Annotated in this window: 105 protein-coding genes and 2 other RNA genes (1 of these 107 only partly in view); 71 read left to right on the plus strand and 36 right to left on the minus strand. The window is 61.3% G+C overall.

Features of this window, described 5'->3' with window-relative positions:
• From DCO57_RS10400 to DCO57_RS10425, 7 genes are all read left to right on the plus strand, one after another.
• Positions 1-352: TylF/MycF/NovP-related O-methyltransferase (locus DCO57_RS10400; protein WP_205756129.1), on the plus strand; the 352-nt coding region annotated here is incomplete at its 5' end.
• Between the two features lie 83 nt (positions 353-435).
• Entirely contained in the window at positions 436-651 is a 216-nt protein-coding gene (locus DCO57_RS10405) for a hypothetical protein (RefSeq protein WP_116698836.1), read from the plus strand.
• Positions 641-1108 carry a lysozyme gene (locus DCO57_RS10410; protein WP_116698837.1) on the plus strand — a complete coding sequence of 156 codons (468 nt, stop codon included), beginning with the start codon at positions 641-643 and terminating at the stop codon, positions 1106-1108. The genes DCO57_RS10405 and DCO57_RS10410 overlap by 11 nt, the downstream gene beginning before the upstream one ends.
• Positions 1109-1221: 113 nt before the next feature.
• Positions 1222-1464: a hypothetical protein gene (locus tag DCO57_RS10415; RefSeq protein ID WP_133192654.1), complete on the plus strand. Its 243-nt coding sequence runs from the start codon at positions 1222-1224 to the stop codon at positions 1462-1464.
• Positions 1427-1699: a hypothetical protein gene (locus tag DCO57_RS23275; protein ID WP_133192655.1), complete on the plus strand. Its 273-nt coding sequence runs from the start codon at positions 1427-1429 to the stop codon at positions 1697-1699. Before DCO57_RS10415 ends, DCO57_RS23275 begins: the two co-directional genes overlap by 38 nt.
• Positions 1696-1950 carry a hypothetical protein gene (locus tag DCO57_RS10420; protein ID WP_205756130.1) on the plus strand — a complete coding sequence of 85 codons (255 nt, stop codon included), beginning with the start codon at positions 1696-1698 and terminating at the stop codon, positions 1948-1950. The genes DCO57_RS23275 and DCO57_RS10420 overlap by 4 nt, the downstream gene beginning before the upstream one ends.
• A gap of 951 nt (positions 1951-2901) precedes the next feature.
• Positions 2902-4059 carry a DUF2336 domain-containing protein gene (locus DCO57_RS10425; RefSeq protein WP_116698840.1) on the plus strand — a complete coding sequence of 386 codons (1158 nt, stop codon included), beginning with the start codon at positions 2902-2904 and terminating at the stop codon, positions 4057-4059.
• A 3-nt stretch (positions 4060-4062) separates the two neighbouring features.
• Here the strand turns inward: DCO57_RS10425 and DCO57_RS10430 are convergent, their stop codons facing one another.
• Complete coding sequence (locus tag DCO57_RS10430) at positions 4063-4689, minus strand: LysE family translocator (protein WP_116698841.1); 627 nt, start codon at positions 4687-4689, stop codon at positions 4063-4065.
• Between the two features lie 97 nt (positions 4690-4786).
• On the opposite strand from DCO57_RS10430, the gene DCO57_RS10435 reads away from it, so the two are divergent.
• Positions 4787-5551 (plus strand): extensin family protein, encoded by a 765-nt coding sequence (locus DCO57_RS10435; protein ID WP_116698842.1) that lies wholly within the window; start codon positions 4787-4789, stop codon positions 5549-5551.
• A gap of 75 nt (positions 5552-5626) precedes the next feature.
• Positions 5627-6847, plus strand: a complete 1221-nt coding sequence (locus tag DCO57_RS10440; protein WP_116698843.1) for an alanine racemase — start codon at positions 5627-5629, stop codon at positions 6845-6847.
• Between the two features lie 100 nt (positions 6848-6947).
• Here DCO57_RS10440 and DCO57_RS10445 read toward each other — a convergent pair whose 3' ends face one another.
• Entirely contained in the window at positions 6948-7415 is a 468-nt protein-coding gene (locus tag DCO57_RS10445) for a BA14K family protein (protein WP_116698986.1), read from the minus strand.
• A gap of 202 nt (positions 7416-7617) precedes the next feature.
• On the opposite strand from DCO57_RS10445, the gene DCO57_RS10450 reads away from it, so the two are divergent.
• Complete coding sequence (locus DCO57_RS10450) at positions 7618-8376, plus strand: DUF2470 domain-containing protein (RefSeq protein WP_116698844.1); 759 nt, start codon at positions 7618-7620, stop codon at positions 8374-8376.
• Positions 8377-8774: 398 nt separating this feature from the next.
• The gene (locus DCO57_RS10455; protein WP_116698845.1) at positions 8775-9392 is read left to right on the plus strand and encodes a DUF1062 domain-containing protein; all 618 of its coding nucleotides are present in this window, start codon (positions 8775-8777) and stop codon (positions 9390-9392) included.
• A 133-nt stretch (positions 9393-9525) separates the two neighbouring features.
• Here DCO57_RS10455 and DCO57_RS10460 read toward each other — a convergent pair whose 3' ends face one another.
• Positions 9526-13110 (minus strand): hydantoinase B/oxoprolinase family protein, encoded by a 3585-nt coding sequence (locus DCO57_RS10460; protein ID WP_116698987.1) that lies wholly within the window; start codon positions 13108-13110, stop codon positions 9526-9528.
• 231 nt (positions 13111-13341) lie between these two features.
• Positions 13342-14814, minus strand: coding sequence for a glycosyltransferase family 39 protein (locus DCO57_RS10465; protein WP_116698846.1), 1473 nt, complete (start codon positions 14812-14814; stop codon positions 13342-13344).
• Positions 14815-15078: 264 nt separating this feature from the next.
• On the opposite strand from DCO57_RS10465, the gene DCO57_RS10470 reads away from it, so the two are divergent.
• The 7 genes from DCO57_RS10470 to arsH all read left to right on the plus strand — a co-directional run bounded on the left by DCO57_RS10470 (position 15079) and on the right by arsH (position 20146).
• Entirely contained in the window at positions 15079-16074 is a 996-nt protein-coding gene (locus DCO57_RS10470; RefSeq protein WP_116698847.1) for a TRAP transporter substrate-binding protein, read from the plus strand.
• A gap of 68 nt (positions 16075-16142) precedes the next feature.
• Positions 16143-16700 (plus strand): TRAP transporter small permease, encoded by a 558-nt coding sequence (locus DCO57_RS10475; protein ID WP_116698848.1) that lies wholly within the window; start codon positions 16143-16145, stop codon positions 16698-16700.
• A complete protein-coding gene (locus DCO57_RS10480) occupies positions 16700-18004 on the plus strand; it encodes a TRAP transporter large permease subunit (protein ID WP_116698849.1) in 1305 nt (434 codons plus the stop codon). The genes DCO57_RS10475 and DCO57_RS10480 overlap by 1 nt, the downstream gene beginning before the upstream one ends.
• Before the next feature lie 70 nt (positions 18005-18074).
• The gene (locus tag DCO57_RS10485; protein WP_116698988.1) at positions 18075-18581 is read left to right on the plus strand and encodes a winged helix DNA-binding protein; all 507 of its coding nucleotides are present in this window, start codon (positions 18075-18077) and stop codon (positions 18579-18581) included.
• Between the two features lie 65 nt (positions 18582-18646).
• The gene (locus tag DCO57_RS10490; protein WP_116698850.1) at positions 18647-18985 is read left to right on the plus strand and encodes a metalloregulator ArsR/SmtB family transcription factor; all 339 of its coding nucleotides are present in this window, start codon (positions 18647-18649) and stop codon (positions 18983-18985) included.
• 14 nt (positions 18986-18999) lie between these two features.
• Entirely contained in the window at positions 19000-19413 is a 414-nt protein-coding gene (gene arsC / locus DCO57_RS10495) for an arsenate reductase (glutaredoxin) (RefSeq protein ID WP_116698851.1), read from the plus strand.
• Positions 19406-20146 carry an arsenical resistance protein ArsH gene (gene arsH, locus DCO57_RS10500; protein WP_116698852.1) on the plus strand — a complete coding sequence of 247 codons (741 nt, stop codon included), beginning with the start codon at positions 19406-19408 and terminating at the stop codon, positions 20144-20146. The genes arsC and arsH overlap by 8 nt, the downstream gene beginning before the upstream one ends.
• Before the next feature lie 14 nt (positions 20147-20160).
• Here arsH and DCO57_RS10505 read toward each other — a convergent pair whose 3' ends face one another.
• Positions 20161-22272, minus strand: coding sequence for an EAL domain-containing protein (locus DCO57_RS10505; RefSeq protein ID WP_208977889.1), 2112 nt, complete (start codon positions 22270-22272; stop codon positions 20161-20163).
• Between the two features lie 404 nt (positions 22273-22676).
• Here DCO57_RS10505 and DCO57_RS10510 point away from each other — a divergent pair, with 404 nt between their 5' ends.
• From DCO57_RS10510 to DCO57_RS10520, 3 genes are all read left to right on the plus strand, one after another.
• Positions 22677-23369 carry a DnaJ family molecular chaperone gene (locus DCO57_RS10510; RefSeq protein ID WP_116698853.1) on the plus strand — a complete coding sequence of 231 codons (693 nt, stop codon included), beginning with the start codon at positions 22677-22679 and terminating at the stop codon, positions 23367-23369.
• Positions 23366-24127, plus strand: coding sequence for an N-acetylmuramoyl-L-alanine amidase (locus DCO57_RS10515; RefSeq protein WP_116698854.1), 762 nt, complete (start codon positions 23366-23368; stop codon positions 24125-24127). Before DCO57_RS10510 ends, DCO57_RS10515 begins: the two co-directional genes overlap by 4 nt.
• 435 nt (positions 24128-24562) lie before the next feature.
• The gene (locus DCO57_RS10520) at positions 24563-25051 is read left to right on the plus strand and encodes a transglycosylase SLT domain-containing protein (RefSeq protein WP_116698855.1); all 489 of its coding nucleotides are present in this window, start codon (positions 24563-24565) and stop codon (positions 25049-25051) included.
• An 82-nt stretch (positions 25052-25133) separates the two neighbouring features.
• Here DCO57_RS10520 and DCO57_RS10525 read toward each other — a convergent pair whose 3' ends face one another.
• A complete protein-coding gene (locus tag DCO57_RS10525) occupies positions 25134-25823 on the minus strand; it encodes a pyridoxamine 5'-phosphate oxidase family protein (RefSeq protein WP_116698856.1) in 690 nt (229 codons plus the stop codon).
• An 82-nt stretch (positions 25824-25905) separates the two neighbouring features.
• Between DCO57_RS10525 and DCO57_RS10530 the strand changes: the two genes are divergently transcribed.
• Entirely contained in the window at positions 25906-27378 is a 1473-nt protein-coding gene (locus DCO57_RS10530; protein WP_116698857.1) for a PLP-dependent aminotransferase family protein, read from the plus strand.
• A 128-nt stretch (positions 27379-27506) separates the two neighbouring features.
• Here DCO57_RS10530 and DCO57_RS10535 read toward each other — a convergent pair whose 3' ends face one another.
• Both DCO57_RS10535 and DCO57_RS10540 read right to left on the minus strand, forming a co-directional pair.
• Entirely contained in the window at positions 27507-29192 is a 1686-nt protein-coding gene (locus DCO57_RS10535) for a methyl-accepting chemotaxis protein (protein WP_116698858.1), read from the minus strand.
• A 13-nt stretch (positions 29193-29205) separates the two neighbouring features.
• On the minus strand, positions 29206-29808 hold the full coding sequence (locus DCO57_RS10540) for a hypothetical protein (protein ID WP_116698859.1): 603 nt from the start codon (positions 29806-29808) through the stop codon (positions 29206-29208).
• A 378-nt stretch (positions 29809-30186) separates the two neighbouring features.
• Between DCO57_RS10540 and rnpB the strand changes: the two genes are divergently transcribed.
• From rnpB to recN, 20 genes are all read left to right on the plus strand, one after another.
• An RNA gene (rnpB, locus tag DCO57_RS10545) (RNase P RNA component class A) lies at positions 30187-30612 on the plus strand.
• A gap of 513 nt (positions 30613-31125) precedes the next feature.
• Positions 31126-31593 carry a division/cell wall cluster transcriptional repressor MraZ gene (locus DCO57_RS10550; RefSeq protein WP_116698860.1) on the plus strand — a complete coding sequence of 156 codons (468 nt, stop codon included), beginning with the start codon at positions 31126-31128 and terminating at the stop codon, positions 31591-31593.
• Positions 31590-32630 (plus strand): 16S rRNA (cytosine(1402)-N(4))-methyltransferase RsmH, encoded by a 1041-nt coding sequence (rsmH, locus tag DCO57_RS10555; protein ID WP_116698861.1) that lies wholly within the window; start codon positions 31590-31592, stop codon positions 32628-32630. The genes DCO57_RS10550 and rsmH overlap by 4 nt, the downstream gene beginning before the upstream one ends.
• A 2-nt stretch (positions 32631-32632) precedes the next feature.
• On the plus strand, positions 32633-32986 hold the full coding sequence (locus tag DCO57_RS10560) for a hypothetical protein (RefSeq protein WP_116698862.1): 354 nt from the start codon (positions 32633-32635) through the stop codon (positions 32984-32986).
• Between the two features lie 10 nt (positions 32987-32996).
• Positions 32997-34709 (plus strand): penicillin-binding protein 2, encoded by a 1713-nt coding sequence (locus tag DCO57_RS10565; protein WP_116698863.1) that lies wholly within the window; start codon positions 32997-32999, stop codon positions 34707-34709.
• Between the two features lie 138 nt (positions 34710-34847).
• Positions 34848-36317 (plus strand): UDP-N-acetylmuramoyl-L-alanyl-D-glutamate--2,6-diaminopimelate ligase, encoded by a 1470-nt coding sequence (locus DCO57_RS10570; protein WP_116698864.1) that lies wholly within the window; start codon positions 34848-34850, stop codon positions 36315-36317.
• Complete coding sequence (locus DCO57_RS10575; RefSeq protein ID WP_116698865.1) at positions 36314-37744, plus strand: UDP-N-acetylmuramoylalanyl-D-glutamyl-2,6-diaminopimelate--D-alanyl-D-alanine ligase; 1431 nt, start codon at positions 36314-36316, stop codon at positions 37742-37744. Before DCO57_RS10570 ends, DCO57_RS10575 begins: the two co-directional genes overlap by 4 nt.
• A gap of 10 nt (positions 37745-37754) precedes the next feature.
• Positions 37755-38840: a phospho-N-acetylmuramoyl-pentapeptide-transferase gene (mraY, locus tag DCO57_RS10580; RefSeq protein WP_116698866.1), complete on the plus strand. Its 1086-nt coding sequence runs from the start codon at positions 37755-37757 to the stop codon at positions 38838-38840.
• A 5-nt stretch (positions 38841-38845) separates the two neighbouring features.
• Positions 38846-40246, plus strand: a complete 1401-nt coding sequence (gene murD, locus DCO57_RS10585) for a UDP-N-acetylmuramoyl-L-alanine--D-glutamate ligase (RefSeq protein ID WP_116698867.1) — start codon at positions 38846-38848, stop codon at positions 40244-40246.
• Entirely contained in the window at positions 40247-41404 is a 1158-nt protein-coding gene (locus tag DCO57_RS10590; RefSeq protein WP_116698868.1) for a putative peptidoglycan glycosyltransferase FtsW, read from the plus strand. It begins immediately after the preceding gene.
• Positions 41405-41438: 34 nt separating this feature from the next.
• Complete coding sequence (gene murG / locus DCO57_RS10595) at positions 41439-42545, plus strand: undecaprenyldiphospho-muramoylpentapeptide beta-N-acetylglucosaminyltransferase (RefSeq protein ID WP_116698869.1); 1107 nt, start codon at positions 41439-41441, stop codon at positions 42543-42545.
• Positions 42542-43942: a UDP-N-acetylmuramate--L-alanine ligase gene (murC, locus tag DCO57_RS10600; protein WP_116698870.1), complete on the plus strand. Its 1401-nt coding sequence runs from the start codon at positions 42542-42544 to the stop codon at positions 43940-43942. The genes murG and murC overlap by 4 nt, the downstream gene beginning before the upstream one ends.
• Positions 43943-43954: 12 nt before the next feature.
• A complete protein-coding gene (gene murB, locus DCO57_RS10605) occupies positions 43955-44926 on the plus strand; it encodes a UDP-N-acetylmuramate dehydrogenase (RefSeq protein WP_116698871.1) in 972 nt (323 codons plus the stop codon).
• Complete coding sequence (locus DCO57_RS10610) at positions 44927-45853, plus strand: D-alanine--D-alanine ligase (protein WP_116698872.1); 927 nt, start codon at positions 44927-44929, stop codon at positions 45851-45853.
• Positions 45841-46755 carry a cell division protein FtsQ/DivIB gene (locus DCO57_RS10615; protein ID WP_205756131.1) on the plus strand — a complete coding sequence of 305 codons (915 nt, stop codon included), beginning with the start codon at positions 45841-45843 and terminating at the stop codon, positions 46753-46755. The genes DCO57_RS10610 and DCO57_RS10615 overlap by 13 nt, the downstream gene beginning before the upstream one ends.
• The gene (ftsA, locus tag DCO57_RS10620; RefSeq protein ID WP_116698874.1) at positions 46752-48074 is read left to right on the plus strand and encodes a cell division protein FtsA; all 1323 of its coding nucleotides are present in this window, start codon (positions 46752-46754) and stop codon (positions 48072-48074) included. The genes DCO57_RS10615 and ftsA overlap by 4 nt, the downstream gene beginning before the upstream one ends.
• Positions 48075-48189: 115 nt before the next feature.
• Positions 48190-49992, plus strand: a complete 1803-nt coding sequence (gene ftsZ, locus DCO57_RS10625; protein ID WP_116698875.1) for a cell division protein FtsZ — start codon at positions 48190-48192, stop codon at positions 49990-49992.
• Between the two features lie 255 nt (positions 49993-50247).
• Positions 50248-51192 (plus strand): UDP-3-O-acyl-N-acetylglucosamine deacetylase, encoded by a 945-nt coding sequence (gene lpxC / locus DCO57_RS10630; RefSeq protein ID WP_116698876.1) that lies wholly within the window; start codon positions 50248-50250, stop codon positions 51190-51192.
• A 258-nt stretch (positions 51193-51450) separates the two neighbouring features.
• On the plus strand, positions 51451-52263 hold the full coding sequence (locus DCO57_RS10635; RefSeq protein ID WP_116698877.1) for an outer membrane protein assembly factor BamD: 813 nt from the start codon (positions 51451-51453) through the stop codon (positions 52261-52263).
• Between the two features lie 81 nt (positions 52264-52344).
• The gene (gene recN, locus DCO57_RS10640) at positions 52345-54015 is read left to right on the plus strand and encodes a DNA repair protein RecN (RefSeq protein WP_116698878.1); all 1671 of its coding nucleotides are present in this window, start codon (positions 52345-52347) and stop codon (positions 54013-54015) included.
• A 29-nt stretch (positions 54016-54044) separates the two neighbouring features.
• Here recN and DCO57_RS10645 read toward each other — a convergent pair whose 3' ends face one another.
• Positions 54045-54227 carry a hypothetical protein gene (locus tag DCO57_RS10645; protein WP_116698990.1) on the minus strand — a complete coding sequence of 61 codons (183 nt, stop codon included), beginning with the start codon at positions 54225-54227 and terminating at the stop codon, positions 54045-54047.
• Positions 54228-54395: 168 nt separating this feature from the next.
• Here DCO57_RS10645 and ligA point away from each other — a divergent pair, with 168 nt between their 5' ends.
• A complete protein-coding gene (gene ligA, locus DCO57_RS10650; protein ID WP_116698991.1) occupies positions 54396-56549 on the plus strand; it encodes an NAD-dependent DNA ligase LigA in 2154 nt (717 codons plus the stop codon).
• Positions 56550-57092: 543 nt separating this feature from the next.
• Complete coding sequence (locus DCO57_RS10655; RefSeq protein ID WP_116698879.1) at positions 57093-59519, plus strand: UvrD-helicase domain-containing protein; 2427 nt, start codon at positions 57093-57095, stop codon at positions 59517-59519.
• A gap of 290 nt (positions 59520-59809) precedes the next feature.
• Here the strand turns inward: DCO57_RS10655 and DCO57_RS10660 are convergent, their stop codons facing one another.
• Positions 59810-60283, minus strand: coding sequence for a hypothetical protein (locus DCO57_RS10660; RefSeq protein ID WP_116698880.1), 474 nt, complete (start codon positions 60281-60283; stop codon positions 59810-59812).
• Positions 60284-60499: 216 nt separating this feature from the next.
• Between DCO57_RS10660 and DCO57_RS10665 the strand changes: the two genes are divergently transcribed.
• From DCO57_RS10665 to DCO57_RS10675, 3 genes are all read left to right on the plus strand, one after another.
• On the plus strand, positions 60500-61228 hold the full coding sequence (locus DCO57_RS10665) for a response regulator transcription factor (RefSeq protein WP_116698881.1): 729 nt from the start codon (positions 60500-60502) through the stop codon (positions 61226-61228).
• Positions 61221-62561, plus strand: a complete 1341-nt coding sequence (locus DCO57_RS10670; RefSeq protein ID WP_116698882.1) for a HAMP domain-containing sensor histidine kinase — start codon at positions 61221-61223, stop codon at positions 62559-62561. Before DCO57_RS10665 ends, DCO57_RS10670 begins: the two co-directional genes overlap by 8 nt.
• Before the next feature lie 126 nt (positions 62562-62687).
• Positions 62688-63578, plus strand: a complete 891-nt coding sequence (locus tag DCO57_RS10675; RefSeq protein WP_116698883.1) for a 50S ribosomal protein L11 methyltransferase — start codon at positions 62688-62690, stop codon at positions 63576-63578.
• 260 nt (positions 63579-63838) lie between these two features.
• On the opposite strand, the gene DCO57_RS10680 is transcribed toward DCO57_RS10675, so the two are convergent.
• Positions 63839-64045, minus strand: a complete 207-nt coding sequence (locus DCO57_RS10680; protein WP_116698884.1) for a hypothetical protein — start codon at positions 64043-64045, stop codon at positions 63839-63841.
• A gap of 248 nt (positions 64046-64293) precedes the next feature.
• Here DCO57_RS10680 and DCO57_RS10685 point away from each other — a divergent pair, with 248 nt between their 5' ends.
• Positions 64294-66108, plus strand: coding sequence for an aminopeptidase P family protein (locus DCO57_RS10685; RefSeq protein WP_116698885.1), 1815 nt, complete (start codon positions 64294-64296; stop codon positions 66106-66108).
• Positions 66109-66228: 120 nt separating this feature from the next.
• On the plus strand, positions 66229-67236 hold the full coding sequence (locus DCO57_RS10690) for a phytanoyl-CoA dioxygenase family protein (RefSeq protein ID WP_244287924.1): 1008 nt from the start codon (positions 66229-66231) through the stop codon (positions 67234-67236).
• A gap of 45 nt (positions 67237-67281) precedes the next feature.
• On the opposite strand, the gene DCO57_RS10695 is transcribed toward DCO57_RS10690, so the two are convergent.
• Both DCO57_RS10695 and DCO57_RS10700 read right to left on the minus strand, forming a co-directional pair.
• Positions 67282-68925: a chloride channel protein gene (locus DCO57_RS10695; protein ID WP_116698887.1), complete on the minus strand. Its 1644-nt coding sequence runs from the start codon at positions 68923-68925 to the stop codon at positions 67282-67284.
• A 143-nt stretch (positions 68926-69068) separates the two neighbouring features.
• A complete protein-coding gene (locus DCO57_RS10700) occupies positions 69069-69578 on the minus strand; it encodes a thioesterase family protein (protein ID WP_116698992.1) in 510 nt (169 codons plus the stop codon).
• 128 nt (positions 69579-69706) lie between these two features.
• Here DCO57_RS10700 and DCO57_RS10705 point away from each other — a divergent pair, with 128 nt between their 5' ends.
• Together DCO57_RS10705 and DCO57_RS10710 are read left to right on the plus strand one after the other, a co-directional pair.
• Positions 69707-71131, plus strand: a complete 1425-nt coding sequence (locus DCO57_RS10705; RefSeq protein ID WP_116698888.1) for an FAD-linked oxidase C-terminal domain-containing protein — start codon at positions 69707-69709, stop codon at positions 71129-71131.
• A gap of 169 nt (positions 71132-71300) precedes the next feature.
• Entirely contained in the window at positions 71301-75080 is a 3780-nt protein-coding gene (locus DCO57_RS10710; RefSeq protein ID WP_116698889.1) for an AsmA family protein, read from the plus strand.
• 2 nt (positions 75081-75082) lie between these two features.
• Here DCO57_RS10710 and DCO57_RS10715 read toward each other — a convergent pair whose 3' ends face one another.
• From DCO57_RS10715 to ssrA, 4 genes are all read right to left on the minus strand, one after another.
• The gene (locus tag DCO57_RS10715; protein WP_116698890.1) at positions 75083-75310 is read right to left on the minus strand and encodes a ribbon-helix-helix domain-containing protein; all 228 of its coding nucleotides are present in this window, start codon (positions 75308-75310) and stop codon (positions 75083-75085) included.
• Positions 75311-75315: 5 nt separating this feature from the next.
• Positions 75316-75525, minus strand: a complete 210-nt coding sequence (locus DCO57_RS10720; RefSeq protein ID WP_116698891.1) for a DUF4169 family protein — start codon at positions 75523-75525, stop codon at positions 75316-75318.
• Positions 75526-75544: 19 nt separating this feature from the next.
• Entirely contained in the window at positions 75545-76129 is a 585-nt protein-coding gene (locus DCO57_RS10725; RefSeq protein ID WP_116698993.1) for an SspB family protein, read from the minus strand.
• Between the two features lie 176 nt (positions 76130-76305).
• Positions 76306-76673, minus strand: a transfer-messenger RNA (tmRNA) gene (ssrA, locus tag DCO57_RS10730).
• A 186-nt stretch (positions 76674-76859) separates the two neighbouring features.
• On the opposite strand from ssrA, the gene DCO57_RS10735 reads away from it, so the two are divergent.
• A complete protein-coding gene (locus tag DCO57_RS10735; RefSeq protein ID WP_116698892.1) occupies positions 76860-77654 on the plus strand; it encodes a thymidylate synthase in 795 nt (264 codons plus the stop codon).
• Between the two features lie 67 nt (positions 77655-77721).
• Here the strand turns inward: DCO57_RS10735 and DCO57_RS10740 are convergent, their stop codons facing one another.
• Positions 77722-79080, minus strand: coding sequence for a GH1 family beta-glucosidase (locus DCO57_RS10740; RefSeq protein ID WP_116698893.1), 1359 nt, complete (start codon positions 79078-79080; stop codon positions 77722-77724).
• A gap of 246 nt (positions 79081-79326) precedes the next feature.
• Here DCO57_RS10740 and DCO57_RS10745 point away from each other — a divergent pair, with 246 nt between their 5' ends.
• The 6 genes from DCO57_RS10745 (at position 79327) to DCO57_RS10770 (ending at position 84667) form a co-directional block, all read left to right on the plus strand.
• Positions 79327-79887, plus strand: a complete 561-nt coding sequence (locus DCO57_RS10745; protein ID WP_116698894.1) for a dihydrofolate reductase — start codon at positions 79327-79329, stop codon at positions 79885-79887.
• A gap of 21 nt (positions 79888-79908) precedes the next feature.
• A complete protein-coding gene (locus DCO57_RS10750) occupies positions 79909-80373 on the plus strand; it encodes a GNAT family N-acetyltransferase (protein ID WP_244287925.1) in 465 nt (154 codons plus the stop codon).
• 221 nt (positions 80374-80594) lie between these two features.
• On the plus strand, positions 80595-81782 hold the full coding sequence (gene hflK, locus DCO57_RS10755; RefSeq protein ID WP_116698895.1) for an FtsH protease activity modulator HflK: 1188 nt from the start codon (positions 80595-80597) through the stop codon (positions 81780-81782).
• Positions 81783-81784: 2 nt separating this feature from the next.
• Positions 81785-82714, plus strand: a complete 930-nt coding sequence (locus DCO57_RS10760; protein WP_116698896.1) for a protease modulator HflC — start codon at positions 81785-81787, stop codon at positions 82712-82714.
• On the plus strand, positions 82711-82896 hold the full coding sequence (locus tag DCO57_RS10765; RefSeq protein ID WP_116698897.1) for a DUF2065 domain-containing protein: 186 nt from the start codon (positions 82711-82713) through the stop codon (positions 82894-82896). Before DCO57_RS10760 ends, DCO57_RS10765 begins: the two co-directional genes overlap by 4 nt.
• A gap of 283 nt (positions 82897-83179) precedes the next feature.
• Positions 83180-84667 (plus strand): DegQ family serine endoprotease, encoded by a 1488-nt coding sequence (locus DCO57_RS10770; protein WP_208977891.1) that lies wholly within the window; start codon positions 83180-83182, stop codon positions 84665-84667.
• Positions 84668-84791: 124 nt separating this feature from the next.
• On the opposite strand, the gene serB is transcribed toward DCO57_RS10770, so the two are convergent.
• Positions 84792-85682, minus strand: coding sequence for a phosphoserine phosphatase SerB (serB, locus tag DCO57_RS10775; RefSeq protein WP_116698898.1), 891 nt, complete (start codon positions 85680-85682; stop codon positions 84792-84794).
• On the opposite strand from serB, the gene miaA reads away from it, so the two are divergent.
• Together miaA and DCO57_RS10785 are read left to right on the plus strand one after the other, a co-directional pair.
• A complete protein-coding gene (gene miaA, locus DCO57_RS10780; protein ID WP_116698899.1) occupies positions 85681-86637 on the plus strand; it encodes a tRNA (adenosine(37)-N6)-dimethylallyltransferase MiaA in 957 nt (318 codons plus the stop codon). The genes serB and miaA overlap by 2 nt on opposite strands.
• A gap of 205 nt (positions 86638-86842) precedes the next feature.
• A complete protein-coding gene (locus DCO57_RS10785) occupies positions 86843-87382 on the plus strand; it encodes a GNAT family N-acetyltransferase (RefSeq protein WP_208977893.1) in 540 nt (179 codons plus the stop codon).
• A gap of 72 nt (positions 87383-87454) precedes the next feature.
• Here DCO57_RS10785 and DCO57_RS10790 read toward each other — a convergent pair whose 3' ends face one another.
• From DCO57_RS10790 to DCO57_RS10805, 4 genes are all read right to left on the minus strand, one after another.
• Complete coding sequence (locus DCO57_RS10790) at positions 87455-89011, minus strand: 2-isopropylmalate synthase (protein ID WP_116698901.1); 1557 nt, start codon at positions 89009-89011, stop codon at positions 87455-87457.
• A 318-nt stretch (positions 89012-89329) separates the two neighbouring features.
• Complete coding sequence (locus DCO57_RS10795; RefSeq protein WP_116698902.1) at positions 89330-90271, minus strand: DUF899 domain-containing protein; 942 nt, start codon at positions 90269-90271, stop codon at positions 89330-89332.
• 73 nt (positions 90272-90344) lie between these two features.
• Positions 90345-90836 (minus strand): SRPBCC domain-containing protein, encoded by a 492-nt coding sequence (locus DCO57_RS10800; protein WP_116698903.1) that lies wholly within the window; start codon positions 90834-90836, stop codon positions 90345-90347.
• Entirely contained in the window at positions 90833-91171 is a 339-nt protein-coding gene (locus DCO57_RS10805) for a metalloregulator ArsR/SmtB family transcription factor (protein WP_116698904.1), read from the minus strand. Before DCO57_RS10805 ends, DCO57_RS10800 begins: the two co-directional genes overlap by 4 nt.
• 143 nt (positions 91172-91314) lie before the next feature.
• On the opposite strand from DCO57_RS10805, the gene DCO57_RS10810 reads away from it, so the two are divergent.
• Positions 91315-91965, plus strand: coding sequence for a glutathione S-transferase family protein (locus tag DCO57_RS10810; protein ID WP_116698905.1), 651 nt, complete (start codon positions 91315-91317; stop codon positions 91963-91965).
• A gap of 51 nt (positions 91966-92016) precedes the next feature.
• On the opposite strand, the gene DCO57_RS10815 is transcribed toward DCO57_RS10810, so the two are convergent.
• From DCO57_RS10815 to DCO57_RS10825, 3 genes are all read right to left on the minus strand, one after another.
• Positions 92017-92928 (minus strand): PhzF family phenazine biosynthesis protein, encoded by a 912-nt coding sequence (locus DCO57_RS10815; RefSeq protein ID WP_116698906.1) that lies wholly within the window; start codon positions 92926-92928, stop codon positions 92017-92019.
• Positions 92929-93082: 154 nt separating this feature from the next.
• Positions 93083-94240 (minus strand): GNAT family N-acetyltransferase, encoded by a 1158-nt coding sequence (locus tag DCO57_RS10820; protein ID WP_116698907.1) that lies wholly within the window; start codon positions 94238-94240, stop codon positions 93083-93085.
• Positions 94241-94360: 120 nt separating this feature from the next.
• Entirely contained in the window at positions 94361-95263 is a 903-nt protein-coding gene (locus DCO57_RS10825) for a pirin family protein (RefSeq protein ID WP_116698996.1), read from the minus strand.
• A 246-nt stretch (positions 95264-95509) separates the two neighbouring features.
• Here DCO57_RS10825 and DCO57_RS10830 point away from each other — a divergent pair, with 246 nt between their 5' ends.
• Genes DCO57_RS10830 through DCO57_RS10845 form a run of 4 tightly spaced genes read left to right on the plus strand, consistent with a single transcriptional unit; the run spans position 95510 to position 98622 of the window.
• Positions 95510-96433 (plus strand): ABC transporter ATP-binding protein, encoded by a 924-nt coding sequence (locus tag DCO57_RS10830; RefSeq protein ID WP_116698908.1) that lies wholly within the window; start codon positions 95510-95512, stop codon positions 96431-96433.
• Positions 96434-96441: 8 nt separating this feature from the next.
• Positions 96442-96945 (plus strand): GNAT family N-acetyltransferase, encoded by a 504-nt coding sequence (locus DCO57_RS10835; protein ID WP_165814714.1) that lies wholly within the window; start codon positions 96442-96444, stop codon positions 96943-96945.
• On the plus strand, positions 96942-97703 hold the full coding sequence (locus DCO57_RS10840) for an ABC transporter permease (protein ID WP_116698910.1): 762 nt from the start codon (positions 96942-96944) through the stop codon (positions 97701-97703). Before DCO57_RS10835 ends, DCO57_RS10840 begins: the two co-directional genes overlap by 4 nt.
• A 31-nt stretch (positions 97704-97734) precedes the next feature.
• A complete protein-coding gene (locus tag DCO57_RS10845) occupies positions 97735-98622 on the plus strand; it encodes a D-alanyl-D-alanine carboxypeptidase family protein (RefSeq protein WP_116698911.1) in 888 nt (295 codons plus the stop codon).
• A 54-nt stretch (positions 98623-98676) separates the two neighbouring features.
• Here the strand turns inward: DCO57_RS10845 and ilvC are convergent, their stop codons facing one another.
• From ilvC to DCO57_RS10860, 3 genes are all read right to left on the minus strand, one after another.
• Complete coding sequence (gene ilvC, locus DCO57_RS10850; RefSeq protein ID WP_116698912.1) at positions 98677-99696, minus strand: ketol-acid reductoisomerase; 1020 nt, start codon at positions 99694-99696, stop codon at positions 98677-98679.
• A gap of 85 nt (positions 99697-99781) precedes the next feature.
• Entirely contained in the window at positions 99782-100432 is a 651-nt protein-coding gene (locus DCO57_RS10855; protein WP_116698913.1) for a TetR/AcrR family transcriptional regulator, read from the minus strand.
• A 285-nt stretch (positions 100433-100717) separates the two neighbouring features.
• Positions 100718-101614 (minus strand): LysR substrate-binding domain-containing protein, encoded by an 897-nt coding sequence (locus DCO57_RS10860; RefSeq protein WP_116698914.1) that lies wholly within the window; start codon positions 101612-101614, stop codon positions 100718-100720.
• 107 nt (positions 101615-101721) lie between these two features.
• Between DCO57_RS10860 and DCO57_RS10865 the strand changes: the two genes are divergently transcribed.
• The 4 genes from DCO57_RS10865 (at position 101722) to DCO57_RS10880 (ending at position 104995) form a co-directional block, all read left to right on the plus strand.
• Positions 101722-102912, plus strand: a complete 1191-nt coding sequence (locus DCO57_RS10865; protein WP_244287926.1) for a TauD/TfdA family dioxygenase — start codon at positions 101722-101724, stop codon at positions 102910-102912.
• Positions 102909-103670, plus strand: coding sequence for a class II aldolase/adducin family protein (locus tag DCO57_RS10870; protein WP_116698915.1), 762 nt, complete (start codon positions 102909-102911; stop codon positions 103668-103670). The genes DCO57_RS10865 and DCO57_RS10870 overlap by 4 nt, the downstream gene beginning before the upstream one ends.
• 226 nt (positions 103671-103896) lie before the next feature.
• A complete protein-coding gene (locus tag DCO57_RS10875; RefSeq protein ID WP_165814715.1) occupies positions 103897-104490 on the plus strand; it encodes a DJ-1/PfpI family protein in 594 nt (197 codons plus the stop codon).
• 154 nt (positions 104491-104644) lie between these two features.
• Positions 104645-104995, plus strand: coding sequence for a ribbon-helix-helix domain-containing protein (locus DCO57_RS10880; RefSeq protein WP_116698916.1), 351 nt, complete (start codon positions 104645-104647; stop codon positions 104993-104995).
• Positions 104996-105007: 12 nt separating this feature from the next.
• On the opposite strand, the gene mdoH is transcribed toward DCO57_RS10880, so the two are convergent.
• The 7 genes from mdoH to gatC form a co-directional block, all read right to left on the minus strand.
• On the minus strand, positions 105008-106807 hold the full coding sequence (mdoH, locus tag DCO57_RS10885; RefSeq protein WP_116698917.1) for a glucans biosynthesis glucosyltransferase MdoH: 1800 nt from the start codon (positions 106805-106807) through the stop codon (positions 105008-105010).
• A gap of 1 nt (position 106808) precedes the next feature.
• Complete coding sequence (locus DCO57_RS10890) at positions 106809-107195, minus strand: hypothetical protein (RefSeq protein WP_116698918.1); 387 nt, start codon at positions 107193-107195, stop codon at positions 106809-106811.
• Complete coding sequence (locus tag DCO57_RS10895) at positions 107192-108784, minus strand: glucan biosynthesis protein G (RefSeq protein WP_116698919.1); 1593 nt, start codon at positions 108782-108784, stop codon at positions 107192-107194. Before DCO57_RS10895 ends, DCO57_RS10890 begins: the two co-directional genes overlap by 4 nt.
• Positions 108785-108999: 215 nt before the next feature.
• Entirely contained in the window at positions 109000-110094 is a 1095-nt protein-coding gene (locus DCO57_RS10900) for an NAD(P)/FAD-dependent oxidoreductase (RefSeq protein ID WP_116698920.1), read from the minus strand.
• Between the two features lie 170 nt (positions 110095-110264).
• A complete protein-coding gene (gene gatA / locus DCO57_RS10905; protein ID WP_116698921.1) occupies positions 110265-111749 on the minus strand; it encodes an Asp-tRNA(Asn)/Glu-tRNA(Gln) amidotransferase subunit GatA in 1485 nt (494 codons plus the stop codon).
• Between the two features lie 12 nt (positions 111750-111761).
• Complete coding sequence (locus DCO57_RS10910) at positions 111762-112238, minus strand: GNAT family N-acetyltransferase (protein ID WP_116698922.1); 477 nt, start codon at positions 112236-112238, stop codon at positions 111762-111764.
• Between the two features lie 16 nt (positions 112239-112254).
• Positions 112255-112542, minus strand: a complete 288-nt coding sequence (gatC, locus tag DCO57_RS10915; protein WP_116698923.1) for an Asp-tRNA(Asn)/Glu-tRNA(Gln) amidotransferase subunit GatC — start codon at positions 112540-112542, stop codon at positions 112255-112257.
• 254 nt (positions 112543-112796) lie between these two features.
• Here gatC and DCO57_RS10920 point away from each other — a divergent pair, with 254 nt between their 5' ends.
• The gene (locus DCO57_RS10920) at positions 112797-113354 is read left to right on the plus strand and encodes a TetR/AcrR family transcriptional regulator (protein WP_133192656.1); all 558 of its coding nucleotides are present in this window, start codon (positions 112797-112799) and stop codon (positions 113352-113354) included.
• A 159-nt stretch (positions 113355-113513) separates the two neighbouring features.
• A protein-coding gene (locus tag DCO57_RS10925; RefSeq protein WP_116698999.1) for a YHS domain-containing (seleno)protein crosses the window boundary here: on the plus strand, positions 113514-113880 show its 5' portion. 128 nt of this gene lie beyond the right edge of the window; 367 of the gene's 495 nt are visible here — the first part of the coding sequence; it begins with the start codon at positions 113514-113516; its stop codon lies off the right edge, out of view.

Consider the following 113880-nt stretch of genomic DNA (forward strand, 5'->3'; position numbering starts at 1 on the left):
GGGTGTTAAAGAACAAAACAAGATTTACTTTGACTGTTTTGAGCAAGCTGTGAAGAATTTCTCGCCCTTTCCAAATGCGAAGTTAATTCGTGGAGTGTTGCCGGGAACTCTTAAGCAAGCGCCAATAGATAAAATTGCATATCTGTCAGTGGATTTGAATCACGCTAAATATGAAAAAGAAGTTATTACGGAGCTCTGGGATAGGCTTTCAAGTTCTGCTATCGTATTGATAGATGATTATGCTTTTCAATCTAACGAGGAGCAGTATGAAATGTGGAATGAATTTGCTTCTTCTAAAAACTGTTCGATCCTTACGATGCCTACAGGTTCCGGTGTGTTGATTAAGCCTTAGGCAGTATTCTAGAGAAAGACCGGAAGGATACTAAAAAGAAAACCGCCCCCTGAGGCGGTTTTTTTGTGTCTGAAAGCTTCTTCATGAAACTGATAGTCGAATGGCGGCAGGTGCTGAAGCGGGCCTGGAGCGTGCGCCTGATGGTGCTTGCCGCGCTGCTTTCCGGGGCGGAGGTCGCATTGCCATTCCTCGGTGACCTCCTCGAGCCGGGAATCCTCGCCGCATTGTCGGCGCTGGCAACTGCGGGAGCGTTCGCTGCCCGGATACTCGCACAGAAGGACATGGAAAATGGGACGTAGAACCCGTCTTGCGGGCGCCGTCGGTGCGGCCGCGATTGCGCTGGTTGGCGCCTGGGAAGGCCTGCGGCTGAGCGCCTATCGGGATGTGGCCGGGGTGCCGACCGTCTGTTATGGCGAAACCCGTGGTGTGGTGCTGGGAGACCGGCACAGCAAGGCCGAGTGCGACGCCATGCTGTTGAGCTCGCTGAGGAAACACGAGGCAGGCATGCGCAGATGCCTGAAGGCGCCGGACGCCATTCCTGCCCGCTCCTATGTCGCCTTTGTCAGCCTGACCTACAACATCGGTGTCGGGGCCTTCTGCCGGTCCACGGCGGCAAAGCGGCTCAACAGGGGCGATGTCAGGGGAGCCTGCGATGCGGCGACCTGGTTCAACAAGGCCGGAGGCCGGATGATCCGGGGACTGGTCAACCGCCGGGCCGCCGAGCATGAGCTTTGCCTCGAAGGCGTTCGCGGATGATCGCGGCGGTCCTGGGAGCTGTGCTCCGGAACAGGGGGCTTCGCAGCATTCTCATCATGGTTGCCGTACTGGGCGGGTTTTCTGTCTGGCATGCGCTGGACAGATCCCGTGCGGTGAAGGCGGCACGTGAGGGCTATGTGAAGCAAGTGGAGCTGATTGCGGCGCAGAAGCAGTTGAAAGAGCTTGAGCGCCGGCAAGTCGTTGCCGATGCGGCCCGCCGCCATTTGCAAACCGAAATCGAAAAGGCCAATGCCGAAGCGGAGGCCGCCGAACAGGAGCTTGAGCATTATGTCTCAACCGTTGAGGACAGCTGCGTTGTTGAGCCTGGCCTTGCTGAGCGCCTGCGGAACCGTTGACGCGCGTTTGCAAGCGGCGGGGAAACAGACTGGTCTGCTAGAAGCGGAAAAGTCGCTGCCGGACTATCCGCACGACTGCCGCAAGCAGGAACGTTCGGGTGTCCGGACGGGTGAACCGCTGGACGTCGCTCTGCTTCGAACCGATCGGGCCTTGCACCGGGCCAATGCTCGGGTGCTGCGTTGCGCCGGCTGGTATGACGAAATCAGCGCCGGCTTTGCAGGAGGGCGGTCGTGACGGAAGACGAGATGCGCGAAATTGCCCGATTGGGCGGCAAGGAAGGCGGACGAGAAGGGGCGTGGGAAGTTCTGCGTGCATTGGGGGTGGATACTGAGCACCCTCTGGAAGCCCAGAAGGACATGCATTTTTTGCGTGACCTCCGGACAGGGACAACCAGCGTCAAGGTAAAGTTCATAAACACCATAATTGGCGCTTTCGCGCTGGCCGGTCTCTACAAGGTATTTTCCGGCGTCATGTGGACGCCCTGAGGGGCGTCCCGGGGTGGTCTTGCCATAGAGGATCCAGTTATGTGGTCGCGTGCCGGTTTGTCCGGAAGGGACCGCTGTGACGGACGTTCAGCGGTCGACAGGCTGTTCACCGGTAAATGGCTACTGTGCGCTGCAATCTGCGTGACCATCTTCAAATCATGAACGAATTGGCCGACAGCGGTTGCCATAAACCCTGAATGCGCTCAAGCGCTACAGCTACAGGGCATCATGGACCCCAGGCAATGACCGTCTGCCGGACGCGGTTTGCGCGCGCCGGGAGGGTTGCTTGTATCAATCCAGGATTGTGTCCGGGCGTCGAGGCAGGGGAGAGCGATATCAGCTTCTTGAAACAGCGAATCGCCCTGATCGGCAACATGAAAAGTCGACAGTCAGCCAAACAAGCGCTTCCTTTTCCTGCCTGCACCTTCTGGTGCGGCAGGTTTGGGGCGTTGTTATGGTATTCTTCCTGTTGTTGAGGCCATAGGCCGATATCCGAGTATCGGCTTATTATAATTATCTTTTTCGGGTTGGGTCAGATGACGCCAACCACGATTGCACCCAGAAAAGCAAGGGCTGCAAGGAAGGCAATCATGTTCAGGTTCCGTGCAAATGTCATCTGTCCGCTCCCGATTACCTCTATGTGACAGAGCGATATTAGGACAGCCGTTCCGGGAAACGAAGAAAAAAAGTTGCTGCAATGCAAAGTCGTCATGCGCCCTTGGGTTGCGCTCCTTGAGGATTTGTTAATTAAGGCATTGATTGACAAGGAACCCTGCGGCCGGCAACGGCGCGTCTCCCCGTTTCAGGCGGATGAAATTTTTCCGGCGATCTATTCGCAGGCCACCGCAACGGCGACCACCGGTGGTGTCGGAGGCAACGAAAGGGTGGTAGCGTAATATTAACAGGCTATTGCTATGTTTTGCTCACCGCGATCAATGCGCCGGAGTTTCAATGTTCAATCTTGGCAAACTCGCTGAACTGGCAAGAGACCACAGTGCTGCTGGCCGCAAAAGCCTGATCTGCATGCTGACGGATCTTTTTGTGAGCGCCGGCGATGACCGGGATGAGCAGATCAGTCTGCTTTTCGGGGATATCGTCCTGAAGGTTCTTGGGCAACTGGAAGAGGAAACCCGAATCATCCTGTCAAAAAGGATGTGTGGGGAAAAGGATGCTCCTCATGAACTGATGGTGAAGCTGGCTCAGGATACGCTGGTGGTTGCCGAACCCGTTCTGGAACAGTCGCCCGTGCTTTCTTCTGAGGACCTGGTGACCATCGCCAGGACGGCTTCGATGGAACACCTCGGTGTCATCGCAGGCCGGGAGACCATCGACAAATCCGTTACATCCGTGCTCGTCGACCGGGGCGATGCCAGGGTCCTGAGCAAGGTCACCGAAAACAAGGGGGCGCATTTCGCCGATGCTTCCTTCCTGACACTGGTTGAGAAAGCCCGGACCAATACAAAGATCCAGGCGGCCCTCATTGACCGTCAGGATCTGACTGAAGAGGCAGCCAAGGCGTTGCTGCCGTTCCTGACGGAAGAGCTGAAAGAGCGTGTGGCCGCGCTCGGTGCCGACAATAGCCTTGTACAGGTGCTGGCGCAGCGCGCCGCCCTGGAAGTTGCGGCCCGGTCCCAAAAGCTTGAAGAGGCGCGGGAGCAATCCAACGCGCTGATACGGGACGTTGTGAACAAGAAGGCAAAAATCGGCGATGCGGTGATCCTGTTTGCCCGTTCGGACCGAACGGCTGAACTGGGAATGCTGCTGGCCAAGGTGAGCGATCTTCCTCCCGCTGCCGTGTCTCAGCTGCTGTTCAGTACAAGCGACAAGCCGCTGGTCATTCTCTGCAAGGCAAATGGCGTTCCGCCAGAGGCTTACAAGGAGATCCTGACAATGCGCGCCCGTCGCCTTCGCATCGGCGGTCTGGAGCTGAACGCGGCCATTCAGCGCTATGCAGTCTTGAGCGAAGAGGGCGCCAAGCGATCGCTCGAAGTTCTGAAAAAGTCCGGAGCGTCTTTCGGCCTGAAAACCAGTGCGGACACGACTGTCTCCGAGGCGCCACCCAAGAAGAAAGTTCCCTTCGCGTCCAGCCGCAGTTCTTCCTCGAATTGACGGTTATCCGGCCGACCGCTGCAACGTTGCAGTCATGGCCGCTGCGGAAATCAGAAACCCGCCACCAATCTTGTTGACCATTCGCAGCAGAGACGGGTTCCGGAGCTTCCGGCCGAGTGCTGCCGCAGCCAGGGCATAGACGGCCGCATTCAGTATGCCCAAGACGACAAAGGTCGTGCCAAGCAAGGCAAGTTGCGGAACGACAGGGGCCTGGGCAGCAATGAAATGCGGCAGAAACGCCATGAAGAAGACGATGCCTTTCGGGTTGAGAGCGGTGACCACATAGGCATGCCAGAAGATCTTCCGGCTCGATATTTCCGCAACCATATGCGGACCAAGAGCCGTGGGCCGGCTTCGCCACATTTTGACTCCGAGCCAGACCAGATATATCGCTCCGCACCACTTGAGCATCGTGAACGCCGTGGCGGAGGCCGCCAGAATGGCTCCCAGGCCCAGGAGAGACGCAGCCGCCGCCGTCGCATCGCCCAGGCCGACGCCCATAACACTTGCGACAGCCGATTTGCGGCCCTGGGTCAAAGCGTAGCTCACGACAAGCATGATGGTCGGTCCGGGAATGGCCAGAACGATCAGCGTTGCAACAATATAGGCGGAATATAGTTCTAGTGTCATGGGGATCCTGCGAAGCTGGTGTAGCAAAGCATAGGCCTTGGATGAGAGCTGTTCAATTGCCGCGCCTTCACTTCAACGGCCGGAACCGGGGAGAAAAATGCAGATTGTAACCCAGCTTTGTCGTGCCTTCCTGGCGGGAATGGTTCTTGCTCCTACCGTTTGTTTTGCCGTGGAGGTTGTCCCGGACGCCAAGCCACTGGCGCCCGCGTTCCGGGAGACGTTTCTGGAGGGTGTCGATACACCGCCGGCCAAACCGCGGTTTCCGGAAGCGGATGATACCGGAAGAAAGTCTGACGCAGGGGGCAGGCCATTTGCAGCTTGTGACATTCCCGGAGCGCTGCTGGAACCGGGCGAACCGGTGGCAGGTGACAAGTACGAAGAGTGCCAGATTGCGGAGCCGGTCAGGCTGAACGGTGTCGTAGATGGAACCAATGTGGTGAAGTTTCCCGCTCCCGTGTCCGTCTCGTGCCAATTTGCCGGGGTTCTGACCCGTTGGCTGAGGCAGGATGTTCTTCCAGCTGCGGAGCTGCAATTCGACAGTCCGGTGGCGGTTGTCGTGAGCGGACCGGGGTACCAGTGCCGCCGGCGGAACAACCGCCCGGACGGAAAGCTGTCCGAGCATGCATTGGGCATGGCTGTCGATATCTCCCGTTTCCAGTTGGTGGACGGGACGGAAATTTCCGTTGAAAAGGACTGGAAGGCAGGGACCGGAAAAGGGACGTTCCTGCAGACCATTCATGCAGGCGCCTGCCAGCGCTTCACGACGGTTCTGGGACCGGATGCGGATCCCGATCACCGGTCTCATTTCCATCTGGATATCGGCTGTCATGGGCAGGACTGTACCTATCTCATCTGCCAATAATTTCCGATCCCGGCTTGCAAATCCGCTGCAGGCTTGGTCCATTCAAACGGTCGACAGCAAATACCGGAACCACTGATGGAACGATATGCGACTGCCGTTGAAGCTGCCCTGGACCTTCGTCCCGATCAGCCGGTCTACTGCTTCAGGCCGCAGGTGTTGCGCGAGGACGTGCAGCAGTTTCAGGCCCTTTTTCCCGGCAAGACCGCCTATGCGGTCAAGACCAACGGGGAGCCATTCGTGCTGGATGCGATCGCAAGGTCCGGCATCGATTGCTTCGATGTTGCTTCACCAGCTGAATTCGCCGCGGTGCGCAAGGCCGCCCCCAAGGCCGAAATGCTTTACATGCATCCGATCAAGGCCCAGTCAGACATCCGGCTCGCGCTTGAACAATACGGTATCCGGACGCTCTCCCTCGATCACGAAGACGAGGTTGCGAAGATCCTGCGGATCGTGCGGGCTCTCGACATTGACCCTGGTACGATCACGCTGTTTGTCCGCATTGCGACCAAAGGCCATGCGGCCTATGAGCTGTCGAAGAAATTCGGTGCGGCACCGGGACACGCGGTCGAACTTCTGCAACGTATCGACCGTATCGGTTTCAAATGCGGACTGTGTTTCCATGTCGGCAGCCAGGTGGAGGAGCCCGAGACCTATGAACGGGCCCTTGCCTCGGCGGACTGGATCCGGTCGCGGGCGGGCGTGCCGATTGTCGAGCTGGATATCGGCGGAGGCTTTCCGGCCGTATACGGTCATGATCCGCGCCGGAAGGTGCGGGAGATGCCCTCTCTTGAAGATCTCATGGCGCAGCTCAAGACGGATATCGCGGACTGGCAGTTCGACGACCTGCCGCTGGTGGCCGAACCGGGGCGGGTGATCGTCGCGCGGTCCATTTCCCTCATTGTCCGGGTTCTGTTGAAAAAGGGCCGTCGCCTTTACATCAATGATGGCATCTGGGCGTCCCTGTCGGACAGCTGGACCGGGAAAATCACGCTGCCGGCGCGGTTCATTCCGGACCCTGCGCGCAGAACGCGGTCGGGGCAGGCGGACAAGATCGTGCCGTTCAAGGTTTGCGGAGCGACCTGCGATAGTGTCGATATTCTGTCCCGTCCGTTCTGGCTCCCCGAGACTGTCGATACGGGAGACTGGATCGAGATCGGCCATATCGGGGCCTACAGTCTGTCGTTGAGGACTCGGTTCAACGGGTTTTATCCGGAAAAGGTGATCGAAGTCAGCACGCCGTTCGATGCCGGCGAGGCGCCGGAAGGCTTCGCCTCCATCGAGACCATGGCGGATTGATCCTGAAACGGAAAAATGCGGCAACGAGCGGGTGTCAGTTGGGCTGACCTGTTGCTTGTTGCCGCAAGTTTGCGGGCTGAGGGAATTCGGTTTCGAAACCCTACTGGCAGAAGCGCTGTTCGCCGCCATAGGTGGTGTAGGTGCCGGTGGACGGGTTGAAAGACCGGTATTTCGACGAGCAGTGCTGGTACCACGCAGGGCTCCACGGCTGGTATCCGGCGGCTCCCTGCACGCGGCCGGGATATGGAGCCTGCGGATAGTAGTTCACCGGCGGCGGGCTGGCGGCGGGCTGGCGGGTTGCGCCCAGCAGAACTGCCCCTGCCGCAAGACCAATAACGCCGGCCGCGACAGCTGCGCCGAGGTTGTCATTGTTTCCGTGTTTCTTGCCGCCGTGGTTATTGTTCTGGTTCTTCTTGCCCTGGTGGCTGGGTTGCGATCCGTGGTGCTTGTTACCGCCGCGGTTGTCGTTCCAGCCGTTTTTTGAACCGGCTTCGGCCGTGGCAATCGTCGGCAGAAGAAGTACGCCTGTCAGGGCGGCTGCGATAATACGTTTGCTCGTGTTTCTCATCGTCTCTCTCCAATGGCCCGCGCTTTCGTGATTGGCGCCGTAGCTGATGTTGAGAGAATTGCACAGACGGTCTGAACCGGTTCTGAGATGCCCGTTCATCTGTTGTTCAGATTCCCGACGTGGAATTTCACGGGTATGATGCGGCAAGGAATCGTGGCCGGGGCCCCGGCCGTCAGGAGGAAAAGTGGATACCCGGAGCGAAATGGACAAAGAACCGAAATCAGTTGTCCGACCAACGGATGACGAGGCCCGTCTTCTCGCCAAGGGACTGATCCGCTCTGCCCGGTATGGCGCGCTTGCCGCCCTCGAATCCGGAACGGGGCATCCCATGGCCAGCCGGGTTGCGGTGGCAACGGATCTGGACGGAACCCCGGTTATCCTCACCAGTACTCTGTCCGGTCACACCGCCGCTATTCTCGAGACACCTGCCTGCTCTCTGCTTGTCGGCGAACCCGGCAAGGGCGATCCACTGGCTCATCCACGGACGTCGCTATTCTGCAACGCCGAGCAGGTGGAGCGGGGAAGCCCGGTCCATGACCGGTTGCGCGCGCGTTATCTGGCGCGTCATCCGAAGTCGGCGCTATATGTCGATTTTGGCGATTTTGCATTCTTCCGGCTGAAGCTTCTGCGTGCCAGCCTGAACGGTGGTTTCGGCAAGGCTTTCGAGCTGACGCGAGAGGATCTGCTGACGCCGGTGGATGACCCGGAGCGTTGGGCGGCACTGGAGACCGGGGCCGTCGCGCATATGAACGAGGACCACCGGGAGGCCATCAAGCTCTATGCCGAAGTGCTGCGTGGCGCAAAGCCAGCCAACTGGCGGTTGGCTTGCCTGGATCCGGAGGGGCTGGATCTCGTCGCCGGAGACATGATCGAGCGGCTCTGGTTTGATGAGCCGCTGGACGACCCGTCAGAATTGCGCCCCATGCTTGTCGCCCTGGCTCTGCAGGCCCGGAACACCTGAGAGGGTCCCCACTTCTTTCCCGAGCCTGATTGTACTTGTTTCAAGCCCTGTCCCGGGGTAAATCCTTTCATCTTTTTCTATCTGGACGATTGTTTTGCCTACGCTCTAACCGGTCTTCGATTCCGCGTTCGCACTCGCAAGGGTGCGTGATCGACTTGTTCGTCAAAACGGCGGATCGGGACCGGTATGGCTTAGCCAGACCGTATCTGGATTTCCCGATACGCTGCTGATTTTCCAATCTTCTCAGGATCAACGGACGACCGGTCCATCACGATTGGTGACATCCGTAAATTGATCGATTCATAGATGCTCAAGCCAGACTGAGTGCCCGTGGTTGTGGCCGCGTGGTTGTCCCGACTGCCCGTAGACGGACTTCCCTTTGAAGGAAGACCCACGGAATGTCGTCTTTACTGAAAATCGAATGGACTATTCTGAATTGCGATTCTCCTCTTGCAAACCGCCCATGCAGTCGTTGCAAAGCGATCAGGGAATTTGTCTCGACGGGAAAATTTAGACTGAATGCGAATGGCAGCCGTCTGGACGCCTGGTTGATATTCTCATGCGTGGTCTGCGGAAAACGATGGAACAAATCGCTTTTTGAGCGACGTCCCGTCAAAAATATTTCCCATGAGCAGCTCGAGGCGCTTCAGTCCAACGACCGGAAACTCGCGGAGCGTCTGGCGCTCGAGTGCAGCAATTCGGATGCTGCAAGGAGCTGTGGATTTACGCTTGATAAGCATGTTTCGGGTCGGGTTGGTGGTCCGTGCGACGAAGTCCTGCTTCGTATCCGCAATCCAGCCGGTGGCCGCATCCGCCTGGATCAGGTTCTGGCCAGGGGACTTGGGCTGTCGCGAAAAGACATCCACCGGCTTGTGGTTTCCGGAGTTCTTCGCATCGACAGTCCATCAGGCAAGGCCATCAGACGACCGGTGCCCGGGGAGATAGAGATTGCGTTGTCCTGCGCAACTGCGAGCCGGGACCTGCTGGGGCGGCTGCAACTGAAACCAACGATCTGATTTGGCGCTCTGACGAGCCTCATCCCGGACTTTGTTTCCCCATTGCCGAACGGATCAGCCTGCGTTCATGCGAAGGCGGACTGATCCGTTCACTGGTCCTGTCCTGATCTCGCCGATCAGGCAGGTTCAAGTGTCAGGCCTTTCCCCATCCGCCTGCGGTCGGCGTAACGACTGTCACAGCCTCCCCGGCCTCGAGCACCGTCTGGTCGCAGCCTTCCAGCTCTTCCACGGTGCCATCCAGCCGTCGGACTTCCGTACGGCCGAGTTCGCCGTCTTCCCCGCCGGCAAGGCCCTTGGGTGGAACCGTGCGGTGGGAAGCCAGGATGGCGCAGTCCATCTTTTCCAGGAAGCGCAGGGTACGCCTGGTTCCGTCGCCCGCCGACCACTTGCCCTTGCCGCCGGATCCCTTGCGGATATGGAAATCCTCCAGAAGAACCGGGAAGCGGAATTCCAGCACTTCCGGGTCTGTCAGGCGGGAGTTGGTCATATGGGTGTGAACGCCGTCCGTGCCGTTGAACCCGGGACCTGCCGGCGAACCGGAACAGATGGTCTCGTAGTACTGGTAGGTGTCGTTGCCGAAGGTCAGGTTGTTCATCGTTCCCTGGGCATTGGCCATGGCGCCGAGAGCTGCGAAAACGGCATTGGTGACATGTTGCGACGTTTCCACGTTCCCGGCGACGACCGCGGCCGGATAGGACGGCCGCAGCATGCATCCGTCGGGAATGACGATATGGATCGGCTTCAGGCAACCGGCATTCATCGGAATGTCGCCATCGACCATGACCCGGAAACAATAAAGGATCGCGGCACGGGTTACCGGCTCCGGAGCGTTGAAATTGTTGGGTTTCACATCCGATGTACCGGTGAAGTCGACGGTTGCCTCACGCTTTTCCTTGTCGACCGTGATCCTGACCTTGATGACGGAGCCCTGATCCGTCGGATATTCGTATTCGGAATCCTTCAGTGCCTCGATAACCCGGCGCACGCTTTCTTCCGCATTGTCCTGAACGTGGCCCATATAGGCCTGGACAACGTCCAGTCCGAAATGGGTCACCATCTTCCTGAGCTCCTGAATGCCTTTCTCATTGGCCGCGATCTGGGCGGAGAGGTCGGCGACATTCTGGTGCGGGTTTCTTGCCGGATAGCGGTGGTTGGTGAGAAGCTCGACGAGTTCGGCCTCGCGGAAATGTCCCTGATCGACGATCTTGAAATTGTCGAAAAGGACGCCTTCCTCATCGACATTCGTTGCGCGGGGCGTCATGGAGCCGGGCGCCGAACCGCCGACATCCGCATGGTGGCCGCGAGAGGCGGCCCAGAACAGGATCTTCTGTCCCTCGTCATCGAATACCGGGGAGACCACGGTGATGTCCGGCAGGTGGGTCCCGCCGTTATAGGGGGCATTCAGGGCAAACACGTCGCCCGGCTTTATCTTGCCGGCGTTGAGCTTGATGACGGTTTCGACCGACCGATCCATGGAACCGAGATGCACCGGCATGTGCGGTGCATTGGCGACAAGCGCACCGTCGGCATCGAAGACCGCGCAGGAGAAATCCAGCCGCTCCTTGATGTTGACCGAATAGGCCGTGTTCTGCAGCGTCACACCCATCTGCTCGGCGATGGACATGAACAGATTGTTGAACACTTCCAGCATGACCGGATCGGCGCTGGTGCCGATGGCATCGGACTGTTTCAGCGGTACGATGCGCTTCAGGATGACGTGATCCTTGGCGTTGATTTCCGCCTGCCAGCCGTTCTCGACAGCGATTGTCGCATGGGGCTCAATGATCACGGCGGGGCCGGTGACTTTCATGCCCGGTTTGAGTGTCTCGCGTTTGAAGATGCCGGCCTCGTGCCAGGCGCCATCGGAATAAAGGCGTGTCGAAGACGCCGGGGCGGCTGTCTCGAAGGAGAGACTCGCGTCGGCTTCGGTGAGACCAACGCCGCCGCCTGCCGTTTCAACTTCCAGCGCCTCAACGACAACCGGTTTGTTCTCGTAGACAAAGCCGAACTGGTTGTGATGGGCCTGTTCAAAGGCTGCGCGCATTTCGCCGACGCTCCCGAGCGGTACGGGAAGCGGCGTGTCTGTTCCTTCGTAGCGCAGATGTGCCGTGGCGGTCGTCCACCGGGCGTTGGCCGCGATTTCCTGTTTGTCGAGTTCCGCTTCCGTCTGGTTTGCAAGCTGTGCCCGCAGATCAGAAAGCTCCGGCAGCAGATCTTCGCTCAAGGTCTTGACCACGGCCTGCTGGCGGTTCGCCCTGATGTCGGCAAGGCCCATGCCATAGGCAGACAGGATTCCGGAGAACGGGTGCAGAATGACCGTCTTCATGCCGAGACTGTCGGCGACCCGGCATCCGGTCTGACCACCTGCGCCGCCGAAGCAGGTCAGCGCGTATTCGGTCACATCATAGCCGCGCTGCACGGAAATCTTCTTGATGGCATTGGCCATGTTCTCGACGGCGATCTTGAGAAAGCCGTCGGCAACTTCGGCCGGGGTGCGGCCGCCGCCGATCCGTTCCGCCAATTCCGTGAATTTCTTCTCGACGATCCCGGCATCCAGCGGCTGGTCCCGGTTGGGGCCGAAGATCTTCGGGAAAAACTCCGGTGACAGTTTTCCGGTCATCAGGTTGGCATCAGTCACCGTAAGAGGCCCGCCGCGGCAGTAACAGGCGGGACCGGGATTCGCTCCGGCGGAATCCGGCCCGACCTGAAAGCGCCCATCCGCATAATGCAGGATCGAACCGCCACCGGCGGCCACCGTGTGGATCATCATCATGGGAGCACGCATGCGCACACCGGCAACTTCCGTCTCGAAAGCGCGTTCGTACTCACCTTCGAAATGGCAGACATCCGTGGAGGTACCGCCCATGTCGAAGCCGATGATCTTCTCGTAACCGGCCATGCGCGATGTTTCCACGGCGCCGACGACGCCCCCCGCCGGGCCGGAGAGGATCGCATCCTTGCCCTGGAAGAGTTCGGCTGCCGTTAGGCCGCCCGAGGACTGCATGAACATCAGCCGTGGACCGTTGCCGAGTTCCTCGCGGACCTGGTCGACGTAGCGGCGCAGGATCGGCGAGAGGTAGGCATCGACCACAGTGGTATCGCCGCGCCCGACCAGCTTCATCAGGGGCGAGACTTCGTGGGAGACCGAAATCTGCGGGAAGCCGACGTCACTGGCGATTTTCTTCAATGCCTGTTCATGGGCCGGATAGGCATATGCATGCATCAGCACGATGGCGATGGACCGAATTCCCGCGTCCCATGCGGCCTGCATCTCCTTGCGGGCTTCCGTTTCGTCCAGCGCGGTTTCCAGCGTGCCATCCGCCCGGATGCGTTCGGTGATTTCATGAACGCGCTCATAGAGCAGTTCCGGTTTGATGATTTCCTTCGCAAAAATATGCGGGCGCGCCTGATACCCGATTTCCAGGGCGTCGCGGAATCCTCTGGTGATAAAGAGAGCCGTCCGCTCGCCCTTGCGTTCCAGAAGGGCGTTGGTGGCGACGGTCGTGCCCATTTTGACGGTCGCGACCGTGTCCGGGGGGATCGGTGCGCCTTTTTCGATACCGAGCAACTCGCGGATGCCCTGGATGGCGGCATCCCGGTAGGCTTCAGGGTTCTCTGAGAGAACTTTGTGCGGATGCAATGTTCCGTCAGGGCTGCGTCCGACGATGTCGGTGAAGGTGCCGCCCCGGTCGATCCAGAAATCCCACTTGGCTGTCATGTTCTCCCCTTTGCTTTCCATGGAGGCCTGTCACGCGCATGCGCCTGGAATTCGATCGGCCTGCCGTATTCCAAATAACAAGTGTGTTTATGTTTACATTTTATCGATAAATTGTCGATGAGAAAATTTTGAGTCCCGAATCCGCTCTGCAGTTTCCATCAGGAGGGTTGGTCCGCAGCTGCATGCCGCGCGTCGGGGCATGCTTCCATAAGTCAGGCCGGATGACCGGTTTCAATGAGGCTTGCCGGAGCGCAGCAGCCTCAATCCGCTTGCGCCCCAGCCGAAGCGTTGAGCAACGGGCGTTGGGTCGGAAATGCTCAATGCGTCAAGTGCTTCCTTCATTTCTTCGTGGCTGTTGTGAACGAGAAGGAGCCAGCGGTCGCCTCCTGCGGGAGGAGGGGGCAGCTTTTTCAGCTCGTCCCTGTCCATCGCAGTTACAAATTCGTCCGGTGGTCTCAGGTAATACTCGAGGGCAGGGGCGGCAAAGCCCTTGTAGAGCACGAGTTGATCGTCCGTGGAGCGATTGATCCTGTAATCCTGAACAATGCCGCGCCAATTTGGCCGTACCTTGTCGTACAGCGTAAATCTGAGTTCCGGGAAGGTGAGCACCAGCGCTGCGGCGACAAGAAGAATCGGACCAATGCGGGGGGCGAGCTGGTGGGCGCCAGCCGCCGCCAGCAGCAGGAGCCCAGGCCATGCTGAAATCAGATACCGATCGAACAGGATCGGCTGGACGAGAAGGGAATAGAGACAGGCGAGAACCAGAGGGCCGGCCGTATAGGCGAGGCAGACGAGCACGGCCCTGCCTTTTTTCCTGTCGCCTGATGAAAACTCCGTTTCAACGCGTATGGCGCAAAGACAATAGATGAGTGCCAATGCTGCGAGTATCGACAGATAGACCAGCGACCCGGCAATGCTGAATGCCATTGCCTTCAGGAATTGACTGTCCGGATAGGCGATCCAGAACCCGGATTCGGCCACCGATCTGGCGCGGTTCGCCAGAATGATCAGCCAGGGCAGGAAGGCAAGTGCGCCGAAGCCCATTCCGATACAGGCAAGGGTTGCCGGTGACGCCGTGAACCTTCCCGCCCGGAGAGTGTCGCGCAGGGCATGGGCGGCACAGACCAGGCCGACGGTCGCAAATCCGAGCAGCGCATAAATGTGGCTGTAGAGAAATGCCGCGCCGCTGATACACAGCAGGATGAACCAGCCGGCGGACGGCCGGTGCAGCACCTTCAGCAGCGACAGCAGGAAGGCAAGCCCGCAGGCGGCGAGAAGCGCATACATGCGGGCCTCGGTGGAATACCAGACATGGAACGGCGAGAGCGCCAGAAGCGCTGCGGCCAGCAGGCCCACGCATCCTGCGCCTTGCCCTTCTCCGGCAAGAGCCCTGCCGGTCAGATAGATCAGCCAGACAGCCAGAACGCCGAGAAGCGCGGAGGGAAGGCGAAGGGCGGTTTCGCTGTCGCCCAGGACCGGCATGGTCAGCCACAAGATCACATTGTGAAGCGGCGGATAGTTGTCTGCGGCGACGGATGAAAGCAGTTCGCGAAAGGTTCCGCTGGACTGGCTCCAGCTCACCGCCTCATCGTACCAGAGGCTGGTTCTGTCCAGGCCGAAAATGCGGAGCGCAGCCGCAACGATCAGTATGCCGGCAAGCAGCAGCGAACCTGCAATCCTGCCGTGGCCTATGTCCTGCCGCACGTGTTGGCGTCCTCCCACAGACGTGATTGCTGCACGCTAGAGCATCGCGTGTCCACATGAAAGCAGCTTGGCATCGCCAGCTCTCCCGCGGAAGGGGGTTGGTAGAAATGGCGATTTTTATAGCAACAATTTATCGATAAAATGTTGATGTTTTCAATTTCCGAGTTTAGTCTGTGTGAGGATGCGCTTGTCGAAGGTGTGCAGAGAACGCACCCTGGGCAGCATCGCGACGGGATACATCCCCCTTCCAAGAGGAGTTTATTCATGCTGCAATCACGTTTTCTGAGCAGGGCGGGTGTCCGTCTGGTCGCCGCCGCCGCTTTCGGTCTTGCCGGTGCCGCTACGGTTTCCGCCGAAACCAAATGGGACATGCCGACGCCTTATGGTGACAGCAACTTCCATACCCAGAACATTGCCGTCTTCGCCGAGGACGTCAAAGAGAAGACCGACGGGTCGCTGGTCATCCAGATCCACTCTGCCGGTTCCCTCTTCAAGCATCCGGAAATCAAGAACGCCGTTCGCAAGGGCTTGGCGCCAATCGGCGAGACCCTCGTGTCGCGGCTTTCGAATGAAGATGCCGTCTTTGGCGTCGATTCCGTCCCGTTCCTGGCACCATCCTATGACAAGGCATGGAAACTCTACCAGGCCGCGAAGCCGGCCATGGAAGAGAAGCTCGATGCACAGGGTCTCGTGCTTCTTTATTCCGTTCCGTGGCCGCCGCAGGGTGTTTATGCCAAGAAGGAAATCAACAGCATCGACGACATGAAGGGCCTCAAGTTCCGCGCCTATAACGCGGCAACGGAGCGGCTGGCCCAGTTGGCAGGTGCCGTGCCGACCCAGGTCGAAGTGCCGGATATTCCGACGGCCTTTTCCACCGGCCGCGTGGAAGCAATGATCACCTCGCCCTCCACCGGAGCGAATTCCAAGGCCTGGGATTATCTGAGCCACTATCACGACACGCAGGCCTGGCTGCCGAAGAACATGGTCATCGTCAACAAGAGTGCTTTCGACGCACTCTCCGATGAGGAAAAAGCCGCCGTGCTGGAAGCGGCTGCTGAAGCCGAGAAACGTGGGTGGGAAGCTTCCAAGGTGGAAACCAACGGCAAGACGGCCATTCTGGTGGAAAACGGCATCACCGTTGTCAAACCGAGCAAGCAGCTGATCCAGGATTTGGCCGGTATCGGCGAAACCATGGCTGCCGAATGGCAGGAGCAAGCCGGTGAAGATGGCGCGGCCATTCTCGAAGCCTACAAAAACTGATATCAAAGCGCCGGGCCACAGTGCCCGGCGTTTTCCATAATCAGCTGCACATCCGGCGGGGGAAACCGATGCGTAAGGCCTTGAATGCGCTGTATCAGGCGTCAACGGTACTGGCTGCGTGCTGTCTCGTCGTCATTGCCTCTCTGGTGGCCCTCCAGGTGCTCATGCGGCTGCTCGACGGCGCCCTGAGCCTGGGCGGTATGGATCCGATCGGCCTGCTGGTGCCTTCGCTTGCCGAGATCGCCGGGTTTCTTCTTGTCGGAGCATCTTTCCTGGCGCTTGCCGGAACCTTCCGCAACAGCGACCACATCCGGGTCAATATCCTTCTTCAGTCGGTCGGGCCGCGGGTTGCGCATCTGCTGAATATATGGGCCGTGGCGGTTGCCCTCGCCCTTGCAGTCTTTTTTACCTGGCATGCCGGTGGCCTCGCTTATGACAGCTACGCCTACGGGGAAGTGTCCTTCGGTATCATTCCGGTTCCGCTGGTCATTCCGCAATCGATCATGGCCGCAGGACTTCTGGTGTTTTCCATAGCTCTGCTGGACGATCTGGTCGTTGCCCTTGCCGGGCATGCCCCGAGCTTCGAGACGGTCATCAAGGACGATCTGGTCGAGGGGAAAGAATAATGGACCTTTCCCTGATCGCGTTTTCCCTCGGGCTCGGCATGCTGGCAGCCCTGGCGACCGGCATCTGGGTCGCTGTTGCTCTTTTTGCCGTTGCGCTTGCAGCAATCATGGTCCTCGTGCCGGTGCCTGCCGGTACCGTCATGGCGACCACCGTCTGGGGCGCCTCCAATTCCTGGGATCTGACAGCCCTGCCGATGTTCATCTGGATGGGCGAAATCCTGTTCCGGTCCCGCCTGTCGGAGGACATGTTTGCCGGTCTGTCTCCCTGGATGCGCAATCTGCCCGGCCGGCTGCTGCACGTGAACATTCTCGGTTGCGGTATCTTCGCGGCCGTATCCGGTTCCTCGGCGGCCACCACGGCAACCATCGGGCGCATGTCGCTGCCGGAGCTGAAGCAGCGCGGCTACGATGAACGCATGGCCATCGGTACCCTTGCCGGATCGGGGACTCTGGGGTTGCTTATTCCTCCTTCGATCATCCTGATCGTCTATGGTGCGGCGACCGAACAATCGATCGCGCGACTCTTCATGGCCGGTGTGCTGCCAGGGGCCATGCTGTGTCTCCTGTTCATGGGATATGTGGCGCTTTGGGCGCTTGCCAACCGGCAGAAGATGCCGCCGAAGGAAGAGCCTGTCCCCTTTGTCAGCCGGCTGATAGCAACCCGCAGGCTGTTTCCGGTCATCGGCCTGATCGCGGGTGTCATCGGTTCGATCTATGCGGGGCTGGCTTCGCCGACGGAAGCGGCCGCCATCGGCGTGATGCTGTCCCTGCTGCTTTCCTGGGCCAGCGGAACCATGAGCCGGAAAAGCTTTTCCGATGCCCTCATGGGAGCGACCCGAACCTCCTGCATGATCGCCTTTATCCTTGCCGGAGCGTCGTTTCTGACCGTCGCCATGGGATACACAGGCATTCCGCGCGAACTGGCCGCCTGGATCGGTTCGCTGGACCTGTCACCCTATGCGCTTCTGGTGGCCCTGACCCTGTTCTTCATCGTGCTGGGCTGTTTTCTCGACGGCATATCGGTGGTGGTCCTGACAACCTCGGTGATCCTGCCGATGGTGGAGCAGGCCGGTCTCGACCTCATCTGGTTCGGGATCTATCTGGTTCTGGTCGTGGAGATGAGCCAGATAACACCGCCGGTCGGCTTCAATCTGTTCGTGCTGCAGGGAATGACCGGATACAACATCTTCAAGGTTGCCCGGATGGCATTGCCGTTCTTCCTGTTGATGATCCTGGCTGTGGTTCTGATTGTGGTGTTTCCGGACTTGGCTCTTTGGCTGCCACAGACGATGCTGAGCAATTAACGAAAAATCCTTGCGGGAGATTCAGGCGTTGCCGGAGAAGCCAGACATCACGAACGAACCGAATTCCGAAATGTCCATCGGACCTGTCGTTTCTTCGGCGCATCTGGCTTCGGGCGCCATGCCGGCCCTGTCGGAAATCGAGTTTGCCGTCACGATGATGGTCAATGCCTACCACCGCTGGATGGTTCGCTGCATGGCGGCCAGCGGATCGGAAGGGCTGGGACCGCTGGACGTGCTGGTGCTTCATTCGGTCAATCACCGCGGCCGGGCAAAAACGCTGTCGGACATCTGTCTGGTGTTGAACATAGAGGACACCCACACGGTTACCTATGCTCTCAAGAAACTTCAAAAAGCCGGGCTAATTTCAACCGGCCGCAGGGGCAAGGAAAAGACCGCCGAGATCACTGCCACGGGAGAGGCGGCCTGTATGGAATACAGGCGCCTGCGCGAAGCCCTTCTTGTGGAACCCATGAAGGCGATGGGGCTGGACGAGAGTGAACTCTCCCGGCTGGCCGCGATGCTTCGTCTCGTATCCGGAAATTACGATCAGGCCGCACGCGCCGCTGCGGCCATGTAACCGGTTTTTCGGGCCATGGGGCAGTCGCCTGTTGAATATTACAAAATTTCTTGTAGTATCGAATTATGGAAGATCAGGATGCCGTTTCCGCGCTGGGCGCGCTTGCCCAGGAGGACCGTCTGGCTGCGTTCCGCCTGTTGATGGCGGCAGGGCCGCAAGGTCTTCCTTCCGGGGCGATTGCCGAGCGTCTGGATATTCAGCCGACCCGGATGTCGTTTCATCTGACCACATTGGAGCGGGCGGGTCTTCTAACGGCCCGCAGGGAGGGGCGGCATATTCATTATGCGGTCAGGTTTGACCGTATGAAAAACCTTCTGGCCTTCCTGGTGGAGGACTGCTGCGGCAACGATCCCGCCATCTGCTGTTTCCCTACCGGCAAGTATACAACGCCGTCAGGCGCCTGACAGGATTTCACTTCATGACGATCACCATCTATCACAACCCGAAATGCGGGACCTCCCGCAACACGCTTGAGATGATCCGCAAATCCGGCGTGGAGCCGGAGGTCATCGAATATCTCAAGACCCCGCCAGGCCGGGATGAGCTTGTCAGCCTGATTGCCAGGATGGGAATTGCCGTTCGTGACCTTCTGCGCCAGAAGGGGACGCCCTATGACGAGCTCGGTCTTGACGATGCCAAATGGTCCGACGATCAACTGATCGATTTCATGATGGAGCATCCCATTCTGATCAACCGGCCGATCGTTGTTTCCGACAAGGGCGTTCGCTTGTGCAGGCCCTCCGAAAAGGTCATGGATCTGCTGCCGAAAGACATCGGGATCTTCACGAAAGAGGACGGCAGTGAGGTGAGGCCGGGAGCGGGCAATGACTGAACTTGACCTTGCCGGTAACGACCTTCGCAATATTGTCGCACCGGATCTGAAGCCGATTGAAAAGAGCCGCCTGCTTGCACCCGACTTCCCGGTTCATCCGCCACGCGTCCTCCTGCTGTATGGCTCTCTGCGCGAACGCTCCTACAGCCGGTTTCTCGTTCTGGAAGCCGAGCGCCTGTTGAAGGCGTTCGGTGCCGAGACCCGGATCTTCAATCCCTCCGGTCTCCCCCTGCCGGATGATGCGGATGCCAGCCATCCGAAGGTCGCCGAACTCAGGGAGCTGTGCGCCTGGTCGGAGGCGCATGTGTGGTGTTCTCCCGAGCGTCACGGTGCGATGACCGGTATACTGAAATCCCAGATCGACTGGATACCGTTGAGCGTTGGAGCAATTCGTCCGACACAGGGCAAGACACTGGCCCTGATGCAGGTTTCCGGCGGATCCCAATCGTTCAATGCCCTCAACCAGATGCGGGTGCTCGGCAGATGGATGCGCATGGTGACCATCCCCAACCAGTCCTCGGTTCCCAAGGCCTATCAGGAGTTTGACGAGGACGGACGGATGAAAGCCTCTCCCTTGTATGACCGTGTGGTGGATGTGATGGAAGAGCTGATGAAGTTCACACTTCTGACGCGCGGACAGTCCGGCTATCTGGTCGACCGCTATTCGGAAAGGAAGGCGGCGCGGGAAAAGCAGTCAGAGGCGGAAACAGCGGCGCTCGGCGTCGCCCGCTAGGTCGCGCCGGGATTCTATGTTGCCGAACTTGCTGGCCGTTGCAGGTCCTCGTTCGGCGCTTGGGGCGTGTTGCGGGTTCTTTCCTGCGGAAACCACAAGCCGCCGGACGTGTTCAGCCGGAAGGCCGGGAAATTCGCTTCGTGACTTGCGACGCTGTCCGGCTTGCCGAACATGTAGCCCTGAACGAGATCGCAGCCGGCGGCACTCAGCAGGAAGGCCTGCTCTTCGGTCTCGACGCCTTCGGCCGTAATCGTGACATCGAGCGAACGGCCAAGCCCGACAATGGATGTCACGATGGCGTCGGTGCTCGCATCCTTGCCGAGATTTTGAATGAAGGTCTTGTCGATCTTGATCTTGTCGAAGGGAAAGAGGCTCAGGTAACTCAGGGACGAGTACCCTGTCCCGAAATCATCCATTGCGATCGAAACGCCCATCTCGTGGATTTCCCGCAGTGTTCCGATCACCGCATCCGTGTTCGAGATCAGAAGGTTCTCGGTCACCTCGATCTCCAGACGTCTCGGATCGAGACCGGAATTGCGCAGGGCCGCAGCAACGCGTTTCTGGGTTTCGCCGGCAATGAATTGTGCCGGCGAGACATTGACCGCCACGCGGCGGGTCTTGTCTTCCCAAAGAGCGGCTTCCTGACAGGCATTGTTCAGGACCCAGGTTCCGATTTCCTCGATGAGACCTGTGTCTTCCGCGATCGGGATGAAGATGTCCGGCTTGATGGTTCCCTTGGTGGGATGATCCCAGCGGATCAGCGCTTCATAGCCCTTCAGCCTGCCGTCGCGCAGGGAGTATTGCGGCTGGTAAAGAAGCTTGAACTGGTCGAACCTGATCGCCTTGACGAGGCCGGCTTCCACTTCCTTGCGTTTCTGGGCATCGGCGTCCAGTTCCGGTGTGTACCAGGAAAACGTCGAACGACCGCTGTGTTTGGCGCGATACAGGGCAAGATCTGCGCAATGCAGCAGACGGGAGGCGCGCCACGAGCCGTCGGTGGCGCGGGCTATGCCGATCGACAGCGAAATCTTGATCTCCTTTCCGTCGATAATGCAGGGGATCTTTGTTGCCGCGTTCATGTTGGCCGCGAGTTTCGTCATGCGGGCCGGGTCGGACACCGAAGTCAGCAATACGGCAAACTCGTCGCCGGACAGCCGCGACACAAGATGGGTGTCGAACACCGCTTTCAGACGCTCGCTGACGATCTGGAGGAAAACGTCGCCGGTGCCGTGTCCGTGGGTGTCATTGACTTCCTTGAACTTGTCCACGTCGATCAGCATGACGCCGATGTTCGACGCCTTTGCCTGCGCGAGCCGAAGGGCCTCCGTGAGCCTTGCGTTGAACACTGCACGATTGGGCAGACCCGTCAGAGCGTCGTGATGGGCAAGAAACTGAATGTCCTGGTTGGTTGTCACCTGGTCGTGAAACCGCATCCAGAGCAGGATGCCGGCGAACAGGAAGGATGTCAGGCACAATCCGCCGATTGCCGCGCTGATGGTCAGGATCAGGGGGCTCAGGCTGGACAGCTGGCCGGACTGCCGGGTCAGGAGCAACAGGTCAGGCATGGCCGTATCCCCCGTCTCCGGACGATAGGCAATGACAGCGTTGTGTCCGAAGCGCCCATCCCAGGTCATGTCCGGCACCGCCGCCAGGGAGTTCAGGTCCAGTGTTGCCACCGCCCTGGTCAATGTGTCAGGCGACAGAAGAGATCTGTCGCGCGTCCAGGGGATTTGCTGAAGACCGGTTTCGCTGCGGGCGGTGTTGGTCGTCTGGGCTGGAAATATGACCGCCGCGTCCAGAATGTCCGATATCCCGCTCTTGTGCTGGAACAGGGCCTTGATCTCAGTGAGGGTTTCCGACGCAAGCTGCGGTTCGGAGGCCGGCCTGGCAGAAAGGCGCAGCCCTGAAACCGCCTGCGGTACAGGGCTTCTGCGCTCATCGGCAAGCGCCGTCAAAATCGTGTCGATCGTCTTTTCGTGAGGAAGAAACGTCTGCTCGAGTCCGCGGACAAGAAGCCAGTGTGTCAGGAAGCGATTGCTGGCATAGACACCCAGCGCCAGTGTCATGACCAGCGACATGGATATGAAAAAAACGACAATGCTTTTTCTTGCCAGGGGGTCTGCCATCCTGAGAGGCACCATGTTCTGAAATCTATCACATGATCCTATGCCCAATTTCTTTCACCAACATGAATCCCTCCGGATTTTTCCCTATGTCTGCCGCCCGAAAGTCTCGCAATAGCGATTTCCGTGATTGTCAGGGTTACCCTTGAAGGTTGTCATGACCGCATCGGCACGTGGGAAATTCTCGAAAAATTACCATGCGAATCCGCTGGGACAAATTTGACGGGATGCTCCGGGACTTTCAGATCGATCATCGTTTCCAAGCCTCTGCCGGGGCGTTCCAATGGAGGTTGATCTGGCCAAACATCCGCGCTGCCGATATGACTGGAAGGCGCAACTGATTCATTGTGGAAGGCGCCGGCGGAGAAGGTCTTTTTCCGGAATGCGGCCCCGGCAGGAGCTGATTTGTGAGCGTCTGGAGCAGTATTGGCAGTATTGTGGGGGCCATCGGTACCGGCGGGGCCCATCTGGTGGACCGCCTGGTTCAGCTTGTTCTGGCCCGTCCGGAAGGAACCGGCAGAGTTGCCTTCACCGTGGCGATGATCGCTCTGTCGGCGAAAATGGCCAAGGCAGACGGCGTCGTCACCACGGATGAGGTTCTTGCCTTCCGGGACCTGTTCGAAGTTCCGGAAAAGGAAGAACGCAATGTTGCCAGACTGTTCAATCTCGCCAAGGAGGATGTAGCGGGATTTGAGGTTTATGCGCAGAAGCTTGCCGATCTTTTCCCGTATGACCGCAAGACCCTGCTCGATATTCTCGACGGCCTTTTTCATATAGCCAAGGCCGACGGTATCATTCACGAGAGTGAACTGGGTTATCTTTCAAAGGTTGCAGAGGTCTTCGGGCTGGACGATCGCGAATTCTCGAAGGTGATGGCCCGGCACGTGCGCCAGGACGGCAATCCCTACGAGCTCCTGGGCCTTGGACCTGACGCCAGCGATGCGGAGTTGAAGGCGCACTACCGGCGGGAAGTTCAGGAAACGCACCCGGACCGTCTCATCGCCAGAGGAGTGCCGGAGGAATTCGTCCGGATTGCCAACGACCGTCTGGCCGCACTCAACGATGCCTGGGCGAAAATCTGCGCGGAAAGAGGATTATGACAGTCAAAGCCGATACCGGGGTGACAGCCAGGGTTCACCCCTCGCCAAATCACGGTCCGCGCGCGCCAGGCGTGCCGATCGATATGGTCATACTGCATTATACCGGCATGAAGACCGCCGAGGCCGCGCTGAGCAGGCTGTGCAACCCGGAAGCCGAGGTTTCGGCCCACTATCTTGTCGATGAGGACGGCAGCATTCTTCAATGTGTCCCGGAGGCCAGACGCGCGTGGCATGCGGGGCGCAGCTCCTGGAAGGGGCAGGACGACATCAATTCCCGCTCGATCGGCATCGAAATTGTCAATCCGGGCCATGAAAACGGCTACAGGGCCTTTCCGGACAGGCAGATCGAGTCCGTGGTGGCGTTGACCAAGGACATATGCCGCCGGCATGACGTTCAGCCCTGGGGGGTGCTGGGCCACTCCGACATCGCGCCTGAGCGAAAGCAGGATCCGGGAGAGCTATTTCCCTGGGGCCGATTGGCGGAAGCCGGTATCGGTCTTTATGTTGAACCGTTTCCAGTGGGGTCCGGCCTGTTCATTCAGGCCGGCGATCGCGGCCAGCCGGTCGAGGCTCTTCAGTCCATGCTCGCCCTCTTCGGGTATGAAATCGGCATTACGGGGGCGTTTGATGAGCGGACGCAGCTCGTCGTGACGGCCTTTCAGCGGCATTTCCGTCCGGAAAAGGTGGACGGCGTCGTCGATCAGTCGACGATCGAAACGCTCAATGCCCTTCTGAGGAAGTTGCCCTCGCTTTCCTGAACGACCGGAAATGCGCTTGTACAAGCGACGGAACGGCTTCCGCAGCGGTCGATCGGCGGAAAAATATCCACAATCAACGCAGGACAGGCAGCTTCGGTTCCCGCGCTGCAGCATTTTTCTGCCGGAAAAATCGAGGATCGTCACAGACATTCTCAGTAATGTCGCCCCATTGTCGGAAAGCTGGCAATTTTTGGTCACAAACTGCAGTGATTGACCAAATGTCGTCCCGAATTTGCGTAAAAAATTGTATTAAATTGAAATAATTCGTGATCCTGAAGTGCCCATTTTGGTCCCATAGGTCCTTCATTCCTCCGCCCCGAATTCAACTGCAACAAATAACCAAAAGGGCTGGACTGAATGTTACGGTCATTCAAGACACTTACTGGCGCACTATGCCTCTTCGCCTATGCAACAACACTCGCCGCACCGGCAGCAATGGCGACAGGACCTGGTTCGGGTTCTGAGCCGATCCTGCACATCATCGAGAAACCTGGCGAGACGCAGGTCGCTGCGCTGACGGGGACAAAGTCCGCAAAGCGGAGTAGCAGCAAGGACAGATACGCGAAACTGATCCGCAAGGCGGCCTCCAAGTACGGGGTGCCGGTCAAGATCGCCAAGGCGGTGGTCGAGGTGGAGAGCAATTTCAATCCGAGAGCGCGTGGCAGTGCCGGTGAAGTCGGACTTATGCAGATCAAGCCGGCAACGGCGCGGGGCATCGGCTACCGCGGATCCACCAAGGCGCTGTATGACCCGGCAACCAATCTGGAATGGGGCATGAAATATCTCGCCGGCGCCCATGAGCGGGCGAACGGCGATCTGTGCGGTACCATTCTGCGCTACAACGCGGGCCATTTCGCAAAACGGATGAATCCGGTCAGCCGGCGTTACTGCGGCAAGGTCAAACGGATCCTCGCCTCCAACTGATCTCTCCGGTACAGATTGTCCCGATGAGCAGACCCCGCTGAATTTCGGCGGGGTTTTTTCGTGGCGGTGGCCACATACCGGCTCAGGCAAATTTGCGCCGCGCAGCGGGGACGGATGGGGGAACAGGTGTTGTTTCCGGAACATCGGCTGCGGTGAAGGGCTGGCCGAGTGCCGTGGTCACCGGTACGACGCCTGCCCAGATATCCGTTCCCAGATCTTCCGTATCATCGACGGGACCTCCCGTGCGGATCTTCGTGCTGATGTGTTCGATCTCCAGGGCCAGAACGCCAGTCCCCTTGTGTTCCTTTGTCAACATCTCACGGCATTCGTCCCAGCGCCCCGGCAGGAGGTGATCGGTTATGGCGGCAAGAGCCCGGATCTGCTCCTCCGGATCATCCACCAGCCGCGCGGTGCCGTGCACGACAGCGCAGCGGTAATTCATGGAATGGTGGAATGCCGAGCGGGCCACAACGAGGCCATCGACCAGCGTGACGGTGACGCTCGCCGGAACTCCGGCGGCATTTGCCCTTATGATCCGGGTGGTGCTGGCGCCGTGAACATAGAGCCTGTCGCCGCAGCGGGCATAGGCCATCGGGATGACCATCGGCCGGTCCTCATGAATGAAGCCGCAATGGGCCACCAGGCCGGAGTCGAGGATTTCATAGGCCTGCTCCCGGTCGTAGCTGCCGCGCTTCATCTGCCGGATCCTGGCAAAATCGGGCAGGCCGGTGGATTGCCGTTCGTCCGGAGTGATCTTGTCAGAATTGGGCATTGCCTGTCTCCATTGAAAATGTGTCTTGTTTTTCGTGGTTTCGTCGATAAATTGGATCTGTAAAAGATCCGGTTTCTCAAAAATGACAGAACCAGTTTTCCCGGAAGGCATATTGACCCTGAACCGGTCGGGTGACGTTCCCCTGCCGGAACAGATCTATCGGGGGCTTCGGGAGGCTGTGCGGGCCGGCCTGTTGCGGCCCGGGACGCGACTGCCGTCAACCCGCCGTCTTGCCTCGACGCTCGAGGTTGCCAGAAACACGGTGAATACGGCCTATGAGCTGCTGCAGGCCGAAGGCGTCATTTCCGTCAGGACAGGGGCAGCTCCCAGAATTGCCGAAGATCTGTTTCCCGAAGGTCTGCCGGCCGGCACGCCGGAGCCGCCCGCACAGCCGGGCCTGTCGAAACGCGGTCAAAGGCTCGCGGTGAACTTGCGCGGCGACGGCTGGGCCACGCGCCACGGGGCGCTTCAGCCGGGAGCGCCAGCGCTTGACTGCTTTCCTTATGAGGAATGGGCGCGCTGCCTGCGCCGCGCGGCCCGATTGGAACGCAGCGCCGATCTGCAATATCGCAATTACGCGGGTGTGCCCGCCCTCAAGTTGCAGCTTGCCCGCCATCTGGCTGCGGAGCGCGGTGTGCGGGCGGAGCCGGAGCAGGTTCTGATCATCAGTTCCATGCAGGCGGGCCTGTCCCTGCTGTCCCAGGCACTCGGCGATCCGGGGGACGAGGTCTGGCTGGAAGACCCCGGGTATCTGGGCGCACGAACCGCCTTTCACGCGGCAGGATTCCGGATCCGGCCGTTGCCCACGGACGGGCAGGGGGCGGATGCAGGGAGCATGTGCATCGGAGACAACCCTCCCAAGCTCATCTATGTGACTCCGTCCCATCAATATCCGCTCGGTGTGCGCATGCCGCTTGCCCGCCGTCTTGCGCTTCTGGAAGCGGCTCGCACCACTGGGGCCGTTGTTCTGGAAGATGACTATGACAGCGAGTTTCTGTTTTCCGGACGCCCCGTTGCCGCGCTCTACGGCCTGGCCGGAGAAGGGCAGGTGATCTATCTGGGGACATTTTCCAAAAGTCTCATGCCCGGACTGCGCATTGCCTTTTGCGTGGTTCCGGCAGCCCTGATCGCGCCGCTGACCCAGCTCATGCGCAATATGGGCTGTGCTGCCAATGTTCAGGCCCAGGCCGCATTGGCGAGCTTCATGGATGGTGGCGCCTATCAGAAACACCTGAAGCTGATCCGTGAGGTCTACAGGGAGAGAGGCATGATGCTGGTCGAGGCCCTGAAACGGCGTCTTGGCAACAGGATCGAGGTCGAGCCGCCTGCCGGCAATGTACAGGTCGCCTTGACCTTCCGCGAACCGGTCGATGATGTGGCGTTGGCGCAGGAGATGCACAAGGCGGGATTTGCCGTATCTGCCCTGAGCGGCTGTTATCTGGGGGCGGTGAAAACGCCGGGGCTGATCATTGGTTTCGCGGGGGCATCAGCTGCCCAGGTCGGCGAAGGCGTGGAGGTGCTGGGCACGCTGTTGGACCGGTTCGTGACCGGTTGAGACGATTATGTAACGTAATCATCGTCGCTCCCGGTGAGGGCAGGGCCGCGGCAAAAAAACTCCCGCGGCAGGTCTCTGCCGCGGGAGGATTGGTCGTGGTGCTGCTGCCACAGGACGTGGCAGCCTTGTCAGGCCGCGCGAACCTTGGTCAGGAACTCTTCCATGGCCTGACGCAGATTGTTGGACTGGCCGTGAAGGTCGCCCACAGCCGCATTCATGGCCGTGCCGAGCTTGGCGGTTTCACCTGCGGCGCCACTGACTTCCGAGATGGAGCGTGACACGCCTTCCGTGCCCTGGGCCGCCTCGGCAACGCTGCTGGCGATTTCCGTCGTCGCCAGATTCTGTTCTTCGGCAGCTCCGGACATAGCGGAGGTGTTTTCGGTTATCTTCTGAACCATTTGCGCAACCGAACCGGTGGCTTCGGTAGACTCGTCGACGACCTGGCGCATTTCGGAGATCTGACGGTCGATCTCTTCCGTTGCCTTGGATGTCTGTTCGGCCAGAGCCTTGACTTCGGAAGCAACCACGGCAAATCCCTTGCCTGCTTCACCGGCACGGGCCGCTTCGATCGTGGCGTTCAGCGCGAGCAGGTTGGTCTGTTCGGCGATGTCCGTGATGAGTTTGGTTACGTCGCCGATACGGGCGACCACCTGCTGGAGGGTCGAGACGGCCCGGTTGGACCGGTCGACTTCCGTTTCCGCATTTCGCGCGATTTCCGCAGATGAACGCACCTGTTCGGTGATGGCCCGGATCGAAGCGGACAGTTCTTCAGTCGCGCTTGCCACCGTGTTGACATTCGCGGTTGCCTGTTCGGCCGCCGCGGACACTGCCAGAGCCTCTGTCGTCGTATTGTTGGCGATGTCAGACAGGGAGCCGGCCGAATTGGTCATTTCATCGAGCTTGGCGATCATGCCGTTATAGATGCTGAGAACGGTGCTCTCGAAATCACTGGCGACATTCTCCATCTCCTGCCGCTTGAGGCGCTCGGCATTCTCCCGCTCCTCGGCGGTTGAGGCTTCCAGCTCTCGGGTGCGGATCAGGTTTTCCCTGAAGACGCCCAGGGCCCGGCCCATAAGCCCGATTTCATCGCCCCGTTCACCCACATCGACGGTTTGAGAGGTGTCCCCGGTTGCAAGTGCCTGGGTGATGCCGGACAGGCGGGCGAGCGGCGCGGAAACGATCACATGGTTCACAAAGCCCAGTACCATTGCGAGAATGGTCAGGGTAAGCGCACTGGCAATTGCGACGATTTCCACCGTCTGCAGGGCGGCTTCCTGCACCTGTTCGGATTGGTTCCGCCGGACGCCGACCGCATCCGTGAACGTGCGGCTTTCGTGCTGTACCGCTGCGAGCAGTTCTGCACTTTCGGGGGTCACGTCGATGGCGCGGGCCAGATCGACCGTTTCCGGTGATCTCATGAGCTCGATCTGCCGGGCGGCAATGCGGGTAAACCACGCCTGCCAGGTTGACTCCAGCTGCTCGAGATTGGCGCTGAATTCCGGAGCCGTTTCCGAGATGAGTTTCCCGACTTCCGCAATCTGGCTGTTGATTTCGCCGTCAAGCTCCTGTGTCCGGGCCAGCCAGTCACGGTTGCCGGTGAGCAGGAACGATTTGACTGCAAGCGCCTGGCCGACGATCTTTTCGTTCAACTGAGCTGTCTGGGCGTTGAGGTTGGAAAGTGCGGAAGCCAGTTCGACCTGCTGGCGGGCCGACATTGTCTGGATGGCACTGGTACCACCGGCGACAGCGCCGATGAGAGCCAGTAACAGAAAACCGGCGGCGATCTTTTTGCTGACAGAGAGATTTTTGAGCATTGTGCGTATCCGTCTAGGAATTCGGGGACTGGCGGCGTTGAAGTTCCGTCAGATTGAATTCAACCGTGGCGGCACCGATCACTTTGCCGGTGTCAGGATCGGTAACCGACATATTCAGCTGGGCGCGCCAGATCTTGCGATCCTCGTCCCATTCCGCTGCGTCGATGAAGACCGCTTCCGGGCCGTTGGGATAGGTTTTCTGAAATTTGGCTTCATCGCCCTGCCAGTAATCGCCGGTAATCGCGCTCTGGCCGACATTCAGGCCGTTGGCGTCCATGACGAAAATTTCCGGGTAAAGGCCGAGGGAGTTGGCTTGCACGCGTAACAGGTAGATGGACAGCGGAGCGGACAGGGTCGCCGAGATCAGCGGCTTGTCGTCAGCTTCCCGTTCCTCGCGCCATTGCCCGTCGAGTGTGTCGATTTCAGCCTGGGAAAGGGCGCCGCGCAGGTCGTTCTGGGCATTGATCGACAGGGAGACAATTGGATTGGAGAGCCACTCGCCAACACTCTCGACAATGGTCGGTGTAATGAGTTTTTCAGGATCGGGAGCCGTTTCGGCAAGCGCTCCGGATGATATCAGTAACGCGATCGGTAAACTGGCGTGCCAACTACGCATCGTATTCCTCCTCTATGTACATATCTCGAATCATGAGGGAGATTATTTAAATTTACCTAAATGAATTGTGATGTTTATTTATTCTGACTATGTTGTAATAAATAACAATCGTCGGACTTAAGTATCTAGGATGTCTGATATTTTGACGTACCTACAGTCTATGATTGTATATTTGGTTTCCTCTTCTTTTGTTTGTGTCTGGTTTCTTTTGCCGGAAGGTCCTTCATCAGGCGGGAGGACCCTTGCGCCGGGCCTGCAAATGCAAATGATGCATGTCCTGAAGGGGGCTTGCGGAGAGTGTCGAAGCATATCGGTTGGCGGAAACCGATCCGGTTCGTTGCTTGACCTTCGCTGCAAAGGCACTTAAGTCCGCAAGCGCCAGTCGGCCGGACAGCCGCTGCCGCAAGTGCCGAAAGGCCGCGGGGGAGGAAAGTCCGGGCTCCATGGAAATACGGTGCCGGGTAACGCCCGGCGAGGGTGACCTTAGGGAAAGTGCCACAGAAAGCAAACCGCCCCGACCTGGTTGTAGAACCCGGATGGGGTAAGGGTGAAAGGGTGGAGTAAGAGCCCACCGCGCAGCTGGCAACAGAGGCGGCATGGTAAACCCCACCGGGAGCAAAACCGAATAGGGACAGCGCGGGATCGGAGCAATTCGGTTCCAGGCCGATTTCCGGGCCAGCTGTCCGGGTTGGTTGCGTGAGGCGTCTGGTAACAGGCGTCCCAGATGAATGGCTGTCACGTCCGCAACGGGTCTTGTATCCTGAGCGGGCCATACAGAACCCGGCTTACAGGCCGGCTGGCGGTTTTAATGCGACTGGAATATCTCCGGCCTTCCCGGGAGGAGGGCGGGCAGGCGGAACGGCCCGCAATGACCCGGTCGCGCTGCCTGCGCGAGGGGTGAGCCGGACCGGCCTCCTGCGATCTCTCTCGTTCTCCACAAGTCTTTGGTGCACGGCAAATTTTGCCGGGTTTGCGCGCCTGTTCAGGCAAAACCTCCGTAAACGTGCGCATCCGATTCTTCTTTTCTGTCAAGGCTTCATTAAGCATGTTTCGCCTAAGGTCTTCCGATGGGGTCGTGTGCGATCAAATCGAGCCGGAATCCGTGAGATTCCATTGACCGCCCATGATTTCCCATGATATCCCATGTGAACCCGGATCGGGGAGCGCGGGCCCGTCTCAAGTTGGGTCAGGAGTGGCAATTTAACGGCTCGGCAAGAGCTGAATTTGCAAATTGCATGTCCTGGCATGTTGCCGGTCTTCTTCTCGCTGGGGTTTCGTTTCGGGATTGGCGGGTGAAAACCCGTTTCGAGGGGTTTTATGGCCGGCTTTGTTTCTCACTTTACCAACCGGCTGGATGCCAAGGGTCGCGTGTCGATCCCGGCGCCCTTCCGTGCGGTGTTGGCGAGAGATGGGTATGAAGGCCTTTATTGCATCACATCTTCCCACTGCCAGGCGGTCGATGCCGGCGGGAATGAGTTATGCGCCGAAATCGAAAAATGTTCGGAGGCTTTCGCAAAGTTGTCGCCGGATCACGATGCGCTCTCGGTTGCGCTTTTCGGCGCTAGCGAGAACCCCAAGGTGGACGGGGATGGCCGGATGACCATTTCCGACATGATCCGCGAGCATACCGGCATCACCGATCAGGTGACCTTTGTCGGCATGAAATACAAATTCCAGATCTGGGAGCCGGAGAGGTTTCGCGAGTATCGCGCAGAGGCCCAAAAGCGTGCGTTCGCGATGCTGTCGGGGCAGGCCCCCGCATCTTCTGGAGGAGAACCGGCATGATGGCGCTCGGCGACAAGGATGCGCCTCTTGCCGCTGGCGGGCCCGGGCGCCATGTGCCGGTTCTCCTGACGGAAGTTCTGAAATGGCTCGACCCGCAACCCGGTGAGATCATCGTTGACGGTACCTTCGGGGCGGGAGGGTATTCCCGTGCCATTCTGGAGCGCGGTGCAACGGTTCTGGGAGTGGACCGCGACCCGGATGCGATCGCCGGCGGGCAGGACCTGGTGAAGGAGTCCGGCGGACGGCTGGTTCTTGTTCCCGGGCGGTTCGCCGACCTTGATGTTCATGCCCGAGACAACGGATTTGACGGGGTCGATGGCGTGGTTCTGGATCTCGGCGTGTCTTCCATGCAGCTCGACGAAGCGGATCGCGGCTTTTCCTTCATGCGTGACGGTCCCCTCGACATGCGTATGGAGCAGGCTGGACCCTCCGCGGCGGATGTGGTCAACGAGCTTCCGGTGAGGGACATGATCCGGATCATCGGACTTCTCGGTGAGGAAAAGCGCGCCACGACCGTCGCCCATGCCATTGATGCCGCGCGCAAGGAAAAGCCGTTTTCCCGCACGCTGGAGCTTGCAGGTCTGATCGAGAAGGTGCTCGGTCGGTCGCCCAGGAAGGCACAGATCCATCCTGCTACCCGTACATTCCAGGCGCTGAGAATTTACGTCAACGGCGAGCTGCATCAGGCGGCCGAGGCGCTTGGTGCCGCGGAGCGGATTCTCAGGCCTGGCGGGCGGCTGGTGCTGGTGAGTTTCCATTCTCTGGAAGACCGGATCGTCAAGCGCTTCTTTCAGGACCGGACCCGCACGCGCGGTGGCGGATCCCGTCATATGCCGGAGGAAGAAGTGCCTCCGGCGACATTCGAGCTGCTGACCCGCAAGGCGGTCGAGGCGGCGATGGACGAGACGGATGCCAATCCGCGTGCCCGGTCCGCAAAACTGAGGGCGGGCCGCCGCACGCAGGCGGCCGCACGTGATCTGGACATACATGCCGCAGGTGTTCCGCACCTGGCGGAATTTCATGGATTAGGGGGCTGAAAGTGGTTCGAACGCTGAACATCCTGTTCATTCTGGCGGTCGTGATCGGCGCGGCGACCGTTTACGACATGAAGCTGGCCGCAACGAAATCCGCGGAAAAGGTCGCGGAACTCCAGCGGCAGATCGACGAGGAGCGCGACAGGATCCAGCTGCTGAAAGCCGAGTGGAGTCTTTTGAACAAGCCGGACCGCCTGCAGACACTCGTTGGTCGCTACAACGATTACCTTCAACTTCAGCCGCTGGATGTGAAGCAGATCGTGACGCCGGAGGATCTACCGGCCCGACCGGTAATGCTCGAGCCTATCGGCGGCAATCAGATGGGCGGCTATGCCGGCTCCTCGGCAGTGATCCGGTGAGGAGCTGAACATGACAATGGTAAGTGAACCAGCAAGTTTCCTCCAGGTGCGGCGCGCGCAGCCGAGGGCCGCGCGCGGCTCCGTCTCCTCCAGTGCCGTCAAGTCGCGTGTCTATGTGGCGATGCTGGCCTTCGCCTGTGTCTATCTCGCGATCGGGGGGCGGCTTGTCCTGCTTGCCCAGATGGAAGAGGCACCGTCGCGGGCATGGATCTCCGCCCAGGACTCCGTGGCCGCTTCCCGTCCGGATCTCATTGATCGCAACGGTGAGATTCTGGCGACCGACATCAAGACCACTTCTCTCTATGCCGAGCCGCGCCGAATTCTCGACGTGGACGAGGCGCTCGAAGGGCTTGTCCGGGTTCTGCCCGAACTGGATGAAAAAACCGTGCGTCGCCGGCTGGAAAGCGGGGCGGGGTTTGTCTGGCTGAAACGGGAGATGACCCCGCAGCAGGCGGAGCAGGTGCATAACCTCGGCCTGCCGGGCATCGGATTCCTGTCTGAAAACCAGCGCTTCTATCCGGGAGGTCCGACCGCGGGGCACATTGTCGGCTCCGTCAACGTGGACAACCAGGGGCTCGCCGGTATCGAGAAATATATCGATGACGCCTGGCTGGCCGAGCTTCAGTCGCTGGGGTTTGCTTCAGACCGCACGATAGAGCCGGTACGCCTTTCCGTCGATCTGCGCGTTCAGCACGTGGTGCGTGATGAGCTGGTCAAGGCGATGGAGCGCTACAGGGCCATTGCGGCGGCGGGCATTGTTCTGGATGTAAAGACCGGCGAGGTCGTCGCCATGTCGTCCCTGCCGGATTACGATCCGAACGACCGGTCGCAGGCGCTGGAAAAGGACCGTCTGAACCGGGCAACCGGCGGTGTCTTCGAAATGGGGTCGGTGTTCAAGACCTTCACGGTCGCAATGGCGCTGGATTCGGGAGCGGTTTCCATCAACGACAGCTTCGATGCGACCCGCCCGATCCGGGCCGCGGGGCGCACGATCACGGATTTCCACGGGAAAAACCGCATTCTGTCCGTGCCGGAAATCTTCATCTATTCCTCCAATATCGGCACTGCGAAGATGATGCTGGCAACCGGCATTTCCCGGCAACAGGAATTCTTCAAGCGCCTTCACCTGACGGAGCGTCTGAAGACGGAGCTGCCGGAGAATGCGGCGCCGCTGCTGCCACCGAAATGGAACGAGCTGGCAGCCATGACGATCTCCTTCGGTCATGGCATTTCCGTCACGCCGATGCAGACCGCGGTGGCCGCTGCGGCGATCGTGAACGGCGGCAAGCTCATACCGCCGACCTTCCTGCCGCGCAGCCAGGAAGACGTTCAAGCCCTTGCGAAACAGGTCATTTCTCCGGACGTCAGCCGGATCATGCGGTATCTCTTCCGTCTCAACGTGCTGTCCGGTTCCGGGCGCAGGGCGGACGTACCGGGATATACCGTCGGTGGAAAAACCGGGACGGCGGAAAAGATCGAGAATGGCCGTTACATCAGCAGCAAGCGCCGCAATTCCTTCCTGTCCGCCTTCCCGATGGACGATCCGCGTTATGTGGTTCTGGTCGTGCTGGACGAGCCGAAATCGGAACGCAAGGGCATTGGTGCAACCGCCGGTCTCAACGCCGCCCCGACCGTGAGCGCGATCATCCGGCGTTCGGCCCCCATGCTCGGGGTGATGCCGCGTTTCGGCAAGGGGGATGAACCGATCGAGATTTCCTATTAAGGAGACACTGGATCCGCTTGCTCTCACATGAAGGCAAACGGGTCCATGGAAGCCTTGAAGACCGGCGGGTCGCATCCGCTATCCGGTGTTCAAAGACAGCTTCAGCAAGACGACGCACGAACCGGATGATCGGATGAGATGGATCTTGAATATTTAGCCGACGGGCTGACAGTGCCGGATGCGGCGAAGCAGCTGAAGATATCGGGCCTGACCGCAGACAGCCGGAAAGTCCGGCCCGGATTTCTGTTTGCGGCTTTCAAGGGCGCTTCGGTCGACGGAACCCGGTTTGCGCCCGATGCGGCCGCGGCCGGAGCCGTCGCGGTGCTGTGTGCCGATGATACAATGGATTCGGTGCGGGCCGCCTGTCCGCAGCACATGATCGTTATTGGCGCGCCGGAGCCTCGCCAGGTTTTTGCAAGAATGGCCGCACGGTTTTACGGCGCCCAGCCGGATACGATCGTCGCCGTCACCGGAACGGCGGGCAAGACCTCTGTCGCTCATTTCGTCCGCCAGATCTTTCAGGCTGCAGGGCATCCGGCCGCAAGTCTCGGAACTCTGGGAACGATCCGGCCGGGCGGCGAAAGCTATGGCGGTCTGACGACGCCCGACCCGGTGGCCCTCCACAAGGAACTGGCGGAGCTGGAGGCGGAAGGGATCGGCCATGCGGCCTTGGAGGCCTCCTCGCACGGGCTTGACCAGTTCCGTCTGGACGGGGTGCGTCTGACGGCGGCCGCCTTCACCAATCTCGGCCGCGATCACATGGATTACCACGCGACCGTCGAGGACTATCTGAAGGCCAAGCTGCGCCTCTTTTCCGATCTGCTGCCGGCAGGGGGAACAGTGGTTGTCGATCCGGGCGAGAAATACGCGGACCGGGTGCTGGCAGTCGCCGAAGCGCGCGGTCTTCCGCTGCTGACTGTCGGTGAAACCGGCAGGGGGGTGATGTTGACGGGCATGAAGCCCGTGGGGGCCGGGCAGGAACTGACGTTGCAGACGGCGCGTGGCGAATACAAGGTCACCCTGCCTCTGATCGGCCGGTTCCAGGTCTCCAATGCCCTGATTGCCGCCGGACTTGCCATTGCGGCCGGTATTGATGCCGGCACGGCTTTGCGCGCGCTGGAAAACCTGAAGGGCGCGCCGGGACGGCTCGAACTTGCCGGGACCACGAAGTCCGGAGGGCTTGTCTTTATCGACTACGCCCACAAGCCGGACGCGCTGGACAACGCGCTTGCCGCTCTGCGGCCGTTCGCCAAGGGAGCGCTGTCGGTCGTTGTCGGCGCCGGGGGCGACAGGGACCCGGGCAAGCGGGTGCTGATGGGGCAGGCTGCTGCCCGGCAAGCCGATGTGGTGATTGTCACCGACGACAATCCCCGTTCCGAAAACCCGGCGAAGATTCGCAAGGCCGTGCTGCAGGGAGCCCCCGATGCATTGGAAATCGGTGACCGCTATGAGGCTATCGCGGAAGGTGTCCGGCGGCTCGGGAAGGGCGATATCCTGTGTGTGGCGGGAAAAGGTCATGAAACCGGCCAGATTGTTGGCGACACAGTGATTCCCTTTTCGGATCACGAAGCCGTTACGCGCGCCATAAGCGTTGAAGGAAACAAATGAGCGACCCGCTTTGGACTTTGGATGCCTTCATCGATGCTGCCGACGGCAGCGTCAGGGGCGATATCGGCGCGGAAATTACCGGAATATCCATCGACAGCCGCACGGTTGAACCGGGCGATGCCTTTGTTGCGATCAAGGGCGACCGGCTGGACGGTCACGACTATGTGGCAGCAGCTCTTGAGGCCGGGGCATCGCTTGCCCTGGTGGCCGAAGAGCGTTTGCAGGAACTGCCCGAAGACGGGCGTTATGTGGTGGTTGCCGATCCGCTGGAAGCCTTGCGCGGACTGGCGGTCGCGGCGCGCGCACGCACCGACGCGCGCATCGTGGCGGTCACCGGTTCGGTCGGCAAGACCGGAACCAAGGAAGCCCTTCGCCTGACCCTGGAACCTTCGGGCAAGGTTCACGCGTCGGTGGCATCCTTCAACAACCACTGGGGCGTGCCGCTCACCCTGGCGCGCATGCCGGCGGATACGGACTACGGCATCTTCGAAATCGGCATGAATCATGCCGGGGAAATCATTCCGCTGGTCGGGATGGTGCGTCCGCATGTGGCGATCATCACGACGGTGCAGCCGGTGCATCTGGAGTATTTCGATTCCGTCGAAAAGATCGCCAAGGCAAAGGCCGAGATCTTCGAGGGTCTGGAGCCCGGTGGCGTCGCCATCCTCAACAGGGACAACCTCCAGTTCGATCTGCTGAAATTTCTGGCCGCGACGGCCGGCGTCGCGCGGATCCATACTTTCGGCGAGACTCGGGCTGCCGACAGTCACCTTCAGAAGGTGGCCGGGTACCCAGCCGGGTCGAGTGTCGATGCCAGCATTCTGGGTCAGGAAATCACCTACAAGATCGGTGCGCCCGGCAAACATCACGTGAAAAACAGTCTTGCAGTGCTGACCGCCGTGGCGGATCTCGGCGCGGATCTCGCCAAGGCAGGGCTGGCGCTCGACACGATGCGGGCACCGAAAGGGCGCGGAGAGGTGAGCCGGCTGCCACTGCCTGGCGGGGAACTCAACCTCATCGACGAAAGCTACAATGCCAATCCGGCCTCGATGCGTGCCGCATTCTCCGTTCTGGGGGAAGCGCCGATCAGGCGGCCCGGACGGCGCATCGCGGTCATCGGCGACATGCGCGAACTCGGCGAGGATGCCGACCGCCTGCATGCCGAGCTTTCCCGGCCGATCAGCGATGCGCAGATCGATGCGGTCTATTGTGCGGGGCCACACATGCATGCGCTGTGGCAGCAGCTGCCGCACGAGCTGCGCGCGCATTACTGCGAGGATGCAAAAGATCTGGAAGACGTGCTTTTGAGCGACGTGCGGCCGGGCGATGTTGTTATGATCAAGGGATCGCTCGGAACCCGTATGGGTCCGCTTGTCGAAGCCCTGAAAAAGGAATATCCGCCTGCGGACGATAGCGCAGCGGCATAAGGGATAGCTGATGTTTTATTTTTTGGGGCAATTTGCTGACCAGATCTCCGCATTGAATGTCTTCCGGTACATTACGTTCCGCACCGGCGGGGCCATCATGACGGCCCTGTTTTTTGTATTCCTGTTCGGGCCGAAAATCATTTCCAGCCTGCGAATCCGCCAGGGCCACGGCCAGCCCATTCGCGCCGACGGTCCCGAAAGCCATTTGCTGACCAAGAAAGGCACGCCCACCATGGGCGGGCTGATGATCCTCTCCGGGGCGCTGGTGGCCGCTCTGCTGTGGTCGGATCTGTCCAATCCCTACGTCTGGGTGGTGACAGGGGTCACCCTCGGCTTCGGCGGCATCGGTTTCTACGACGACTATCTGAAGGTGACCAAGTCGTCCCACAAGGGGTTCGGCGGCAAGGCGCGGCTCGGCCTCGAGTTTCTGATCGCGGCGATTGCGGCCTTTGCGGTCACGTTGCTCGATGCGTCGGAGTCTTCCGAGGCAATCACCTTTCCGTTCATCAAGGACTTCACACTCAATCTCGGACTGATCTTCATTCCCTTCGCAGCCTTCGTCATGGTTGGAGCGGGTAATGCGGTCAATCTGACCGACGGGCTGGACGGGCTTGCCATCGTGCCGGTGATGATCGCCTGCGCCTCCTTTGGCCTGATCGCCTATCTGTCCGGCAATGCGGTCTTCGCAAGTTACCTGCAGATCCATCACGTCGCCGGGACGGGCGAGCTGGCCGTGATCTGCGGAGCGGTGATCGGGGCAGGGCTCGGGTTTCTGTGGTTCAACGCACCGCCGGCCGCCATATTCATGGGCGACACCGGTTCTCTGGCGCTCGGCGGCATGATCGGTGCCATCGCGGTCGCCACGAAGCACGAGATCGTCCTGGCCATCATAGGCGGTCTTTTCGTTCTTGAAGCCGTTTCGGTGATCGTGCAGGTCATCTCCTTCAAGCTGACCGGAAAGCGCGTGTTCCGAATGGCGCCGATCCACCATCATTTCGAGATCATGGGCTGGACGGAAAGCCAGGTCGTGATCCGCTTCTGGATCATTGCGGTTGTTCTGGCCCTGCTCGGTCTTGCCACGCTGAAGCTGAGGTAGAGCGAATGATCGCGATCACCACATTCGAAAACGACACTGTCGCGCTGTTCGGGCTTGGCGGGTCCGGGCTGGCGACGGCGCGCGCGCTCAAGCTGGGCGGTGCGAATGTGGTGTGTTTCGACGACAACGAAGAACGGGTCGGGCAGGCGGCAGACGAAGGGCTCGAAACCTGTGACCTGCGCCAGCTGGACTGGAGCGGCATCGCCGCCCTGGTCCTGGCTCCCGGCGTGCCGCTGACCAATCCGGTGCCGCACTGGTCCGTGGATCTTGCCCGCCAGGCAGGCGTGGAGATCATCGGCGATGTGGAACTCTTCTGCCGGGAGCGGCGCAAGCTCTGTCCCGACGCACCGCTGATCGCCATCACCGGCACCAACGGCAAATCCACTACCACGGCGCTGATCGGTCATCTTCTGCGTGAAGTGGGCCTCGATGTGCAGGTCGGCGGCAATATCGGCGTACCGATTCTGGACCTGGAGCCACCGCAGCCCGGCCGCCACTATGTGATCGAATGTTCCTCCTATCAGGTCGATCTTTCGCCGACACTGGATCCGACCGTCGGGATCCTCATGAACCTTTCTCCGGATCACCTCGATCGGCACGGCACCATGGAAAATTATGCCGCCATCAAGGAACGGGTCGTGGCCGGGGCCAAGGTCGCGGTTGTCGGGGTTGATGACCCTCTGTCCTCCGCGATTGCCGACCGGCTGGAACTGGCCCGCAAGCCGGTTTGCCGCATTGCCGGCGAGCGGGAACTCACCAGCGGTATCTATGCCCGTCACGGACGTCTGATCGAGGCGCGGGACGGCAGCCAGAGCGAAATTGCACTTCTGGGCGGGATCGACAGCCTGCGCGGCGATCACAACGGCCAGAATGCGGCCGCCGCCTTTGCCGCCCTCAGGGCGCTGGAGATACCCGCCGACAGGATCGCGGCGGCGATGCCCTCCTTTCCTGGCCTGCATCACCGCATGGAAGTTGTCTCCAGACAGGGGCGGGTGCTCTTCATCAACGATTCCAAGGCCACCAACGCGGATGCGGCCGCACGGGCGCTTGCCAGCTTCGACCGGATCTACTGGATCGCGGGCGGGCGGGCCAAGGCGGGCGGTATCTCCTCGCTGGAAGAGTATTTTCCCAGGGTCGCCAAGACCTTTCTGATCGGCGAGGCGGCAGAGGAATTTGCCAAGACGCTGGAAGGTCGGGTGCCGTACAAGATCAGCAGCACGCTGCCGCAAGCGGTTGCCGACGCCACCCGCGAGGCGGCCGAGGACGGTGCGGAGGAGATCGCCATTCTGCTTTCGCCCGCCTGTGCCAGCTTCGACCAGTACCGGAACTTCGAATTGCGGGGCACCGCTTTTGTGGAGGCGGTGCGTGCCTTGCCGGATGCGGGTAACACGCAGGAGGTCGCCTAGATGGTATCACGCGCAGATCGCAGCCGGTTCGCCGAGTGGCTCTGGACCGTGGATCATTATCTGCTTGCCGCCTTCGGTCTGCTGATGGTCGGAGGTGTTGTCCTGTCCTTTGCGGCAAGCCCGCCCGTTGCCGAGCGGATCGGTGTCGACACCTTCTTCTTCGTCAAACGCCAGGCTCTGTTTCTCCTGCCGGCCATTACCGTCATGCTGGCGGCCTCGCTGATGTCGCCACGGGCGATCCGGCGGGCCGCGCTGATCGTCTTCATCGTGTCGCTGATCCTGATGATCGCGACGCTGTTCGCCGGCTTCGAGGCAAAGGGTGCACGACGCTGGATCTATATCGCCGGGTTTTCCCTGCAGCCGTCCGAATTCCTCAAGCCGGCCTTCGTGGTGCTGATCGCCTTTCTGCTGTCGGAAAGCGGCCGCCGCCGGGAAGTGCCGGGCGTGCTGTTTGCCTTCGTGCTGTTCGCCATCTGCGCGGCGTTGCTGATCGCGCAGCCCGATTTCGGCCAGACCATGCTTCTGGGCCTCGTCTGGGCAGGGCTTTTCTTTCTCAACGGCATTTCCTGGATCATCATCATGGCGCTGGGGCTGATCGGCATCGCCGGGCTGTTCGCCGCCTACGCCTTCCTGCCCCATGTGACCAACCGCGTGGACCGGTTTCTGGACCCGAGTTCCGGGGATACCTTCCAGGTCGACACAGCGATGGATTCCTTTCTTGCAGGCGGGTGGTTCGGGCGCGGACCGGGTGAAGGCACGGTGAAGCGCATTCTTCCCGACAGCCATACGGATTTCATCTTTGCGGTTGTCGGCGAGGAATTCGGGGTCCTGGCCTGTCTGCTGCTGGTTTCGGTCTTCGCCTTCATCGTCATTCGCGGCCTGAACCATGCCAGCCGGGACCAGGATGCCTTCAGCCGTCTTGCCACGGCGGGCCTTGTGGTTCTTTTCGGCCTGCAGGCAACCATCAATCTCGCCGTCAACCTGCACCTGATGCCGTCCAAGGGCATGACCCTGCCCTTCATTTCCTATGGAGGGTCGTCGCTCCTGTCATCGGCCATGACGGCGGGCGCCATCCTGGCCCTGACCCGACGACGACCGCAGCCTTCCCGTAGTGAGGCCGTCACCGTAAGCAGGTTGTCGCCATCGTCGTTGATGTGAAGCCAGATCGAACGTTAGGCCAGAAGCCGGACCCATGAGCAAAACAGTATTATTGACAGCCGGCGGAACAGGCGGCCACCTTTTTCCAGCACAGGCGCTGGCCGGTGAACTCACCCGGCGGGGCTGGTGCGTCGAGCTGGCCACGGACGAGCGGGCGGACAAATACGGCTCGGCCTTTCCGGCCCGCAAGGTTCACATCATCGCCTCGGAGACCATCCGCGGCCGGAACCCGGTGTCGCTGGCCAGAACGGCATTCAGCCTGCTGCGCGGCACGCTTCAGGCCCGGTCGCTGATCCGGGCGCTCAAGCCGGATGTGGTCGCCGGCTTCGGCGGCTATCCGACCTTCCCGCCCATGTATGCGGCACGGCTGACCGGCACGCCTTCCATTCTGCACGAGGCAAATGGCGTCATGGGCCGGGCGAACAGGCTGCTGGCCAGGGGCGTTACCGCCATTGCCACCAGCGTGCCCATTGCGGATCTGCCCGAAGATCTGTCGCGCAAACTTGTCGAAACCGGCAATCCGGTCCGCGAAGCGGTTTTGGACGCTGCGGAACTGCCCTATTCCGCACCGGTTGCCGGGGGGGATTTCAGGCTGCTCATTTTCGGAGGGTCGCAGGGGGCAAGGTTCTTCTCGGATCTCGTGCCGCCGGCGCTCAAGGAGTTGCCGGCGGAAATCCGCGCAAGGCTCAGGATCGTGCAGCAATGCCGTCCGGAAGACCTGGAGCGGGTGCAGAAGGCCTGTGACGGGCTCGGGGTCCAGGCCGAATGCGCGCCGTTCTTTCAGGATATGCCGCAGCGCATCGCCCAGGCCCATCTGGTCCTTTGCCGCTCCGGAGCCTCTTCGGTCAGCGAGCTCAGCGTGCTCGGCCGCCCGTCGATACTGGTGCCGCTGCCCGGTGCGATCGATCAGGACCAGGCCGCCAATGCAAGGGTCCTGGAAAAGGCGGGCGGTGCCTGGCCGATCCGGCAGGTGGACCTGTACCCTGAACGCCTCGCCAGGGAGATCATCCGTTTCATGGAAACGCCGGACATGCTCGCGGCGGCGGCTGAAAATGCCCGCAGTGTCGCCAGACCCGACGCAGTGAAACGTCTTGCGGACCTCGTCGAGAAGGTCGCCAGCAAAGAAGGAGAACGGCCATGAAAATGCCGCAGGATATCGGACCGATCCATTTTGTCGGGATCGGGGGGATCGGCATGAGCGGGATAGCAGAGGTGCTCAAGACCCTCGGCTATCAGGTTCAGGGATCGGACATGGCGGAAAACGCCAATGTGCAGCGCCTCAGGGCGCATGGCATCGCGGTGACCGTGGGCCACGCGGCCGAGAATCTTGGCGATGCGGAAGTTCTCGTGGTCTCTTCGGCGATCAGGAAGGACAATCCCGAACTGGTTGCCGCCCGGGAGAAACTTGTTCCGGTGGTCCGGCGCGCGGAAATGCTTGCCGAGCTGATGCGCTTCAAGCAGGCGATTGCGGTTGGCGGAACCCACGGCAAGACCACGACAACCTCCATGGTGGCCGCACTCCTCGACGCGGGCAATCTCGATCCGACCGTCATCAATGGCGGCATCATCAATGCCTATGGCACCAATGCCCGCATGGGCAAGGGGGACTGGATGGTGGTGGAGGCGGACGAAAGCGACGGCACCTTCGTCAAGCTGCCGGCGGATATTGCCGTCGTCACCAACATCGACCCGGAGCATCTCGATCACTACGGCGATTTTGCGGGCGTTCGTGCCGCCTTCCGGCAATTCGTGGAAAACGTGCCGTTTTACGGATTTGCCGTGATGTGTCTGGACCATCCGGAGGTTCAGACCATGATCGGCGCGATCGAGGACCGGCGGGTCGTCACCTATGGGACCAATCCGCAGGCGGACATCCGCTTCACCGACGTTTCCATGGACGGCGGCAAGTCGGTCTTCTCCGTGACCATTCGCGACCGCCGGACAGGTGAGGTGATCGAACTGAAGGATCTGGTTCTGCCGATGCCGGGGCTGCACAATGTGTCCAACGCGACGGCTGCCATTGCCGTGGCTTCCCAGCTGGGCGTGTCTGCGGAGGAGCTCAAAAAGGGCATATCCACCTTTGGCGGGGTCAAGCGCCGCTTCACCCTGACAGGTTCGGTCGGCGGCATTCAGATCTTCGACGATTACGGCCATCATCCGGTGGAGATAAAGGCCGTGCTGCATGCTGCGCGCGAATCCACCAGTGGCAAGGTTATCGCGGTCATGCAGCCGCACAGATATTCCAGGCTCGCCAGCCTGTTCGACGATTTCTCGAATTGTTTCAATGATGCCGATGCGGTGATCATCGCGCCGGTCTATGCCGCGGGCGAGCAGCCGATCGAAGGGGCCGCGCACACGGACCTGGTCTCCGGCATGAAGACCCGCGGGCACCGCAATGTCCGGGCCATCGAAGGCCCCGATGAACTGCCGGCGATCGTGAAGGAATTGGCCGAGCCGGGGGATTTCGTCATCTGTCTTGGGGCGGGAAACATTACCCAGTGGGCCTATGCGCTGCCGAAACAGCTCGAAGACCTGTAAGGGAGACTTTCAATGGGTTTTCCCGATCTCCTTGAGACCATCCCGGATCTTGGCGAAGGCATTCGCGGCAGGCTGACCGCAAATCAGCCGCTTTCCGCCGTCACCTGGTTTCGCACCGGCGGCCCGGCGCAGCTCATGTTCCAGCCGGCGGACGAAGCGGATCTTTCCGCGTTCCTGCGCAAATTGCCGAAGGACATTCCCGTGCTTCCGGTCGGTCTGGGATCGAATCTCTTGATCCGTGACGGTGGACTGGAGGGCGTTGTCGTCCGGTTGAGCGCCAGAGGGTTCGGGGCGATCGAGGCAATCGGGGGCAACCGGCTCAGGGCAGGTGCTGCCGTGCCGGACAAGCGGCTTGCGGAAGCCGCGGCGGAGGCCGGTCTCGGCGGGTTTGCCTTTTACACGGGCATTCCGGGAGGCCTGGGCGGTGCCCTGCGCATGAATGCGGGGGCGCATGGAACGGAAACCCGTGAGCGGATGATCGAACTTACCGCCTATGACCGTGACGGCAACCGCCATGTTCTGAGCAATGCCGACATGGACTATGCCTACAGGCATTCCTCGGCGCCGAAGGACCTGATTTTCACCGCAGGGGTGTTCGAAGGCGTGCCGAGCGACATGCAGTCCATCCGCGCGGAAATGGCGGATGTCGTCGCGCACCGGGAAAAGGCGCAGCCGATCCGGGAAAAGACCGGGGGGTCGACCTTCAAGAATCCGCCGGGCGCTTCAGCCTGGAAAGTGGTCGATGCCGCCGGTTGCCGCGGACTGACGGTCGGCGGAGCGCAAATGTCGGAGATGCACTGCAATTTCATGATCAACACCGGCAACGCCAGCGGACACGACCTGGAGCTGCTCGGAGAAACCGTGCGGGCACGGGTCCTGAAACACAGCGGCATCAGGCTGGAATGGGAAATCAAGCGGCTCGGACAGTTCGGACCCGAAGGTCCGGTCGAACCGTTTCTGGGCGAAAAAGAGGAGGCTGCGTAAATGGCCGGAAAACATGTTGCCGTGCTGATGGGCGGCTGGGTCAACGAACGCCCTGTAAGCCTCTCGACCGGCAAGGAATGCGCTGCGGCCCTGGAAGAGGCCGGTTACCGGGTGACCCGTGTCGATGTGGACCGGAATATCTCCGCTGTTCTGCAGGAGCTGCGGCCGGATGTGGTCTTCAACGCCCTTCACGGTCCCTTTGGCGAGGACGGTTGCGTTCAGGGAATATTAGAGTTTCTTAACATCCCCTATACGCATTCCGGCGTCATGGCATCGAGCCTTGCAATGAACAAGGTGAAGGCCAAGGCGGTCATGGCGGCGGCCGGGGTTCCGGTGACCGAGCATGTGGTCGTGAACCGCCGGGACATCCTTCGCAAGCACCCGATGGAGCCGCCTTATGTGCTCAAGCCGATCAATGAAGGGTCGAGCTTCGGGGTGCTGATTGTCCAGAAAGATCAAGAGTTTCCGCCGCAGGAACTGAGCCGCGCGGACTGGGCCTTCCCGGAGGTGCTTATGTGCGAGAAGTTCATCGCCGGCCGGGAGCTGACCTGTGCTGTCATGAATGACAGGGCACTCGGCGTCATAGATATCCTTCCCCAGGGGCAGGGGTTCTACGATTATGAAGCGAAATATGCACAAGGCGGTTCAAAACACATTCTTCCTGCGAAAATTTCACCGATTGTTTACCAAAAGATAGAGACACTAGCAGTCAAGGCGCATCACGCTTTGGATTGTCGCGGTGTTTCCCGCGCAGATTTCCGATTCGATGAACGGGAAGATGGATCCGGTGAAGTGATTTGTCTTGAAGTGAACACGCAACCAGGCATGACGCCAACCTCTCTTGTGCCGGAAATGGCGGCCCACAAGGGGATGAGTTTCAAGGACCTGGTAAGCTGGATGGTAGAGGACGCAAGTTGCTGTCGCTAGGACGCAAACATAAACGCAATTCCCTGACCCGCCTGGAGGCCGAGCTGGCTCCGCGCGGGCGCGGTGTTGCGCGTTTGCATCGCCAGCCGGTCTGGCGGGCAGCGGGACGCCTTACCGAATTGCCGCAATGGGCCGGCTCTGCTGCTGCACTGGGTTTCTTAACCTTAACAATTGGTTATGGAATAGTCATAGGGGGGCACGGCCGGATCGTTTCCGATGCGCTGCTGTCTGCCGCGGGCTTCGGTGTCGAGGCTGTGAAGCTTTCCGGTCAGCGTGAGATCGACGAATTCCAGATCCTCGAAGCCCTCGAGATTCATGAAGGCTCCTCCCTGGCACTGTTCGATGCGGAAGGGGCACGCGAGCGTCTGAACCGGATGGCGTGGGTGAAAAACGCTTCCGTCATGAAGCTGTATCCGAGCACGCTGCAGATCAATATCGAGGAACGGGTTCCCTATGCGCTCTGGCAGCGCGGTGATCTGGTCTCGATCATCAACGAATCAGGCGACGTGATCACCGACGAAGTCGATGGCCGCTATGCGAATCTTCTTCTCGTGGTCAATCACGGAGCGCAACGCCGGGCTGTGGAAATCAATTCGGCTCTGGCCGAGGTGCCTGAACTTCGTCCGCGTGTGCGGGCGGCGTTTCTGATCAGTGATCGCCGCTGGGATCTGCAGCTTGAAAACGGTATTTCCATCAGTCTTCCGGAAAACAACATCGATGCGGCCCTGGCCGACCTGATGAAAATGGATCGGGAAAGCGGGCTGCTGTCCCGTGACATCGTGGCGATCGATCTGCGCCTCGCGGATCGGGTGACCGTCCGCCTGTCCGACGAAGTCGCCGAGCAGCGCAAGGTCATGACCGGCGGCAAGGGCCGGACCGGCAAGAAGGAGCGGGATACATGAGCCGCTCTTCCAGCCATCTCTATCTGCCGAAAATGCGGCCATTGCCGAGCCGGCGCGCTGTCATCATGTCGGTCCTGGACGTCGGGTCGACGAAAGTCTGCTGCCTGATCGCGAAGCTTGTGCCGCGGGACGACAAGTCGATCCTGTCGAGCCGGTCCCACAAGGTCGAGGTGCTCGGATACGGGTATCAGCGCTCGCGGGGCATCAAGTCCGGAGTCGTGGTCGACATGGACGCCGCCGAGCAGGCGATACGCCAGGCAGTCGACAGTGCCGAACGCATGGCCGGCGTGACGGTCGAATCGCTGATCGCCAATATCAGCTGCGGCCGTCTGCAGAGCGAAATTTACAGCGCCGGTGTGCCGCTGGCCGGTGAAAGCGTGTCGGAGGCCGATATCCAGCGGGTTCTTTCCGCCGGTTCCAGTCATTCCGTCACGGACGGCCGGGCGGTCACGCATGCGCTGCCGATTTCCTATTCACTGGACGGCAGCCGCGGCATCCGCGACCCGCGTGGCATGATGGGGCACAAGCTCGGTGTCGAAATGCAGGTGGTCACGGCGGAAGTGCCGCCGGTCCGCAATCTGGAACTTTGCATCAACCGCGGTCATCTTCACGTGGAAACCATGGTGGCAACGCCCTTTGCCAGTGGGTTGTCAACCATCGTCGACGATGAAGCGGAGCTGGGCGTTGCCTGTATCGACATGGGCGGCGGAACGACGACCCTGTCGGTCTTCGTCGACGGTCACATGGTCCATCTGGATGCCATTGCCGTTGGCGGCAACCATGTGACCACGGATATCGCGCGCGCCTTCGCCACCCGCCTTCAGGATGCGGAGCGCCTGAAAACCCTTTATGGCTCGCCGCTGGCCTCCAGCTCGGACGACCGTGACCTGCTCACGGTGCCGCCGCTGGAAAGCGACAGCGACCTGCCGAACCAGATCCCGCGCTCGGCGCTGACCCGGGTCATCCGGCCGCGTGTGGAAGAAATCCTGGAACTTGTGAGAGATCGCCTGACTGCCTCCGGTTTCGCCGGTCGGGTGGGCAAGCAGATCGTGCTGACGGGGGGCGCAAGTCAGCTCACGGGTCTGGGAGAAGTTGCGCGTCACGTCCTGGGGCGCAACGTCCGTCTTGGCCGGCCACTTGGTGTCGCCGGTCTTCCCGAAGCCGCCAAAGGTCCGGCATTTGCCGCCGCGGTCGGCCTCTTGATTTATCCGCAAGTCGCTCAGATCGAACAGTTCGAACACAAGAACCGGAGATCTGGGTGGGGCGGGCAATCTGGTTATCTGGCCCGCGTGGGCCAGTGGATCAGGGAAAGCTTCTGACGACATGAGCCAAGAAGACGAAAACCAGGAATTTGAGCTGCCAGAAATGGCGGAGAAGATTAGGGAAGAAGAGGGTTCTCCCGTAGCGGGGGCGCCAGTGGGTCGCGAGGATAATATGACCATCAACCTGAAGATGCCCGACATTCAGGAGCTGAAACCGCGCATTACGGTCTTCGGCGTCGGCGGCGCGGGCGGAAACGCCGTCAATAACATGATCACAGCAGGCCTCCAGGGGTGCGACTTCGTTTGCGCCAACACGGATGCCCAGGCACTGGCCATGAACCAGTCCGAACGCCTCGTCCAGATGGGCGTGGCGGTCACGGAAGGTCTTGGTGCAGGCTCACAGCCCGAAGTCGGTTCGGCCGCGGCTGAAGAGGTGATCGACGAGATCAACGACCATCTGTCCGGATCGCACATGGTGTTCATCACCGCCGGAATGGGCGGCGGCACCGGCACCGGCGCGGCTCCCGTGATTGCCCGCGCGGCGCGCGAACAGGGCATTCTGACGGTTGGCGTCGTGACCAAGCCGTTCCAGTTCGAAGGCGCTCGCCGGATGCGGATTGCCGACAGTGGCATCGAGGAACTGCAGCGCAGTGTCGATACGCTGATCGTGATTCCGAACCAGAACCTGTTCCGGATCGCCAACGCGCAGACCACGTTCGCCGATGCATTCGCGATGGCCGACCAGGTGCTGTATTCCGGTGTCGCCTGCATCACCGACCTGATGGTGAAGGAAGGTCTCATCAACCTCGACTTCGCCGACGTCCGTTCCGTGATGCGCGGCATGGGCAAGGCTATGATGGGAACCGGCGAGGCCAGCGGCGAGAAGCGCGCGCAGCAGGCGGCGGAAGCTGCCATCGCCAATCCGCTTCTTGACGAATCCTCCATGAAGGGCGCCAGGGGCCTGCTGATCTCCATCACGGGCGGCAACGATCTGACGCTGTTCGAGGTGGACGAGGCGGCAACCCGTATCCGCGAGGAAGTCGATGCGGATGCCAACATCATCCTGGGAGCAACATTCGACGAGACCCTTGATGGCATCATTCGGGTTTCGGTCGTGGCAACGGGCATCGACAAGGAGGAAGGTCTTGCGGCCAACACGTTTCCCTCCGCAGGTGCACAACCCCTGAAAACCGAGGCGCCGGCACCTGCGCGCGTCCCGGAATTCACGACGGCCAAGCCGGCTGCAGCGGCTGAAAAAGTCCATGCGATGGATGCTGCTGCCAAGGCAGTCGCCAATCTGGAAAAGGAACTGGCCCTGCCGGATCCCCGGCCGGTTTCGGTCGCCAGCGATCCCGACGTGGAGATCAAGCGTGTTCAGCCAACGAGCGCGGCCCTTGCCAGCAAGGCTGCGATGATGGATCTCGAAGACGATGCGCCCGCGCAGGTCGTCGAGGACACGCCGCTCAGCAAGCCGTATATCCCGCCGGCAGCCGAGGAGCACAACACGACGCCACGCATGCCGCGCGTCGAGGACTTTCCGCCGATCGCCCAGCGTGAAATCCGCGCTCAGCAGACGACCGCAAGTCCTGCACGGCAGCCGCTGGTAAATGAGCCTGCACCAGCTCCCGCCCAACCTGCGGCTCCTGCCGCCGGTTACGAGGAGCATGGTGAGGAAGACAGGCGCCCGATGGGTCTTCTGCGCCGCCTTGCCAGCGGCCTCGGCCGCCGGGAAGACGAGGAAGACGAGCACGAGGCAGAGGCTCCGGTCAGACGCCCCGCACCGCAGATGCAGCAGGTGCCTCAGGCGACACCGCGCGCTCCCCAGACCGCACCGCGCGCACCGCAGCCGCGTCCTTCCGCACAGGGCGCCGCGGGACAGCTCGACGGTACCGGCCGGGCGGCGCCCAAGCCGGTCAGCACGACTGACGACGAACAGTTGGAAATCCCGGCCTTTCTTCGCCGCCAGGCCAACTGATTCTCGACGCGATTGTCTTCCCTGATCGCGACAGCCCGGAGCTCACGCTCCGGGCTGTTTCTGTAGGTGGAAAATTTTCTTTTTAAAATCAGCATGTTATGAAGCTGTGAATCGTTACAAACCGTAATAAAGCTTTATTTCGCTCTCTTTGGCATCGGGACTATCTTCCCCTCAAACCGTGATCGTTAAAAGTCCGTAACCTGCGAGGGGGAAATACCGGCCTTTTTTGATCGCAAACCGGAAGGGCAAGGGTACATGACAACATATGTCGATCGACAGACAACACTCGCAGATCAGGTCACGCTGACCGGGGTTGGTGTTCATTCGGGCAAGCCCGTGTCGATCACATTGGTACCCGCCGAATCGAGCGTGGGGATCGTTTTCACCCGGAGCGACAAGGACATGTCCTCGGAAGTTTCCGCGCAGTGGAACAAGGTGTCCTCGACTGCCCTTTGCACGGTGCTTGGCGATCCCGCAGGCGATGGCGTGGCGACGGTCGAACATCTCATGGCGGCTCTTGTCGGTATGGGTGTGGACAATCTCATTATCGAGGTCGACGGACCGGAAATGCCGATCATGGACGGCAGCAGCGCTGCTTTCGTCGAAGCGATCGAGCAGACGGGGCTGAAAAAGCTGGACCGTGGCCGCCGGTATCTCAAGATCAGGAAAACCGTCCGCGTCGACAATGGCAGTGCCTGGTGCGAGCTGCATCCTTATGACGGGACGAAGTTCGACATCACCATCGATTTCGACACACCGCTGATCGGCCGCCAGCGGTTCGAGTCGGACATGACCCCGCAGGTGTTCCGCGACGAGGTTTCCCGGGCACGCACCTTCGGTTACGTCAAGGATGTCGAGCAGCTCTGGAAGATGGGGTTTGCCCTCGGTTCCTCGCTGGAAAACTCCGTCGCCATCTCCGAAGACAAGGTGCTCAACCCGGAAGGCACGCGCTGGCCGGATGAGTTTGCCCGTCACAAGACGCTGGACGCAATCGGCGACCTTGCCCTGGCCGGTCTGCCTATCCTGGGTCTCTACCGGTCCTACAAGGGCGGTCACAAGATGAACAATGCCATTCTGGTCAAGCTGTTCGAGGACCCGAGCGCGTTCGAGATCGTCGAAGCGCCGGCTTTCCGTCAGGTCGGTCAGGTGGACAAGGGCGGTCTGGCCGCATCCGCCGCCTTCGGTCCGGACGTTTCCTGATCTGAGCTCGGGCCGTTTTCCGCAAACGGCCGTTTGTCAATTCGGCGGAAAACACCACAATTCGAGCGGGTTGCCATAAATTTGCTTAAAAATACCGTCAGATGCCGATGAGGACGTGACGGGGACGGGTGCTTTCCGCTAAACACTCCTGTCGATGAAATACGTGGCCGTTTAGAATTGGCCGGTTGGGCCGTTACGGCCGGGAGTATAGGCGTGAACGGAATGGACAGTGGTTCTGAAGCAAGCGGAACCAGGGGCATGAAATACTTCCTGAGACTCGCCGTCCTGGCAGCACCGCTTTTTCTGGCGGCTTGCGGAGGCAAGGAGGATCTGGACGATCTGGCCCTGAACGACACGCCGCCGGAAGTCCTGTTCAACGAAGGCCTCGCCCTGCGCGCGCAAGGCAAGCTGGGCGACTCCGCCAAGAAGTTCGAAGAGCTGGACAAGCTCTACCCCTATTCGGAATATTCCAAGAAATCGCTCGTCAATCTGGCCTACCTCAATTTTTCTCGCGGCAAATACACCGAGACCATCACGGCCGCGAAGCGATTCGTGACGCTTTATCCGGGCGATGAAGATTCCGCCTACATGCTGTATCTCGCCGGGCAGAGCTATTTCCGCCAGATGCCGGATATCACCCGCGATCAGGCCGTGACCCGCAAAGCCGCCGGCGCCTTCAATGAACTTATCCAGCGGTTCCCGGATTCGGAATATGTGCCGGATGCGGAACAGAAGCTGAGAATTGTTCAGGATCAGCTGGCCGGCAAGGAAATGCAGGTCGGCCGCTATTATCTGGAAAAGCGCAACTACATTGCGGGCATCAACCGGTTCAAGACCGTGGTCGTCGACTATCAGACCACCCGGCATGTGGAAGAGGCCCTGTTTCGCCTGACGGAAGCCTATTACGCGCTCGGTGTCGTGAACGAGGCGCAGACCGCCGCCGCGGTGCTCGGGCACAACTATCCGGACAGCCAGTGGTACAAGGATGCCTATACGCTGTTGAACAAGGGAGGCTACGAGCCCTCCGAAGACAGCGGAAGCTGGATCAGCCGCGCGTTCAAGAGTATCTAACAAGCTCTGGAAAGACGACCCGGTTCTCTTATATGGTGGACCGCGCCGAACTGTAGGCTATGCCTTTAGGAGCTTCCCTTCATGCTGGTCACGCTGTCTATCCGTGACATCGTTCTGATTGACCGTCTCGATCTGGATTTTACCGCAGGAATGTCGGTTCTGACCGGCGAGACCGGTGCGGGCAAGTCCATTTTGCTCGATTCCCTGTCCCTGGCCCTGGGGGCCCGCGGGGATGCGGATCTGGTGCGTCATGGCGAATCTCAGGGACAGGTCACAGCCGTTTTCGATGTGGCGGCGGATCATCCTGTCCGCGCCTTCCTGCAGGAAAACGATGTCGATGATGAAGGCGACATCATCCTGCGCCGTATCCAGACCTCCGATGGCCGGACCCGGGCCTTTGTCAATGACCAGCCGGTCAGTGCCGGCCTGCTGCGCCAGGCAGGCGGCCTGCTGGTGGAAATTCATGGCCAGCATGATGACCGGGCCCTGGTCGATCCGGAAAGTCACCGGGCGCTGATCGATGTGTTTGGCGGCCTGGTGGGCGACTGCGAGGCCGTCGGCAAGGCCTATTCGGCCTTCAGGGCGGCGGAAAAGGCGGTAAGCGACCATGAGAAGAGGATCGAGGCTGCACGCCAGGAGGCCGATTTCCTGCGCTCCTCCGTCGAGGAGCTTTCCGGCCTGAAACCGGAAACCGGCGAGGAGGATCAGCTCGCTGCGCGCCGCACGGACATGATGCAGGTGGAGAAAATCGCCGGCGACCTGAACGAAGCCTTCGAGACGCTGAACGGTTCGGCTTCCCCGGTCCCCGAGCTTGCCAGCCTGCTGCGGCGGCTGGAACGCAAGGTCGATCAGGTGCCGGCGCTCCTCGGCTCGCCGGTGCGCACGCTTTCCGAAGCGCTGGATCTTCTGGAGGACACGCGCGCCAGTCTTGAAAATGCGCTGCGCGAAACGGAATTCGATCCGCGTGAGCTGGAAGCGGTGGAAGAACGCCTGTTCGCGTTGCGCGCGGCGTCGCGCAAATACTCCGTGCCGGTGGACGATCTCGCCATGCTGCGTGAGCGTATGGCGGGAGATCTTGCCGATCTCGATGCGGGCGAGGACAAGCTGAACGCTCTTGCCGAAGCGGCGGCCAAGGCCCGGGCGGATTATGACAGGAAGGCTGCTTCCCTTTCGGAAAAACGGCGCAGGACTGCACGAGCCCTGGAAAAGGCCGTGGTCGCGGAATTGCCGGATCTGAAGCTGGAACGGGCCAAATTCATCGTCGAGCTGCAAAGCGATCCGCAATCTCCGGGCCGTTCGGGCATCGATCAGGTCGAATTCCACGTGCAGACCAACCCGGGCACCCGGCCCGGGCCGATGATGAAGGTGGCATCCGGCGGAGAGCTCTCCCGGTTCCTTCTGGCGCTGAAGGTATCTCTGGCGGACAAGGGATCGGCCCCGACACTGGTCTTCGACGAGATCGATACGGGCGTGGGCGGCGCGGTTGCCGAGGCTATCGGCCTGCGCCTGGCGCGCCTGGCGAGCAAGGTCCAGGTTCTGACCGTTACACATGCTCCCCAGGTGGCCGCGCGCGCGGAAGGCCATTTCCTGATCGCCAAGGAAGCAACGAAACCGGACCGGGTCGCGACCCGGGTCAGGCGCATCGACGAAAGCCACCGCCGCGAGGAAATCGCCCGCATGCTGGCGGGCAGCGTCATAACGGACGAAGCGCGGGCGGCAGCGGGCAAGCTGCTTACGGAAACGGCGGGATAGGGATCCCGCCGCTCTGGAATACAGTGACTTTAATTCGGGAGACCCGGCACTTTCAATTCGATGCTGACGTCTTCCTCGTTGGTGAAATATCCGTTGGTGTAGAGCAGCCCGCCGATGATCAGGGCGACAATCAGTCCACCGGCGATAAACCAGCCGGCGCCGCCAGCGGTTCTTTTTTCGACATAACGCGTGTTATGGTCCTGATGGGCCATTTTCTTCTCCTGCTTCGCGTCAGTCTGCATTTCTTGCAATGCAGGCTGCTCTTGCTCGTTTGTTTGCACAGGCCTGATGCCTGTGCATGTATTATCAATGCTTGAGCCTCGGGTTTGGTTCCGCTATCCGGTTGGGATCGGCATTCCAATCAGGCCCGCGAAGACATCATGACCGACAGTTCGACCTCCCAGATTGACATCGACGATCTCACCCGGGAGGAAGCCCTGGTCGAGCTGAAGCGTCTTGCGGCGGAAATCGCCGAACATGATCGCCGTTATCATCAGGAAGACGCGCCGACGATTTCGGATGCGGATTATGACGCCCTGCGCCGGCGCAATGCGGAAATCGAGGCACGCTTTCCGGACCTGGTTCTTGCCGACAGCCCGTCGCATCATGTCGGCGCGGCGCCGGCCTCCGGATTCGGCAAGATCACCCACAAGGTGCCGATGCTGTCGCTGGACAATGCCTTCAGCGACGAGGATGTGCGCGATTTCGTCGGCCGGGTGCGCCGTTTCCTGAAGTTCGATCCCCTGATGGGGGCGCTGGCCATCACCGCCGAGCCGAAAATCGACGGCCTGTCCCTGTCCCTGCGCTATGAGAACGGCGTCCTTGTCCATGCGGCGACACGGGGGGACGGCACCACCGGAGAAAATGTCACCGCCAATGCGCGGACCATTGCCGACATTCCCGAACAGCTTGCCGGTGAGGCACCGGACGTGGTTGAGGTGCGCGGAGAGGTCTATATGGCGCACGGGGACTTCCAGGCCCTCAATGCGCGCATGCAGGCCAATGGCGGCAAGGTCTTCGCCAATCCGCGCAACGCGGCGGCCGGATCGCTGCGGCAACTCAACCCGGAAATCACCGCCTCCCGGCCCCTGCGCTTTTTTGCCTATGCCTGGGGCGAGATGAGCGCGCTGCCGGAAGATACGCAAATGGGCATGGTCAAGCGGATGCAGGCCTGGGGATTTCAGGTCAATCCGCTGATGAAACGCTGTGAAACCGTCGAGGAGCTGCTGGACGTCTATCATGGCATCGAGGAAAGCCGGGCCGAACTCGATTATGACATCGACGGGGTGGTCTACAAGGTCGACCGGCTGGACCTGCAGGAGCGGCTGGGGTTCGTCTCCCGTTCCCCCCGCTGGGCGATCGCTCACAAGTTTCCTGCGGAACAGGCCTATACGATCCTCAGGGACATCGACATCCAGGTCGGGCGCACCGGGGCCCTGACACCGGTGGCGAAGCTGGAGCCGATCACCGTGGGCGGCGTGGTGGTTTCCAATGCGACCCTGCACAACGAGGACTACATCAAGGGCATTGGCCAGGACGGCGAACCCATTCGCGACGGCAAGGATCTGCGCATCGGCGACACGGTGAAGATCCAGAGGGCCGGTGACGTCATCCCGCAGATCGTCGATGTCGATCTGGACAAGCGCCCTGCGGAGGCGAAGCCCTACGAGTTCCCGACGGTGTGCCCTGCCTGCGGCAGCCATGCGGTGCGCGAGGAAAACGAGAAGACCGGCCGCAAGGACGCGGTGCGCCGCTGTACCGGCGGCCTGATCTGTCCGGCGCAGGCGAGCGAAAAGCTCAAGCACTTCGTTTCCCGCAATGCCTTCGACATTGAAGGTCTCGGCGACAAGCAGATTGACGCATTCTACCAGGAAGGCCTGGTGAGGACGCCGGCCGAAATCTTCACGCTGGAGGAGCGGGACAGGCAATCCCTGACCAAATTGCGCAACCGGGAAGGTTGGGGTGCGCAGTCCGCCAGGAAGCTGTTCGAGGCCATCAATGCCCGCCGGTCCATCGATCTTAACCGCTTCATCTTCGCCCTGGGTATTCGCCATGTCGGCGAGGGCAACGCCAAGCTTCTGGCACGGGCCTATGGTTCCTGGGATGCCTTCTACCGGGCGATGCAGGAGGCGCGTGACGAGAGTGGCGAAGCATGGGCAGAACTCAACGACATCGACGGCATCGGCCATATCGTCGCCGAGGCGCTGGTGGAGTTCTTCGCCGAAGCGCACAACAGGGAACAACTCGACAAGCTGCTGGAACAGGTGACGCCGAGGGACGTGGAAAAGATCGACGCTTCCGGATCGCCGGTCGCCGGCAAGACGGTGGTCTTCACCGGCTCACTGGAACGCATGACCCGGGACGAGGCCAAGGCGATGGCGGAACGCTTTGGGGCGAAGGTCTCCGGCTCGGTTTCCAAAAAAACCGATCTCGTCGTTGCCGGTCCGGGGGCGGGATCAAAGCTGAAGAAAGCCCAGGAGCTGGAGATCGAGGTGATTTCCGAGGACGACTGGTTCGATCTGGTGGGGGCATAGTCGGTACGTTCTGGCTTTTGTTCTGGGGCTTCCGGCTGGGCATGGAACAAAAGCACCGGAAGTCTTGCAGTGCGTGTGAGTTTTCTCCCGCCCTGGTAACTCGAAGCTGGGATTCGGAGTGGAGACCGGGGCCGGTCCTCATATTTGGGCAGTCACCCCGGCCTTGAGCCGGGGTCCAATCGTTTCCAGAGTCGTGGGTTTTTGCACCATCTTACCGGCGATTTGCATGTCGTGACCGCCAGGGAACGGGGAGACTTGCGGCACGGCATCCTTTCCAACGGATTTGCCACTTTGTGAAGTGGATTGGATCCCCGATTAAATCGGGGATGACCGAGCGTTCGAGGCACCGCTTTCCAAATCCGGAACAATAGACTTGACGACGATGCATCCACTTTGTCTCTCAAGGCTTTCTATTGCGTCTTGAAAGGGAAATTATCTCCTGTCCTTGTCCCCACCAAATTCCCGACCTTTGCCTCGCCACAGCCGTTTTGTTGCTATATTGTTCTCTTCATAGAGCGCTCAAGATCACCGGACCAGTAAACCATGGCAGACCCGGACGGGTACGACGACGCATTCGACGATCCCTTTCAGCCGGAAGGGGCGGCGCCCGTGCCTGTGCGGCCGGAGGGCGGTATCGCCGCGCGGGCCATGGCGGCGCGGCGGGGGCCGTCGGACTACCTGACCGGACTGAACCCGGAGCAGCGCAAGGCCGTGGAAACCACCGAAGGGCCGCTGCTGGTGCTCGCGGGGGCCGGTACCGGCAAGACCCGCGTTCTCACGACCCGCATCGCGCACATTATTGCGATGGGCAAGGCAAGTCCCGGTCAGATCCTGGCGGTGACCTTCACCAACAAGGCTGCCCGGGAAATGAAGGAGCGCATCGCCGGTTTCGTCGGCGGCAATGTGGAAGGGATGGCCTGGCTCGGGACCTTCCACTCCATCTGCGTCAAGATCCTGCGCAAGCACGCCGAACTTGTCGGCCTGAAATCCGGTTTTTCGATCCTTGATACGGATGACCAGATCCGCCTGATCAAGCAGATCATCCAGGCGGAAGGGCTTGACGACAAGCGCTGGACCGCCAAGGCCTTTGCCGGCATGCTCGACGGCTGGAAGAACCGGGCGCTCACCCCCAAGGACATTCCCGAAGGTGAGGCGCGGGCGTTCGCCAACGGCAAGGGCCGCCGGCTTTACGAGGAGTATCAGGACCGCCTGTCGATCCTGAACGCCGCGGATTTCGGCGATCTGCTGCTGCATGTCATCACCCTGTTCAAGACCCGGCCGGACGTCCTGGGTGAATATCAGCGCCGCTTCCGCTACATGCTGGTGGACGAATATCAGGATACAAACATCGCACAGTATCTGTGGCTGCGCCTGCTGGCCCAGGGCAATCCCAATGTGTGCTGCGTCGGCGACGACGACCAGTCGATCTACGGCTGGCGGGGGGCGGAGGTCGACAACATCCTGCGCTTCGAGCAGGACTTCAAGGGCGCGGAAGTCATCCGGCTGGAGCGCAACTACCGGTCCACCAGCCATATTCTGGCCACCGCCTCCCATCTGATCGCCTTCAATGAGGGCCGGCTCGGCAAGACGCTGTTCACCGACTTCAGCGAACCGGACCACGATCTGGTTTCGGTCGCCTCCGTCTGGGATTCCCAGGAGGAAGCCCGCACGATCGGCGACGAGATTGAAGCGCTGCAAAGCAACGGCCATGCCCTGAACGAGATGGCGGTGCTTGTGCGGGCGTCTTTCCAGATGCGCGAATTCGAGGAACGGTTCGTGACGCTCGGGCTCAACTACCGGGTGATCGGCGGGCCGCGGTTTTACGAGCGCATGGAAATTCGCGATGCGATGGCCTATTTCCGCTGTGTCATGCAGCCATCGGACGATCTTGCCTTCGAAAGGATCGTCAACACACCCAAGCGCGGTCTCGGCGATGCGACGCTGAAACTGGTGCACGGACTGGCAAGAGCCGAACGCATTCCGCTGATGCAGGCGGCCAGCCAGCTGATCGATTCCGAGGAACTCAAGCCCAAACCGCGCAACACCCTGAAAACCGTGCTCGACAATTTCGAGCGCTGGCGGCGTCAGCTCGACCACATGAAGCACACGGAGTTGGCAGAAATCATTCTGGACGAAAGCGGTTATACGGAAATGTGGCGCATGGACCGGTCGGCGGAAGCGCCCGGGCGGCTCGACAACCTGAAGGAACTCATCCGCTCGATGGATGAGTTCGAATCCATGGCCGGGTTCCTCGAACATATCGCCCTGGTCATGGACCGGGACAGCGCCGACAGTTCCGACGCCGTTTCCATCATGACGCTCCACTCCGCCAAGGGTCTGGAATTCGACACCGTCTTTCTGCCCGGGTGGGAAGAGGGCCTGTTTCCGCACCAGCGGTCACTTGACGAGAGCGGACGGGCCGGGCTGGAGGAGGAGCGGCGGCTCGCCTATGTGGGCATCACGCGGGCGAAGAAGCGCGTGAAACTCTATTTCGCCTCCAACCGCCGCATTCATGGTCTGTGGCAATCGACCGTGCCGTCGCGCTTTCTGGACGAATTGCCGCCGGATCATGTGGAGATTGCCGAACCGTCATCGAATTACGGCGGGTACGGCGGTGGTGGCTACGGGCCCTCGCGCTTCGACAGCCAGGACGCCTTCGATACGGGGAGCTATTCGACACCGGGCTGGAAACGGGCGCAGCGGGCGCGGCAATCCTCGGACGGGTTCAAGGAAGAGGGGCGGGGCTATCAGTCCGCCCGGACGAAGCGGCAGGGGCCGTTGACCATCGAAGGGGAACTGGTGGCCCGCTCCGTCAGCGAGTCTCCCTCGGATTATTCCGTTGGAGAACGGGTGTTCCACATCAAGTTCGGCTACGGGGCCATCCGGTCCATCGAGGGCAACAAACTGACCATCGATTTCGAAAAGGCCGGGGTCAAGAAGGTCATTGACAGTTTCGTCGAACGGCACTGAGCAAGGCAGGACGAGGGACCATATCGGCCGCGCTTCGAGGCAGGTCAGAAGAAAGCCGGCCACCCGATGAGGGTGGCCGGCCGTTTTCCCGAGCAGACACGCAGTTTATGCTGGGCGGGCGAGGGCTGCGCATCTTGCAGGAGATATCGCCCGACCCGTGATTGTGGGAAGATCGGACGATGGACGGGAGCATGTTTCGTCGGGGCAGACTCCAGATGCTCCGGCCTCTTGCGGGCGCGAATGATTTCGCGCTCACATGGTCGTGGTGCCGTTGCCGGCCAGCCTGGGGATCAGACCGTGAAATCCGCAAGAATGGATGTCAGGCCGGACGCGGACTGTTCTCCCGATCCGTCATAGCCGGTGTCGCTCTGCAGCGTTTCCAGCAGGGTGCTCATGAGGCTTTCTATCGAGTCGCTATCCTGCTGGGCTTCGCCGGAGGGCGGCGGCGGAGGAGGAGGGCCATCCTTCGCGGGCCCACCGAGTTCGCCGCTTTCAAACAGGTCGGCCAGCTGGTCGGCCTGTTCCTGATCAAGGGTTCCGGCTTCGACCTGTTCGGTGAGCATGGATTCGAAACCAGCCTGCATTTCCTCTTTGGAAGGCGGTTCGGACGTGCGGTCCGGGGCCCCGGATTCCATACGTTCGGCATGGATCGCATCCAGGGCCTCGAGCATGGCGTCCTGGTCTTCAGAGGTGATCTCACCCGCTGCAACTTCCTCGTCCAGCTTGCTGACGACCTGGTCCCGTGGTGACGGTCCCGTTGACATTGGGGGCATTGAGCCAATTGACATCATGTAACTGCTCCTGAAATCGGCCGACTGGCCTTTGCTTCGCGCAGCCTGTGATGCGAAAAGTTAACATGATCTTAACCTTGTGAGGGCGGGGTTTCGGTGTGTTTCTGAAAGCAATTCCGGAAATATTCAGAAACATATTTTACAAGTTTCCGGATGAACTCTCCGTCGGATCAGGCATAAGGTCTTCCCATGCATAGACCGTCCCACATACTCGTCGTCGAGGATGATTCAGAGATCAGTCTGCTGATCAAGCGGCATCTGGTCTCAAGCGATTTCAAGGTAACGCTGGCGCGGGACAGCACGGAAATGGACCGTGCCCTGCTCAGTGACAGAATAGATCTGGTGCTGCTCGATATCATGTTGCCGGGAGAGGATGGTATCAGCATCTGCCGCCGTCTGCGCGCGGTCAGTCCGATACCGATCATCATCGTGTCGGCGAAGAACGAGGATTTCGACCGGGTTCTCGGGCTGGAGATCGGTGCGGACGACTATCTGCCCAAGCCGTTCAATCCGCGGGAGCTGACTGCGCGCGTGAAGGCCCTGTTCCGCAGAATCGAACTGGGCGTTGTTGCCTCGCCTCTGGCGACGGGGCTCCTGCGCTTCGAGGGCTGGGAAATGGATTGCAAGGCTCGTCGTCTGGTCAATGCGGACAAGGCGATGATTTCCCTGACACCGGCCGAGTTCAACCTGTTGCAGGCCCTCGCGGAACGCAGTGGCCGCGTCTTGAACCGTGACCAGCTCGTCGAACTGACCCTCGGCCAGTTCGGTGCGTCCAACGGGCGGAATATCGACATACTTGTCAGTCGTTTGCGGGCAAAGCTGGACGCGGCAGGCGCTCCCTATCAATTCATCAGGACGGTGCGGTCCGGGGGCTACGAGTTCCTGGCACCGGTCACCCGTGAAAAAGCAGATGTTTAGACGTTTGTGGCCCGACACCATGCTGCATCAGATCCTGATGTTGCTGGTGTGTGCCAGCCTTCTCATGGTTCTGGTGGGGGCGGTTGCCAGTTACTTCGTGAAACAGGCTTTCGACCGCACCGGCTGGATGGAAAGCCACTTCATCAGCATGGCGATCTCGAAACTGAACGAGACACCGGTATCGGAACGCGCCGAAACGCTTGCCGATCTCAGGCGCGACGTTCCCGATCTCAGTCTCGAACCAGTCGAGGAGGAGATGTTGACGACGCTTGGAGCCACGGTCGAGAGCAAACGCTTCGGCCCCTTCGTCACGGGCAATCTGCTGTTCGGAATCCGGCTCGAGCATGTCTCGGTGCCGCGTGCCCAGGGCGAAGATGCGCCGCCAATTCACTATTTCCGTTTGCGGGACGGGACTCTTGTCAGTGCTACATGGGCGAACGGAGGTCCGCCGCCGTCCGTATTCCGGTTGCTCTTGTATCTGTTCGTGGGATTTCTGGCCGTCACCGTCTGGGGCTTGATGGTCTGGGCAGCCCGGGGCCTGGTCGGCCCCTTGACCGATCTGGCAACATCCGCCGGTTCCTTCGGCAAAACCTCGACAAGTCCGGTTCCCATTCGGGAACATGGTCCGAGGGAAGTGCGTACTGCGGCCCAGGCCTTCAACCGCATGCAACAACGGATAAGCGACATCCTCGAAAAACGGACCCGGATGCTCGCCGCGATCAGCCATGATCTTCGCACACCCCTGACGCGTCTGCGCCTGCGTCTCGATCTTCTGGAAGAAAGCGAGATCCGCGACCGGAGCCTTGAAGATCTGGAGATCATGGAACAGCAGATCACCTCTGCTCTGACCTTTTTGCGCGACGGAGCGAGTTCCGAGCCGGTTCAGCGCATCGATGTTCCCAGTTTTCTGCAATCGCTTTCGGACAAATATGCCGATACCGGCCGGCCGGTCAAAGTGCGCTACCAGGGAAATCTAGCGGTGATGGCCCGTGGGGGCGAGCTGGAGCGCGCCCTGTCCGATCTGATCGACAACTCCATCAAGTATGCCAGTGACGTGGAGATCGTCGCCTGTGAAGCCGGGGATCGCATCAGGATCGATGTCATCGATCATGGTCAGGGAATACCCGAGCAGGAGCGCGCGCGGTTGCTGGAACCTTTCGAGCGCGGCGACGGCGCGCGCCAGATTCGCGATGGCACGGGGTTCGGTCTCGGGCTTTCTATAAGCCAGGCCATCGTGGAAACCGCATCGGGTACTCTGGAGCTTCGCGACACGGATGGCGGCGGCCTGACGGTCAGGCTGGAGTTTCCTGCCTGTCCGCCAAAGTCCGACTGACGTGTGGGCCGGACGTGCCCATCCGCTACCGCCGCTTCCTTTCCTGCCTCGCCGGCTATGGCGTCTCCTGCGGCTTGGGGGTATACCGCAGGCCGCAACCCCAATTTACCAAAGGCACGAACGGGCATGAAAACCATCCGGGTGCGGATCACAGCCGCGGAACTGGAAGCCAAGAGGATCGCGGATATTCTTGAACGCGCGTTCGAGGATGAGGGCAATCCGGTGGCGATTTACGAGGATTCCACGGACGGGAAAACCTGGACCGCGGAAGTTCTGCTGTTCGGTGTGGAGCCGGAAGAGGCTGCCTCCACCGTGCGCGACCGGGTCGGCGCCGATGCCTTCGCGGCACCGCTCGAGGCGGATGAGCTGCCCGATATAAACTGGGTTGCAAAAAGTCTTGAAGGGCTGAAGCCGGTCAAAGCCGGCCGTTTTTTCGTGCATGGCGGTCACGACCGGGACAAGGTGCCAGCCGGAGCGATCGGTCTCGAGATCGAAGCAGCGCTCGCCTTCGGCACGGGGCATCACGGCACCACGGCGGGGTGCCTGGAGGAGATCGACCGGCTTCTGTCCCTGCGGGAGTATGACAATATTCTCGATCTGGGCACAGGCACCGGTGTCCTGGCGATTGCTGCAGCGCGAAAGGCCAGGCAGCCCATTCTGGCAACGGATATTGATCCGGTCGCCACTGCTACAGCTCTGGAGAATGCCCGCCTGAATGGTGCGCGGCATCTGGTGCGCGGATTTACGGCGAACGGCATGGAAGATCGGCGGTTCCGGCTTTATGGGCCTTTCGATCTGGTGGTCGCCAACATCCTGGCGCGCCCGCTCATGAAAATGGCCCGCTCTGTCGGCGAGCACATGACGCGGAGTGCGACCCTGGTGCTGTCCGGCCTCAGGGTGGAAGACGGTCCCCGGATCCTGTTTGCCTATGGGTGCCAGGGCTTCGTTCTGGACCGGCGGCGTGTGAAGGATGGCTGGCTGACCTTGACGCTGGTGCGCGGCCGGAAGTCCGCCTAAGTAAATGGCAGCCTAACGCTCTGGAATAAAATGTCTTTTCCGCTTCATGTCGAGTCGCATGAAAGCCGGTTCAAGCGATGCTTCAAGACAAGACGCAGCCAGGTTGGGGTGACATCCTTAAGCTGGGCATCTGGATGCGGAAATTCGAAACCTGATTCATCAGGAGAGCAGAAATCATTGATTTCAAATGAAAAAAGCTCGCCGACTTATCGGCGAGCTTTTTTTACGTGCACAGTTGTAACTCTCAAGCGTTGCTGACCTTAGAAAGCGCTGCTTGCCGAACCTTCACGCTCGAGCTGGTTGCGATCGTAACCGTGTGCGGCCAGTGTCGCGTCGTCGAGTGAAAGCAGATATCCGTTGACATAGCGGCGCGCCTGAACAGTGCGTGCTTCGATCATGCGATCAAGTGCGCGGCGCATGAAGCTGTTTCCGCCGATACGGGTCGAGGTGGTTGTTGCGATGGTCATCTTGTGATCTTTCCCATTTGAAGTTCAAGAGCTTCCCTAGGGAGAAACGTCTTTTTGTTGTTGACCTATATATGCCGATTCTCATCGCGGAGCGGTAGGTCAGCAAGCGCATGACAGCCCTGCGCATTTCGCATATGCGAAGAGAAAATGCTGCGTTGCGAAATGCGGATTTGCCTTTCTGGTGAAAGCGAACTTGCAGGTCTATTATCCGGCTTGATCCCGGACGCAGGCCAAATTACCGTCCAGGCATGTATCAGACCTTCGACGATCTCAGTGATCCTTCCTGCGGAGCGCCGCATGCGGCCCTTCTCAGGGCCGAACTTTCCCGCCGTGGCCTTGACGGCTTCCTGATCCCGCGGGCTGATGCCCATCAGAGCGAATATGTGCCGCCGCATGACTGCCGGCTGCAGTGGCTGACCGGTTTCTCCGGGTCGGCAGGCGTGGCCGCTGTACTGGGGGACGATGCGGCGATCTTCGTCGACGGCCGCTACACGATCCAGGTGCGCGAACAGGTGGACATGGATGTCTTCCCGGCACGGCACCTGATTGATGAACCGGTGACCGAGTGGCTGGCGGCGCGGTTGCAGCCGGGGCAGAAGCTTGGGGTCGATGCGATGCTTCACACGGTGCGCGAGGTCCGGCGTCTGAAGGAAATCTGCGCCCAGGCCGGAGCCGAGCTGGTCACGCTGGACGACAATCCGGTCGATAGCGTCTGGGAGGACCGGCCGGAACCTCCGGTCGGACAGGTGTCGCTCTATCCGGTCGAACTGGCGGGCAAGGCGGCGCAGGACAAGGTTGCGCAGATCCAGTCCGTGCTCGCGGACAAGAAGGCCGATGCCTGCGTGCTGACGCAGCCCGATTCCATCGCCTGGCTGTTCAACATCCGCGGCGCGGATGTCAGCCATACGCCGTTGCCGCTTTCCTTTGCGACCGTCCCCGCCAACGGCAAGCCAATGCTTTACATCGATGGCCGCAAGCTTTCCAATTCGGTGCGCGATGCCCTTGCGGATCTCACGGATTTGGCGGAACCGGAGGATTTCAGGACAGGGCTGACCGCCCTTGGCGCTGCCGGTGCCAACGTCATGATCGATCCGGGGCTGGCAGGGATCGGGATCGCGGAAACGATCACGGGGGCGGGAGGCACGCTGATCGAATCCCAGGATCCGGTTCTTCTGCCCAAGGCGGTCAAGAATGAGGTCGAGCTGAAGGGGGCTCGCGCCGCACATATACGGGATGCCGCTGCTTTTGTGAATTTCCTGTGCTGGTTCGACGAGGTTGCCCCGAAGGGAGAGCTCGATGAAATCGGCGCGGCGGAAAAGCTGGAAGAATTCCGCCGGGCGACCGGCGTCCTGAAGGACATTTCCTTCGACACGATTTCCGGGGCGGGGCCGAATGGCGCGATCTGTCACTATCGCGTCAGCCGGACCAGCAACCTGAAAATTCCCGTCGGAAAGCCGTTTCTGATCGATTCAGGGGCCCAGTACGAAGACGGTACCACCGATATCACGCGCACCCTGGCTGTCGGAGAGCCTTGTGCGGAGATGAAGCGGCATTTCACACTGGTGCTGAAGGGGCATATCGCGATTTCGACGGCCAGATTTCCGCAGGGAACGACCGGTGCGCAGCTCGACACGCTGGCGCGTATCGATCTGTGGAAGGCCGGGCTCGATTTCGACCATGGCACCGGCCATGGCGTCGGGGCCTACCTGAGCGTTCACGAAGGCCCGCAACGCATTTCCAAGGCGGGAACCGTGCCATTGAAACCGGGCATGATCCTCTCCAACGAACCCGGATACTATCCGGCGGGGGAATACGGTATCCGGCTGGAAAACCTGGAAATCGTCACAGAAGCGGGGGAGATTTCCGGTGGTGAACGCCCGATGCTGGGATTTGAAACGCTGACGCTGGTTCCGATGGATCTGCGTCTGGTCGAACTGTCTCTGCTGACGCAGGCGGAACGGGACTGGCTGAACCGCTATCATGAGAAGGTGCGCTCGGAAATCGGCCCGCTCGTCGGTGCGAAGGAGCGCATCTGGCTGGAAAGAGCGACCAAAGCGGTCTAGGCTCACCAGGACATCTTGCCTGTATGGATTTTGAGCGGCCTCGTGCCGATGATCTGATCTGCCCCGGAATTTCGATCGAAGTTGTTGAATATGCGCACTGCCGACATTTTGAAAACTCCTTTGTATGCTGCGGAACTGGCCACCGGTGCAAAATCCTTCAGCGATAATCCGCTGATCGGCAGCCGCCGGCTCAACGAGGCGGGGCTGCATGTCAGGCGGATCGAACTGGCCGAACGGATGGCCGATTCACGGCGGCGCAGACTGGCCCGCCTTGTCTCCGAAGAAGACCGGGCAGCCTATGCAAGGGACGGGTTCATCCAGAAGCAGGGCCTGCTGGCGGAGTCTGACCTCGCGGGCCTGCGGGACGAAGTCGCGACAACGCCGTTCGATGCCTGGGACATGCGTCAGGGAAATGCGGTGACGCGCTTCATCCCCCTGCCGCCGAAGGTTCTCAAGGAACTGCCGCATCTGCGGGCGTTCGTCTGGAGCAAGCCCTTTCAGAACGGCCTGCGCTATGTCGGCTCCACCAACGGAGATCCGCTGGTTTATCTGCATATCGTCATGACCGATCCGAAAGGCCGCAAGAAAGCGGACCCCCAGACGGCGTTCCATTCGGACACGTTTCATCCGACGGCCAAGGCCTGGTTCTTCCTCTACGACATTGACGATGCGGAGGGGCCCTTCACTTACATACCGGGCTCGCACCGGCTGACGGCGGAACGCCTCGAGTGGGAACGGGAACAGAGCCTGACCGCGGCAACCAACAAGGATCGTCTGCATGCACGCGGATCCTTCCGGCTGCGTGCGGACGAGCTTGCCCGCCTGAACTATCCCGAACCGCTGCGGTTCGCTGTGCCGGGCAACACGCTTGTCGTCGCCGATACGCATGGGTTTCATGCGCGTGCGGCAAGTGAGCGGCCATCAGTTCGTGTCGGAATTTACGGGTCCCTGCGACGGAATCCGTTTCTGCCCTGGACCGGACTGGACCCCTTCGATCTTCCCGGTCTGCGCGGCCGGCAGGCGAGACTGTTCGTCGGCCAGAAGGACCTGACGGCCCGCCTGAAGGGGCGGCCGGTTTCCCACCGATATGCGGGCAAGGTCCTGGCGACGGAACCGTCGAAGTTCTGAAGCCGCTTCGCTCCGGCCCGTATTCGTCCTGGAACGATGAGCCGCCTAGTTGTGCTCTTCCTTGGTCGCCTTGATCAGGGCGGCGTTGAAATAGCGCAGCGCCCTGACATGGCGGGCGATGCCGACAATCTGCCCGGCATTGCCCTTGCGGACCACCGGCAGGGAGGCCTTGCCGCAGGAATCGAAGCTTTTCAGGGCGCTTTCCAATGTGTCCGTGTCATGCAGATAGGGGCCGTCCTCCCCCGGATTGAACACCCGGTCTTCTTCCGCCTCCGGCGGCGGATCCATGAATTCGCCGACCTTGACCGTCTCGCTGAGGAACTGGTGAACCCCTTCATTCACGAAACAGCCGCGCATGCCCAGCTGCCAGTGGAAAAAGGACTTGCCGTGCACGGCCTGGGTAAGGCCCGTGGCAATCGAGACCGACAGCAGCAGGGCGATGGACAGCGCGTAGCCGCCTGTCAGCTCGAAGACGATCACCGTGGTGGAAAAGGGGGCGCCGAGCACGGCGGCGGCGACGGCGCCCATGCCCAGAATGGCGTAGAGACCGTGGCTTGAGGCCATTTCCGGGAAGACCGATGCGGCAATCAGGCCGAAGGCCCCGCCTGTCATGGCCCCGAGATAAAGGGTCGGCGAGAATATGCCGCCGCCGAAGCGCGAGGCCAGGGTGATGGCCGTCGCAGCCGACTTGACCAGCAGCAGGGACAGCATGGTGGTGATCGTCAGTTCGTGTTTCAGCGCCATGTCGGTTGCGTCATATCCGACACCCAGGATGCCCGGGAAGAAGATACCGAGTGCCCCGACAGCGAGTCCCCCGACAACAGGGCGTAGCCAGAGAGGCATGGTGATGTTGCGCGCGGTCCAGTCGGTGCCGATCAGGGCGAACTGGAAAAGGATGGCCACGGCCGCGCAGGTGAGCCCCAGAAGCGCGAAGGCGGGAATCTCGAGGTAGGAGGTGATCTCGTATTGCGGGATTTCGAAGGCGGCGACATTGCCGAACCAGAGGCGCGATAAAAGCGTTCCCATTACCGAGGCGAGCACGATCGGAACGAATGCGGAGACCGCATAGTGGCCCAACACGACCTCATGCGCAAAAAGCACGCCCGCGATCGGGGCATTGAAGGAGGCGGAAACGCCGCTTGCGACGGCGCTGGCAATCAGAATGCGGCGGGAGGTGTCGGGCAGTCGGAAATAGCGGCAGACGGCGGCGCCGAGCGTGGCACCCAGATGCACCACCGGTCCTTCACGGCCAGCGCTGGCGCCACTGCCCAGGGAGATGGCCGTGACCACGGCGGACCAGAGACCGGCCCCGAGCGGCAGACCGCGTCCGCCGTGCACTCTCGCCTCGATCACGTCGGCGACGGCGCCGGCGCGCTGATTGGGATGAAACCTGTGCAGTATCCAGCCCACGACCAGACCGCCAACCGCCGGGGCGAGCAATATCACCCACCAGGGCTGGTTCACCGCGGCCTGCATGGTCAGTTCCGTCGTCGTGCGCAGCCAGGGCCACTGGATGAGGCCGATGGCCGTCCGGAAGGCGATCGCGGCGAGAGCCACCAGCGCGCCGATGAAAACGGCGAGGACCCAGACCAGCTGCATGCGGCCGGCATTGAACTGGCGCACGTTTGGCGTGATCCAGCTGATGAGGATGTCGGGGAGCTGAGCGGCGGTTTCTATTATTTTGCGCATCAGTCACGGGTGCTTTGTGTGGGGCGTGAACGTGATTGGGGCTCATTGTGCCCGAGTCGGCGCGAATGAACAGGTCAATCCGTTCGATTTCACCGGCAAATCAATCCGTTTTGCGTACTCGGCGGACCGGACACCGTATCCGGTCAGCCGCCTTGCCTGGGGCCGTTCCCCGGTATTTCGATCCGTCTTCCCGCGCGCTCCGGACGGGGAAGGGCGGAATGATCCCTGAGAAGGGCCGCGAGTCTCGCCTGGATGTCCTCCGGCCAGGGAGCGACTTTTCTCGTGTTCAGATCGACATGGAGGCTCATCTGCTCGGATGTGGCGGACAGCCAGCCCTCTTCGGCGTGACGCAGCTCCTGGAATATGTGGGCGCGCTTCGCATCGCAGCCGATAAGCTGCAGACTGACGCTTACAGGCATGCCCGCCTCCAGTTCCCGGACATAGCAGACATGCACCTCCGCGGTGAAATAGGAAGCGTTGCGCGCCTTCACGTAGTCGGGGCCGAGGCCAAGCTGCTCGAAGATCTGGTCGAGAGCCGTGTCGAACAGGACATTGTAATAGGCCATGTTCAGGTGGCCGTTATAGTCGATCCAGTCGTCCCTGACCGTCATGACCGCGCTCTGAAGCGGTTTGGCCTGTCCGGCTATCGTCATCCTGTTCTCTCCACTCATTTTCGCAGCCGTACCCATATGGCCGCATTTGACTTTGACCTTTTCAACATCCGCTAACATATTCGGTTTTCAACGCGTGGCCACAGGCGCGCGACAGGAGGAAAAAAATCATGCCGGAAATGGCGCGCGCAACGGATGCGCAACTCAAAACCGATCAGAACAGCAGAATCGCTGCGGTAATCGCGGATCTCAAGGCGCGTTTCGGGGAGCGCTGCGCGACGTCAGCGGCCCTGCGCGAACAGCACGGGCACACGACGACCTGGCTCCGGAACGAGCCGCCGGATGCGGTGGTTTTCGCCGAAAGTACGGAAGAGGTCGCGGAAACGGTGCGACTTTGCGCCGCTGGTGAAGTGCCGGTGATTCCCTTCGGAACCGGGTCATCTCTGGAAGGTCATGTAAATGCGCCCTTCGGCGGGATTTCGCTGGACCTGTCCAGGATGAACCAGATTCTGGAGGTGCATGCCGAAGACCTCGACTGCCGGGTGCAGGCGGGGGTGACCCGCAAGCAGCTCAACAGCTATCTCAGGGACACCGGCCTGTTTTTTCCGATCGATCCAGGGGCGGATGCCAGCCTTGGCGGCATGGCGGCCACCCGGGCTTCGGGCACCAACGCGGTGCGCTACGGCACGATGAAGGATGCGGTACTGGCGCTCACCGTGGTCACCGCCGATGGCCGGATCATCAGGACCGGCGGCCGGGCGAAGAAATCCTCCGCGGGATATGACCTGACCCGGCTGTTCGTCGGATCGGAGGGAACGCTCGGTGTCATCACGGAACTGACCGTGCGCCTGCACGGGCAGCCGGAAGCGATTTCAGGAGGGGTCTGTCCGTTCCCGGATGTCAATTCGGCCTGCAAGGCGGTGATCTCCACCATCCAGATGGGCATTCCCGTCGCGCGGATCGAGCTGCTCGACAGCCTGCAGGTCAGGGCCTGCAATACCTATTCCAAGCTCGATCTCGTCGAGACGCCCACCCTGTTCCTGGAGTTCCACGGTTCGGAAGCCGGCGTGCGCGAGCAGTCGGAAATGTTTTCCGAGATTGCCGGGGAATTCGGCGGGGGTCCCTTCCATTGGGCAACCGCCGCCGAGGAACGCACGAAACTGTGGACCGCCCGTCACGATGCCTATTGGGCCGGAAAGACCCTGAAGCCGGAAGCGGAAATCATGGTCACGGATGTCTGCGTGCCGATTTCTCGGCTGGCCGAATGCGTGAGCGAGACGGCCGAAGACATCGCAAGGGAAGGGTTTCTGGCTCCCATCGTCGGCCATGTGGGGGACGGCAATTTTCATGTCCAGATTCTCGTCGACCTGGACAATCCGGAAGAAGTCCGCAAGACAGAAGCTTTCGTGGAACGGCTAGCGCTCAGGGCCATCGCGATGGACGGGACCTGCACGGGTGAGCATGGCGTGGGGCAGGGCAAGCGCAAATACCTGCGCCGGGAACACGGCGATGCGCTTGACGTCATGGGGGCCATCAAGCAGGCGCTCGATCCGCACAATGTGATGAATCCCGGCAAGATCCTGCCGCAGTCATGATATTGTATCGAATCAGCTCAATAGCGCCATTTGACAGCGGGTGTTTCCCCGGCGGATTTTGCCGAAACCGTGTTTGCACTGCAGCAGGGATCGGGTACACCTGACCGGTAAGGTTTCCGGTGATTTTGGATAACCAAGGAGACAAGGCCTGAACTCCGTCTATATCACTGTGGGAATTGCCGTCATACTGGTGCTGGTCACGGCGCTGGTGGGGCCGTTCTTTATCGACTGGACGGTCTACCGGTCGACCTTCGAAAGTTATGCGGAGCGCGTTCTGGGACACCGGGTGACGGTGCTAGGCGAGGCCGATCTCAGGCTGCTGCCGGCGCCGTCCATCAGTTTCTCCGATGTGCGCGTCGGCGAAGCGGAAGACCCCCTGCTGGTGGTTGACCAGTTCAACATGCGCATCGAGCTGCCGCCGCTTCTGAAGGGCGAGATCCGTGTCATCGAAATGGAGCTGGACCGTCCGCGACTTTCCCTGTCTCTGGATGAAGGCGGCCGGCTGGACTGGCTGACCGCGATGACGTCGGACGGGGCGCTGGCGAAATTGCCGCCGGATGATGTCGCATTCGAAAATGTGTCGATCCGCAACGGGGCGCTGTCCATCGTGGATGCTCGCTCCGGAGAGATCCACCGGATCGACAACGGCAATCTTTCCGTCAGTGCCCGCTCGCTTTCCGGTCCCTTCAAGGCCGTCGGCAGCCTCGCCGTAGAAGGGACGCCCTACAATGTCAGTCTGGCGACGGGCAGGGCGCAGGACGATACCGGGCTGCGGATCAAGGGCGAAGTCACGCCGACCGCCATGCCGGTGAACTTTGCCTTTGACGGCAATCTGACCCAATCGGATGCGGCTCCGACCTTCGAAGGCGATTTCAACATTGCCTCCATCCCGCTGGAGGACAGTGAAACATCAGACTGGAGCGCACAGGGTCGGTTTGCGGCGGATATCGCCGAAATTGCGATCCCGGAGTTCGAGTTCCGCTACGGTCCCGACGACCGGCGCCTCAGCCTGACCGGCACTGCGGATCTGATCTATTCCGGCAGGAAAAGGTTCGAAGTCCGAGCCCGGTCGAAACAGGTAGATCTCGACCGGCTGCTCGGGGGCGGACCACAGGAGCCCGTCGCTCTCGACACCGCGGGCGAGAGGCTGATCGCGGCGCTCCGGTCGGTACCGCTGCCCCCCGTCGATGGTGCGATCTCGATGGATGTTCCGGCGATCGTTGCCGGTGGCGGAATTATCCAGAATGTGCGCCTCGATCTGGAAACGATGCTCGGTGGCTGGCGGATCGCGCGTCTGGCCGGCCGCCTGCCGGGACGGACCATGGTTGCCACCCAGGGCGACCTGGGGCTTGAACCGTCACTGACCTACCGCGGCGCCGTGTCGATCAGTTCCGACCAGCCGGGATCATTCCTGAGCTGGTGGACACAGAAGGATACGGGCGTCAAATCTCTCGACCCGGTTGCCCTGGAAGGGCGGCTCAATCTGATTCCGGAAGGCGCGGCGCTGGACAATCTCCGCCTGACACTGGCCGGGGCTGAAGCGCGCGGTGGCCTTTCCTACCGCAAACCGCGTACGGGGAATGCGGTGTTTTCTCTCAGTCTCGACGCGGACAAGCTGGATCTGGACCAGATCGAAAGCCTTGCAGGTCTGATCCGGCCGGCCCGCTCGGCCGGTGGGCGCACGCAAGATCCGACGGGCCTCGATGTCTCCATACGCCTGCGCGCCACCCAGGTGACGGCGCGGGGCGTGGAGGGCGAAGGCCTTGCCCTGGAAGCGGAATATTCCGATGGCGGTGTCCGGATCGACCGGCTGTTCGCCGAGGATCTGGCCGGTGCGCGGCTGGATGTGGAAGGGGCAATCCGAAATCTGTTTTCCGCTCCGGAAGGCACGGTTTCCGGTACGCTCGACGCGCGGGATCTGTCGGGTCTGGTCGCACTGGCGGGCGGAATTTTCCCGCAGACCGTCTTCGTTGAACGGCTGGAGCGCGCCGCCGCGAGCCTGGTCCCGGCAAAGTTCGATGCCAATCTGACGGCTGCGGCTGCCGGCGACGGTACCGACATGACCCTCAGCCTGGAAGGCTCGGCCGGCGGGGCTGACGCCTTCCTGAAGGCGGAATTGCAGGGACGTGTCGATGACTGGCGCAACGCCGACATTGATCTGGGGGTGGGACTGCAGGGTCCTGACGGGGGCAAGCTGCTGCAGCAGCTCGGATTCGACGTCATCCCCATCGATGCGGACAACGGCGGCAGGCTCAGCATTGTCGCCAGGGGCGTTCCGGCGAACGGTCTCGACCTCGAGATTGAAACATCCGTCGGCGAGTCGCAGCTCGACGCCAAGGGAACGGTCACCCTGAAAGAGAGCAGCGAGACGCAATATCGCATGAGCGTTGCGGCCAAAAGCCGGGACCTTGGGCCGCTGGCACTGATGGCTGGCCGGGTTCTTCCGGTGATGTCCGGCGCCCTCCCTGCGGATGTCACGGTGGATCTGGAAGGCGCCGGCAGTATCCTGACGATATCGAAGGCGGCCGGGCAGGTCGGGGACACGTCGTTCGAGGGACGTCTGAAAGGCGATCTTCAACCGGCGCCCGGGGAACGCAACCGGCGGTTTTCGGGAGATGTCCGTGTGTCCCGGGCGGATCTGCGCACCTTGAGCGAACTCATTCTGGGGCCGGACCAGTGGTTTTCCCTTGGCGACGGGACAAGCAACTGGCCTTCTGCTCCTTTCGGGACACCGCTTCCGCACGGCATCGACCTGAGCCTGGATTTCCGCGCGGACCGGCTGTTTGCCGACGATGCGACGGAAATCGCGAATGCCCGTGCCCAATTGCGGATCACGCCGACGCTTTTGCGCCTCGACGGGCTCAATGGCGCCTTTGCGGGCGGATCGCTGGAAGCAAGCCTGTCGCTGCGCCGGTCCGACGCGGAAGCGGCCGCTTCCGGCCGGGTGAAGCTGGATGGAGCCGACCTTCGTCAGCTTGTGTGGCGGCCGGACAACCGGGCGGTTGCCTCGGGCTCGCTCGACCTCTTTCTCGAGTTCGAGGGAGCCGGCCGGTCGATTTCGGCGATTGTCGCCGGTCTTGGCGGCGGCGGGACCTTCTCGATGGAGAAGGGGGATTTCCGCGGACTGAATCCGCAGGCCTTCCAGCTTGTCACGCGGGCGGTCGATTCCGGACTCGATCTTCAGGACGAGAAGATCCGTGACATGTTTGTCAGTCACATGGCCGCGGGCAATCTGCCCTTCAACCGGGTGGACGGCACGCTGACGCTCGTCGGCGGACGCTTGAGCGCCCGCAATGTGGTGGTCGATTCCGGCAAGGCGGAGATTTTCGGTTCGGCGGAAGTCGATCTGGGAACCAGCGAACTGGATGCGGATTTCTCACTCAAGGTCGATCCGGGCGAAAACGCCGTTACCGGTGCCGAGCCCCAGGTGGGATTGCTTTTCGAAGGCCCCGTCGAGGCGCCCGCGCGGCGAATCGACATAACGCCTTTCACTGCCTATCTGACCTTGCGGGCCTTCGAGCAGGAAGTCGAGCGGGTGGAGAAACTGCAGGCGGAAATCCTGGAGCGAGACCGGCTGACACGCGAACTGAAGCGTCAGCGGGAAGCGCGGGCTCGCCAGGCCGCTGCTGCAAAGGAAAAACGGCTGCGGCAGCTGGACGAGGCCCCCGTCGAGGACAGCCGGGACGGAGCCTCTGTGGCACCGAGCGCCGGTGAACCCCGTCAGCAGGGATTGTCCGGCCAGACCGGCAATGCCCCCTTCACGGAACGGATCCGGGCGCTCATCGAGGATCCCGGGCCTGAAGACATGACAGGCGAAACGGCCCCGCAGGCCGCGCCGGGCCCGAAGCCGGGCGGCAGCCTGCCGCCGCTCGATCCTCCCGTTTCCATCGAGGATCTGCTGACGCAGGACGTCGGCGGACCGCTGGTTCTGCCGGGTGCGCCCAGGTAAGTTCAAACGTGATTGCGGGGAGGCTGCTGAACCTGCTTAAGGGCCCAGACCCTGACCGCTGAGGAGAGCGGATCGTCCGGGTCGCGGCTGTCGTCTATCTCGACGATCAGGCTTGCAAGGGAGCGTTTTTCCGCGGCGATAAACCTGTCCACGACATCCCAGAATTCGGCTTCCAGCGCCAGGCTGGTCCGGTGACCGTGCAGGGACAGGGACCGTTTGACGAGCGCCATGAGGTCTACGCGGCGCCGTCGTCTTCAGGCGTGCGGGACGTGTCCAGCAGATGGCCGTCGACCTGTTTTTCCAGCTCGTCCCGGCGCTTGCGGGCAGCTTCCCGTTCCGCCTTGGTGCGGCCGAACTTGCGCCGATTGTCGTCTGCCGCCAGGTCTTTCTCCTGACGCTGCTTCTGTTTGCGCACCATGCGCAGATTGATGATCTCCGCGCTCATGAGTGTCACTCCGGGTAGATCAGGTCTTCTTGCGGAAGGCATCCAGAGAAACGACCTCGCCGCCGCCGTCGTTTCCGGTCGCGTCTGCTGCGGGTTTGCTCTTCTTGCTCTTCGCCTTGGGAGAGACCGCAACTTCCTTGCCGTCTTCCACGCCGTCCTGTGTGGCTTCGCTGCCGGAATGCTCCTGCTCCGCCTTGGCGAGCTCCTCGACGGCTTCCAGCAGTTCCTCGGGCAATTCTTCCGCCGTCTTGCCGGGGTCGAATTCCAGCGCGAACTGCACTGAAGGATCGAAGAATCCCTTGATGGCGGAATAGGGGACAAGCAGTTTCTCGGGCACGCCGCCGAAGGACAGGCCGACTTCGAAGGCATGTTCTCCGATGGCAAGATCCCAGAACTGGTGCTGGAGAACGATCGTCATTTCCTGAGGATAACGTTCCTTCAGGCGCGGGGAGATCCGTACGCCCGGGGCGTTGGTATCAAACGCGATGTAGAAATGATGATCTCCAGGAAGGCCGGTGCGTCCAACTTCGGCAAGAATCTTTTTGACCGCGCCGCGCAGCGCGTCCTGAATCAATATGTCGTATCGCAGAAGGTCTTCAGACATCAGTTTCGTCGAATCTCGATGGGAATCTCGTTTATCGGGTTCACCTTGACGGTCCGGGAGGAAAAAGAAAAGGCTCTTTTCCATGTGATACCGGATAAATGCGTCTGTTCCGATCAAGGTACACCCCTGTGGTCGGCAGAGGTACTCACGTCTTCACGAGTCGTCTGGAAAAATTAGGTGGAGGCTTCTGTTGCCAGGTGCCTCCGGACCCCGCCTGAAGGTGCTACCCTACGGGACTTAGTGGACTACCGGCACTGCGTTACGCAGCGACAGCGTTGTCCATAGCATAGTTGTCATTTGCAACTATTAAGTAAGCCCGATAACGGTGGTACAATGCCGGGCAAAAGCGCAGTCTTTACACCCTCGTCGATCCTATTTCGCCCCCGCCGAAACCCACAGAAATCCGCTTGAACGCCTGTGGGCTTGGGTGGAGGCGCCGGGTACCGCCCCCGGGTCCGATAGGCTTATTGCACTGACCATTTATTGCCATAGCTGGCGAACCAGCACGCCTGATATAAGGGGTCCGGACCGGAAATGAAAGAGGGTTGCAGCTGACGGAACAGCTTTGCCGGTGAAGCTCGGCCGCATTTCGTGGCGCGATCTGGGGAAAGGCGCGGCGAGGGGCTGCGTTTTTCGCTAAATCTGCCAAGTTAGGCGCAATCAGCCTGAAACCGCCGAATTTCTCCGGAAACCGCCAGACACTGTCTGAAACCGCTACAAGGGCCGCGTCGTGCAGCAATATCTCGATCTCTTGCAGAAAATCCTCGACGAGGGCGTCGACCGGGGAGACCGGACCGGAACCGGAACCCGTTCCCTTTTCGGCCACCAGATGCGCTTCGATCTGTCGGAGGGGTTTCCGCTGGTCACCACCAAGAAGCTGCACCTGAGATCCATCATTCACGAGCTGCTCTGGTTCCTGGCGGGCGATACCAACATCCGTTACCTGAAGGAAAACGGTGTCCGGATCTGGGATGACTGGGCGGACGAGAACGGCGAACTCGGCCCGGTCTACGGCTACCAGTGGCGCTCCTGGCCGGCGCCGGACGGCCGCTCCATCGACCAGATCGCCAATCTTCTGACCATGATCCGCACCAGTCCGGAAAGCCGCCGGCTGATCGTCTCCGCCTGGAACCCGGCGCTGATCGACGAGATGGCCCTGCCGCCCTGCCATGCGCTGTTCCAGTTCTATGTGGCCAGGGGAAAGCTCTCCTGCCAGCTTTACCAGCGCTCGGCGGATGTGTTCCTGGGTGTGCCTTTCAACATCGCCTCCTATGCCCTGCTGACGATGATGGTGGCCCAGGTCACGGGCCTGGAGCCGGGGGACTTCGTGCACACCCTGGGTGATGCGCATCTGTATTCCAACCATTTCGACCAGGCCCGCGAGCAGCTCACCCGCGCGCCGAGGCCCTTGCCGGACATGAAGATCAATCCGGCGGTGAGCGATCTGTTCGCCTTCAGGTTCGAGGATTTCGGACTGGTGAACTACGATCCGCATCCGCATATTTCGGCGCCGATCGCGGTTTGAAGATGCATCAGGGCAGCATGCGCCTGCTGAATTGACTGCCCTTTTGGAGCGCCGGCAAAGCTGAACGTCAGCCGCCCGCCTTGTGGGCGCCGATCAGATCCCGGTACCAGAGCGCGCTGTTCTTCAGGGTGCGGATCTGGGTGTCGTAGTCCACATGCACGATGCCGAAGCGCATCCGGTAGCCTTCCGCCCATTCGAAATTGTCCATCAGGCTCCAGAGGAAGTAGCCCCTGACGGGCACGCCGGCATCCCGGGCATCGGCGATCGCGCCAAAGTGCCTTTCCAGATAGTCGATGCGGCGCCGGTCGTCGATGACACCGTCCACGGGGCCGTCATTGTAGCAGGCACCGTTTTCGGTGATGTAGCAGTCGGGCAGTGGGTAGCGCCCGTGGAGATCCTTCATCAGATCTGAAAGCCCCGCCTCGCAGACCTCCCAGCCGATATCCGTGAGCTGCGGGCCGGGCTCCGGCACAATCGTGCGCGTTTGCGGGTAGTCCGCCGCATCAGGATCATGCGCAACGCGCAGGGGCGTGTAGTAGTTCAGTCCCCACCAGTCGAGCGGCTGGTGGATGATGTCGAGATCGCCGTCGCGGATGTTCATATGCGGGCCATGGGCGGCCAGGATGTCCGGGTGATAGGTGCCCTGGAAGAGCGGCGAGAAGAAGATGCCGTTGTTGAATTCGAAGGCACGTTCGGCCGCCGCCCGGTCTTGCGGCGTGTCGGTTGCCGGATAGATGGAATGGGCATTGAGGACGATGCCCATGGGCAGATCGGGCCGAACCGCGCGAGCGGCCTGAACGCCGAGGCCGTGAGCAAGGTTCAGCGTGTGCACGGCCGCGGCGAAGGCCTCCGGGCTTTTTTCGCCGGGAGCGTGAATGCCGTACAGGTGGCTCAGATGGCAGACGCACCAGGGCTCGTTGATGGTTGCCAGCGCGTCCATCCGGTCGCCCAGTCTCCGGACGACGATATCCGCGTAGTCGGCAAAGGCCTCTGCCGTGCTGCGGGCGGTCCAGCCGCCGTCTCCGGCAAGCATCAGCGGCAGATCCCAGTGATAAAGTGTCGGATAGACCTTGAGGCCGCGCGCCACCATCCCGTCGATCAGCCGGTCGTAAAAATCCAGCCCCTTTTGGTTCACCTGGCCGCGGCCGTCCGGCAGGATGCGCGGCCAGGCGATGGAAAACCGGTAGGCATCGACACCGAGGGAGCGGATCAGGTCCAGGTCGCTTTCCCAGCGATGATAGTGATCGCAGGCCACATCGCCCGAGTGCTGCTGAAAGACCCGGCCGGGCATTCTGGAAAAGGCGTCCCAGATGCTCGGTTTGCGCCCATCCTCGCTTGCAGCCCCTTCGATCTGGTAGGCGGCGGTTGCCACACCGAACAGGAAATCTTCGGGAAAACGCTGCGCCAGCTCTTTGTTCGCTACCATCGGGTCTCTGCTTCATCTTGCGTGAAAAACACGACGGTCATAGATTCCAAAGCGCTTTGGATCAAGCTTTTTCCTATACTGTTGCAGACAGGTTCCTGTGGAGGAAATCGCCTTCGGGAGCCTTGTCAGCGAGATTCCGCCGGGTCCGTCCTGTATTTGCGGCCGGATCGCCCAACACCGAGAGGAGGAGACCAGCCGACCGGTCGCGGGAAAATATCCGGCGGGTTTTTCTCTTCCCCGAATTTCATGGTAGGAGGCGTCCGGGAAACTGGAAACCGCGAGGGGAGAAGCCGCGTGCCCGATATTGTCCTGATTGCCGCGGTTGCCCGCAACGGAGTCATCGGGGCGGACAACGACATGCCCTGGAAGATTTCGACCGACCTGAAGCGGTTCAAGCAACTCACGCTCGGGAAACCGGTCATTCTTGGCCGCAAGACGTTTCTTTCCTTTGGCGGAAAGCCGCTGCCGGGCCGGCCGCATATCGTGATTTCCCGAAATCCCGACTATGCTCCGGAGGGCGCGGAGGCCGCGACCTCGCTGGAGGAGGCGCTGGTGCGGGCAAAGGAGCTGGCGACGGAGCTCGCGGCCGGGGAAATCATGATCATCGGCGGCGGCCAGATCTATGCCCGGGCCATCGGGGTCGCCGATCGCCTTGAAATAACCGAGGTGGATGCGCGGCCGCAGGGCGATATCCGTTTTCCGGTCATCGATCCTGCGTCGTGGCAAGAAAGCTGTCGGGTGCCCGGTGAACGCGGCGAGCGGGACAGCGCGGATTTTGCCTTCGTGACCTATCGTCGCAAGGCCTGACACGAGCGAGTGCCGATTTTCATGAAACTGCCAGACAACATGACCGCCGGTTGGGCCACATTCGATGACCTGACTCCGCGGGACGTTCATGACCTGCTGCAACTCCGGCAGGCGATTTTCATCCTGGAACAGACTTCGCTTTACGCCGATATCGACGGCAAGGATCCGCACGCGCGGCATTATCTCATCAGGCACCGCGACAGCGGTGCCCTGACCGGTGCCATCAGGCTGTTCACCGGCCCCGAAAAAGGCGAGGCGCGGATCGGACGGGTGGTGATTGCCCGTGAAGCCAGGGGTTCCGGCCTTGGCCGGATCATGATGCAGGCGGGAATTGACAAGGCCGAGGCGCTTGTCCCCGGGTGCCGGATCCATGTCACGGCGCAGGCCCATTTGGAAAAGTTCTACAATTCGCTCGGTTTCATCACCGTATCGAAGGTCTATCTGGAAGACGGCATCCCGCATATCGACATGATGCGGGGCGCCTGAGACCGTTGGCGGGAATTCTTTCCGAAATTCTTGCCGGGCGGTCTTGAAAGCCGCCGTATCCTATCCCACCTGCGGCACGGGAAATTGCACCGGATGTATGTGGCGGGTTCCCTGCCGTTTTCGTTGAAAGCGACGGGTAACCTGCCTATAACCATCGGTGAGTCAGAAGAGGCGAGGCCCATGCAGGCAACGCCCGCGGGATTTCACAGAAGGAAGTTTTGATGCCTTGGAGCAATCAGTCAGGCGGCGGTGGTCCCTGGAAAGGTGGCGGAAACAACGGCGGCCCCTGGGGCAGCGGCAACAACGGTGGAGGCCCCTGGGGAGGTGGTCAGAACCGGGGAGGAGGCGGCAATCCGCCCGATCTTGAAGAGCTTCTCAAGCGCACGCAGGACAAGATGAAGAACGTCCTGCCGGGCGGTGGCGGCGGCGGACTGGGCTTCGTCGGTGTCATGATCGTCATCGGCATCGGCGTCATCGGCTGGCTGCTGACCGGGCTTTATGTGGTCGACGAAGGTGAGGTCGGTGTCGAGCTGGTTCTCGGCAAGGTGGAAGACCAGACGCCTCCGGGCCTGAACTACAACTGGCCCTATCCGATCGGCGAGGTTTACAAGCCTCAGGTCGAGCTGCAGCGTGAAACGACCGTCGGCGTCGAGGAAAGCATCACCAGCGCCGGAGCCGTGCGGGCCCGTGATATCCCCGAGGAAAGCCTGATGCTGACCGGCGACGAGAACATCGTCGACGTCGGGTTCAAGGTCCTGTGGAGAATCAAGAGCACCCGCGAGGGCATCAGCGACTATCTGTTCAACATCCAGGAGCCCGCCGGAACGGTCAAGGCCGTTGCCGAAAGCGCCATGCGCGAAGTGGTCGGCGCTTCGAATATCGACTCCATCCTGACGGAAAACCGGGTCGCCATTCAGAACGATGTCGTCACCCTGATGCAGACAACGCTGGATTCCTATCGCGCCGGTATCGAGATCGCGGAAGTGCAGATGCAGCGGGTTGACCCGCCGGCACAGGTCATCGACGCGTTCCGGGACGTTCAGGCGGCACGTGCCGACCAGGAGCGTATCCGCAACGAGGCGGAATCCTATGCCAACCGGATCGTTCCGGAAGCACGCGGTGAATCGGCCCGTGTTCTGGAAGCGGCGAACGCCTACAAGGACCAGACCATCGCCGAGGCGACCGGTCAGTCCCAGCGCTTCACCAAGATCCTGGAGCAGTACAAGAAGGCCCCGGACGTGACCCGGGAGCGCATGTATCTCGAAACACTGGAAAAAGTCTTGGGTGTTACCAACAAGATCATCATCGACAGCGATTCATCCGGTACGGGTGTTGTGCCGTTCCTGCCTCTTAACGATCTGAACGGACGCGGTACCACCGCTCCGTCCGCACGGACAGGAGGGAACTGATCATGCGCAGCGGAATTCTCGCAATCATTCTCGTGATCGTCGCGGTCCTCGCCTATATGTCGATCTTCATCGTCAATCCGACCCAGCAGGCGCTCGTCCTGCAACTCGGCCGGATCATCGACACGAAGACCGAATCCGGTCCGTACTTCAAATATCCGTTCATCCAGAACGTCGTTTACATGGACAAGCGGATCCTCAACCTGAACATGCCGCCGCTTGAGCCGATTTCATCGGACAAGAAGCGGCTCGTGGTCGATGCCTTCGCGCGTTACAAGATTTCCAACCCGGTGCTGTTCTACCAGCGCGTCCAGAACATTCCGACGGCCAACCGGCGTCTGTCGACCCTGCTGCAGTCCTCGCTGCGGTCGGAACTGGGACGAACCAGCTTTGCCGCCCTCGTTCGGGATGACCGGTCCGGTGTGATGGAGAACATCCGCCGGGACGTCAGCGCGAATGCCGCCGAGCTCGGTATCGAGGTAATCGATGTGAAGATCCGGCGTGCGGATCTGCCGGATGCCAACTCCCAGGCCATTTACGCCAGAATGCAGACGGAACGTCAGCGGGAAGCAACGGAGCTGCGTGCACAGGGTGAGGAACTCGCCCGGCGTATCCGCTCGCGTGCGGATCGCGATGCGACGGTTCTGGTTGCGGAAGCCAAGCGGGATTCGGAAATCACCCGTGGTGACGGCGATGCTGAGCGCAACAAGATCTTCGCGGAAGCCTACGGCGCGGATCCGGAGTTCTTCGCGTTCTACCGCTCGATGCTGGCCTATGAAGAAGGTCTGAGAGCCGGTGACACGAGTCTTGTCCTGTCTCCGGATTCCAGCTTCTTCCGGTACTTCAAGGACCCGAGAGGCATTGCCCCTCCAGCGGCAGGCAATGACAACGGCGGCACAGGGAACACCGGCACGTCGTCGCTCTCCGCGCAATGAGCGAACTGATGACCGCACTGGGTCTGGTGCTGGTATTGGAGGGCGTTCTTTACGCTCTTGCACCCGGCGGCATGAAGTCGGTCATGCGCAGCGCGCTCGAGACGCCGGACCAGACCCTGCGCATTGCAGGGCTGGTCGCGGCCGGTGCCGGCGTATTTCTTGTGTGGATCATACGCGGATAACGAAAAGTTTTCGGGCGGGAGAGGCAAAAATCTCCCGCCCGTTCTATAATCCGGTCAAGAACCTGAATGAAGCCGGCCGACTGTTCGCTGTTCAGGGTCTGTTGAGAATTGGAATCCGGCCGTTTGCGGGACGCAGGTCGTTCCGGTTTGCGAAGCCGGGGTGCAGGGGAATGCGGATTTTCCGCTTCCGACAGTGCCGAGGTCCGACGTGGACAGCCACCGGAGCCCAATTCTCAGCAGATCCGAATATCAGTTCAGCCGGCTGCGATGAGGAGAATACCCCATGGCCCCAAACACCATTCGTCGCAAGATGTCCCGGCTCGCGCTTGCCGCCGCCGGCATTGTTCTCGGCGGAATGATCGCAGTTCAGCCCGTGCAAACCGCCCGGGCGCAAGGGCCGGCCTCCGTGGCCGATCTGGCGGAGAACCTGGCCGACGCCGTCGTGAACATTTCCACTGCCCAGACTGTGCAGGGCCAGCGGTCGGTTCCCATGCCCGAGGTTCCGGAAGGATCGCCGTTTCAGGAATTCTTCGAGGAATTCTTCAACCGGCAGAACCGGGACAACGACCAGCCGCGCCGGGTGCAGTCACTCGGCTCCGGGTTCGTCATCGACGGCAAGGAAGGCATCATCATCACCAACAACCACGTCATCGAAGGGGCCGATGAAATCACGGCCAACTTCAATGACGGCACCAAGCTGAAGGCGGAAATCCTCGGCACCGACGAGAAGACCGATCTCGCGGTTCTGAAGGTGACGCCGGAAACGCCGCTGAAGGATGTCACATTCGGCGATTCCGATGCGATCCGCGTCGGCGACTGGGTGATGGCCATCGGCAATCCCTTCGGTCTCGGCGGCACGGTGACCGTGGGGATCGTGTCGGCGCGCAACCGCGACATCAATTCGGGTCCCTATGACAACTTCATCCAGACGGATGCGTCCATCAACCGGGGCAACTCGGGCGGACCGCTGTTCGACATGGAAGGCAAGGTGGTCGGCATCAACACGGCGATCATTTCCCCGTCCGGCGGATCCATCGGCATCGGCTTCGCCATTCCGGCCAAGACCGCCATGCGGGTAATCGATCAGCTGCGTGAGTTCGGGGAAACCCGCCGTGGCTGGCTGGGTGTCCGCATCCAGGAAGTCACCGAGGAGATCGCGGAAAGCCTTGGAATGGACGAGGCCATGGGCGCGCTGGTTGCCGGTGTCACCGAAGACGGTCCCGCAGCCAAGGGCAAGATCGAGGCGGGCGATGTGATCATCCGCTTCGACGGCAACGAGGTGGAGTCGATGCGCGAACTGCCGCGCATGGTCGCCGAGACGGCGATCGGCAAGGAAGTCGAGGTGGTGGTGCTGCGCAAGGGCGAGGAAGTCACCATCAACGTCACGCTGGAGCGTCTGGAAGAGAACGAGGTCGAGGAAGCAAGCGCGTCGAGCGAAGACCAGCCGGAGGACCAGCCTGCCGAAAAGAGCGAAGTTCTCGGCATGATGCTTGCCGAACTGGACGACACCCTGCGCCAGCAGTTCTCCATCGATGAAGACATCACCGGCGTGGTCGTTACCGAGGTGATTGCGGGCTCCTCCGCGGAGGAAAAGCGGGTGATGCCCGGCGACGTGATCAAGGAAGTCGCCCAGGAACCGGTCGCCACTCCGGCCGATGTCGAGGCGCAAGTCAAGAAGCTGGAGGCCGACGGCCGCCGTTCGGCCCTGCTCCTTCTGGCCAATCCGACCGGCGATGTCCGGTTCGTGCCTGTCCGGATCGAGGACCAGTAAGCCGGACCATAGGTCCCTACCAACAAAACGGGCGCCGGATACGGCGCCCGTTTTTGTTTCATGCTGTTGAATTTGCCGGGGTAAGACGGCGCGGGCGCGACCGCGAGGAGGGCGCGGCTTGCGCTCAGCTCAGCGCGAAGTCGCTTTCCGCGTAGCCCTGCAGATAGAGCAGCGCCGTCAGGTCTCCGTGGTCAATGCGGAAGTCGGCAGCGGCGGCAACGGCGGGTTTGGCTCTGTAGGCCACGCCGGCGCCGGCCAGGTCGATCATCGCGAGATCATTGGCTCCGTCGCCCACCGCGAGGGTGTCGCTGAAGGCAAGACCCTTGTCCGCGGCGAGAAATTCCAGCCGGGCGCGTTTGGCATCGCGGCCGAGGATGGGTTCGGCGACCCGGCCGGTCAGTTGCCCGTCTTCCGTCAGGAGCGTGTTGGCCTGGTGTTCGTCGAAGCCGATCATGGCGCAGACCGTCTTGGTGAAATGGGTGAAGCCGCCGGAGACCAGCGCGCAATAGGCACCGTTCGACTTCATGGTCTGCACAAGCGTCCGTCCGCCGGGCATCAGCTGGATGCGGTTGGTCAGGACCGTATCGATTGCTGAAACGGAAAGCCCTTCAAGCAGAGCGACGCGTTCCCTGAGCGCGGGTTCGAAGTCGATTTCGCCGCGCATCGCCCGTTCGGTGATTTCGGAAATCCTGTCCTTGAGGCCGAGCTCGGCCGCCAGTTCGTCGATACATTCCTGGCGAATCATGGTGGAATCCATGTCGGCGATCAGAAGCCGTTTGCGTCTTCCCTCGCGCGGCTGGACAAAGATGTCCACCGGGGAGCGTCCGACGACTTCGCGCAGCATCGCATCCGCGGAGCTTGCGTCGGGACCTTCGAACCGGATATCGGCAGCAATGCCGGGATTGAGTATAGTCGTGGTATCGGTCACGCCGAGGGCGTCTGAGACCTGACGCAGCAAATCCGCGTCGACCGCGGGCGCAGTGGGTGTGGACACCAAAGTGGCAACTAGAGACATGGAGGCTTCCCTGGAAGGCGGACGGACACGGGCTGAAGACGACGACTGCGTCATTCTGATAGCGGGGCCGACGGCAAGCGGCAAGTCCGCATTGGCGCTGGAACTTGCCGCGAAGCTGGACGGCGTGATCATAAATGCCGATTCCATGCAGCTTTACGAAGACCTGCGCCTGGTCAGCGCACGTCCTTCGGCCGACGAGATGGCAGGCGTTCCGCACCGGCTTTACGGGGTCGTGCCGGCTTCGACCGCATCGTCCACCGGGGCATGGCTGCGACTGGCGGCGCAAGAGATTGACACTGCGCGTGCTGCTGGCCGGGTGCCGATCCTTGTCGGGGGAACCGGTCTCTATTTCAAGGGACTGACCGAAGGCTTTGCCGAGATGCCCGCCGTTCCGGAAGATGTGCGCCGCAGGGCGCGGGATCTGGCGGAGCGGGAGGGTGCCGAGGGGCTCAGGTCAGCCCTTCTGGACATGGGAGACGGGGAAGCGGCCGAGGGCCTGGAGGATCCCCAGCGGCTCACCCGGGCACTCGAAGTGATCATGGCGACTGGAAAACCGCTTTCGCTCTGGCAGCGGGAGGGACAATCCGCGCCACTGCTGCCCGGGACGGTGAGCCGGAGACTTGTGCTGGCACCGCCCAGGCCCTGGTTGCATGAACGGATCGCCCGACGGGCACGGCTGATGCTGTCGCGGGAAGGCTGCGAGGAGGTCCGGCTGCTTCTTGCAAAGGGACTCTCGAAGAAACTGCCCGCCATGCGGGCGATTGGCGTGGCTGAAATCGGTGCCTATCTTGCCGGTGAGTGCAGCCAGGAAGAGGCCATCCACAGGCTGACTGTTGCGACGCGGCAATACGCGAAGCGTCAGGAAACCTGGTTTCGCAACCAGATGGGGGATTGGCAACGGCTTGATCCTTCAGCGGAAATCAGTGCTGAGGATTTCCTGTTGCCGCGCCGGTAAGGGCGGAAAACTTCTGCGTGTGCGGCGCAATGTTTATTTACCACCTAACTTGTTGGTATTACGTATATATTTTCGTATTTTTTGCGATTATAGTCGCGCTTGCCACAGGCTCGGCACAATTCAAGGTTACATGAACGGACCTCTCAGCAGGGACGGCTTTTCAAACCTAGTGTCTGTTGTGTGCAGTTCAATACCGGAGGATACGGTGCAGACGATATTTCTCGAATGCGGCTCAGTGCGGCTTGTTCCCTTCTCTCCGGCTGATATCAGGCTCATCGAGGACCTTCACTCCGACGCTTATGGAAACCGGTGCACGGAATATTCCACCAATTGCACCGTGATGGACGCGGCCGAACTGGTCAGCTCCGCCCTGCAGCATCAGGAGGATCTGGGGTTCGGCAAGTGGAAGGCCATTTCGGACAACGGAGACTTTCTCGGCTGGGCCGGTTTCACACCGGTCAGCGAAACATCCGAAATCAGTGTGAACTACTGTCTGGCGAACGAGGTGCTGCAACGGGATCCGGATCTGTCGAAACGTCTGTTCGCGTCCCTGACGGAGTGGTTCTTCGAAAACACCTATTTTTCCCATCTGATCGCGGTCGTGCGCACGGATAACCGCGACATGCGGGACGTGGTGCTGCATTGCGGCTTTTACCACCGGGAAAGCAAGGTGATCGAGGGCATGCAGGCGGACGTCTTCCAGATGCTCAGCCCGTCCATGCAATCCTATCTTCTGAGCGCCTGAGGCCGGGCGCCGGCGCGGGGCGCTCGAAAGGGCCGCCGTGGCGGCCCTTTTTCAGCTTCGGATCATCGTGGCTCAAACGGCCTGCAGTGCGCCGGGATTGCCGGCCTGCTGGCGCAGGGCCAGCTTGTTCATGGCCGAGACATAGGCGCGGGCCGAGGCGACGAGAGTGTCGGTGTCCGCGCCCTTGCCGGTTGCGATCCGGCCGCCGGCTTCCAGCCGCACGGAGACTTCCGCCTGCGCGTCCGTGCCTTCGGTTACCGCATGAACCTGGTAGAGCGACAGGGTGGCCTCATGGGGCACGATGGACTTGATCGCATTGAAGGTGGCGTCGACCGGACCGTCGCCGGTGGCTTCCTTGGTGACGTGCTGGCCGCCCACATCCATGGTCAGGATCGCCTTCTGCGGGCCGCCGGTGCCTGCGATGACCGTCAGCGCGATCACCTTGGTGCTCTCGCCCAGAACGGAGATTTCATCCTCGACCAGGGCCTCGATATCCTCGTCATAGACATGCTTCTTGCGGTCGGCGAGATCCTTGAAGCGGCGGAAGGCGTCCTGCAGGGCGTTGTCGCCCAGGTCGTAGCCCAGTTCCTTCAGCTTGTCGCGGAAGGCGTGGCGGCCGGAGTGCTTGCCCATGACCAGCGACGTGGCTTTGACGCCGACATCTTCCGGACGCATGATTTCGTAGGTCTCGGCATTTTTCAGCATGCCGTCCTGGTGAATGCCGCTCTCGTGGGCGAAGGCGTTCTTGCCGACGATGGCCTTGTTGTACTGGACGGCGAAGCCGGAGGCGCCGGCCACCATCTTGGAGGCACGCACCAGGAATTTCGGATCGATCTGCGTGGTATAGGGTAGGATGTCGCCCCGGGTGCGCACCGCCATCACGATCTCTTCCAGCGCGGCGTTCCCGGCGCGTTCGCCCAGCCCGTTGATGGTGCATTCGATCTGCCGGGCACCGCCGGCCACACCGGCCAGGGAATTGGCTACCGCCAGCCCCAGATCGTCGTGGCAATGGACGGAAAAGACCGCCTTGTCACTGTCCGGCACCCGCTCGCGGATCTGCTCGAACATGGCCTTGTATTCTTCCGGGGTGGCATAACCGACCGTGTCCGGCAGGTTGATCGTGGTCGCCCCGCATTTGATCGCGGCCTCCACGCAGCGGCACAGATAGTCGATCGGCGTGCGGGTGGCGTCCATGGCCGACCATTCCACGTCGTCAATCAGGTTGCGCGAACGGGCCACCGTGTCGGTGATGATGTCCAGAACCTGGTCTTCCGTCTTGTTCATCTGGAATTTCAGGTGGATCGGCGAGGTGGAGACGAAGGTGTGAATGCGCCCCTTGCCGGCATGTTTCACGGCTTCTCCGCAGCGGTCGATGTCTGCGTGGATGGCGCGGGCGAGACCGGCGATCACCGAATTTTTCGAGCGCTTGGCGATTTCACTGACGGCTTCGAAGTCGCCGTTGGAGGCGATCGGAAAGCCGGCCTCGATGATATCGACGCCCATTTCGTCGAGAATTTCGGCAATCTGCAGTTTTTCTTCCAGCGTCATGGACGCGCCGGGCGACTGTTCGCCGTCGCGCAAGGTGGTGTCGAAGATGCGGACCTGCTCCGTGGAGGTATTGGCACTCATGTTGTTTCGTCCCTGGCTTGGATCGGGCCTTCCTGGAGGAAAATGTCAGGAAGAATGCGACGCGATCCGAATATCGTGATGCGTTGTCCGAAGTATCTCCCCCAAGTGCCCGTTCCGCAACAAAACGCGGATCAGCCGACGCTCAGGGGCATCTAAGAAGGAGGAGATCGCCAAGTAGGAGGAGGCCGCCGCGCAGGGGCTGCGCGTCGTGAGAAGAACCGGAAATGTCGCGTGCCGCGATCATGGGTCTGTCTTTGGCCTTCGGTCGTCTTTCAAGAGGTCATTCGCCCAGTGTGGGACAAAAGCGTGACCTCTCTGTTAACGGGACATGTTCATAAGGCAGGAAGGGCTTGGATGCAACCGGCTTTTGCGGGTGGGGCCTTCGAACTGCCGAAACCCGGTACTGTTGCCGCCCATCGCCATCCCTGCCTTGAGCCGGGATCTCCCGCCGGTTTGCGGGCAGGCCCGGCTCAAGGCCGGGGCTGCGATGTGCTGGAGAGCGTATGGGGATCTGTCGAGGGAGACCGCGGAAGCCGTGTCGGTTCCGATCACTTGCCCCTCCACACCATACATGTCCCGCCGTTTTACCCAGGCCATGGGATAGCCGAGGGCTTCCTCGTGGCGGCCCATGGGGGTGAGGTCGAGGATATTGTAGGCCGTGTTGAGGATGTCGATGCCGCGGCCATAGGAGGAGTAGCAGTGGGCGACACGGCCGTTGTCGAGCTTCAGGAAGGTGCTGATACCGGGCATTTCCTCACCGAAGATCCTGTCCGAGTAGTTATAACCGCCGGCTGCGGTCTGCTGCTTGTCCGGGAAGGTCACGCCGAAATCGATGCCGAAGCCGTTGCCGGCGGTGGAAACCCAGTCGAAGGTCCAGCCCATGCGTTCCCTGTAGGCCAGAAGCCTTTTCAGCGGTGCGTTGGAGATGCACACCAGCGCGGTGTCGCGCGCGGCGAGATGTATATCAAGCCGTTCGTAATTATCCGCCCAGAAGGAGCAGCTCGGACAGCCTTCCGGCCAGGTTTCGCCGAACATGAAGTGGTAGACCACGAGCTGCGGATGTGGACCGAACAGATCGCCCAGCGTTTTCCGGCCTTTCGGGGACTCGAAAACATAGTCCTTCCCGACAATCATCATGGGCAGGTCCCGGCGCGCAGCGGCAAGGGCATCGCGTTCCCGGGTGAAGGCCTTTTCCCTTACGAGAAACGCCTTGCGGGCGGCCAGCCAGTCTTCCCGGCTGACGAGTTTGGGGCCGTTCATGGCAATCTCCGTGCTGTTTCCCGCTTGAGGAGCGTCAATTCCGTTTGGCCGGGGAGGGCGCCGTTTGCGGCCGTCACGTCGCGAGAAGCTCCGCCAGACGGGCGAGGCAGCCATCCCAGCCGCCGCCGACACCCCGGCGTCCGTCTTCGGTCCTGATGGCTTCGTGGCGCAGTTTCACTTCCGTTGCCTTGCCGGCCTGCGTGAACGTGATGACGACACGGGAGCTGTCGGTAGCCTCCCGCCTGCCGTCAGTAAACTCCTGAACGTGGCGCCAGCTGAATTCCAGGCGGTTGGGGGCGTCGATGGTCAGATACTCTCCTTCGAGTTGGACCTGTTTTTCCTCCGACCGTTCGATGACGAAGCACCATCGGCCGCCAACCTGCAGATCGATTTCCACCGCGACAAGGCCACCGTCGCCGGGCACGAACCAGGAGCGGATCTCGTCCGGTTCCGTAAAGGCCCGGAAGACCCGCTGTGGCGAGGCGCGGAACAGTCCGTCGATCAGGACCGGTTCGGCCCCGGGTTCGGATTTCAGAAAACTCCCGGGCTGCTGCTGTATTGTCATTTGTCGTTATCCTCTTTGGCGAGATGACGGGCGAGGGCATCGAAGCGGTCGAGCCAGAAAGCCTCGTATTTGCTGAGCCAGTCCACGGCTTCCTTGATCGGTGCCCCCTGGAGACGGCAATGGCGCGTACGGCCGCGTTTCTCGATTTCAACCAGCCCGGCGTCGGACAGAACCTTCAGATGTTTCGACACCGCGGTGAGCGACATCTCGAAGGGTTCGGCCAGTTCCGACAGGGATGCTTCTCCGTCGGAGAGACGGGCAACGATTGCGCGCCGGGTGCTGTCGCTGAGGGCGGAGAAGGTTGCGTCGAGATGGGTCATGTCCGTTGCATTCATAAAGTGAACCTATTGGTTGACTAACATTGTATTTCATTATAGTCAACCAAAAGGTTGAGTAAAGTGGGCGCGCTCACAGACTCAGGCCTTCAGGCGGCCGGACAGGCCCGGTCGCACATGCCATTCAGACTGGAGAAACCGACATGAAACTCTATACGAGCAACTTTTCGCCGAATTGCCGCCGCGTCGAAGCGGTTCTGCATCACCTCGGCCTTCATGGCAGCGTCGACATTCGCCGACCGAACATGGTGGCGGGAGAACACAGGTCCGACGAGATTCGCGCCGTTAATCCCAACATGAAACTGCCGACGCTCGTCGCCGGTGACATGAACCTTTGGGAAGCCAATCCGATCATGATCTATCTTTGCGACCGGGCCGGTGCGGAAGAATTCTGTCCGACGGACCTGAAAAGCCGGTTCGAGATCCTGCGCTGGATGTCCTGGGAAGTTCAGCACTACAACCGGGAGCTCGTCGACATCCTGTGGGAAACGGTCCTGAAAGGAATGTTCGGTGCGGGGGCGCCGGATCAGGACAAGGTCGATGTGGCTCTGGAAAATTATTGTCGCTTCGCTCAAGTCCTCGAAGACCGGCTCGGAGCGCGCGATTTCGTCCTGGGGGACAGGGTAACCGTGGCGGATTTCGCCGTCGGTGCGTCCTCGGGGCTGGCGATGCTTCCCGGGGCACAGGTGCCGCTGGACGACTATCCGAACATCAAGGCCTGGTATCTTCGGCTGGAAAGCCTGCCGGCGTGGGCGAAAACAGCTCCCGAAAACATGGCTGAAGCTGCCGCATAAACAGGTCGGGTGCCCTCGGCGGCTCGCATTTTGCCGCCGCCGCGGGCTCCTCTAGAGATACAGCTCGCCGCGGGCGACGACGGTCGCCTGACCGCCTATACGGACCGCATGCATTTTTCCCGCCTCCATGTCGATTTCCAGATCGATCAGCGAGGGGCGGCCCATCTCGAAGCCCTGTTCGATGCGGATATGGTGCGTGCCGTTCGGCAGGTCGTCGTAATAGTCGACGACACCGGCAAAGGCGGCGGCGGCGGAGCCGGTCGCCGGATCTTCCGGGATGCCCATGTCGGGGGCGAACAGGCGCGCATGGAAGGCGCTGTCGTGCGACCGGGTTTCACGGCAGTAGATATAGGCGTCGTTGTGGTCGTCCTTGCCGAAGCCGGCCTTCCACATGGAGGCCACGGGTTTGGCGCGGGCCAGGGCGTCCAGGTCCCGGACGGGAACGAAGGTGAAGGGCGGGCCGACACGGAATCTTGAAGGGGAATGGTTTTCAAAGCCGATGTCGGACGGCTCCAGATTGAGCGCGGCGGCAATCACATCCACATTGTGGGTGGGGCCGGCCGGTTCAGGCAGGTTAGGCACATCGAACTCAGCGAAGGCGGCGGCGTTTTCGCGCAGGATCACCGCGCAGCGTATGGGACCGATCTTCTGTTTCAGAACCACCACGGAGTCCTGCTCGCCGGTGATTTCACCGAAACGGTCCGTTGCCATCAGGATGGCGGTGCCAACGGTGGGATGGCCGGCAAAGGGCAGTTCCAGCTTCGGCGTGAATATCCGCATGCTGGCGGACTGGCCCGGCTGTTCGGGAGGAAACACGAAAACCGTCTCGGAAAGATTGAACTCCCCGGCAATCTTCTGCATCTGCTCGTCGCTCAGACCCTCGGAGTCCAGAACCACCGCCAGGGGATTGCCGGAAAGGCTCGTGTTGGTGAAGACATCCAGGATAGCGTAGCGACGGCCCATGTTTTCATTCTCCCTGGCGATTGATGCCGTAGCGGCTCGTGAGGTGAGCGGACTTTTGCATTTCTTGGCACGTCCCGCCAGTGCCTATCGGTCATTCATGGTGAACAAATTATTGCAGCCGGTAGCGGTGCGATCGGGACGGATCATGTTGTTTTCATACGGTTTCCGGTGCGAGAAGATAGGCACCGATGGCCCGTGCATATGACACGATCGCGGGATCGTTCAGGTCCTCCTGAGTGCGGATGATGCGGATGTCGGACAGTTCCTGCTCACTGGAGGCTTCGGAAAAACGGCGGATGCTGTCCCGCAGGTCTTCCGCCTTTGCATCGATGTGGAAAACCCGGGCGATTGAAATGCGCGGACCGTCGAAGGCGACCAGAAGATCGTCTGCATGGACGTCCTGTCCGGTCAGGCCGGTCTCTTCTTCCAGCTCGCGGCAGATCGCGCCGTTTACATCGACCTGGCCGTCCGCGGAGACATCAGACGGATCCAGATTGCCGCCGGGCGGATAGATCTGCCCGGCGGTTGCCGTATGCTGCGACATGACACCGTAAAGCAGTTCCCCGTCACGGGCTCTGAGGATCGCGGAACCGAAGAGGTTGCGCGCGGAGGCGTCCGGTGCACCCCAGTCGCGCCAGGCCAGAAAGGCGGCATAGGAACATTCCCGGCAGATGCCCTTGAAGGTGCCGTTCTCGAACCGGAATTGCGACAGTTTCAGGGTGCGTCCGTTCCACAGCAGACCGATGCGTTTTCTGGCCTCCTCGAAATGGGCGGCAATGGCTGCTTCATTGGCGATCTCGAACGGCCAGGGATCCGGCGACAGGTTGATATCGATCTTGGAAACCCTGTGAACCGCCGGCGGCAGCCGCTTTTCCATCATCAGTGCCTTTCGGCCGGGCGGCGCATCTTCCGGGCGCGTCGCCAGAGGCTTAAATCCCCGTCTTTCACAAAAGGGGCCTGCGTCGATTTCAGGCTCCAGAACAAGGCGTGTCAGAGCGCGGGTGCGGGCTTCGACGTCCGCTCGCGACAGCAGCAATGTGCCGATGCCCTGGCTCCGTGCCTCGGGGGCGACGATCAGGAAGTCGACGCGCAGCGTGTCGTCGTCCTGCGGAGACATGCCGCAAAAGCCCACCGGCCGGCCGTCCTGCTCGGCAACCGTGAGCGTCCCGAACGTGGTATCCGAAATCCGCCATTGCTTCAGCAGGTCCGCCACCCGGTCTTCCGGATACGCCCGGGAAGGCTTGGTGCGCTGAAGAATATCGGTCAGCGCGAGCACATCGGCGGACGTGGCGGGGCGAAGCTTCAAGGGCATGAGCGGTCCGGAGTTTCGAACAATGCCTATCCCTAGTCAGAGATTGTGAAGCTTGCAAGGCAGCGCGATCCTCTCTCTCCACCGGGTCAATGGGCCGTGATGCGGGGGTGAGGGGAGCCCCTAGCGGATAAATGTCCCGTTGCGCAGCTCCCTGACCGCCTGATTCAGCTCTTCATGGGTGTTCATGACGATCGGTCCGTGCCAGGCGACAGGCTCGCGGATCGGGGCGCCGGAGACGAGCAGGAAGCGCATGCCCTCGTCGCCGGCCTGGACCACAATTTCGTCGCCGGAGCCGAAGATCACCAGCGAGCGGTTGCCGGTCTCGTCGCGGATCTTGAGTTCCTCGCCGCCGAATTCCTTTTCGGTGAGGATGCCGAAGGGGGCCGAGGCCCCTTCGAAACGGCCGGAGCCTTCGAAGACATAGGCGAAGGTCTGCTTGTGGGTATCGACCTTGAACCGCTTCTTCCGACCGGCGGGGACGTGGATGTCGAGATATTGCGGCTCGGCCGCGATGCCGTCGACAGGGCCGCGCTTGCCCCAGAACTCGCCGCAGATAATGCGGGCGGAGGTGCCGTCGTCGTCGGTTTCGACGGGAATGTCCTGTCCCTTGACGTCCTGATAGCGCGGCTCCGTCATCTTCAGCGACGAGGGCAGATTGGCCCAGAGCTGGAAGCCGTGCATGCGGCCGCCGGCATCGCCCTTCGGCATTTCCTGATGCATGATGCCGCGGCCGGCGGTCATCCACTGCACGTCGCCCGCGCCCAGGTTGCCGGTATTGCCCAGGCTGTCACCGTGCTCCACGGTGCCCGCGAGCACATAGGTGATCGTCTCGATGCCCCGATGGGGGTGCCAGGGAAAGCCCTTGAGATAGTCCTGCGGACGGTCGTTGCGGAAATCGTCCAGGAGCAGGAACGGGTCGAGCCTCTCCGGATCCTGGAAACCGAAGACCCGTTCGAGCCTGACACCCGCGCCTTCCAGGGTCGGTTGCGTGGTTCCGATGTGTGTGACCGGGCGGATGGACATATGCGTCTCGCTCATGCAGGAGGACTGTTGGCATCAAGATAGCGTCGTTCCATTGAAAGCCCAGCCAGCTCTCGACAAACGCAGTGTTTCTCATGCGTGGACAATCGTCTGAAGCCTGAAGCGGCGGTTGCCGGAGCAGGGGCCCACCGGCGGCCTTGCATCTTGCGGCATTCTGGCCCACATGCCAGTGTGGCGCGCCGATTTGACCGACCGTCACACCGCATTTTCTCAACCGGCTGGAACTTCATGGCTCCGATACTGTCCGTCCGCGATCTGGAAAAGACCTATGAAGGTGGTTTCCAGGCTCTCAAGTCCGTTTCGCTGGATATCCGCGAAGGGGAGGTCTTCGCCCTTCTGGGGCCGAACGGAGCGGGCAAGACCACCTTGATCAGCACGATCTGCGGTCTGGTGCGGCCAACGTCCGGCAGTATCGAAGTGGGCGGTCACGACGCGCTGAAGAATTTTCGTGCCGCGCGCCGTCTCATCGGTCTCGTTCCGCAGGAAATGCCGACGGCGCCTTTTGAAATGGTTGCCGATACGGTCTCCTTCAGCCGGGGTCTGTTTGGTCTGAAACGGGATCCGGCGCTGGTCGAAAGCATCCTGAAGGACCTGTCTTTGTGGGACAAGCGGGACAATGCAATCATGGCGTTGTCCGGAGGCATGAAACGGCGGCTGCTGGTTGCCAAGGCCCTTGCCCATGAACCGCGGATCCTGTTCCTGGATGAGCCGACGGCGGGTGTCGACGTGGAACTCAGGCACGACATGTGGCGCATCGTCGGTGAGCTCAAGGAGCGCGGTGTCACCATCATCCTGACGACGCACTATATCGAAGAGGCCGAGGAGATGGCCGACAGGGTGGGCGTGATCAACGGCGGCGAGATCATTCTCGTGGAGGACAAGGCGGAGCTGATGCGCAAGCTTGGGCGCAAGCTGCTGACGCTCAGCCTGAGCGAACCGCTCGCAGCCGTGCCGCAGGCTCTGGCCCGTTACGACCTGATGCTGGCAAATGACGGTGCCAGCCTTGTCTACACATATGATACCCATGCGGAGCGCACGGGCATCACATCGCTCCTGACGGATCTGTCGGCAGCAGGCGTGCGGTTCCAGGACCTGCAGACCGACCAGTCCTCGCTCGAGGATATCTTCGTCGATCTGGTCAAGGGCGGATGACGGCCGGGATGGCAACGGACCTCACCATACGCAGGGCGGTGCTTGGCGACAGGGACCATCTGACGGACCTGTGCATGCGCTCGAAGAAATCGAACGGCTACGACGAGGCGTTCATGGCGCAATGCGCGGAAGAACTGCGCGTTCGCGACAGCTGGATTACGGACGATCACATCTGGCTGGCCGAGACAGACGACGGGAAAGCGGTCGGCTGTATCCGCCTGTGTATCGCGGCGGACGGGATGACGGGCGAGGTCGGAACCTGCTTCGTCGATCCGCACTGGAAGGGAAAACAGGTCGGCCGCATGCTGTTCGCTCCTCTTCTCGATGAAGCCGGAAGCCGGGGCCTGACCCGGATCGGGCTGGACTCGGACCCGTTTGCCGAAGCGTTCTATGCCCGCATGGGCTTCACCACAATCGGCCGCTCGCCCTCCGGCTCCATCGCGGGCCGCACGCTGCCACGCATGGAACTGATACTGGACGCCGGGCCGCTGCAGGGACGGGAACACTCATGAATTTCGAAGCGATCAAATCCATCTATCTCGCCGAAATGGCGCGAACCCGGCGGACGATCATGCAGAGCATCATCTCTCCGGTGATCTCGACCGTGCTCTATTTCGTGGTGTTCGGTGCGGCCATCGGCTCGCGGATCACCGAGGTCGACGGCGTGAGCTACGGTGCCTTCATCGTGCCGGGCCTGATCATGCTGTCGCTGATGACCCAGAGCCTGTCCAACGCCTCTTTCGGCATCTACTTTCCCAAGTTTACAGGCACGATCTTCGAGGTCTTGTCGGCCCCCGTCTCCTTCCTGGAGATCACCATCGCCTATGTGGGCGCGGCGGCGACCAAATCCGTGCTGGTTGGCTTGATCATCCTGATCACGGCGAATTTCTTCGTCCCGCTGGAAATCCAGCATCCTTTCTGGATGGCGGCGTTCTTCATGCTGACGGCGGTGACCTTCGCGCTTCTGGGTTTCATCATCGGCATCTGGGCGGACAATTTCGAGAAGCTTCAGTTTGTTCCGCTTCTGATCGTCACGCCGCTGGCTTTTCTCGGCGGCAGCTTCTATTCCATCAACATGTTGCCGGAGTTCTGGCAGACGGTGACCCTGGTCAATCCGGTCGTCTACCTGATTTCCGGGTTCCGCTGGAGCTTCTACGGCCAGGCGGATGTCAGCCTGTGGCTGTCGCTGCTGGCGACCCTGATCTTCCTTGGCGGTTCGCTTGCCGTCATACATCGTATCTTCAAGACCGGTTACCGCCTGAAACCGTAGGGCGGAAGACCGGATTAGCATGGGGCCGGGAATGGGCTGGACCGCACGTTTGAAAAAGGTTGTCGCGCTCCTGCTGGTGGCGGGGCTGGCCGGCTGCCAGACCGCACAGCCGCTTTCGGGCACCGGGCAGCCGCCTTCGGCCGCTGCCGTCGAGAGCGCTCCCCTCCCGGTTGTCAGCTACGCACCGGCGACTGCCGTGGAGCGCGGATTTTCGGCGCTCGTTCTGAATGCGGCGAGCGGAGAGGAGCTTTATGCGGTCGACGCGGACGCCCCGCGCTATCCCGCCTCGCTCACCAAGATGATGACGCTCTACCTGCTGTTCGAGGCGGTTGCCGAGGGACGCTATTCCCTGTCATCGCCGCTGACGGTCTCTGCGAAGGCCGCTTCGCAGCCTCCGGCGAAAATCGGCCTGAAGGCCGGTTCGACCATCACCGTGGAACAGGCCGCCCGGGCCCTGGCCGTGAAGTCAGCCAACGACGTGGCCGTGACCATTGCCGAAAACCTTGCCGGAAGCGAAGCCGCATTCGCCCGCCAGATGACGCAACAGGCCCGGGCGCTGGGCCTTTCCAGAACCCGTTTCGTCAATGCGACCGGTCTTCCCGACACGGCTCAGGTGACGACGGCCAGGGACATGGCCAAGCTCGGTCTCGCTCTCAAAAGCCGCTTTCCCCAGTATGCAAGCTATTACCGGGCCAAATCCTTTTCCTATGGCGGGCGCTCGTTCCGGGCGACCAACAACCTTCTGGGCAAGGTGCCCGGTGTCGACGGCCTGAAGACCGGCTATATCCGCATGTCCGGCTACAATCTGGTCGCGACCGCGAACCGTGGCGGCAAACGGCTGATTGTCGTCGTCATGGGCGGCAAGAGCGAAGCGGCGCGGGACAAGGAAGTCGCCCGGCTGATCGAGGCGTATTCCTAAAAAAAGACCCCGCTGAAACCAGCGGGGTCCGTTTGTTCCGATGATCGGGAAAGATCAGTTCTTCGACTTGTCGACCAGTGCGTTGGACCTGATCCACGGCATCATGCCGCGCAGCTTTTCGCCGACTTCCTCGATCTGGTGCGCGTCGTTCAGGCGGCGGGTTGCCTTGAACTTGGCGGCGCCGGCCCGGTATTCCTGCATCCAGTCGGAGGTGAACTTGCCGGTCTGGATGTCGGTCAGGACGCGCTTCATTTCCGCCTTGGTTTCGGCCGTCACGATGCGCGGACCGGTGACATATTCACCCCATTCCGCCGTGTTGGAGATGGAGTAGTTCATGTTGGCGATGCCGCCTTCATAGATCAGGTCGACGATCAGCTTCACTTCGTGCAGGCATTCGAAATAGGCCATTTCCGGCGCGTAACCGGCTTCGACCAGGGTTTCGAAACCGGCACGGATCAGCTCGACCAGGCCGCCGCAGAGAACTGCCTGTTCGCCGAAGAGATCGGTTTCGCACTCTTCCTTGAAGGTGGTTTCGATGATGCCGGAACGACCGCCGCCGACGCCGCAGGCATAGGAGAGGCCGAGGTCATGCGCGTTGCCGGAAGCGTCCTGGTGGACGGCGATCAGGCACGGCACGCCGCCGCCTTTCTCGTATTCGCCGCGCACGGTGTGGCCCGGGCCCTTCGGAGCGACCATCAGCACGTCGACGGTGGATTTCGCCTCGATCAGGCCGAAATGCACGTTCAGACCATGGGCGAAGGCGATTGCCGCGCCGTCGCGGATGTTGGCGGCGATGTGGTCGCGGTAGATGTCGGCCTGCAGTTCATCAGGCGTTGCCATCATCATCAGGTCGGCCCAGGCAGCGGCTTCCGCGACACTCATGACCTTGAAGCCGTCGGCTTCGGCCTTGAGCGCGGTGGTGGAGCCTTCGCGCAGGGCGACGGCCACATCCGGGCAGCCGCTGTCCTTCAGGTTCATCGCATGGGCACGGCCCTGGGAACCGTAGCCGATGATGGCGACTTTCTTGGATTTGATCAGGTTCAGATCGGCGTCACGATCGTAATAAACGCGCATGGGGTTGTCCTTTCTCCCGTTTGCATTTCGTTTCTTGAAAAGCCGGTTTTCATGCCGGTCTTTGTTTTCGTCTGACTGCCGGGGCTTACGCCCCGAACAGCCGGTAAAAGCGGTCAACAGCCGTTTCGGCCTGGGCTTTCAGATCCTTCTCGGCCGGACCGGCGGCCTCGCCGAGCAGAAGGCGGATGTGAACGTCCCGGATCGCAAGGCCGTAAAGCACCTGATAGGCGTCCTCGGCCTTGTCGAATTTCAGCAGCCCGTGGCGGCGGCCGCTTTCCAGCATGGCGCGCGCGCGGGCGGAGATCATGTGTTTGCCGCGTACCAGAAGAAGCTGGCCGAGGCGGTTGGAATTGGTGTTCGACTGGCCGATGGACAGGCGATTCAGCGCCAGCGATGTTTCGGAAAACAGCACGCCCAGCAGCGCTTCCACGAAGGCAGCCACATGCGCGCGGAAGGTTTCGGCGTCGGCGGTCGATCCCGCCTCGGAAGGAAACTGCACCTGGCTCGCCTGAAAGGCCACAACCGCCGCCAGAAGTCCGTCCCGGTCCCCGAACCACTTGTAGAGGCTTTCCTTGGAACAGCTCGCGGTGCGGGCCAGACCGGCCGTGGTCAGGGCCTTTTCCCCGCCCTCGACCAGCAGGGTCAGAGCATGCTGCAGGACCACCTGCTGGCGCGGAGAGAACTCCGGCGCGGCATCCGGGCGGGAGGTGGCGATGTCAAAAGCGGCTGCGGACATGTTCTTCGGGCTTGATCAGGGAATGGGTAAATCCGGTAGCAACAAAGCTGGGGAACCGTACGGTACGGTTCTGGCGAGGTTATTGCACCAGCGGAAAAAGAGGTCAAGAGGGGGGCGGAAATTTTGTGACGGACTGCGGTAACGGACCAGCCTCGATGGGGCGTCCGGCCACAGGCGAATATCGCCCCTGACCGGCGCGCTCATGGACGGGGCCGCCTGAGTGCTGTTCTGCCCGCGCCGGAAGAGAACAGGGCCCGCCGGCGGGAACCACGGGTCCTGATCGCTTCAGGGCCGGTCTGCGGCCCGCTCGAGCCAGTCCACCACCACTCTTGCCGTTCCCGTTTTCCGGCTGCGGTGGGACAACACCGCATGATAGGCGTTGTCCGGCTGAAGGCGGGGCAGACCGATGGGTATCAGAAGCCCGTTTTCGACCTGGTCGCCTGTGATCGAGCGCCAGCCGAGCATGACACCGTGGCCGGAAAGCGCGGACTGGGTGGCCTGGACATAGTTGGAAAACCGCAGACCCTTGGCCGAGCCCGCAGCCTTGTGGCCTGTCCGGGCGAGGTAGTCGGACCAGGTGAGCCAGCGCCGGTCGGCGAAATCCACGTGGATCAGGAACGCGGAGGCCAGGCTGCCGCCGTTGTCTGCGATGCGCCTTGCCAGGGAGGGAGCGCACACCGGTTCGATGGTTTCCTCAAACAGCAGCCGGACCTCGCCGTCGTCCCAGCGGCCGTCGCCGTAACGCATGGCAATATCCGTTCCGGGGCCGAGTCTGGGAACTTCCTGCACGGTGGTCTGTACATTCACCGCAAGGTCCGGATGGTCACGATAAAGGGCCTCCAGGCGCGGCATCAGCCAGTAGGTGGCAAAGCCGATGGTGCAGGCGATCGTCACGGTCGGAACATCGGGAAGCGTGAGCGCGCGGATATCGTCCAGCGCCTCGGTGAGCCGCTCGCGATTTTCGCTGACCGCCTGCAGCAGGATGGTGCCGGCCTCGGTCAGACCGGCCGGGCGGGTACTGCGATCGATCAGTGCCGTGCCGACATGGTCTTCCAGCTGCCGCAGCGCCTGGCTGATGGCGGACATGGACACATTCAGGTCTCCGGCTGCCCGCTTGGCGCTGCCGGCTCGCTGCACGGTTTCGAAAACGGTCAGGAGCCGGAGCGGGGGGAGGCGGTGCATGGGCTGCTCAAGTTAATCTGGAACTTAAGTTAACTTCTGCTTTTATCGTCTTTTCAAATCGGCTTCACAAGCTCAATTTGTTCAAAGCATATGAAAGGACGGGGTAAATGCTTGTGGTCGCGCAAATGGCCGCCGCATTTGCCAACTTAATCTGGAAGGTGAAGACCATGCTGGGAACGGGTGACGCGGGAGTGCTCCTGCAGGAAAACGGCCTCGATGTGCCTCTTGGTGACGGACGGACCGCCTATTTCAATTATTACTGGCTGCGCGACAATTGTCCGACCTCCTTCGACGCGGAAACCCGCGAACGGGCGTTCGACATCTTTGCCGAAGCGGAGGCGCCCAGAGCCGAAACCGCGGCGATTGCCGGCGGGCATCTTGAAATCACCTGGGCCGGCTCGGGGCATGTCACCCGCATGCCGCTGGAGTTCCTGAACGACTATGCGGCGGGGGAAAAACGCGCCGATCCCGCCAATCTGGCCCGGCGGCCCTGGTATGGGGATCACTATGCGAAGATCGCCCGGTTTTCCCATGCGGAACTCATTGCCGACAAGGCGCATGTCAGGGACTGGGTGCAGGCCATGCTCATCGACGGCGTTGCGCTGCTCACCGGCCTGCCCGATACGGATGACGCCCTGCTGGAGACCGCAGGCCTGATCGGTCATGTGCGCCCGAGCTATTTCGGACTGACCTTCGAGGTGAAAACCCACATCAAGCCGACCAATCTGGCCTTTACCTCCAAGGCGCTGCCGCTGCACACGGATCTGCCGGACGAGGATCTGGCGCCCGGCGTCCAGTTCCTGCATTGCCGGGCGAATTCGGTCGAGGGCGGCAACAGTCTCTTTGTCGACGGACTGGCGGTGGCGGAAGATTTCCGCAAGGCCTATCCGGAAGATTTCGAGCTTCTGGTGTCCGTCGATGTGCCCTATTACTGCGAACATGACAGCTTCGACATGCGCTCCCGCCAGCACGTGATCGAACTGGATGAATACGGCAATGTGTCCGGTGTGACCATCAGTCAGCACCATGCCGATATTTTCGACATGCCGCAGCAGGATCTGGACCGCTTCTACCCGGCCTTCTGTCGCTTCGGACAGATGATGCGGAACGAAAAATACCTGATGCGGTTCCGTCTGAATGCCGGGGAATGTATCGTCTTCGACAACCACCGGATCGTGCATGGCCGGGCGGCCTATACGGCGACCAGCGGCGACCGGCATTTGCGCGGCTGTTACACCGACCGGGGCGAGTTGCGCTCCACCTACCGGGTACTTGCCGGAGAAGGACGATTCAAATGAAACTGGAAACCGGGATTTCGGCGGATACGACGGGCAGTGAACAGGCCCTGCGGGAGGACCTGGCGGCAGCCTTCCGGCTGGCGGTGAAATTCGGCTGGCACGAGTCCGTCGGCAATCATTTCAGCGCGGCGGTGTCGGAGGATGGCGCAACATTCCTGATGAACCCCAAGTGGCGGCATTTTTCGGAGATCCGGGCCAGCGATCTGCTGCTGCTCGACGCCCATGACGACCGGGTCATGGCCGGGGACAACGCTCCGGACCCTTCCGCCTGGTGTATTCACGGCACGGTTCACCGCATGAATCCCGCCGCAAGAGTGTTGTTCCATTGCCATCCGCCGAATGCGACCGCGCTGGCGACGCTGCAGGATCCCTCGATGCGGCCGATTGATCTCAACACGGCCCGCTTCTTCGGCAAGGTAGCCATCGATCCCGGGTTCGGCGGCATGGCGGATGACGCGGAAGAAGGGCGGCGGATCGCCGAGACGCTGGGCGACAAGCCGGTGCTGATCATGGGCAATCATGGCGTATCCGTTTCCGCCGCAAACGTCGCCGAAGCCTTCGAGCATCTCTATTTCTTCGAACGGGCTGCCGAAACCCTCCTGAAGGCCTATGCAACCGGCCGGCCGCTGGCGATCATGTCCGACAATCTCGCCGCCAAGACCGCCGCCGAGTGGGAGCCCTACAAGGGCATGGGCCATGCGCATTTCGACCATCTGAAGCGGGAACTGGACAGGACACAGCCCGACTACCGCGACTGAGGAGCACGGACACCGCCGGGAATATTCTCTGCTTCCCGGCGCCGCATGTCCGCCGTCACACCTCTGTCTGCCCTCAAGGCGGCAGGCAGGGGACAAGAGGGGATCTGGCAGGCCGGTCCGCAGGCTCACACACCGGAAAATGCCGCTGTAGTAGTCGCCTAATACCCGTTTTCTCCCGCCTCCTGATAGGCTTTGCGCATCGTTTTCTGCTCTGGGAGGAAAAAGCATGAGCGCGAAGAAACTTCTCATGATTACCGGTGATTTCACCGAGGACTACGAGACCATGGTGCCGTTCCAGACGCTTCTGGCAATGGGCTATGAAGTCGATGCGGTCTGTCCGGGCAAGAAGGCCGGCGACACGGTTGCGACCTGCATCCACGATTTCGAGGGCGACCAGACCTATTCGGAAAAGCGCGGCCACAATTTCACGCTCAATGCGACCTTTGCCGAGGTGGATGTCGCCCAGTACGACGCCCTGGTGATCCCGGGCGGCCGTGCGCCGGAGTATCTGCGTCTCGACGCCGATGTCATCGCAGCGGTCAGGCACTTCATGGATGAAGGCAAGCCGGTTGCCGCCATCTGTCATGGCGCGCAGATCCTCAGCGCCGCGAAGGTCATCGAGGGACGCACTGTCTCCGCTTACCCGGCCTGCCGCCCGGAGGTGGAGCTGGCTGGCGCGACCTATGCGGATATCGCCATCGACGGCGCCGTAACCGACGGCAATCTCGTTACCGCTCCTGCCTGGCCGGCCCATCCGGCATGGCTGTCGCAGTTCAACGCTGTGCTGAACGGGAAAGCTGCAGGTTCCATCGCCGCCTGACGGAGCCACCATCTTCCGCACCTTCCGGCTGTCTCCCACAAACAGGCACCGGAAGGCTACGGTTCCTGCCCGAGGCTGCACGCAGTCCTTGGGCAGGCTTTTCAGTGACCTGGAAAAGCAATAGGATCACGGTCTACAGCGACCGGATACAGCCATGTGCAAACTCTTCATCGACGCCAACCCGAACCTCTGGGAAAGTAGCACCAGATCCCTGCGTATCGACGGAATGGTCACGTCCGTGCGTCTGGAAACCTTTTTCTGGAAGGTGCTGGAAGAAATCGCCGGACGCGACGGCATGAATGTCGTCCAGCTCATCACCCGGCTGCATCACGAGAGCATTGATGCCGGGCATGATCTCGGCAATTTCACGAGTTTTCTGCGGGTCTGCTGCGGGCGTTATCTCGCCCTGCAGCTTTCGGGCGACGTGCCCACCGACACCCGTCTGCCGATTTCTGGCCTCGATGCGGATGGCATCCTGGAAGCGGAAACCGGCCGGTTTCACTGAGAGACGGACGGTTCAGGCCGTCTCGGCGCTCATGTGCGCAGGCATGGATGCGGACACGCGGTCCGCATCGCCTTCCAGCAAGGCGTTCTGCATTTCGGCGGCAATCGGGACCGGCCCGGCATCGGACGGGACCGCCAGGAGGCCGAGCCGTCGGCATATCTCTCCCATCAGGACCGAAGAGGTCATCCACACCAGGAGCGGTGCCAGGACCAGCGGCAGCGCGACGGGCAGGAGCCAGTAGAACAGCTCCGGCACGTAATAGCGCGAAAAGGCGACGCCGGCCGCGCCTGTCAGAGTCATCCACCATGTTGCGCTGATGGCGGCGCCGAGCGGCAGGGACCCGTCGTCCCGCTCCGCCGTCGGCCAGCCTGAATCGGCCCCGGTCAGAACCTGCACCACCGAGCGGCAATGGAACATCATCAGGACCGGGGCCAGGACCGAGGTCAGGAGGATCTCGATCAGGAAGCTGACAACGAGCCGCAGCGGACCGCCGAAGGTCTTTGCGTCGCCGCCCGCAAGGGTCCTGACCACGAGCAGAAGCTTGGGCAGGATCAGCAGGGCGACGAGACCGAACAGCAGGGCGAGCGCGGTGGCCGTTTCCGGATGGGGAAAGACGGGGAAGGGGGAATAGCCGTCGAAATAGACCGGTGGCGGAGCCATCAGCGGTGCGGTCAGGCTGGTCAGCAGAAACAGGAACCAGATCGGCGAGGCCAGATAGGCGAAGATCCCCTGGAGGATCGAGACCCGGCTCCAGAACCGCAGGCGTGGCGCGGCCAGGATGCGGCTGTGCTGAAGATTGCCCTGGCACCAGCGCCGGTCGCGCTTGGCGTAGTCGACCATGTTGGCCGGAGCTTCCTCGTAGGAACCGGTCAGGTCCGGATCAAGGCGCACCTTCCAGCCGTCGCGCGCCAGCAGCGCGGCTTCCACCGTGTCGTGACTGAGGATATGCCCGCCGAAGGGCGGCTTGCCCTGAAGGGGCGCCATGCCGCAGGCCGCCGCGAAGGCCCGAGTGCGGATCAGTGCATTGTGGCCCCAGAACGTGCCTTCCTCGCCCTGGACGGCGGCGAGTCCGCGCGCGAAGTAAGGGCCGTAGAGGGATGTGGCGAACTGCAGAAGCCGGCCGTAGAGGGTTTTCAGGCCGATGATCTGCGGCAGCGATTGCAGCAGCCCGACGCGCGGGGCGGCTTCCATGCGCCGCACCATCTCCACGATGGTTTCTCCGTCCATGAGACTGTCGGCGTCCAGAACCAGCATGTATTCGTAGGCGCCGCCGGAGGTCTGGACAAAATCCGCGATATTGCCGGCCTTGCGGCCGATGTTCCTGTCCCGGTGCCGGTAGAACAGGCGCCCGCCCGCCTGGTGACGGAGGAGCAACTGGCGATAGGCGGATTGTTCCCTGGCGGCGATGTCGGGTTTCGTCGTGTCGGACAGGACGTAAAAGTCGAAACAATGTGCCTCGGGCAGGCGGTCGATCGACTTCATGATGGCCGCGAGCCGGGCGAATACCGGACCGGTGGCTTCATTGTAGATCGGCATCAGGATGGCGGTGCGCCCTTCCGGCCGCACGTCCGCACGGGCGGCCTTCTGCGGAGCGAAGAGGATGCCGAAGAGCGCGATGCAGCCGCCCCAGGCCAGCCAGAAGGCGGCGATTGCCATCAGCGCGATGCGCACCACGTCAAGCCGGTCGAACCCGTCCGACTGGACAACGTTGGCAAACATGAAGGAAGCGGCGATGGTCAGGAGGACCGCGATCAGAACCATGGCCAGCCGGCGCGGGCCGGCGGGCTGGACCCCGGCACCGGCGGGCCGCATGTCAGCGGTTCCTCGCCGGAGCCGGCGTGCGTTTCATCTGCGGCCGGACCATGTGCAGCACTCTTTGCCAGCGTGTGGCGAGCGGTGCCAGGCGACGGGAAAGAGGTGGCTCGAGGTCATGAGACGGCATATCGAGACGGTGCAGGGGCGGTGGAACGATCATGGTGCGGATCACGCGCGCCCGTTCCTCAGGCCGGCCTTTTCCGGCCAGAAAGGCGTCGGCGGCCAGCAGCGTTTCGCTCCCGAAGCGGTGCTCGGAAAGGGCAAGCTCCAGAATGTCGTCGGACAGGTCCGGCCGTCGGAGCACGTGCCGGATTTCCTCGTATAGGGAGCCGTTGCCACGCGGCTCCGGAAGCGGCTGTGAGCCAGTGTCATTGTATGATGTCATGAGTCCCCACTCCACTGATACATCCATGTTTCCGTCCGGTCGGTGCCGTCGAGCTGCAGAGCCAGTACGAATTCGACCGGTGTTCCCGCATCCTTTCGTTCCACATCCAGAACCACCCGCCAGGACCCGCCTTCCAGGCGCTGAACGAAATGATGTTTGACTTCGGCGTTTTGAATCGTCAGGCGCGGCTCCAGCGGTGCGTCTGCACCCAGGCCGGAAAGCGCCTCGCCGGCGAATTCCACCACGAACTTGCGGAACTTGGGATCCGGGTCCGAAGCGGCGGCGCCGCCATGGCCGGTGCTCGTGCGCACAATCTGCGCCAGCTCCGTTCCCGGTTCCGGATTGCTGCCCCAGATCATCCGATAGGCGAAACGGTGTTCCGAACCGGCTTTGGTGCCGCCTTCCGGCACCCAGAAGGCGACGATATTGTCGTAGATTTCCTTGTCAGCCGGTATTTCCGCCAGCATGACATGCCCACGCCCCCAGCCGTTCACCGGTTCGATCCACAGGGACGGGCGGCGCTGGTATTTGGCTTCCGTGTCCTGGTAGTTGTCAAAGTCGCGGTCACGCTGCAGAAGGCCGAAACCCGCCGGGCTTTCCTCCTTGAAGAAGGAGAGTGACAGTGCTTCCGGATTGCGGATCGGGCGCCACAGGCGCTGGCCGTCGTGCCGCAGGATGAGCAGCCCGTCGTTGTCGTGCACTTCCGGGCGGTAATCGTCAAAGCCGGTGCGGTCGTTTTCGCCGAAGAGGAACATGGAGGTCAAAGGGGCGATGCCCAGCCGATCGACATCCTCGCGCAGGAAGATCCGCGCATCGACTTCGACGACCGTATTGACGCCCGGCTTGATGGTGAACTGATAGGCTCCGGCCACGCTGCTGCTTTCCAGCTCGGCGTAGAGGCGCATTTCGACGGCGCCCTCCGCAGGGCGTTCCAGATAGAATCTGGTGAAGCGCGGAAATTCCTCGGGGCCGGCGATGGCCGTGTCGATGGCCAGTCCGCGGGCCGACAGGCCGTAGACATTGCCCTTTCCCAGGGCCCGGAAATAACTCGCCCCCAGAAAGACGATGAGCTCGTCGTAAAAGTCCGGTGTGTTGAGCGGATGATGAAGCCTGAAGCCCGCGATCCCGGGAAGCTCGACCGTCTTGAAGGCTTCGGGATCGAGCGGTGCGCGATATTCGAAATCGGCACCGGTGAAGCGGATCGGGCGAATCTCGTTTCCGGCAATCTCGAAGAGTTCCACCGGCTCGTCGTAGAGCCAGCCGGGATGAAAGGCCTGAAGACGGTAGTTGCCGGGTATGTCTGCCCACACGGATCGCTCGGGCAGGAAGCGGATCGACCGGTGCTGGTCGTAATCGAGATCCGCCAGAATGTCCGGCAAGTCAGGGGTGGCAGGATCGAAGGCATTCTCAGCCTTGTCCTTCATGCGGTTGATCAGCGTTTCGAAGCTGAAGGGTGCTGCGGGTGAAGATCCCGTACCGCTTTGAGCAGGTGCGGAATTTTCAGCCAGGGCAACGCCGGGAACGGCCCCGCCCGCCAACGAGCCTGCCATCAGGGCCGTCGCCGACAGAAACTTGCGCCGATTGATCACAATAACTGGTCACCTCTTTGAAATTAAAGCGTTCTTTTAGGAGCAGACCTGCAATGAGCACACGCACTGAGGCAATTTTATGGAGAAGAATCGGCCAAAAGATGATTTCACCATGCGCTGCAACATCTCAGGCGGCCGCCTTCCGGTAGCAAACGCGGAAACGGTCAATTGGTTGCATTGTTTTCCGGCCGGGATGCAGCCGGCCGATGGGGAATTTACAAAAGGGCAGTGACGAAATCGCCGATCTCCAGAGCCGAAGTCAGCCCGGGAGATTCGATTCCGTAAAGGGCCACGAGACCCTGAATGCCGTGCGCCTGCGGTCCGTCGATGCGGAAATCCGCGGCAGGGGCGCCGGGGGCGGAAATCTTCGGCCGGATGCCCGAATAGTCCGGGACCAGGGAGTTGTCGGGCAGGCCCGGCCAGTAGCGTCTGATCGCCTCGTAAAACCTGTCGCCACGTCCCGGATCGACCTCGTAGTCAAGGTCTTCGACCCATTCCACATCGGGACCGAAGCGGGCCTGATGCTGCAGATCCAGGGTGATGTGAACGCCCGAGCCGCCCGGTTCCGGCAACGGATAGACCAGTCTGGAAAATGGCGCCTTGCCCTGAAGTTTGAAATAGTTGCCCTTGGCCAGATAGCCTCTGGGAGGATGGGCGCCGGAAACGGTCTCCATCAGGCCCGGTGCGCCATGACCGGCGGAAACGACGAGGTCCCGGCAGGTCAGGGAATAGGTGTCCTCGCCACCGGTGTCGACTTCCAGCCGGAAGCCGCCTTCGCAGGGATCGATCCGCCGGACACGGCTGTTGAGTACGACCTGACCGCCACGGTCTTCCAGTCCGCCCTGCAGGGCAAGCATGAAGCCGTGGCTGTCGATGATGCCGGTCGACGGCGACCAGAGCGCGCCGCAGGCGACCAGCGCCGGCTCGATCTCCTGCAATCTTTGCCTGTCAAGGAAAACCAGATCGGTCAGTCCGGTGTCGATTGCCTGCCTGTGCAGGCGTTCCAGTTCGGGAAGCTGGGTCTCGTCCGAGGCGACGATCAGCTTGCCGATCCGCTCATGGGCGATACCGTTTTCGGCGCAGAACCGATAGAGCTGATGCTTGCCGGGAAGGCACAGTTTCGCTCTCAGGCTGCCGACCGGATAATAGATGCCGGCATGGATGACCTCGGAATTGCGGGAGCTGGTCTGTGAACCGATCAGCCCGTGCTGCTCGAGCACCATGACCTCGCGCCCTGCAAGCGCGAGCGCCCGCGCGCAGGCCAGCCCCACCACGCCGGCGCCAATCACAAGGGTTTCGATGTCATGCATGGGATCGGTTTCCAGTTTTCGCGATTGCCGGCCGTTCCTGTCGGGCGCTGCTCCCGCCTTGCGCCGGAGCCTTCCCGTGGAATTGCCGGATCCGTCCCGGGTTCAGGGTCTGGGAAATGCCGGGGCGGGACTTCAGTCGCGCCACGCCCCGGGCAGGGTCGGCGGCGGGATCAGCTCCACCATTTTTCCGGCTGGAACGATCCGGCGGCGTCCTCGATGACCTGACCGACCTGGAACAGGGTGCTTTCGTCGAAGGGCTTGCCGATAAGCTGCAGGCCGAGGGGCAGGCCGTCCTTGTCGAGGCCGGCGGGCACGGAAATGCCCGGCAGGCCGGCCATGTTCACGGTGACCGTGAAGATGTCGTTCAGATACATCTTGACCGGATCCGAATGCAGGGCCTGATCGGCGACGCCGAAGGCCGCCGACGGGGTTGCCGGGGTCAGGATCGCATCGACGCCGTTCTGCCAGGCCAGGTCGAAATCGCGCTTGATCAGCGTGCGCACCTTCTGGGCCTTGAGGTAATAGGCGTCGTAATAGCCGGCCGACAACACATAGGTGCCGATCAGGATGCGGCGCTTGACCTCTTCGCCGAAGCCTTCGGCGCGGGTGTTCTCATACATTTCGACGATATCCTTGCCCGGCACGCGCAGGCCGTAGCGGACGCCGTCGTAGCGGGCAAGGTTCGAGGAGGCTTCTGCGGGGGCGACGATGTAATAGGCCGGAAGGGCGTATTTCGTGTGCGGCATGGCAATATCGACGACTTCCGCGCCGGCGTCCTTCAGCCACTGAATGCCCTTCTGCCACAGCTCCTCGATTTCGGCCGGCATGCCGTCCATGCGGTATTCCGCGGGAATGCCGATCTTCAGACCCTTCACGGACTTGCCGATGGCGGCCTCATAGTCCGGCACCTCGATGTCGACGGAGGTCGTGTCCTTCGGATCGACCGAGGCCATGGATTTCAGAAGGATGGCGCTGTCGCGCACGGTCTGCGCAATGGGGCCGGCCTGATCGAGAGAGGAGGCGAAGGCAACGACGCCCCAGCGCGAGCAGCGGCCGTAGGTCGGCTTGATGCCGACCGTACCGGTGAAGGCCGCCGGCTGGCGGATGGAGCCGCCGGTGTCGGTTGCCGTTGCGCCCATGCACATGCGGGCCGCAACCGCGGTTGCCGAGCCGCCGGAAGATCCGCCCGGTACCAGGTCCTGGTTGGAGCCCTGCTTGCGCCAGGGGTTGATCACCGGGCCGTAATAGGACGTCTCGTTGGAGGAGCCCATGGCGAATTCGTCCATGTTCAGCTTGCCGAGCATCACGGCGCCGTCGGCCCACAGGTTGGACGTCACCGTGGACTCATAGGGTGGCTTGAAGCCGTCGAGAATGTGGCTGCAGGCCTGGGTGTGCACGTCCCTGGTGGCGAACAGATCCTTGATGCCGAGCGGAATGCCTTCCAGCGCACCGGCCTCGCCGCTGGCGAGCTTGGCGTCGGATGCTTTGGCCATGTCGCGAGCCTTGTCGGCGGTGACGGTCACATAGGCGTTCAATGCCTTGTTGGCCGCTTCGATGTTGCCAATGAAGGCCTCGGTGAGTTCCAGGGACGTATAGTCCTTGTTCTTCAGGCCGTCGCGGGCCTCGGCAATGGTGAGTTTGGTGAGATCGGTCATTATTTTGATCTTTCAGGCGGCCCTGAGCGGCCGAGTGTAAAAAACGGAATAGGGACTTTCGGGATAATCGAGCACCGGGCCGCACGCATTGAAACCGGACTGCTCATAGAGCCGCCGTGCGGCGTCATAGTTGTGGCCGGTTTCCAGCACGAGGCGTGTGACGCCCTCCGAGGCCGCAAGTTCGGTCACATGATCGAGGATCCGGCGCGCCAGCCCAAGTCCGCGGAACCGGGGGCGGGTGTAGAAGCGCTTGAGTTCGCCGATGGCATTTTCGTGCCGGTGCAGGGCGCCACAGGCAGCCGCCTGTCCGTCGACGCGGGCAACGAACACCGACGTGTCCGGTCCGGCCATCTCTTCAGCACTCATGCTGTAGTTGGCGTCTTCCGGCGTCAGGGAACCGAGCGTGGTGTTCAGCTCGCCGATCATGGCGCGCATGTCCTCGCTCAGGGGGCTTTCGACCGCTATGACAACGACGGAGGGTGCGTTCATCCCGACCGGAGCCCGACTATTCGACGACTTTCGGCACGATGAAGAAATTGTCTTCACTGGCCGGCGCGTTGGCGATGATTTCTCCGGCCTTGTTGCCGTCGGTGACCGCGTCCTCACGCTTCTTCATGGTCTGCTCGACCACGGAGTTCAGCGGCTCGACCCCGTCGATGTTCACTTCGTCAAGCTGTTCGACGAAGCCCAGGATGGCGTTCAGTTCGCCGGTCATACGGGTGGCGTCGTCCTCGCTCACCCGGATCCGGGCGAGACGGGCAACGCGTTTTACCGTGTCGGTATCTACAGACATGTGTTCCTCGTTTCTTCACAGTCCTGCGGGGCCGGAATGGAACCCGATCCCGCACAAGCTCTCGCCCCTGTTTGCGGCGCAGGCGCGCTGAAAGCAAGTGCCGAGGCTTGCGGGCAGGTCGGTTTCGAAATAAATCGGTACCATTGGTAACCGTAATTACGAAAACGGTTTTCGTGATTTCCAAGATTCCGTCAGGGAGACAGCTGGTGCTTGAGGCCAGGGAAAGGACGGCAGGACGGCCGCGGGAGAGCCGGGTGACCCAGGCGCTGCTGGAGGCGGCGCTGTGCGAACTGGCCGAGCACGGCTATGAGAAAACCACCATTGCAGCGGTTGCGGCGCGGGCCCGGACCAGCAAACAGGCGGTTTACCGGCGCTTTCGTGACAAGGAGGCCATGATTGCGGGCGCGGTGGAGCAGGGGCTCCTGCGCACCAATCCGGCGCCGCCGCAGCGGGGCAGTGTGGCGGAAGACCTGCGTGCGTACCTTGCCGGAACGGTCGGCGCCCTTCAGGACACGCCGCTCGGCAACGCGATCCGCGCCCTGGTACCGCACCGGGGGAAGGCGGAGGTCGGGTCGGTTCTGGCAGCGGCGGAGGAGAGCCGGCGTCTCCTCATGCGGCAGATCTTCGTTGCAACGCCCTTCGAAGCGGACATGGAAACCCGGATCGATCTCCTGCTGGGCCTTGTCTATTTCCGCCTGCTTATCCGCGGCGTCAGGATAGAGGGCGGGGACATCGAAACGGCCATCTACCTGGTACTCGGCCTCGTGGCACCGCGCGATCCGGTGTCCGGGGACGGCCTGCCCGGTATGTGACGGATTCCCGATCATCGGTCCGGCGATCACGAATGTCTCCCGATCAGCTGGCGGTCCTGTGATCAAGGGTGATTGGCGTTCCCAAGCCGGCGAGCACATTTTCCTCGTGTCGTGGTGCTTGCCGGCACGACCGGGTTTTCAATTGTCAGGGAGTTTCCGATGCCGCTTTACACCACCAGGTCCGTTCTTCTGGGACTGACCGCGCTTTTTTCCGCCGCCGCGTTCACCGCCTCGGCCGATGAAATCACCACTTTCACCAAGTCGGGTGCAGCGATAGGCGGAACGGATCCCGTTGCCTATTTCACCGAAGGCAAGCCGGTGGCAGGCTCGGATGCGTTCACTGCCGAATATGACGATGTGACCTGGAAATTCTCCTCGGCGGAAAACCGCGATGCCTTTGTGGCCGATCCGGCCAAATACGCGCCGCAATACGGCGGTTTCTGCGCCTTCGGAGCGGCAATGGGCTTCAAGGTTCCGGTGGTCCCGGAGGCCTGGTCGATCGTCGATGGCAAGCTCTATCTCAACA

Source organism: Labrenzia sp. 011 (genome assembly GCF_003075075.1).
In the GTDB taxonomy this organism is placed as follows: Bacteria; Pseudomonadota; Alphaproteobacteria; order Rhizobiales; family Stappiaceae; genus Roseibium.

Bases quoted from the DNA above. Each gene is read 5' to 3' on its own strand.
- DCO57_RS10405 (WP_116698836.1), top strand. From the start codon at position 436: ATGAAACTGATAGTCGAATGGCGGCAGGTGCTGAAGCGGGCCTGGAGC.
- DCO57_RS10410 (WP_116698837.1), top strand. From the start codon at position 641: ATGGGACGTAGAACCCGTCTTGCGGGCGCCGTCGGTGCGGCCGCGATT.
- DCO57_RS10425 (WP_116698840.1), top strand. From the start codon at position 2,902: ATGTTCAATCTTGGCAAACTCGCTGAACTGGCAAGAGACCACAGTGCT.
- DCO57_RS10430 (WP_116698841.1), bottom strand. From the start codon at position 4,689: ATGACACTAGAACTATATTCCGCCTATATTGTTGCAACGCTGATCGTT.
- DCO57_RS10435 (WP_116698842.1), top strand. From the start codon at position 4,787: ATGCAGATTGTAACCCAGCTTTGTCGTGCCTTCCTGGCGGGAATGGTT.
- DCO57_RS10440 (WP_116698843.1), top strand. From the start codon at position 5,627: ATGGAACGATATGCGACTGCCGTTGAAGCTGCCCTGGACCTTCGTCCC.
- DCO57_RS10445 (WP_116698986.1), bottom strand. From the start codon at position 7,415: ATGAGAAACACGAGCAAACGTATTATCGCAGCCGCCCTGACAGGCGTA.
- DCO57_RS10450 (WP_116698844.1), top strand. From the start codon at position 7,618: ATGGACAAAGAACCGAAATCAGTTGTCCGACCAACGGATGACGAGGCC.
- DCO57_RS10455 (WP_116698845.1), top strand. From the start codon at position 8,775: ATGTCGTCTTTACTGAAAATCGAATGGACTATTCTGAATTGCGATTCT.
- DCO57_RS10460 (WP_116698987.1), bottom strand. From the start codon at position 13,110: ATGACAGCCAAGTGGGATTTCTGGATCGACCGGGGCGGCACCTTCACC.
- DCO57_RS10470 (WP_116698847.1), top strand. From the start codon at position 15,079: ATGCTGCAATCACGTTTTCTGAGCAGGGCGGGTGTCCGTCTGGTCGCC.
- DCO57_RS10475 (WP_116698848.1), top strand. From the start codon at position 16,143: ATGCGTAAGGCCTTGAATGCGCTGTATCAGGCGTCAACGGTACTGGCT.
- DCO57_RS10480 (WP_116698849.1), top strand. From the start codon at position 16,700: ATGGACCTTTCCCTGATCGCGTTTTCCCTCGGGCTCGGCATGCTGGCA.
- DCO57_RS10485 (WP_116698988.1), top strand. From the start codon at position 18,075: ATGTCCATCGGACCTGTCGTTTCTTCGGCGCATCTGGCTTCGGGCGCC.
- DCO57_RS10490 (WP_116698850.1), top strand. From the start codon at position 18,647: ATGGAAGATCAGGATGCCGTTTCCGCGCTGGGCGCGCTTGCCCAGGAG.
- arsC (WP_116698851.1), top strand. From the start codon at position 19,000: ATGACGATCACCATCTATCACAACCCGAAATGCGGGACCTCCCGCAAC.
- arsH (WP_116698852.1), top strand. From the start codon at position 19,406: ATGACTGAACTTGACCTTGCCGGTAACGACCTTCGCAATATTGTCGCA.
- DCO57_RS10505 (WP_208977889.1), bottom strand. From the start codon at position 22,272: ATGGCAGACCCCCTGGCAAGAAAAAGCATTGTCGTTTTTTTCATATCC.
- DCO57_RS10515 (WP_116698854.1), top strand. From the start codon at position 23,366: ATGACAGTCAAAGCCGATACCGGGGTGACAGCCAGGGTTCACCCCTCG.
- DCO57_RS10520 (WP_116698855.1), top strand. From the start codon at position 24,563: ATGGCGACAGGACCTGGTTCGGGTTCTGAGCCGATCCTGCACATCATC.
- DCO57_RS10525 (WP_116698856.1), bottom strand. From the start codon at position 25,823: ATGCCCAATTCTGACAAGATCACTCCGGACGAACGGCAATCCACCGGC.
- DCO57_RS10530 (WP_116698857.1), top strand. From the start codon at position 25,906: ATGACAGAACCAGTTTTCCCGGAAGGCATATTGACCCTGAACCGGTCG.
- DCO57_RS10535 (WP_116698858.1), bottom strand. From the start codon at position 29,192: ATGCTCAAAAATCTCTCTGTCAGCAAAAAGATCGCCGCCGGTTTTCTG.
- DCO57_RS10540 (WP_116698859.1), bottom strand. From the start codon at position 29,808: ATGCGTAGTTGGCACGCCAGTTTACCGATCGCGTTACTGATATCATCC.
- DCO57_RS10550 (WP_116698860.1), top strand. From the start codon at position 31,126: ATGGCCGGCTTTGTTTCTCACTTTACCAACCGGCTGGATGCCAAGGGT.
- rsmH (WP_116698861.1), top strand. From the start codon at position 31,590: ATGATGGCGCTCGGCGACAAGGATGCGCCTCTTGCCGCTGGCGGGCCC.
- DCO57_RS10565 (WP_116698863.1), top strand. From the start codon at position 32,997: ATGACAATGGTAAGTGAACCAGCAAGTTTCCTCCAGGTGCGGCGCGCG.
- DCO57_RS10570 (WP_116698864.1), top strand. From the start codon at position 34,848: ATGGATCTTGAATATTTAGCCGACGGGCTGACAGTGCCGGATGCGGCG.
- DCO57_RS10575 (WP_116698865.1), top strand. From the start codon at position 36,314: ATGAGCGACCCGCTTTGGACTTTGGATGCCTTCATCGATGCTGCCGAC.
- mraY (WP_116698866.1), top strand. From the start codon at position 37,755: ATGTTTTATTTTTTGGGGCAATTTGCTGACCAGATCTCCGCATTGAAT.
- murD (WP_116698867.1), top strand. From the start codon at position 38,846: ATGATCGCGATCACCACATTCGAAAACGACACTGTCGCGCTGTTCGGG.
- DCO57_RS10590 (WP_116698868.1), top strand. From the start codon at position 40,247: ATGGTATCACGCGCAGATCGCAGCCGGTTCGCCGAGTGGCTCTGGACC.
- murG (WP_116698869.1), top strand. From the start codon at position 41,439: ATGAGCAAAACAGTATTATTGACAGCCGGCGGAACAGGCGGCCACCTT.
- murC (WP_116698870.1), top strand. From the start codon at position 42,542: ATGAAAATGCCGCAGGATATCGGACCGATCCATTTTGTCGGGATCGGG.
- murB (WP_116698871.1), top strand. From the start codon at position 43,955: ATGGGTTTTCCCGATCTCCTTGAGACCATCCCGGATCTTGGCGAAGGC.
- DCO57_RS10610 (WP_116698872.1), top strand. From the start codon at position 44,927: ATGGCCGGAAAACATGTTGCCGTGCTGATGGGCGGCTGGGTCAACGAA.
- ftsA (WP_116698874.1), top strand. From the start codon at position 46,752: ATGAGCCGCTCTTCCAGCCATCTCTATCTGCCGAAAATGCGGCCATTG.
- ftsZ (WP_116698875.1), top strand. From the start codon at position 48,190: ATGACCATCAACCTGAAGATGCCCGACATTCAGGAGCTGAAACCGCGC.
- lpxC (WP_116698876.1), top strand. From the start codon at position 50,248: ATGACAACATATGTCGATCGACAGACAACACTCGCAGATCAGGTCACG.
- DCO57_RS10635 (WP_116698877.1), top strand. From the start codon at position 51,451: ATGAAATACTTCCTGAGACTCGCCGTCCTGGCAGCACCGCTTTTTCTG.
- recN (WP_116698878.1), top strand. From the start codon at position 52,345: ATGCTGGTCACGCTGTCTATCCGTGACATCGTTCTGATTGACCGTCTC.
- DCO57_RS10645 (WP_116698990.1), bottom strand. From the start codon at position 54,227: ATGGCCCATCAGGACCATAACACGCGTTATGTCGAAAAAAGAACCGCT.
- ligA (WP_116698991.1), top strand. From the start codon at position 54,396: ATGACCGACAGTTCGACCTCCCAGATTGACATCGACGATCTCACCCGG.
- DCO57_RS10655 (WP_116698879.1), top strand. From the start codon at position 57,093: ATGGCAGACCCGGACGGGTACGACGACGCATTCGACGATCCCTTTCAG.
- DCO57_RS10660 (WP_116698880.1), bottom strand. From the start codon at position 60,283: ATGTCAACGGGACCGTCACCACGGGACCAGGTCGTCAGCAAGCTGGAC.
- DCO57_RS10665 (WP_116698881.1), top strand. From the start codon at position 60,500: ATGCATAGACCGTCCCACATACTCGTCGTCGAGGATGATTCAGAGATC.
- DCO57_RS10670 (WP_116698882.1), top strand. From the start codon at position 61,221: ATGTTTAGACGTTTGTGGCCCGACACCATGCTGCATCAGATCCTGATG.
- DCO57_RS10675 (WP_116698883.1), top strand. From the start codon at position 62,688: ATGAAAACCATCCGGGTGCGGATCACAGCCGCGGAACTGGAAGCCAAG.
- DCO57_RS10680 (WP_116698884.1), bottom strand. From the start codon at position 64,045: ATGACCATCGCAACAACCACCTCGACCCGTATCGGCGGAAACAGCTTC.
- DCO57_RS10685 (WP_116698885.1), top strand. From the start codon at position 64,294: ATGTATCAGACCTTCGACGATCTCAGTGATCCTTCCTGCGGAGCGCCG.
- DCO57_RS10695 (WP_116698887.1), bottom strand. From the start codon at position 68,925: ATGCGCAAAATAATAGAAACCGCCGCTCAGCTCCCCGACATCCTCATC.
- DCO57_RS10700 (WP_116698992.1), bottom strand. From the start codon at position 69,578: ATGACGATAGCCGGACAGGCCAAACCGCTTCAGAGCGCGGTCATGACG.
- DCO57_RS10705 (WP_116698888.1), top strand. From the start codon at position 69,707: ATGCCGGAAATGGCGCGCGCAACGGATGCGCAACTCAAAACCGATCAG.
- DCO57_RS10715 (WP_116698890.1), bottom strand. From the start codon at position 75,310: ATGGCGCTCGTCAAACGGTCCCTGTCCCTGCACGGTCACCGGACCAGC.
- DCO57_RS10720 (WP_116698891.1), bottom strand. From the start codon at position 75,525: ATGAGCGCGGAGATCATCAATCTGCGCATGGTGCGCAAACAGAAGCAG.
- DCO57_RS10725 (WP_116698993.1), bottom strand. From the start codon at position 76,129: ATGTCTGAAGACCTTCTGCGATACGACATATTGATTCAGGACGCGCTG.
- DCO57_RS10740 (WP_116698893.1), bottom strand. From the start codon at position 79,080: ATGGTAGCGAACAAAGAGCTGGCGCAGCGTTTTCCCGAAGATTTCCTG.
- DCO57_RS10745 (WP_116698894.1), top strand. From the start codon at position 79,327: ATGGTAGGAGGCGTCCGGGAAACTGGAAACCGCGAGGGGAGAAGCCGC.
- DCO57_RS10750 (WP_244287925.1), top strand. From the start codon at position 79,909: ATGAAACTGCCAGACAACATGACCGCCGGTTGGGCCACATTCGATGAC.
- hflK (WP_116698895.1), top strand. From the start codon at position 80,595: ATGCCTTGGAGCAATCAGTCAGGCGGCGGTGGTCCCTGGAAAGGTGGC.
- DCO57_RS10760 (WP_116698896.1), top strand. From the start codon at position 81,785: ATGCGCAGCGGAATTCTCGCAATCATTCTCGTGATCGTCGCGGTCCTC.
- DCO57_RS10765 (WP_116698897.1), top strand. From the start codon at position 82,711: ATGAGCGAACTGATGACCGCACTGGGTCTGGTGCTGGTATTGGAGGGC.
- DCO57_RS10770 (WP_208977891.1), top strand. From the start codon at position 83,180: ATGGCCCCAAACACCATTCGTCGCAAGATGTCCCGGCTCGCGCTTGCC.
- miaA (WP_116698899.1), top strand. From the start codon at position 85,681: ATGGAGGCTTCCCTGGAAGGCGGACGGACACGGGCTGAAGACGACGAC.
- serB (WP_116698898.1), bottom strand. From the start codon at position 85,682: ATGTCTCTAGTTGCCACTTTGGTGTCCACACCCACTGCGCCCGCGGTC.
- DCO57_RS10790 (WP_116698901.1), bottom strand. From the start codon at position 89,011: ATGAGTGCCAATACCTCCACGGAGCAGGTCCGCATCTTCGACACCACC.
- DCO57_RS10795 (WP_116698902.1), bottom strand. From the start codon at position 90,271: ATGAACGGCCCCAAACTCGTCAGCCGGGAAGACTGGCTGGCCGCCCGC.
- DCO57_RS10800 (WP_116698903.1), bottom strand. From the start codon at position 90,836: ATGACAATACAGCAGCAGCCCGGGAGTTTTCTGAAATCCGAACCCGGG.
- DCO57_RS10805 (WP_116698904.1), bottom strand. From the start codon at position 91,171: ATGAATGCAACGGACATGACCCATCTCGACGCAACCTTCTCCGCCCTC.
- DCO57_RS10810 (WP_116698905.1), top strand. From the start codon at position 91,315: ATGAAACTCTATACGAGCAACTTTTCGCCGAATTGCCGCCGCGTCGAA.
- DCO57_RS10815 (WP_116698906.1), bottom strand. From the start codon at position 92,928: ATGGGCCGTCGCTACGCTATCCTGGATGTCTTCACCAACACGAGCCTT.
- DCO57_RS10820 (WP_116698907.1), bottom strand. From the start codon at position 94,240: ATGCCCTTGAAGCTTCGCCCCGCCACGTCCGCCGATGTGCTCGCGCTG.
- DCO57_RS10825 (WP_116698996.1), bottom strand. From the start codon at position 95,263: ATGTCCATCCGCCCGGTCACACACATCGGAACCACGCAACCGACCCTG.
- DCO57_RS10830 (WP_116698908.1), top strand. From the start codon at position 95,510: ATGGCTCCGATACTGTCCGTCCGCGATCTGGAAAAGACCTATGAAGGT.
- DCO57_RS10835 (WP_165814714.1), top strand. From the start codon at position 96,442: ATGGCAACGGACCTCACCATACGCAGGGCGGTGCTTGGCGACAGGGAC.
- DCO57_RS10840 (WP_116698910.1), top strand. From the start codon at position 96,942: ATGAATTTCGAAGCGATCAAATCCATCTATCTCGCCGAAATGGCGCGA.
- DCO57_RS10845 (WP_116698911.1), top strand. From the start codon at position 97,735: ATGGGCTGGACCGCACGTTTGAAAAAGGTTGTCGCGCTCCTGCTGGTG.
- ilvC (WP_116698912.1), bottom strand. From the start codon at position 99,696: ATGCGCGTTTATTACGATCGTGACGCCGATCTGAACCTGATCAAATCC.
- DCO57_RS10855 (WP_116698913.1), bottom strand. From the start codon at position 100,432: ATGTCCGCAGCCGCTTTTGACATCGCCACCTCCCGCCCGGATGCCGCG.
- DCO57_RS10860 (WP_116698914.1), bottom strand. From the start codon at position 101,614: ATGCACCGCCTCCCCCCGCTCCGGCTCCTGACCGTTTTCGAAACCGTG.
- DCO57_RS10865 (WP_244287926.1), top strand. From the start codon at position 101,722: ATGCTTGTGGTCGCGCAAATGGCCGCCGCATTTGCCAACTTAATCTGG.
- DCO57_RS10870 (WP_116698915.1), top strand. From the start codon at position 102,909: ATGAAACTGGAAACCGGGATTTCGGCGGATACGACGGGCAGTGAACAG.
- DCO57_RS10875 (WP_165814715.1), top strand. From the start codon at position 103,897: ATGAGCGCGAAGAAACTTCTCATGATTACCGGTGATTTCACCGAGGAC.
- DCO57_RS10880 (WP_116698916.1), top strand. From the start codon at position 104,645: ATGTGCAAACTCTTCATCGACGCCAACCCGAACCTCTGGGAAAGTAGC.
- mdoH (WP_116698917.1), bottom strand. From the start codon at position 106,807: ATGCGGCCCGCCGGTGCCGGGGTCCAGCCCGCCGGCCCGCGCCGGCTG.
- DCO57_RS10890 (WP_116698918.1), bottom strand. From the start codon at position 107,195: ATGACATCATACAATGACACTGGCTCACAGCCGCTTCCGGAGCCGCGT.
- DCO57_RS10900 (WP_116698920.1), bottom strand. From the start codon at position 110,094: ATGCATGACATCGAAACCCTTGTGATTGGCGCCGGCGTGGTGGGGCTG.
- gatA (WP_116698921.1), bottom strand. From the start codon at position 111,749: ATGACCGATCTCACCAAACTCACCATTGCCGAGGCCCGCGACGGCCTG.
- DCO57_RS10910 (WP_116698922.1), bottom strand. From the start codon at position 112,238: ATGAACGCACCCTCCGTCGTTGTCATAGCGGTCGAAAGCCCCCTGAGC.
- gatC (WP_116698923.1), bottom strand. From the start codon at position 112,542: ATGTCTGTAGATACCGACACGGTAAAACGCGTTGCCCGTCTCGCCCGG.